The following is a 114,659-nucleotide window of genomic DNA, read 5'->3' on the forward strand; positions in this document are numbered from 1 at the left end:
CTGCGAACAGCGAGCCTGTGACGGGGCCGAGGCTAAAGCCTCCCACTTTAACGCCACCTATCAGGTATCCGATGCTGATCGCGAGAAACACGACAAGCTCGGGATACTTGACCAGGAATTGTTCGACCCAAACCATCTGCAGACCAGCTCCCGTTCCTCGATGCAGGGCCAAACGCCCCGGACCACCTCAGCCTGCGCAACAAAACCAACCCTGTGAGCCGCCACGGTAGTGTCCGTGGCAGATATTGCGGGATAGCGCGGCTATCGCTCCGCGCCGGTTGATCACCGCTTTGCCTTTGCCGCGACCGCGTCGGGTTTGACCAGCTTGAGCCCCCTGGCTTTCTCGTAGCCATGGATTTCTTTCACATCGAGTTTGCGCATGAAGTCGATGGTCTCCTGCGTCAGGACCTGCCCCGGCACCATGATGGGAAAGCCCGGTGGATAGGGGATGACGAAGTTGGCAGAGACCATTTCCGGCCCCTCCCGCAGCCGCCTGTCGCACTCGGCACCGATCAGCGGCACATATTCGCAAACGGACGCATCATAGGCGTTGAAGAATGCAGTGCGCATGTCGCCCTCGGGCGTCAGCTGTCCGGCATCGCCGCGGTAGACCTCGTGGAAATGGCTGAAATTGGGAAGATCAGGGACATCGGTCATCAGTGATTTTACCCGCGCTGCGAAGCTGGCACGCTCGCCTTCGCCGCCATCGGCCAGCCGCTTTTCGATGCCATGGCAAATCTCGACGAGAACGCGGATGAGGTGAGCGACGTCACTTCGCGTGTTGTTGATATTCGACTGCAGCAGCACGCTGTTGCGCGATGTCTTGTTCAGCTGGATACCATACTCGTTTGCGAGCAGACCTTTGAATTGCGTCCCGTCGAAACCGGCTGTTCCGCAGACCAGCGTCATGCGCGTCGGGTCGAGGTAGAACTCGTCTTCCTGCATCGCCTTGACCGCCGTCGCCCAAGTCGAGCCGGGCGCGAGATAGTCCTTGAAGCCCGACTGGCGATACTCCTTGGGGATCATATCGTCTGCGCCGAGAACGCGGAAATATTTCGCGATCAGCGGGTGCTCGTTTACGGCCCGCCGGATCTTCAGCGATATCTCGATGGCGTTCATCACCAGGCCGTAACCTTCGAGCTCCATCTGCCGGCGGGCGACGTCGAGGCTGGCAATCAGTTGCTGGTTGGGGCTGGTCGAGGCATGCGTGAACACCGCTTCGTGGAACTGCGCCTCGACCGTATGGAAGTCGACATCCCTGACCAGCAACATCGACCCTTGGCGAATGGCCGACATCGACTTGTGGGTGGAGTTGGTCTGATAGACGCGCAGACGCACCAGACGCGGGTCGGGGATCAGGCGAGCGGCCAGCAGCACGTCATCCGACGGGTTTTCTCCGAGCTCCGCCTTCTGCTTTTCGTATGCCTTCACGGACGCGGGATCGCGTAGCCAGTCCTCGATATCCGCTGCCGCACCCATGGCGGTGCGCGGACGCAGGAACGGCGAGAACCGGGCGAATCCCGACCACGCCTCATCCCAGAGGAAGATGAGATCAGGCTTGATCGCGAGGCATTCCTCCATCACGCGCCTGACATTGTACATGTGTCCGTCGAAGGTGCAGTTGGTCAGGTCAAGCAGTTTCAGCCGATCGAGACGACCCTCGGCTCTGAGCGACAGCAGCGCGCGCTTGATGGTCGCAAGCGGCACCGCCCCGTACATCGAGTAAGCCGTCATCGGAAAGGCCTCGACGTAGTAGGGCTGGGCGCCGGTGAGGACCATGCCGTAGTGGTGAGACTTGTGGCAGTTTCGATCGACCACCGCGATATCGCCGGGTGCCAGCAGCGCCTGCACCGCCATCTTGTTGGACGTCGATGTGCCGTTTGTCACGAAGAAGACGTGGTCGGCGCCAAAGGCGCGCGCGGCCATGTCCTGCGAGCGCTTGATGTTGCCGGTGGGCTCCAGAAGGCTGTCGAGGCCGCCGGTCGTCGCGCTGCTTTCGGCCAGGAAGAGATTGAGGCCGTAGAACTCGCCCATATCGCGAATCCAGTCGGACTTGAACACCGACTTGCCACGCGCGATCGGCAGCGCATGAAACGTGCCGATCGGCCGCCGCGCATATTTCTTGAGATTGTCGAAGAACGGCGTCTCGTAGCGCGCCTGCACGCCTTCCAGTATGGCAAGATGCATTTCCAGCGGTTCCTCCACCGCGTAGAAAATCCGCCTGATGGCATCAGCTGTCGGATCGCCGGCAATTTTCTCCACCTGACGGTCGGAGAGCAGATAGATGTCGAGTTCCGGGCGAACCCGTCGCAAGGTGCGCGCCAGCCGCAACGCCGACATGTCAACGCTCTCCGTCTCACCAAGCGGATCAAGCACCGAGCGCAACACCGGCGCATCGTGGCGGGAGCGGTAGGGGAAACCTTCGGCGAGGACGACCGAGATGATATCGGGGTTGAGGAGAACCGCGCAGACCGCGTCCTCGAACGATCCGACGATGATAGGCTCGTAGATGAAAGTATCCTCGGGGCGTCGCAGTCTGCGGATCTCCCGGGCGTATGCGGGCCATCGCGCCGCTGGCTGGCTGTTGACGAACAAAGCTTCGAAATATGGGCGCCGACCGCCCATTTCGCCTGTTGCTGGCGGCATGACATCGACCACCTCCGTCGGCGACATTTCATCATGGACGTCCCATTCGGCTTGACGGCCACGATAGGCGTGGGTCAGCAACCCGTTCGAGATGCGGCGTGCCAGTTTTGCCGCTCCACCCGCATCATTCGTGGCAATCAGTTCCCGCAGCGCAGCCAGCAGCTGCGCCCCCGGATAGGCATGATATTCCTCGACCGCCTCCAGCGCGGAGACCGCCGCGTCCAACGCTCCCCTGTCCCCGTGTCCGGTCGCACAAGCGTCTGCCAATGTCGTGAGTTCGCGCCAGTTGTCGGCCCGTGCGGAATGGATGAGCAGGAACTGATCGATCTGTGCGGTCTTGCTTGACATTTCGCGCTCCAACGTCGGTCACGGTTGATTGTCCAGCCATAGCCAGCAAGCGTTCATCACGCTGACTTCGGCCACGGCTATGCTTCTGTTGCAGAGACTCTCGGAAAGAGGGCGTCGTCCAGCGTGGCCGCACACCGCCCGTTTCTCCAGCATGGTCAGGCCAGCAACAGCACCAGGACCATGCCCCAGATGGTCAGCAGCGTGTTGCCGACCGCGTAGGTGACTGTGTAGCCGAGGCCGGGAATCTGGCTTTTGGCCCGGTCGTTGATCATCCCGAGGGATGCCGTCGTCGTGCGGGCGCCAGAGCAGCACCCGAGCAGAATGGCGGGGTGAAACCGAAAGACATATTTCCCCACGTACATGGCAAGGATCAGCGGTACCGTCGTCACGATGATGCCCCACAGGAACAGGCTGAAGCCGAGCTGCTGGAGACCGGCGACGAAACCCGGTCCCGACGATATCCCGACGACGGCAATGAACACGTTGAGGCCGACGGAGTTCATGAACCAGACGGTCGGCGATGGGATGCGCCCGAATGTCGGCCGCACCGAGCGAAGCCAGCCGAAGAAGAGACCTGAGATCAACGCGCCACCGGACGTCGATAGCGTGAGCGGAACGCTGCCAATCTTGAAGGTCAGTGCACCAACCAAGGCACCGATCGCAATTGCAGCACCGATGAATGCCACGTCTGCGACGTCGGTCTGCGCATCCGGACGTCCCAGATCCTTCGTGGCGGCGGCCGTATCCTGCGTCCGCCCGACGATGGTCAGGATATCCCCGCGGTGCACCTTCGTATTCGGCAGGATCGGGATTTCGGTCGCCGTCGCCCCACGAACGATCTTGCGCAGAAACACCCCGCGGGCGGTTGGCCTGATCGCAAGCTCAGCCAGCGTCTCGCCATCGACATCCTTGTTGGTGACGAAAACATCGACCCCGTCGGCAGGAACGGCAAGCAGTTCCCGATCATCCACCTCGTCTGCGACGCTGCCGATCAGGTCCACGAGAACTTCTCGACGCCCCGCGACCGCGACCACGTCGCCCACCATGATCATTGTGTCCACGGTAGCATCCTGCACTTTGCCTGCGCGCCGAATGCGCTCGATGAAGACGCGCTCGGACGGCAGCAGGCCTTCAGCCTCGAGCGCTGTCATGCCCACTATCCTGGCGCCGTCTTTCACCCGGTAGGCACGAAGTTCGTAATTGTGCCAAGCCGTTCCGGCGCCACCGAGGACCTTTTTCCCACCCTGCTCCTCCTCGTATCTCTTGCATTCGGCTTCAAGATCGATGTTCATCAGGGCTGGGCCGATGAGAGCGAGTACGATCGCGGAGCCGACGGTGCCGAAAATATACGTCACGGCGTATGCGACCGGCATCGCATCCAGCATCGCCTTGCTCTGCTCCGGCGGCAGCCCCAGGCGACCAATGGCGTCAGTCGCAAGGCCCATTGACGCAGAAATCGTCTGCGAACCGGCATAGAGCCCAACCGCGGAGCCGATGTCGTAGCCGGCGAACAGCGCGCCAAAATAGGCTGCGCCCAGGCAAAAGAAGCAGACCACAACAGCGAAAAGCGCTTGCGGAATTCCGTCCTTCGCTATCCCCCGTACAAACTGCGGACCGACGCCGTAGCCGATTGCGAAGAGGAACAGGAGAAAGAATGTCGATTTCAGCGGCGGCGAAATGGTTATGCCCAACTGGCCGATCAATACGGCGGCAATGAGCGTGGCAGTCACCGCGCCAAGCCCCAACCCTTTGAAGGTGAACGACCCGAAATAGTAGCCGAGCCCCAGTGATAGAAAGATCGCAATTTCCGGGTAGGTACGAAGCGTACTGACAAACCACTCTATCATCGGGTGCCTCACTTGTTTGATAGCAGGATGCGTTACAAGGCGACGTCGTTCCGCTCACTTGTTTTACGTGCAGCTATGATCAAGAAGTCTCGGCTAACCTACTCAGCAACGACCATTTTCAAAGTAAGATACCGTATATTACAGCCGATGATCTGCGTTCCGCGGCCCTCGCAAAGCATCGACCGATCCCCCGGATGTTGCCTGCGGGTCATGTTCCGGGTAGGCAGCCGCCGCGCTGGGTTGGCGCGCGTAGCCGAACCGCGGAGACGCCGTGCCCTCTGCCGCAGCGCCTCGACGATGCGGCGTGGCTAAGGTTGTGCTATTTCGCCTTTGGCCGCGCGGTAGGCCTGCAGATAGCCGCGTGCGACAGCTCGGATGGCTCGGCCGATAGAGGTGTAAGCCTCATCGGGCAGATTGGCGAAGGACACACGCACCGACCAGTTCGGTGCCTCGAAGCCTGATCCGTTCAGAACCACGATGCCGTGGTCTTCGGCGAGCTTGAAGGCGATGTCGAGCGGGTGAATATTCTGCTTCACCCAATCGGTGACGTCATCGCCAACGTATTTGCGCGCCCAGAACTCGTAGTCGATAATGCCGTAGTAGCGATCGAAGTAGGGGCGCGCCTGAAACTCGATGCCCATTCCGTCCATGAGTTTGTGGAAGCGTTTTTCGCAGATCGCCATGCAGGCTTTCTGATAGACCTTGTTGTCATCCAGCATCTCGACGAGACCGAACAACGACATCATCACCTGTTGCGGCAAGGAGAGGCCGGCGGTGTGGTTGAGCGCCACGTCACGGCTGTCGGCCACGATACGGTCGATGAACTTGATGTCGCGCGGCTTGAGCGTCAGGGCCTTGTATCGCTCGTCAAGGAGCTTTTTGGTTGGCTCCGGCAATGCCTGGATCATCTTGTCGAAGATGTTGTCCTGAGCGACCGCTACCACGCCGAGCCGCCAGCCGGTGCAACCGAAATACTTGGAATAGGAATAGACGCCGATCGTATTGTGCGGCAGGTGCCCCATCACCGATTCAAAGTTCGGCACGAAGGTACCGTAGACATCGTCGGTCAGGATCATCAGATCCGGCCGCTTGTTGTTCACGAACTTGACCAGCCGATCCATCGATTCCGGGTCGAGCGCGACCGCCGACGGGTTTCCGGGGTTGACAATGAACAGCGCCTTGACCGTTTTGTCTTCCAGGGGACGCAGGTCTTCGTCGGTGAGTTGGAAGCGATCCTCGGCCTCAGCCGAAATGTGGATCTGCTTGAGCGCGTAGTCTTCCAGATGCGGCATTTCCAGATATGGCGTGAAAATCGGCGTCACCAGCGCGATGGTGTCGCCGGCATTCAGGAGCCGTGCATTCTTAAGTGCCTTGAAAATGTAGCACATCGCCGCGGTGCCACCTTCGACCGGATAAAGGTCGAACTTCGCGCTCGGTCTATGACCTGCGCACATCGCCCACATCAGGTACTCGTGGGTAATCGCTTCGTTATGAACGAGAGAGCGATCGGGCACAGGATAGTGATCGCCGATGATGGAGTCGGTCAACTCGTTGACGAAAGTGTCGGGATCGAAAGCGAACTTCTTGATGGCGAAATCGACCACATCGCCAAGCGTCTCGGCGCCCGGCGTGTCCACATCGCCCTTGCGCCTTTCGGCAAACGCCTTGAGCCTCTTGTAGCACCCTTCGAGGGGAGGCATTCCGGCGAGCCCGGCCTCCTCGTCGAAAGACATTCTTTTGGATTCGGTGAGTGCAAACTGCCCGAGCAGGAAGAAAGCCTCGCGGGCACGCGTAGCAATCCAGTTCGGATTGCCCCGACCGGCGTTCAGATAGGTGCGGTTGGATTTGTCCGCCTGCGCCAGCCTGATGAGTTCGTCCTTGATTTCGAACGGGCTAAGGTCTTCGAACTTGGCGTAAACACCAGCGTCGGCCATCACAGTCTCCTCGAACAATGAATGATGGGCGAATGGTGGCTTGGGCTGGTGTCACAGGGAAGTATGTTACAGGGCTGGTTGGCGCAACATACGGTATGCTACGGGAGCAGGTCCGACTGTTGATCGGCATCAGGATGCCAGCCTCTCGGGGAAACCCGGGTGACGGTGCTGTCGGAGACAGCGATCATGGCGCACGAAACTCGGTCATGCATTACACTGGACAATATGAGCATTTCGGCCTTGAAGCTCCAGTCGCTTCAAAGCGCGATGCGGTGACCACCGCAACAAAAGGGCGTTTCGCCACGCGACGGCATCAGCGATCACCATCGCCGGAGCGAAAGTAAAGCCGCTGTATGACAGCCATCATCAGTGCGGTCGCCCATCCGAAGATGATCCAGCCGTTGACGGCCTCGAACACGGCGACCTGCCGCCATTCCTTGCCGAGGACAATATCACCATAGCCGACAGTGGTGAACGTGACAGTCGAAAAGTAGGCGGCATCTTCAAAGGAGGGGAGGACCCCGAATATCGTGAAGAACAACGCCCACAGGATGACGTCAAGCATGACCGGAACCAGGAGATAGATAATCCAGACGACGGTCACGAGGGTCGCGTTCCGCCTGAGATAGTCGGGATGCCTCGCCTCCATGCGACGGAAGATGCTAAGCCCCGCAGACATGAATATGGCCTGTATTGCAACGGTCGCGGCAATGAGTGCCGCCGCAATGAAGAGTCTTACGAGCACGGGGCCTCCCGATCGCATTCTTCTGGAGTGGTCACTACTGGGATGAAGTCCATGTCGGTTCAATCCATTGACCAAAAACCCCATAAAAAGCAGAGCATTAGCGACAGGTAAGCGCGCAGGGTTTCGTCAACTTAGGCTCGTTGCACTTTTGGCAGGGAGGGCGACACGCGTAACATACCGTATCTTACCCCAGCCGCCGCGTATCATACTGCCTTCAGCCTCCTAAGCGCCCTATCATCGGGATCGATTATCAGATGAACTTGGAGGACGTTGAAATGACATCAACAGAGACATCTGCACCCCAGTCGATGGCCACTGCCGAAAATCTACGCAAGCGAGCCCTTGAGCTGCAAATTGCCGAAATGGAGCGCGACGAGAAGATCAAGGCGCGGGAAGCGACGAAGCATTCCGAGTTCGTCGAGGATTTCTTTCGCAAGCACATTGGGGACAAGGAGCGCGCCATTATCAAGCGCCTGGTCATGAAGGCCGCGGCGGACGGCAAATACGAAGCGATGATCTACAGTTTTCCGTCCACCTTCTGCGACGACGGAGGGCGCGCCATCAACAACAGTCTCCCGGGATGGCAAAAGACGCTGCAGGGAAAGGCGAAGGAAATCCTCGATTTGTTCGAGCAGATGGCCAAGCCGCAAGGGTACGGACTGAAAGCCATGATCATCAACTTTCCCGGGGGCATGCCGGGCGACGTTGGTCTTTTCCTGACATGGGAGCCGCCCATTGAATGACCTCCCAGCGGGCTGACTGGAGGAAATGCCCAGTTGAAGCGATCGGGACCGCACTAAAGTTCTCGTCGGAGACGATGGCTGGCGCATGGACGCCGGCCACTCGAAGTGGACCACGGAAATGACCACCCTAGCTCGCCCTCTGACTTGGCCATGAAGTCCCGGGCGAAAGGCGATATTCCCAGCCCTGTGACAACGGTCGCGTGCGCAGCTGCCACCCGCGACCGTCTCGACCTATTCATGAACGACGGTCCAGTTGCTGCGGTCCGGGTTGAACTCCTTGATCGCGGCAGCTTTCTCTTCTGTCTGTGGTCCGAGATCGCGTTGATAGATCAGGCTCATGCCATTGGCGATAAACGTCTGCACCCCGGTCACACGGTATTTGACCGGCCAGGCGATCACCGCAAAGCCTGCCGTCATATGGCCGTTGACGATGTAGCTCTGCTTGCCGCCCAGCACATTTGCGCCCTGCCCGGTGAGGATGCGATAGCGATATCCGAAATAGCCCTCGCCTCGCTTGGCCTTGCCGAAGGCGGCCGTCTCGATCAATGCGCCTGCGGGACTGTCTTCTTCGTAAATGCCCGGCTCCCAGTAAAGACCGTCACGCTGACCAGGGCTGCTGATCAGTTTCTGGGCATACTCGTAAATACCGTCGCTGTTGCGATCCTCGGACGCATATTCGTGCTGGGCCAGAACAAAGTCCCGTATGGTCTGTATGGTGGCCAACTCGTTCTCGCCAATGCGGCGGTTGACAATCTCCTCCAGCCCGGTTCGGGTGTCGAACGACCATTTTGCGCCCGTACCCTGAGACCCCGCGCCCTGAGACAACGGGAACGGCAAAGGCCAGAGCCTGTCGCCGATGGCAACGACCTTTCGCCCTCCAAGGTCCTCAAGAATGATCTGCCGCGCAGCACCCTCACGGAACAATCCGTAGGTGACCATCGCCTCGTTGCTGGCACGCAGCTTGTCGGCCTTGAGGCCAAGCAGGTTTGCCAGCCCATCGACATCGTTCGAAGCCAGCACGGCCTTCAACCGCTCGAGCGCCAGCTCTGGCGTATCGAACGACGGCATCGGACCGGTTGCTGCGAATTCCGCGAGGCTCGTCTGCGCCATCGACGAACTCGCGAACGTTAAGGGCAGGACAACGCCAACCAGCAAATGTATCAGCTTCAGTCGCAGTCTCATGGTTGCCTCCATTGTCTCGGGAAACCGATCAGATCTTATCTTCGTCCACCGCCACGCCCGCCACCGCCACGCCCGCCGCCGCCACCTTGGTGTCTCGGTGGTGGACGGGTATGGGCCCGTGGCGCGCCGCGTTGCCCGCCGCCCATGCTTTGCCCGCCGCGCTGGGAGGCAACCGCCTCGCGACGGCCGGACTGCACATTGCCAAGAGCACTGGACTGCCTTGGGCGATTGTCAGGCCGCGCCGCCATCTTTGGTGCGCTGGAATTGCGTTTTGCGCTTGCAGCCGGCTTCGACGAACGGTTGGCCGCGTTGGCCGGACGGGTGTCAGGGCGGGCAGCGTTCGGCCGGTTCGCCGTTGGTTTGTTGACCTTCGACTTGGCGTTACCCTTCAGCCCATCGACTGTGCCCTTGCGAATATCGTCGGCACGCGCCGCGGTATTCCTGGCTCCCGGCCCAAGGTTGCCTTTGCGGTCGCTCACCTTGTTTTTCAGCTGGTTGCGATTGTCCGACTGGAGGCTGGACTTGATTGACGACCGATCGAGATCCCCGAGCTGCGCCCTGTCGATGCTCAGCTTGCTGCGATCGACCTTCGTCCAATCGACATCGTTCCAATTCACCTTGCCGCTGAAGTTTCTATCGTTGAAGCAATTCTTGCAGTCGATATCGACATCGCCGCGCCAGTTGCCGCCCCAGACACCCCAATCGTCCCAGTTGACGATGGCAGCCCATGCGACGCCCGTAACCGCGCCGGCGAAAAAGGCCGCACCTGGGTAATAGTAGCTGTCATAGGAGTCGGGATAATAGGAGATCGGTTCAACCGCATAGCCGGGCTGATACAGCATCTCCGGCGCATATTGCGGTATGTAGATCTTCTCCGGGTTGGTTGGCCGAATGATGACATTGTCGTTCTCGGTGACGACAGTCACCTTGTCGTCGGTCTTGATAATGTTCTTCGCAATCGCTTCGTCACGCAGCTGCTGGATGGCGATCAACACGTCCTTTTGCTGATTGGTGAGCGCATCGCCAAGCGACTGCGTCCAATCGAGATCGTCGCTCATCATCTTGACGATATCAGGATAATTGAGCAGCGAGATGACGCTGCCGTCCCAGTCGTCTTTCGGCTTCAGCGCAGAACTCTTCTTCTTTGCCTCAAGGAAGCGTTGCGCCTCGACGATCTGCAACGGGAACAGTGACGCTGCCGAAATCGCCGCAACCAATTCATCCGGGTAGAGCGCGATGCGCGCCACCAGGATCGCCAGCTCGTCGTCAGAGAGCAGATCGGTCTCGACGGCCTCTGCCGCCGCGGGCTTGGGCGCTGGTGTTGGCGTCTGTGAATAAGCGAAGGGACCGGGCAGCATCGAGATGATGGCTAGCGCCGCGAACCCGGTGGTCAATCTGAACGATCTTGCTGTCATGACGCATCGACCTTCCTGTTCAAAATGGCAATAAACACTCCAGCTCAACGCGATCGAGGTTTGGCCTCTTCGGGTCGTCTGAGAACCACGACATTTGATTGGGCCAGCGCCTCGCCGATTTCGTTGACCAGCGCGTCCGCCAAACCTTCGTACTCCTGCCGGCGCACCGTTCTCTCGTTGTGAGGAAGATCGTCGATGCGTGCGAGTGTCTCTACGACCGCCGCAAGATCTTCACACATGCTGCGGAACGCCTCACTCACGCGAAACAGATGCTGGACCTTGCTGGCTTGATCAGGAAAATTCGCCTCCGCCACGGCGAGAGCAGACATTCGCGGCGAATAGCTTTTTCCCCAGGTCATCACAGCCCCCCGCTGTCAGGTTCACGCCGTGCAGGCAGGAACATTGTATTGCGGTTGCTCGGATTGCAGACGTAACATACGCGAACCTACGCACCAGGGCATTCGCCATGCCGCTTTCGCCGACAAACCGGCCCCACTCTATCGATGTCCATGACGCGCCCGCCCACGGCAGGATAAAAAGCTGGAGCCTTCCGTTCGAGCGACGTGACGACCACTCGGGCCCAACCAATCCGATAGATGTTACGTGATGCTACGGGCTTCCGGGTTCCCGCGGGTCTAGTGTTTTTCCGTACTCGTTGCGGTCAGTGAGTTCGGGCATTCGCCGCCGAAAAGGAGGAGCCGTGTTTCTCGACTATTTTGCGCTGGGCGTGCTGGTTTTCGTCGTGATCACGTTGTTCTACGCAGTGATTGCAATCCACGACATTCCGCATCTGATAGCAAAGGCACGAAACCACCCGCATCAGGACGCGATCCATGTCGCCGGATGGGTCAGCCTCTTCACGCTTCATGCCATCTGGCCGTTCCTGTTCATCTGGGCAACGATTTACCGCGAGGATCGTGGCTGGGGCATCGGTACCGATGGAAAGCTGTCGCCGGAGGCGGAGGCAAACGCTGAAATTGCCCGCCTGCATGGACGGATCGCAGAACTCGAAGCGCAAGCGCCGGAGAAGGAGAACGCCTGATGGACCTGCTCCTCATCCTCACATATGCAGCAATCTGCTATGCGGTCTTCAAGATATTCCGAATTCCGGTAAACCAGTGGACGCTTGCCACTGCCGTCCTCGGCGGAATTTTTCTGATCGCCAGCTTGCTGCTCCTGATGAGCTATAACCACCCTTACACGAGCGACGCGCGCATCTACTTTACCTCGGCTCCCGTTATTCCCGTGGTGGGTGGCCAGGTTGTGGATGTGCCGGTGACACCGAACTCACCGCTGAAGAAGGGCGACGTTCTTTTCCGTATCGACCCCCGCCCCTACCAGTTCACGGTGGATCAGAAGAAGGCCGCGCTGGCTGAAGCCAAGCAGACGGTGCTGCAGCTGAAGGCAGCATTTGACGGCGCCAACGCAGCCGTGGCCGGCGCCGAAGCCTCGAGAGACAGATCGTTGCAGGCATTCCAGAAATTCCAGCAATCGAACGAGAACTCGAAATCGAGCGGCAAAGGCGCCGTTTATTCCGAACTCGAAGTCGAGAACAGGCGAGGCATCTACCTGACGTCGGAAGCGGCCGTCGATACCGCGCGCGCCCAGGCCGCGCAGGCAAGGCTTGCCTACGAATCCGAAATAAACGGCACGAACCCCACGGTCGCGCGGCTACAGGCCGAACTCGGCAATGCCGAGTACGATCTCGAACAGACCACGGTCCGCGCACCGAGCGCCGGCTACGTGACGCAGGTCTTTCTCCGTCCGGGAATGATGGCAAACCCGCTGCCGTTTCGGCCGGTGATGGTGTTCATCAACAGCGAGGACCAGATGCTGGCTGCGGCCTTCATCCAGAACTCGCTCCAGCGTGTGCAGGCCGGCGATGAGGCAGAGGTGGCATTCACGGCGGTCCCCGGCAAGATCTTCAAAGCGCGGGTGCAGGGGATCATCGATGTGATGTCCCAGGGCCAGTTACAGCCGACCGGCGCACTGATCGACCCGCAATCGCCCGAACGCGTATCGCCCGGGCAAACGCTCGCCCGCATTGAGCTGCTGGAGAGCACCGAGGACTATCAGCTGCCCGGCGGTGTGGTCGCCGAAGTGGCTGTCTACACACATCACTGGCACCACGTTGCCATCCTCCGAAAGGTACTTCTGCGGATGAGCAGCTGGATGAATTACGTGTTCCTCGAGCACTGACGCGGCTTCCACTGAGGAGTCTTATGGAGGGAAAGTCATGGACGAGATGCATGATCTGAAAAACCCGGAGACCGAGGCAAATCCCGACGGCAAGAACAAGCGAAAGCAGAAGTCATGGGACTATGAAAAGGAGATGGGCCGCCTGCAGGTCGAACTGGCCCATTTGCAGGCATGGGTGAAGAAATCCGGCGCAAGAATTGTCATCGTCTTCGAAGGCCGCGATGCCGCCGGCAAGGGCGGAATGATCAAGCGCATCACCGAAAAAGTCAGTCCGCGCGTCTTTCGCGTCATCGCCCTTCCTGCCCCAACTGATCGCGAGAAATCACAGATCTACATGCAGCGCTACATCGCCCATATGCCGGCAGCCGGCGAGATCGTCATCTTCGATCGCAGCTGGTACAACCGCGCGGGCGTCGATCGCGTCATGGGCTTCTGCAGCGAAAAGAAGGTGCAGCGCTTTCTCGAACTGGCGCCGCGCTTCGAGGCGGCCATCGTCGAGAGCGGCGTCACGCTGCTGAAATACTTCCTGACGGTCAGCGAAGACGAACAGGAGCGCCGCTTCAAGCGAAGGATCGACGATCCGGTCCGGCAGTGGAAACTCAGCCCGATGGATGTCGAATCCTACCAGAAGTGGTGGGACTATACGCGCGCTTACGACGAGATGCTGCGAATGACCGACAGCAACCACGCACCATGGTGGACCGTCCCCTCCGATGACAAGAAGCGTGCGCGGATCAACTGCATTTCCCACATCCTGCAATCCATCCCTTATGAACGCGTGAAGTTCGACGCCCCCGATCTCGGCAAGCGTCAAAAGCGGCCGTCGAGCTTCGTGGAGGATCACAGTGTCCGTCGCGTCGTACCAGAAACCACGTCGTGAAACCGACGTCAGAGCTGAATGCGGGGGCGGGATGCGACGATGGAGCAAACAGGCGACACGACGGCGCAAGCCAAAGATGGCGGCCAGATATCCATCGAGGCCAGAGTAAGCGATCTCGTCAGATTGGGTATCATCGGGCTTTTCGCCTATTGGACGCTGCTCCTGATTGCACCTTTTGCGCTCATCGTGGTCTGGTCGGCCATTCTTGCCGTGGCGCTTTTCCCGATGTTCGACGCGCTCTCGCGTTTCATCGGAAACCGGCCGCTGATTGCCGCGACGGCGATCGTCGTCGCCTGCCTTGTCCTCATCATCGCGCCACTGGCACTGGTTGCGGTCAATTTTGCCGATGCGGTCGAGATACTCGTCGCAAAGCTGAAAGCCGAGAACTTCACGCTGCCGGTAGCACCGCCCGCCGTTCGCGAATGGCCGGTCGTCGGCGAGCGCATCTATGCTGCGTGGAACCAGATCGCGGGCGACCTGGCGGCGAGCATCATCAAATTTCAAGACCCGATTCTGCACGCCATGGGCTTGGTCATCGTAAAGCTTGCCTCGATCAGCGGCGGCGTGCTGAGCTTCGTCGCCTCTGTCATTCTTTCCGGCTTCCTCCTCACCATGTCGACGCGACTTGCCGAGACAATACAGGTGCTGGCAAGCCGGATCGCCGGCGACAAGGGCGTAGGCTTTGCACGACTGGCCGGAACGACCGTGCGCAATGTCTCGCGGGGCGTGATCGGCGTCGCTTTCCTTCAGACGATACTGTGCGCATTATGCTTCGCATTCTTCGGGATACCGGCGCGCGGGGCACTGACCTTTCTGGTCTTTGTTCTCTGCCTGATGCAACTCGGCCCCGCGATCGTTCTCGTCCCAGCAGTCATCTGGGGATGGTTCGTTTGGCCGACATCGATCGCATTTGCCTTCACCGTCGTGGCCGTGCCGATCATGATCGTCGATAATGTCCTGAAGCCGATCCTGATGGCCAGAGGCCTATCGACGCCTATGCTGGTGATCCTTGTCGGCGTGATTGGCGGGACGCTGTCTTACGGCTTGCTTGGTCTGTTTCTTGGGCCGATCGTCCTCAGTGTATTCTATGAGCTTCTTCGGGCGTGGGCCTGGCCGCCAAAGGGCCCGAGCGAGCCCGACAACCACGCGGGCGCTTCGAGCTGACAAGCTATCGGGAGGCGGAAATCCAGATCGGCTCATGTCCAAACATCACCGGCCGGCGCAATAGCTCACGACCTCCTGTTCGATCTCCCTGCACAGTTCAGAATATTCTGCGATCAGGTTTTCCTGTCTCGGCGTTTCCTTGTGAAAGCGATCCAGAGCATCGGCCGCGAGAGCGTAGGACTCAAACATCTCGCCAAGCGTCTCCGTCGGCTGCTCCGACAAGCGCTCACGGATATCCGGAAGTCTCAACATCAATCGCCTCCGTCCGCGCTCTCGGATCATCGGTTATCTCCGCATGCATAGTGTCTGTCATACGAATTGCCTGGCGTATCGGATTGCTCCTACCCACGCAGACACGCATTTAGATCGCCTTCCGAAGAGAGCTTTGACCAATGCCATAGCTGACCAAAGAGGGAGCAGAAGCCCTTGAAAGGGCCAGGACCCTGTATCGCCTGCCAAGCTGTTCTCGGCGGTTTTATTGCTGGCGCCGCCCACCATAGATGTTACGCGATGCTACACCGATGCTGCGCACAGCCGTGGTAGCGTCGCGACGTGAAAAATCAGTCGGTCAAGGCCGGTTTCAGACAACGAGACATGCTTTGGTGTTCTTGTTGTCCTTGTGGGAGGGCTTGCTGGATGGTGAACGACCTGACCGTGCACCTTGTCGATGACCAGGAAATGCCGAGACGATCCCTGACATTCCTGCTCGTCTCTTCGGGATTTGCCGTCCGCGCATATGACAGCGTTTCGGCGTTTCTGGACCAGTTGCCAATATCCGGGAGGGCGTGCCTCATCAAAGTCATGCGAATGTCTCATCTCGATGGGCTTCAGTTGCTTGAACGGCTGAGCCTGCTCAATGCCGACATTCCGACGATCTTCGTCACCGGCGACGGTGACGTTGCCACGGCCGTCCAGGCCATGAAGGCCGGAGCGGCCGATTTTATCAAGAAGCCATTCGAGGACGAGGTCCTGATCGCCGCCATCAATCGGGTCGCGCGCCCCAAGGCCACCTCCCCATCGTCCGCAGCGGACAGCGAAAAGGTGGCCTGTCGGCTTCGGCAATTGACCGACCGGGAACATCAGGTTCTGGCGGCGGTGCTCGATGGCCTGCAGAACAAGATGATCGCCTTCAATCTTGGTATCAGCTCACGGACCGTCGAGGTTCATCGTGCCAACGTCATGGCCAAGATGGAAGCCCGCAATCTGGCAGAATTGATGCGGATGGTCCTCACCTCCAGCGAGATCGTGCCCCCTGTGCTGAACAAAACGGTCTCGCCTGCGATGCCATAACAACTACTTTAGGCTGCACTCAACAAAGCCATTGAAACCATTCATTTATGGGCTATTGTCTATTAGGGCATACTAAGACGCCAGTTGCGTGATCGTGTCGGAGGGGCATCATGAGCATCGCAAAAGCCGATCCGTCGAGCGAACAAGGACCCAAACCCGAGGACATTCTCCAGCAAATGGAGCGCGTTCTGGCAAGTGGCGAGTTTCATTCGCCCGAGCGCGGTCGAAAGTTCTTTCGGTTCGTCGTGACCGAGACCTTGGAAGGGCGATCCCAGTTCCTGAAGGCTTTCACAATCGCTAACGAGATATTCGGGAGGCAGAGTTCATTCGACGCACAGAACGATCCCGTCGTCAGGATAGAGGCTGGCCGAATTCGCAGGGGCCTGGAACGCTACTACCTCGTCGCCGGCCAGTCGGACGAGATCGTGATCACCATACCGAAGGGCGGATACGTTCCGCACTTCGAGTACGCGGCGGGATACCGAGCAGCAGACCAATCGGAGCATGGTCCCGAACGGATAGACTTGCTCCCATCGGGCGACGGGCGACTTGGCCGCAAGCTGTCGAGGACCACCCTAACAATCGGTGCGACGATCCTGATCGCGGTTGCAGGTCTCTATTTCACGGTTGCGCCAAATGGTTTCACCCTGCACGACAATCAAGCGAACCTGCCCGCTAGCGATTCATCGCGGCCGATCGTCATTGTCGATATGTTTCAGTCCGGCGATCCTGGAGGCAGTGCATCGGACATCGCTCAGGGACTGCGAGACGAAGTCATCGGTCAGCTTGCAGCCTTCGGCGATATCGTGGTTGTCGCCGACCCCTCCAAAGCCAACGACGGCAGCGCGAAGGCCTACAGTCTGCAAGGCGGTGTCCAGCGTGATGGCGACAGGCTGCGCTCGATCTTGCGCCTGGTTCGCCGTTCCGACGCAGCCGTGGTCTGGGCGAATAACTACGATGCCGACCTTCGCATCAGGAGCATTGTGCAAATCCAGGCGGACGTCGGCCAGGAGATCGCAATCGCCGTCGCACGGCCGTATGGCGCCCTCTTCTTGTCGGACACAGACAAGACAGCCCGGTCGGCAGCGACAAAGGAGGCAGGCGCGGATGATTGCACGTCGGCATATTACAGCTATCGCAGAGCAATGGATCTGCGAAGTCACACCGCAGCCCGCGATTGCCTGCAACGCGCGACGCAGCGTTCCCCCGCAAACGCCACGTCATGGGCGCTTCTTTCCCTGATCTATCTCGACGAGATGAGGTTTCGCTACAAGCTTGGTACAGCCCCGACGGCCCGGGCCACGGAACTCGCCGCTTTTGCTGCGGAGCGTGCGACCTCGATTGCACCCAATAATACCCGGGCGCTCCAGGCTTCCATGCTGGTCAGCTTTTTCAAGAACGACATAGACAAGGCATTGAAGACAGGTGCTGCTGCCTATGCGCAGAACTCCAACGATACCGAGGTCGCGGGGGAGTATGGTCTGCGATTGGCGATGTCCGGCAAATGGCAATCGGGGTGTGAGCTTATTTCAAGGGCTTTAAACAACGGCGCCGGCCCCAAGGGCTACTACGAGGTTGGAATGGCATTGTGCGCCTATATGAGGGGCGACTTGCAGGCCGCCGAGCTTTGGTCACGCATGTGCGACCTGGAATACAACCCGATGCACCGTCTGGTGCTCCTGTCGATCCTCGGTGCAGAGGGAAAGACCGCGGAAGCCGCACAGCAGAAGGATTGGCTGGGCATCAACGCGGCGGATATGATGAAAAATATTCGCCGGGAAGTCTCCCTTCGCCTCCACCGCGTGGAGGATCAGGAGCGTTTTCTCGGCGGACTTCAAGCCATGGGCATCGCCATCGAGCCTGCGGGCCGAGACACGATAAGCTCCAACTAAACCGGCTGGTTGGCCTGCACCGGCAAGCTGGCTATCGCTTCGCGGAGCCGCTTTTGATTTCGTCAATTGTCGAAATGTCCCGCACGATTTGCGCGCCGATCTCGTCTTCAAGATCGAGAACATTGCGGCCCTCCGGCTGATGATCGAACCGCTTGGCCCAGACTACGCTCCCGTCAACGCTCCTGATCAATCGAACCTGTACGCGAAGGCTGTTTTTCTCAAACGCGATGTTTCCCTGTAGATTCCATGTCGAACCGGCTGGCGGGCTGCTGGCCGCCAGAACAGGCGCAAGCACGATGATACCGTCTAGCTTCGTCAGCCGCGATATCAACTGATCACCCAGGCCACGCGCGATGTCTGCTGTGCCAGGATTGCCGCCGAGCACGACGAGCGGTTCAACAGCAATCTTCGTATGCGGCTTGACCTCGCTTGCCAGCGGGGGCACTGGCGCAGGCTTCAAATAGTGCTCCAGCGGGCGGATCATGGCGAGCATGGCAATCGCCGCGAAAACAGCAGGAACGCCGACCGGCACCAGCAGGTCCCGGTACGTCAGCTTGCGCTCGTCCTGGCGACCGGATTGCCCCATTTTCTTCGACTGACTGGCAGACGAAGAAGCGTCGGCGCCATCTCCACACTGTTCGAAGCTGGGAATATAATGCCCCTTCGGAATCGTTATTCTCACAGGATCGTCTCTGCCGCATACCAGATAGTACCGCTCCAGCGCACGCCGTATCCGGCCGGCCTCGATGCGCACGACCGGATCGCTCTGCGCGTCAAATCCTGCACCGCGACCGAAAACGACCTCTGCGATGGTGTGGGCATTGAGCTGTTCGCTTCGTCCCTCCAGCGCTTCTTCGACCACATATTTCAGGAAACGGCGCCCACGATCTGGCGCCTGGAATTCCGGGCTGTTCAGGATGCGGTCGAGTTGGTCACGGATCTCCCCACGGTCCTGTGCGGCGCCACGGTTTTCGCCGTCATTGGATGCCATCGATCCCTCCTACAGCACGACCGCTCGTCCTCAGGGCTCGGGCGTTATACACCGATCGCAGCGCCGCAGCGTCCGTAGCAATACGTAAGGGGCCATTGCAGTGTGTTCGGTTGGCGGGGTTTCCGGTGGTATGGAGCAGCGAGTACGAACGGCGATGGCCATCTAGGTATTAATCCTTAGTGGTCTCCCCTAGCTTGCAAGGTCGGCACTTTGCTTTGAAATGGTGCCGGCACGGCACATGCGGGCCGGCACGCAAGGACAACGTCCGCAGCGGCAATTGTGGTTCGGCGGTCTGCCGCCCGATATCTGAAGATGGCAAATAGGGGTTTGATTGATGGCTCACATAGCGCGCCAGCGTCTAACGAAATGCCTTGGAACATGTGCTGCGATTGCAGTCGTCGCTACTGCCGCTTTCCACACCATCGGCACCGGCGTCGTTCACGCGGACGATGATCCGTTCGAGAAATTTCCGATAGTCATCCAGTGCAAGCACAAGGACACGGTCCACGCCTTTTACCTTTCCAGGGTCGCGGCGAACGGCCTGGCGACCTATGTGGCCTCCGAGAGAATTGCCGGGACAATTTCACTGGACGGTCACGCAAAGGCGGTCGGCGGAGCGGGCGGCGGCAGTTGCGTCGGCAAAACCCTCGAAGAACTGCGGGCGTCCGGTCAGGCACATGACCTGGGCTCGCACTAGAGTCCAGGCACGCCCTCAATCACCGCAACACGCCACATGACAAGCATTGGAAATCCGCCCGCGGAGGAGACCTCGCATTGCGGCCTCCAGGCAGTCAAACTCGGACGCGGCCGTCACCCGAACCGGCTACCGCGATCCAAAGTATCCCGAGGGTCCGGAACCGTGCCGTACCCTCGCGCTTGATGGCATCTATTGAACTAGAATGCGCGCTGCAGACGGAAGAAGCCGCTGGTTACATCTTGGCCGTCATCCGGATCGAGATAGTTGACGGTTCCCTTTGCATAGAGGTTGTCGGCGATCCGGTAGTCGATGGTAACGCCAACCTTCCAGGCATCGCCCAGACCATCGAAGGAGGCCGGAATAGCGCCATTGTCGGTATCGGTGGCATAGTTGCCGAAGTACTGGCCCATCGGCGTCACCGACCATTTGTCGGTCAGCTTGATGGCGTACTCGGCAGCAACGGTCCATTCAGACTGGGCGTAATATGAGTTGGGGCCGGATGCCCACACGCCCGCCAAACCGAGAGTGCCGGGGCCGAGGTCCGCGAAGATCATGCCGCGGATGGCGCCTTCTTCGTTGTCGGTGTCGTATCCGCCGGTGACCTGATAGCTGAAGCCGCCGACCTTATCGCCAATCCCGAACGCTATACCGACGTTGTTTGATTGCTCACCAAGCTTGTAATAACCGTCTTCCAACTCGTCGGCACTAATACCGGCGTAGAAATCGCCCGTTTCATATTGGTAACGAACGGAGTTGTGCAGCGTCTCGAAGCTGGAAAGAACGTCAGGTTCGCCGCTCAGGTCGTCATCCCACCAGCTGTAGAACAGACCAGCGCGAATTCCGGCAATGTCTATGTAAGCCGAATCCAGCGTGCCGCTCGTCGATGCGTTGTCGCCGTTGTTGCGCAGAACGATAACGCCGGTGAGCGGACCATATTCCGTGTCGCTCTTGGAGGTAAACTGGACCTGCGCACGGGTACGCGCGTTCCAGTCCGATGTGCCTTTTTCATCCGGCCCGCCGTAAACTTCAAATCGCAGGTAACCGCCGATCTTGAGGCAGGTTTCGGTTCCGGGGATATAGAAGTAGCCGGTGCCATAGGCATCGCAGACGCGAACATACTCGACCGGTTCCGGCTCGGCGGCCACGATTGCGTCAGCAGCAAAGCTCGGCGTACCCACGAGTACAGCAGCGGATCCAAGCAGCATCATACGTATGGTCATGTCTCGGTCTTTCGATAGGAATGGCGTTGGCATCGCAAAATCTGTTTGGGTCGGTTCAGCCTCATGTTGCCGACCAGCCTTCATGAATCATCAAGGCTATTAATCTATTTATTTTTACTAAATTTGCCGACTCGAAGCAAAGAAGACCGCGGCAGCACGCGAAGGAAGCCAGGCAGTGTGGCGCGTGCGCAACAGATACGTGAACGCTTGAATGCACAAACGGCCGAGCACAATCATGCAGACGGCAGGCCTCCCGAGCGGGATTGACAGGCCGACTGCTTTGATCCCCGGACCGGGTTAAACAAGGGAGCGTTCCGAACCATCTACCGCCGCCCGTCGAGGCTGCGACCATTTCCGCCGTATCGCTGACGGTGAAAGACGACATGTACTCGGTCATCGATTGCCCGTCCTCCGAACGCGACATGGCGCTCCATAGATACACCCTGTTCCCTTCGCTGACCGTGGTTGAAAACATCATGTTCGGACCAAGCTTGAAGAACTGCCGAAGGCTGAATGCGCGGCGGTCGCCGACGGGGTGATTGAGGCGGTCCAGCCGAAAGGTTCAGCCCGTCCCTACCCGACCGAACTATCGGGCGGCATGCGCCAGCGCGCGGCGCTGAACGGCCACTTTAGGTAGATCTTACAGCAAGCAAAGCAACCTTTCCGTACCCGTCTGCGGAGTGCCCGCATGGCGTTTGTTTGGCTGCAGCAGCTCACGCGCGGCCTTGGACCACACCTGGATAGTGAAAAATCCGTCAATTGCACCGGGCGATCACGGGCTATTTCGCTTGCCGGCGACGCGGCCCTGGCTATGATTTATGCATATAAATCAATTGCCAAAATATCAGGCACGCCCACCAGCCGTTGGAATGGCAAAGAAATCTATCTGACATCAAAATATTTTCGATTGGACAGCGGGCTGCAACGACGCTGGACTGTCCCCCAACGGACCCAAGCCGCATTTCCCCTCCAACAAATTTGAGGCATCTGTGACATCTTCCGCTTCCCGAGACTACAACGCCACAAGACGCAGAGTATTGATCAGCCTGGGCGCCGGCGCTGTCGCACTCGCATTGCCGAATGGCACCCGCGCCCAGACAGCCGGCGCCGTGCTGAAATTCGGCCTCTCGACGTTCCCACCGACGATCAAGCCTTTCGACAATACAGGGGGCGCTGCCAATACGGTCAAGCTGATGCTGTACCGCGGACTGATGGGCTATGACGCGGCCGGCAAGCTGGTCTCGGAACTCGCCGAAAACGTGACCTGGAGCAATCCGACCACTGCCGTATTCAAACTTCGCCCGAACGCCGTGTTCCATGACGGCAGCCCGGTCACGGCTACCGACGTGGTCTACTCGCTGAACGAAATCACCAAAGAAGGCTCGACTGCCTATCTGAAAAGCGACCTGAAGATCATCACCGCAGTCGAGGCGGTGGACGACAAGACCGTGAAAATTTCGCTGAAAGCACCAAGTGCCGTCTTTCTTGACCTGATGGCCAGCTATTGCTGCCCGGTGATTTCAAAGAAAAGCACCGATGGCGCCGCGATCGGTGCCGGGCCGTTCACGATGAAGGGCAGCGAGAAAGGCGTCTATATCGAGGTGGCGCGTTTCAAGGACTACTACCTGTCGGATCAGCCCAATGTCGATGGCATCCGCTTTATCGCCTATGCCGACGAAAATCTTCGCTATGCAGCGCTGGAGGCGGGCGACGTCGATCTGATCGAGTACCTGCCCTGGACCCAGTTCGATGCGGTCGAGGCTTCGAAAACCCTGAAGATGAAGACCACGCTCGGGCCGTTCATGTTCCTGCTGTTCAACGTCACCGAAGGCCCATTCGCCAATGCCAAGGTCCGCCAGGCGGTAGGATATGCCATCGAGCGGCAGGATGTAGTCGATGCCGCCTTTGCTGGACGCGGAGTGCCACTTTACGGCCTGCCGAACCCGCAGGGCTCTCCATTCGATCTGGCCGATCCGGCGCATGAATGGAAGTATGACGTCGATAAGGCCAAGGCGTTGCTGGCAGAGGCCGGCTATCCGAACGGGTTCGAGTGCCGCCTGCTGGCAACAGCCACCTACGGCATGCACCAGGACACGGCATCCGTGGTTCAGGCGTATCTCGCAGCGATCGGCATCAATGCCACGCTTGATCTGCCCGATTGGGGTACACGCGTCAATGCTGGCAAGGAAGGCAAATACAACATCGCCGTTCACGGCACGTCGGGCAACTACAACGATCCCGATGCGCTCTGGTCGTTGCTGTATTCCGGCAACCCCTCCTACCTGCAATCATTTGGTTTCAAGAGTGCCCGCATCGATGGGCTCCTGGAACAGGGTCGCAACGAAGTCGATCCCGCCAAGCGCAAGACGATCTATCAGCAGCTGGTCGTCGCCTATTACGAAGAAGTGCCGCAGGTTCCGTTGAACTGGCGGATACAGGCCTATGCGATGAAACAATCGGTGGAAGGCTTCGAACAGCTTCCCGGATTCCTCAGCGGTTCATCAGGCTACGCGCTCGACGAGACCAAACTCGCATAGGAGCACTGCATGCTGGCCTTCATCTCTCGTCGCATGGCGGCTGCCGCTGCCATGCTGCTGGTTATCGGCACAATCATCTTCTCGCTCCTGATTATCGTGCCGGGCGACCCGGCCGAACTGTTGTTATCGACCGGCGGCGGTTCGGCGACCCCGGAGGCCATTGCCAATCTCCGGGCGAATATGGGCCTGGATCAGCCCATCATGGTCCAGTACGCGACCTTTATCTTCAATACCGCGCGGCTGGATTTCGGTACATCGATCGTCGATAACGGCTCGATTTCGTCCGCCATTGCGCTACGCCTGCCGCGCACGCTGGAGATCATCGTGGTCGGGGCGATCCTCGCGCTGCTACTGGCGATTCCGGCGGGCACGGCGGCAGGTTTGCGGGCCGGCGGCAAGTTCGACATCGCGGCATCGGCGGTGAATGCGCTCCTGACCTCCGTGCCGGGCTTCGTCGTCGGCACGCTGTTCATCTATTTCTTTGCGCAGTTGCTGGGCTGGCTGCCGGCCGGTGGCTATGTCGCGCTTGCGGCCAATCCTGTGGAACACCTGCAGATGCTGATCCTGCCGTCGCTGACCGTCGGCCTGCATCTCGCCACGATCGTCTTTCGCATGACCCGCGCCAGCGTGCTGGAGATGCGCGGTCATGACTGGGTGCGCACGGCTGTCGCCAAGGGCCTGCGCCGCAAGCAGGTGGTGCGTCGCCACATTCTGTACAATGCGCTGGGACCGATCATTACCGTGGTCGGCCTGCAGCTTGGCATTCTTCTCGGATCGACCGTCCTCGTCGAATTCGTCTACAACTGGCCTGGGCTGAGCGGGCTCCTGGTTTCGGCCGTCGAGCAGCGGGATTACCCCACCGTCCGTGCCGTTATCCTCACCGTCGCCGCCATCTTCATCGGCATCAATATGGTGATCGATATCCTGTCCTCGCTGCTTGATCCGAGGATCCGTCTGCAATGATTTCATTTCCCCGCATTCCCAAGCGCATGATCCTGCCAAGCCTGCTGCTCGCCGCATTGATCATCATTCCCTTCGCCGCTCCGCTGATCACCGCGGAAGATCCCATCAAGATCGGCGTGCGCTACCGGCTGGCCACTCCGGATCTGGCGCATTGGCTCGGGCGTGACGAGTTCGGTCGCGATCGGCTGGCCCGGGTGCTGTATGGCGGCCAGGTGTCATTGATGGTTGCTTTCGTCGCGACCACCATCGCCTGCATCGTCGGCACGCTTTTCGGCCTGGTCGGCGCCTATTTTCGCGGTCCGTCGGAGTTTGTCACAACCCGACTATCCGATATTGTGCTCTGCTTTCCGCCGATCCTGCTGGCATTGCTGGTCGTTACCCTGTTCGGGCCTGGGGCGGGCACGCTGGTGGCGGTGCTATCCGTGCTTTATTTCCCGACATTTGCCCGCATTGCCTTCTCTGAAGCGCTGCGCGTTACCTCGCTCGATTTCGTGGAGGCCTCCCGCGCACTTGGCACGCCATCGCGCCGCATCGTGCTCGGCACGATCCTGCCGAACATCGCCGGGCCACTATCAGTGCAGTATTCATTGACGGCAGCCGCGGCGATCACCATCGAAAGCGGCCTGTCGTTTCTCGGCCTCGGCGTGGTGCCGCCTGCACCGTCCTGGGGCCAGATGATCCGCGGCGCACGCCAGTTCATGAACCAGGACCCGCTCGGCATCATGATCCCCTGCGCGGCACTGGTGCTGACGATCTATGCGATCAACTTCTTCTGCGACCGCCTGCGCGACACACTGGACCCCAAGGGAGCCACCGGCAGCGGCATGGATGAAGTTTCGTTGCCGCTCGCTCTGGCAGACTCCCCGACGATCCGAGATCCCGAGGTGGTCGCCGCAATCAGCAATCTCAGGCTTGAGACGGCGCGGTTCGGAGCGCCAGTAGCGGTGATCGAGGACGTCTCGCTGACGCTGCGCGCCAATCAATGCACAGCCCTTGTCGGCGAAAGCGGCTCGGGCAAATCGCTCTCCTCGCTGGCGCTGATGGGCCTTCTGCCCGGCGCCATCCGGCAGGCGTCCGGGACGCTGCAGCTGCGGCGCAAAACCGGTGATGTTGTCGATCTGGGTTACCTCGATGCCCGTACGCTCGAAGAAATCCGCGGCAACGACATTGCCATGATCTTTCAGGAGCCGATGACCTCGCTCAATCCGATCCACAAGATCAGCGACCAGATGATCGAGGCCATTCTCGCGCATCGCCCGATGTCGAAGGCCGACGCCCGCAAACATGCAGTCGCGTTGCTGCAGCGTGTGGGCATGAACGACGCCGAACGGCGGATCGACAGCTACCCGGATCAGATGTCGGGCGGGATGCGCCAGCGCGTCATGATCGGCATGGCATTGGCCTGCGAACCGCGCCTGCTGATTGCCGACGAGCCAACGACCGCGCTCGACGTGACGATCCAGGCCGAGATCATCGAACTGCTGCACAGCCTGCGGCAGGATCAGGCAAACGGGCTTAGCCTGCTGTTCATCAGTCACAATCTCGGGATCGTCGCCGATATCGCCGACCGCGTGGCAGTGATGTATTCCGGCCAGATCGTCGAGGAAGGCCCAGCCGAGCAGATCCTGCGTGATCCGCATCATCCCTATACGCGCGCGCTCATAGACAGCATGCCCTCCTCGCATGAAGAACTGCATTCCACCGGAGGCGACCGGCTGCCGGCGATATCGGGCACGCCACCACTTCCCTCCGCCCGCCCCTCGGGCTGTGCCTTCCGCGACCGCTGTCCGATCGCAATGTCGGACTGTGCAGAAATCCGGCCGGCGCTCTATCCCAGCCCCGATGGTGAGCGCGCCGTGCGCTGTCTGCGCGCACCGGAGGCGCCGGGCGGCCTCATGAACACACAGACGGAGGCCGCATGAACCCCGCTCCACTTCTGGAAGTCCAGAACCTCAAGAAGAGCTACTCACTCGGACGAAGCGGCCTTTTCTCCCGGAAGACGCTGAAAGTTCTGCATGATGTAAGCTTCAGCGTCGCGTCAGGAGAAGTGCTGGGCCTCGTCGGCGAAAGCGGCTCCGGAAAGAGCACGATCGGCCGGGCCATCCTGCGTCTGATCGAATCCAAGAGCGACGTTATGCGCTTCGACGGACAGGATCTGAACACCATCTCGCCCGCCCGGTTGCGCGATCTGCGCAAGGAGATGCAGATCATCTTCCAGGACCCCTATGCCAGCCTCGATCCGCGCAAGACGATCCGCGCGGTCCTGTCGGAAGCGCTCGATGCGCACGGACTGCACAAAGGCCCTGCCCGCGGGCCGCGCCTGATCGAACTCGTCAATCTGGTCGGACTCGATCCAAGCTTCCTCGACCGGCGGCCGCACGAATTTTCCGGCGGACAGCGTCAGCGCATCGGCATTGCCCGCGCGCTGGCAGTCGAGCCGAGCTTCATCGTCTGCGATGAAGCAGTGTCGGCGCTCGATGTCTCCATTCAGGCGCAGGTGCTGAACCTGCTGGCCGATCTGCGCGCCAAGACAGGGGTTTCGCTGCTGTTCATCAGCCATGACCTCTCGGTCGTGCGCTACATCTCGGACCGGGTGATGGTGCTCTATCTCGGCCGGGTGATGGAAGTTGGTCCCGCCGACAAAGTGCATTTCACTCCAAAGCATCCCTACACCGCGGCGCTGGTTTCGGCTGAGCCCAGCCTGCACCGCGAAAACCGCCGCATCCGCCTGACCGGCGAGATCCCCTCGCCGCTCGCCCTTCCCTCCGGCTGTATTTTTCGCAGCCGTTGTCCCTATGCCCAGCCCGCCTGTGCTGAAACCGTCCCGCCGTTGCAAACGGTCGGCGATCAGCACCAGTCGGCCTGTCTTCGACATGACATTCTGTAAGGATCCAAACATGCTGACCGACAAGATCAAGATCGCCGAACTGACCAGCGAAGAAGCGCGCCAGTTCCTGAACGATGACGCCGTCATCCTACTGCCCATGGGTTCCCTCGAGGATCAGGGCACCCACGCGCCGATGGGCGATTATCTGGCTGCTGAAGCCGTGGCGCTCGACATTGCCCGCGCCGCACGCGCCGAAGGCATCCCAACCTTCATCGCCCCGGTCATCCCGTTTGGCGGCGCCGACTATTTCGCCTCGTCGCATGGTGGCATATCCCTCAGCCAGTCGACCCTCGTTGCCCTGCTCGACGACATGTTCGCCTGCCTCGCCCGCCACGGACTGACCAAGGTGATGGTGATCAACGGTCATGGCGGCAATGTCGGCGCAATCAACGATGTCTCGCTGAAATGGCGCCAGACCAACGGCATGTTCGTGGCTTCGATGTACCTATGGCAGATCAGCTATGAACTGCTGAAGGAGATCCTCGGCCCTGAAGCCGCAGCCAAATCCTCCGGTCATGGCGGCGATCCGCTAACGTCGGTCGGCCTGCACTACTACCCCGAAATCCTGCGCATGGATCTGGCGAAAGCACCGCCGAAGGGGCAGAAGGCGATGGGCGTCGATGTGGCAGGTTTTGCAGCGCTGAAATATGCCGGCGCCCGCCTGCAGGCGCCGATCGAGGCGATGGAAACGGCGCCGCATGGCGTGTGGGGCGGCGACCCTGTCTACTGCTCGGCTGAAACCGGGGCAGCGCTCACCGATCGCCTGGTCAAGATCGGTGCCGGCTTCATCCGCGATCATGTTTCCAAGCGCTTCGCCGCCTGAGTTCTGCAACCAAGGTGCGGCACCTGCTGGTGCCGCACTCCCGGAATAAATTCAGGTCGCCCGAAAGCTGACATAACGCGGATGAGCCGCGGCCCATTCTTCGGCTGCCTGCCGGGCGAGCTGGAATATCTGTTCGGTCTGCGCCTTGCGCGCCCGGTTTTGATGCACGCAACGAATGTCCAGTGGTGCAAGCTGGACCGTGGTGGGGATTTCGACCAGCATGCCGGTGGAGATCTCAGGCTCAAGCGACACCAGAGGCATCGCCGAAGCACCGTAGCCCGCTTTGACCATCTCGCAGATTGTCGCCAGCGAGTTGCCGGTATGCCGGGAATTCGGTCGACGCTTGGTTTCTTCGATCAGATCGGCCACAGGCCCGAACAGCGGGGACGTGTGGGGGTAGAGCACCAGCGGCAGTTCGCGCAGTTCATCGGGCGTCAATGGCCGGGTGATCTCACCGACGACATCCGGGCGGGCGACCCAGCCGACATGGTACAGAACAGAGAAACTATCCAAGATTTGCGGCAGGCCCGCTTCGCCCGTTACGAACGCCATGTCCAGGGCACCGGATTTGACCATCGGCCTGAGTTCGAGATTGGAGCCGGAATAAAAATCGACCAGCGGCGGGTCGGGCAGGTTGGCGATCTTGTGGCGCAGCGTGATCGCCCAGGTCTGGGTGACCATAGAAACGACGCCAATCGTATAACGTCTCTTTTGTTTCGCTTTCAGACGGCTGGTCAGCGTCTCACTGAGATTGAGAAAAGTCTCCGCATATTCGGCAACCTCATAGCCCTGTTCCGTCAGGGTGAAATCGGCCTGCGCGCGATCGATCAGGGGAATGCCGAAGCTCTCCTCCAATCCTGATATCCGTGCCGAAACAGCCGGTTGTGTCAGACCAATATGATCGGCGACGCGCTGATAGCTCTTGAGACGAGTGAGCCAGTAGAAGGCTTCCAACTGCTTGAAATTCATAAGGGGAGCCTAGAGCAACGCTGCGAAAAATCTACATAAAAATTTTCTATGAGAGACACAGGAATTTTTACTTTGACCATCACGCCTATCCTGCTGTGAATGGGACCTACATTAGGATGCATGAGCCAATTGAGGAAGCTCCATGAACATTGCCGTTTCCCTGCCCGCCGAAGACAAGACCGAATGGTGGTGCCAGATGCTGCGTGATTTGATGCCGGATTGGAACATCTATCCGATCAACAAGGTGCCGGATCCGGATGCGATCACCTATTCCGTGCTGTGGCGCCCCGCCACCGGCGCGATGAAGCCTTTCAAGAATCTGAAGGCGATCGTGTCGCTCGGAGCCGGCATCGACCATGTGCTGGCAGACGAGGAACTGCCATTGCACGTCCCGATCATCCGCACCGTCGGGACCGACCTGACGCAACGGATGAAAGAGTATGTGGCTTTGCATGTTCTGCGCCATCACCGCGAGTTGCCGGCCATCCAGGCCAATCAGATGCGCCAGATCTGGGAGCAGATCGTCGTGCCTCCCGCTACCCAGCGACGGGTCGGCGTGATGGGGCTTGGAAATCTGGGCGCTGTCGCCGCCGATCTGCTATCGCAGATCGGCTTTCAGGTCAGCGGCTGGTCGCGGTCCCCGAAGGATCTGCCTGGCATAAAATGCTACTCCGGTGCAGAGGGCTTCGGAGCCTTTCTGGAAGGCACGGAAATCCTTGTCTGCCTGCTGCCGCTGACCGAAAGCACCCGGGGCATTCTCAATGCCGATACCTTCAACCGCCTCAAACGCGGCGCCAGCGTCATAAACGCCGCTCGTGGTCCGCATCTGGTCGACAGCGATCTTGTCGAGGCCCTGAATTCCGGGCAGATCAGCGGGGCCACGCTCGATGTATTCCATGCCGAGCCGCTGCCGACGTCACATCCGTTCTGGACCAACCCGAAGATCACCATCACCCCGCATGTCGCCTCGCTGATCGACGCGCCGACGGGCAGCAAGATCGTCGCCAAGAACATTCGAACCTTCCACGAAACCGGCACAGTCGCCGATCTCGCGGACGCCAAGCGCGGCTACTAGCCCGATAAATTTTACTTTACTAATCCCTCCAGATCCTCCGGGCGTTTGCATGTCCGGAGGATTTTCGTTTTCTTAAATGCTTAAATTTCAGCTCATTAGCGAAATTTTCGGCTGAAATTTAGCCAAACTTTGTTCAAAATTTTTCTGATGTAACACTTAAGAAAATTCGATTGGACTTTGATGGCACGAGATCGTTGCATCGGGTGGCAATGGATATTTGAAACGCGTCCATTCTGTCGCCCCGGCCATTCGGACGCTGAAGGACCTGCCAGATCCACGCCTTACCGTGCCGCCTGCCATCCTGGCAGCCACCTCGACAATCGGGCCATTTCACCCGTCAGGAGAACATGTTGATGATTACACGTCTTCTTCCCGCCGTCATCTTCGCAGCGCTGCTCTCGACCACCGCGCAGGCGCAATCCTCCGATGTCTCGGGCGAGATCACCCTCGCTGCCTATTCAGGGGTCTTTCAGGACAAATATGAAGAGGCGGTGATCAAGCCCTTCATCGCGAAATACCCCAACGTGAAGGTGAACTATTTCGCCTCCAACGCTTCTTCGACGATGCTGGGTAACCTGCGCTCGCAGGCTGGTGACCCGCAGACCGACGTGGTGATCTTCGACGTCTCCACCTCGTTGATCGGCGACAAGGAAGAGTTGCTGGCGCCGCTGAGCACGGCAGACGTGCCGAACCTTGCCGATCTGGTGCCACAGGCAACGGTCAAGGAAGGGTATGGCCCGGCCGTGACCTTCGACAACCTTGTTGTCGTCTACAACACGCAAGCTTTCCCGACGGCCCCCACGTCCCTCGAGGTGCTCTGGGACAAGGCCTATGCAGGCAAGATGGCTGTGACATCGATGCCCTCCATTCTCGGCTCCGGCCTGATGGTGATGACCTCGGCCATGCTGAAGGAAGACTACACCAAGTCGGTCAAGCAGTCGGCCGCCAAGCTGGCCGAGATGGCACCGGGTGTACAGACCTTCGACCCCAAGCCCGATGTCTACACCCTCGTTATCAACGGCACCGATGTGCTCGGTACCGGCTGGAACGCGCGCAGCCAGTATTATGCCGATCAATCCGGCAACAAGATCGGCGTGATGCTGCCAAAGGAAGGCACCATCCTGCAGATCAATACCATCAATCTGGTCAAGGGCTCCAAGAACCCTGCTGCCGCAAAGGCCTTCATCAACTACGCGCTGTCGCCAGAGGCGCAGGCCGCATTCACGGAGGCGATGTTCTACGCGCCGGTCAATGCCAAGGCCAAGGTAAGCCCGGAGGCCACCGCCCGCACCGTGGCCGGCCAGTTGGACAAGACGCTGCCACTCGATTGGGCTTGGGCAGCAACAAAGTCCGACGAGTGGAACCAGATCTGGAAGCGACAGATCATCTCGGCCGGCAAGTGAACTGGCAGGACGGACCCATGAACCTCTCGTCACCGACAGCCCATATCCGGATCGACCAGCTTACCTTCGACTATGGCGGTGAACGCCCGGCTGTGGACTCCTTGTCTTTCGACATCGCAAAGGGCGAGTTCATAGGGCTTCTGGGTCCGTCCGGCTGCGGCAAATCCACCACGCTTCGAATGTTCGCAGGGCTTCTCGCCCCGACATCAGGGCAGATCATCATCGGCGGACAGGACATCGTGTCGCGTCCGCCGTGGGAACGCAATCTCGGCCTGGTGTTCCAATCCTACGCCCTGTTTCCCCACATGACGGTGGCGCAGAACGTTGCGTTCGGGTTGCGCCTGCGCAAAACCGGCAAGGATGAAACTGCCTCCCGTGTCGCCGACGCCTTGCGGGCAGTGCGGCTTGAGGGGTTCGGCAACCGTCGTCCCGCCGAGCTATCCGGCGGCCAGCAACAGCGTGTCGCCATTGCCCGCGCCATCGTCATCGAGCCGGAAATTCTGCTGCTCGACGAGCCACTGTCGAACCTCGATGCCCGGCTGCGCGACGAGATGCGCTTTGAGATTCGCGATATTCAGACCCGCACGGGCATCACGACATTGTTCGTCACCCATGACCAGCAGGAAGCACTGACCATGTGCGACCGGATCGCGGTGATGAATGGCGGCAAGCTCGAACAGATCGGAACACCCGTCGAAGTCTACGATCAGGCAGCGACACCTTTCGTGGCGAATTTCATCGGGCGTGCCAACAGCGTCCCGGCCACCCTCACTCACGTCGCAGGTACGCCGCAACTTAGCCATCACGGTCGGCCCCTCCCCGCACCACGCGCAGAAGATCTGCCCCATGGTTCTCTTGACGGTGCCAGGCTTTCCGCGTTGATCCGCCCCCATGCCATCCGGCTCTCGAAACCGGATGGCGGGCTGACGGCGCGCGTGGTCCGCAACGTTTTCGTCGGCAGCCTCATCGAAGTGGAGTTGCAACTCGGCGACAACCAAACCCTGGTCGCAGAACTTCGCCCCGGCAGCGACGAGGCACAGCTTGCCCAACCGGGCGCCGAAGTCGCGCTCAGCTGGCGGCCGACCGATATGCGGATCTTCGCCGCATGAACCGCTTTACCGTTCCCGGCACCAGCACACGATTGACCCCATGGCTGCTTCTCAGCCCGGTTCTGATCGTGCTGGCCATCTCCTTCGTTGCCCCGATCCTGTGGCTGTTCCGCATGTCGCTGAACATCTCGGATTTTGGCGCAATTACCAAGGCCATCAGCCTGCAGACCTATATCGGCATCCTGCAGGACAACTATTATCTCGAGCTTCTGGGCCGGACCCTGCGTGTGTCAGCCACCTGTTCTGTGGTGGCTCTTCTGCTCGCCTATCCGATGGCGCTGACGCTTTCGCGGATGACGTCGCGCTGGCGCACCCCGCTGACGGTGCTTGCCGCATCGCCGCTGCTGATCTCCGCGGTGGTTCGATCCTTCGGCTGGCTGGTGACGCTTGGAGATGCCGGTCCGGTCAACCATCTGTTGCGGATCTTGGGGTTGACGTCCGAACCGCTGCATATGGTCAACAACTATTCGGGCGTCATCATCGGCCTGTCCGAGAGCATTATGCCTTATATGTTCCTCACCATCGCTGCCGGGCTTGGCAAGCTGGACAGGCGACTGGACGACGCGGCGATGTCGCTCGGCGCACCGCCACAGAAGGTATTCTGGCATGTCACCCTGCCGCTCAGCCTGCCGGCAATCCTGGCCGGATTGACGATCGGCTTCGTGCTTTGCGTTTCCTCGTTCATCACTCCGTCCCTGCTTGGCGGCGGCCGGGTGTTCCTGCTGGCGACCGAGGTCTACGACCTTGCCCTGGTCACGCTCGACTGGCCGACAGCAGCCGCACTTTCCTTTCTCATGCTGGCGTTTTTTGTCATTGCGATGGGGCTGGCAGGCCTCGTTCTTCGATTGCTGACGCGGAGGAATTGAGACATGACGAGGTTCCTCTCCGGGCTCTCCCGCACCTATGTCACCCTGGTCTTCTGCATCGTCTTCATGCCGATGGCGATGATCCTGGTCATTTCGTTCAGCGCCGACAGCTATCTGTCGTTCCCGCCCTCGGGATGGAGCCTCAAATGGTATGGAGCCGTGCTTGGCAACACCAGCTTCATGCAGGGGTTCCGCAACAGCGCGTTGATTGCGGTGATCGTCGCCTTCCTCAGCCTCGCCCTTGGCCTGCCGGCTGCCTATGCGCTGGTGCGTCTCGATTTTCCGGGCCGCAACCTGATCCGAAGCCTTGTGATCGCACCGCTGATCCTGCCCGCGATGATGCTAGGCCTGGGTATCCTCATGGTCTTCACCCCGGCGGGCCTCGTTGCCACCTATCCCGGGCTGGTACTGGCCCATCTGGTCATGACGCTTCCCTTCAGCATCCGCATCCTGCAGACGACACTGAGCAATCTCGGCACGGATGTCGATGAGGCAGCGATGACGCTGGGCGCACGTCCGTTGCAGGTCTTCATGCAAATCACCCTGCCAAGGCTGACACCCGGTGTGATCGCCTCAAGCGCCATCGCGCTCATCCTGTCCTTCGACGAGATCGTGCTGTCGCTCTTCATCGTCGGGCCACGGCTGCAGACTTTGCCGGTTGCCCTCTACCGCTATGTCGATGAACGGACCGATCCGATGGTCGCCGTCCTGGCGGTGCTGATGATCACCCTCTCGCTTGCCATCGTGCTCGTTGTCGAACGTAGCATCGGCTTTGCCAAGGCCTTTGGCCGCTAACTCTTCACTTCACAGATTGGAGCCGAAAATGAGCTATAAAATCAATCCGATGCCCGCACAGATCGCCAAGGAAGACCTGGACCTCCTGGCACAGGTCGAAACCGCGACGCTCGGCCACTGGCGGCATTTCGGCTTTCTCCACCGGCAGATCCAGCCGCTGATCCCGGGTCGCCGGGTCGTCGGCACCGCCGTCACCATCGCCATCCCCGGCCCTGATTCCACCCTGCTGCACCATCTGCTGAGCCTGATCCGCCCAGGCGACTTCGTCATCGTCGATCGACTGCACGACGACCGCTATGCCTGCTGGGGTGGTGGCGTGACCGTCGGCGCGAAAGCGGCAGGTGCGGTGGGCGCCGTGGTTGACGGCCCCTGCACCGATCTTGAAGAAATCGTCCAGTCCGATTTCCCGATGTGGTGCCGCGGCATCTCGCCGATCACCACCCGGATCTATGATCTCGGCGGTGCCATCAACGTGCCGGTCTCGGTCGGCAATACAGTGGTCATGCCGGGCGACGCGGTTCTGGCAGATGAAAGCGGCGTGATCGTTCTGTCACCCGACGAAGTGGCAGCGGAGGCACAGAAAGCCATCGACACGCAGATCCGCGGCAAGGCGCGCGAAGCGAGCGTTCGCGAAACCGGGGTTAAACTCGGTGATCTCTCGGGCGCCACCGCTAAAGTTCTGGCAAAGCTCCTCTGATCCATGCTCTCTATGGCCGGGGCACAGTGCCCCGGTTAACCTGCCTCCACTGCCGTGCATCCTAAATTGAGATCCGACATGACCCCTGCTGCGCTTCCCTTCACCTGCGAGAAATCCCCGGCCAGCGGCGCGGGTGGCATGGTGGTCACCAACCATCCCCTGGGCTCGGCAGCCGGGTTCGAAATCCTGTCGGCGGGCGGCAACGCGGTCGATGCCGCCGTCGCCTCTCTCTTGGCATTGACCGTGGTCGAGCCGATGATGGTCGGCATCGCCGGCGGCGGTCTTTCGCACATACGGCTGGCCGATGGGCGGCATGTGGTGATCGACGCGCTATCGGCGGCGGCAGCAACAATGCATCCCGAGATCTATGAACCGGTTTCGGATGAACCGGCGCGTTATATGGACGCCAAGGGCCGGCGCAACATTATCGGCGCATCCTCCGTGGCCGTGCCCGGCAATCTGGCGGGCTGGTGCGACATGCAGGCGCGGTACGGCAAGCTGCCATTTGCCGATGTCGTCGAACCGGCGATCCGGCTGGCGGCACGCGGCTTTGCAGTGACCCATTACCTCTCGGGTGCCATTGGCGAGGCCGCAGGCGAGCTGTCGCAGGACGCCGAAATCGCCGGCATTCTGATGCCCGGCGGCGCGGCACCTGCACCGGGAGATCGCCTGGTGATGGGCGATTACGCCGAGAGCCTGCGATTGATCCAGCGCGAGGGAGCGGCAGCGCTTCACGGCGGCGCACTGGGTGCTGCTCTGGCGGCACGCATGCAGACCGGCGGCGACGATGCCGGCTGGGTCACGCAGGACGACCTGCGCGCCTACCGCCCGATCGAGCGCAAGCCGATTATCGGCAGCTATCGCGGTTTCGAGATTGCAGGGCCACCCCCGCCAGCCTCTTCCGGTGTGCATGTCACGCAAATGCTGAACATGCTGGAAGCCTATGACATCGCCGGCATGGGCTTTGGCACCCCCGCATCGCTGCATCTTCTGGCCGAAGTCATCCGCATCGCCTTTGCCGACCGGCGTGCCCATTCAGGCGACCCGGCCTTTGTCGATGTGCCGGTCGAACGGCTGACCTCAAAGGCCTATGCCGCCGAATGCCGAGCGCAGATCCGCCAGGTTGCGAGCCTGCCGGCACCCTATGCGCCGGGCTATGAAAGTCACGACACCACCCATATCACCATCGCTGATAGGGACGGCAACATCGTCAGCGCTACCCACACGATCAACGGGCTTTTCGGCGCCCGCTTGGCTGTGCCGGGCACCGGCATCATCCCCAACAACTACATGAGCAACTTCGACCCGCATCCTGGCCACGCGCTATCGGTCGTCCCCGGAAAGCGGGTGCCGACATCGATGGCCCCGATGATCCTGATGAAGGATGGTGCGCCGGTGTATGCGCTCGGCCTGCCGGGCGGCCTGCGGATCTTTCCGTCGACCATGCAGGCGATCGTCAACCTCGTCGATCACAAGATGAGCCTGCAACAGGCTGTGGAAGCGCCTCGCATCTGGACGCAGGGCCAGGAGGTCGAAATCGAGCAGGCTTACGCACCACAGCAGGCAGCACTCGAAGAACTGGGCCACGATGTCCGGGTGATGCCGCATATCGGCGGCGGAATGAATGCGATTGCCTTCGGCGAGACGATGACGGGTGCCGCCTGCTGGCGCGCCGACGGCACCGTCGCCGCGCTCGGTGGCGGATTGGCCCGTCCGGGCGTACGGTTCTGGCCGGACAAGGCGCTGGCAAAGCCTGCGCAAAGCTGATGGAACGCAATCACACACGCAAGAAAATCTGGCCCGGCAGCGTCAAACGCCGACACCTTTATCGACTGGTAGCGAGCGAAACGTCGTTCAGACATTTGATACTTCAGGCATCCGAAAGAGGCCGCCGATGACACAACACTATATGCTACTGACAGGGGCCAGCCGCGGAATAGGACATGCCACGGTAAAGCTGTTCCTCGAGAAAGGCTGGCGCGTTCTGACGGTGTCCCGGCAGCCATTCTCCGAGGAGTGCCGCTGGCCGTCAGCCCGGGAAAGCCATATCCAGGCTGATCTGGCCGATCTCTCGCAGATCGACAAGCTTGTCGCCGACGTCCGCGAGCGCTTGGACGGCGCGCCCTTGCATGCATTGGTGAACAATGCTGGAATTTCACCGAAAGGCCCCGACGGCGCGCGTCTGGGTGTGGTCGGTTCCGACGCGCAAACCTGGACGACGGTCCTTAATGTCAATCTGGTCTCGATTGCGTTGCTCGCGCGAGCCTTGCTGCCTGAACTTGAAGCAGCGCAGGGATCAATCGTCAACGTGACCTCTATCGCGGGCTCCCGGGTGCATCCATTTGCCGGCGTTGCCTATGCCGCCTCGAAGGCCGGCCTTGCGGCGTTGACACGAGAGATCGCCCATGAGTTCGGCTCACACGGCGTTCGTGCAAATGCCATCGCGCCCGGCGAAATCGCGACCTCGATCCTTTCTCCGGGTACCGATCTGCTGGTGGAGTCAACCGTGCCGATGAAGAGACTTGGCACCCCGCGGGAAGTTGCCGAGACGATCCACTTCCTGTGCAGCGATGCATCCGCCTACATCAACGGCGCCGAAATCCACATCAATGGCGGGCAGCATGTCTAAACCCGGCGATCCGCCCCCACGCGTCGCTCGATTGCTGCCGATCCGGACCAAATTCACGATCGCCTGAATGCCGCGTCGAGCAGGACAGCCCTGAGATCTCGCAAGGACAGACGGCATCCGGCCATACATCAGACAAAAGGACGATGAAATGACAGCTTTGCCAAATTCGATCGAGGCGCGGGATAAGGCGTTTCACCTTCACAGCTACACGAATGCCAAACGACATCTCGAAGTCGGCCCGACCGTCATCGAGCGCGGCGAAGGCATTCACGTCTTCGATAACCAGGGAAATCGCTACATCGAAGCCATGGCCGGCCTTTGGAGTGTCGGGCTCGGATTTAGCGAACAGCGTCTGGTCGATGCGGCGACCCGGCAAATGCAGAAGCTGCCTTACTATCACAACTTCACGCACAGATCCCATGGCCCTGTCATCGAGCTGGCGGACAAGCTGGTCAACATGGCACCGGTGCCGATGAGCAAGGCGTTCTTCACCAATTCGGGTTCGGAGGCGATCGACACCGCCATCAAGCTGATCTGGTATCGCGCGAACGCGCTCGGCGAACCACAACGCAAGAAGATCATCGTCCGCAACCGCGCCTACCACGGCGTGACGATTGCCTCGTCGGCATTGACCAGCCTGCCTGCGAACCATACATCCTTCGATCTCATCGTCCCCAACGTCCTGCGCCTGACATGCCCCCACTATTGGCGGGAGGGCCAGCCAGGCGAGACCGAGGAGCAATTTGCAACCCGCCTTGCCGACGAGCTCGAACAGACAATCCTGCGCGAGGGACCGGAGACGATTGCCGCATTCTTCGGTGAGCCCGTCCAGGGCGCCGGCGGCGTCGTCGTTCCGGCCCGCGGCTACTGGGAAAAAGTCCAGGCCATCCTGCGGAAATATGACATCCTGCTCGTCGCCGACGAGGTCATCTGCGGCTTCGGACGCACCGGAAACATGTTCGGAAGCCAGACCTTCGACATTCAGCCTGACATCATGACCTTGTCGAAGCAGATGTCGTCGTCCTACCTTCCGTCATCGGCCCTGCTGATCAACGACAAGGTTTTCGAACCGATCATGGCCGAAAGCGACCGCATCGGTACGCTCGGCCACGGCTATACCGGTGGCGGCCACCCGGTGGCATCGGCGGTGGCGCTGGAGACGATCCGCATCATTGAAGAGGAAAATCTTGTGGCCCACGCCGCCCATGTCGGCGAGCGTCTGCGCAACGGATTGAAGGCGCTCGAAGCACATCCGCTGGTCGGCGAAGTCCGCGGTGTCGGCCTGATCGCGGCCGTCGAGCTCGTGACTGACAAGGCGGCAAAGAAGGGGCTGGATGCGCCGGGGAAGCTCGGAGGCCTTGCCAACGCCCAGTTGCAAAGCGCTGGCGTGATCAGCCGCAACATGGGCGATGCTCTGGCCTTCTGCCCGCCGTTGATCATCACCGAGAGCGAAGTGGACGATCTTCTCGAACGCTTTGGTCGCGCACTGAACGCCACGCTTGAGGCCTTGCCGGCCGGAACCGTGAAGTGAGCTGAAAGACCAATTGCGGGAAATCGGGCCGCAAAGTCCCGGAGCTAGTCGACAGGGCCCAGGTGCCAGCCTCTGGCCCTGTCCACAGCCTGCAAAAACCGGCCAAGCCGCAATTTTCCGTCACACGGATTTGGCGAGATTGCTTCCGCGGGCTGTGGTGTTGGCGGGGTCTCGCCGAGCGCGCAGGCAGCCAGTTGCGCCGTGCCATAGGCTGTCAGTTCATCGATACTCGGGATGACCACCGTGCAGCCGGTCGTATCAGCGAGGAACTGGCATAGGTAACGCGAACGGCTGACGCCGCCATCGACCGATATCCGTGTTACGGGTGCCTCCAGGCCCATGGCCGCGACGATTTCGCTGGCGCGCAGCGCAATGCCCTCGATCAGGGCCTGTTGCATGTCCTGTCGCGTCGTCGCGACCGTCATGCCGATGAAGAGCCCTGCCGCACTGTCATCCCAATGCGGGCTACCCAGCCCCGCCAGGGCAGGCACGAAGGCGAGCCCGCGGTCGATGGCTGGCCCGGCCTCGAACGCGTTCAACTCCATAGGATCATCCAGAAGTCCGATCCGTTGAGCCCAGTCGATGGCGGCGCCGGCGGCATGCACTCCGCCATCGGTGGCATAGCTCGTTTCACCGCCGATCGACCATGCCACGGTAGGCAGCAGGCCGTTCTGGCTATCCATGCGCAAATGCGAACCGGTCAGCGACAGGGCGAATGCGCCGGTGCCAAAGGTGATCTTGGTATCGCCCGCCACCCTGCAGCCATGACCATAAAGCGCCGCCTGCTGATCGACCACCGACGCCGTCAGCGCGGTGCCGTCGATGCTGCCGAAATCACCGACTGTCGGGAGAATGGGCGGCAGGCATTCCATCGGCACGCCGAAAAGGTCACAAAGCGTGGCGTCCCATTGCCCGGTCACGATGTTCATCAGTGCTGTGCGCGAGGCGGTGGTGATGTCGGTGGCGGCGCGCCCGGTCAACCGCTGCAGGAAGAACGCATCGGTGGTGCCGAGCATCAGCCTTCCAGCCTTTCGCGCGGCCTTGACGTCATCGTTGTTCTCCAGCAGCCAGGCCAATTTGGCTGCTGAAAAATAAGGGCTGAGAGGCAGGCCGGACAGAGCCATGATCTGCACTTGCGCGTGCGAGAGTGCGGCGATCTCGGCGGTCGTTCGCCGATCCTGCCAGACAATGACCGGAGACAGTGGTCTGCCGTCGATCGCGTCCCAGGCAAGGCAGCTTTCGCCCTGGTTGGACAAGCCGATCGCAGTTACATTCCCGGCCGCTGCCAGCGCTGCACGGAGATTGGCCAGCAATTCCTCGGGGTCATGTTCCACCCGGTCCGTGCCGGAAAAATATTGTTGGTGGGCGGCTGAAAAGACGATGCTGGCCGCACCATCGCCATTCACCCGCAAAGCGCGTGTCGAGGTCGTGCCCTGATCAAGGGCCAGAAAAACGCTCATGCCTTGGGCTCCAATCTCAGCTTAAGATCGTTGCTGTCGGCGGCAAGGTCGAGTCCCGCAAGGGAAAAGCGGATCGGCTGTTGCGGCGCTGCATCGATGCGCATCTCGCGCAACGGCGTGCCACTGGCATCGGACAGGACCAATCGCCCGCGTGCAGCGCCGTCCGCCCGCAGATTGAGAGCGGGTGCAGCACCCACGCCTTTTGCCGTCAGGCGTTGCGGCACGACATATTTCAATCCCTTGCCCGCAATGACGTTACGCCCGCGTCCTTCACTGCGTTCCGCTCTTGCCGGGGCCTTGAGTTCGGCGGCAATGGCGCGGGCGACGCGGCGTCCTTCGGCCCAGCAGTGGCCGGCCGTCTCGATCGGATGAACGACGTTTCCGGCTGCGAATATATGGGGGTCGGAGCTTCGCCCATGCTGATCGATAGCAGGCCCTCCGGTTCCCCGGTCCAGCGCAAGCCCGCTCGCCTCGGCAAGCGCCGCCTCTGCCACGAAACGACCGGACAAAATCACACCGTCGCAGTCGAGCACTGTTTCCGCTCCGCCCTGCCGCCGTACATGCACGGAGGTCACCCGCGGACTGCCTTCGATGGCAAGGATTTCGGTACCGGTCATGAGGGGCACGCTTAGCAGATACGGCATTGCGAAAAAGGAACGCCGCGCCTGTGGCAGCGGTTGGCTTTCGACCATCGCGACCGGACGGATCCCGTGGCTTCGACAGGTGAGGATGGCCGACAGAGACACCAGTTCGCTGCCAACGATGATGGGGCGGCGAAACGGCACGCGGTGCTCCTGATAAATGAAAGCCTGAAGCGCAGCGGTATTCATCACGCCCGACGGGCGCAGGCCAGGCACCAGCAACTGCGCGCGGGTAGCCTCCCGCGCTCCCGTGGCGATCAGGATGATGGTGGCCTGAAGCGTCAGAATGCCATCGGGGCTGGCGACCGTCAGAATGCCACCGGGGCCAGTGCCGACAACGGTGTGTTTCGTCAGGATGGTGACGCCGGCCTCGTTCGCCGTGTTCACCAGCCGGTGGGCATAGGCCGGACCTGTCAGGATACGGGCGAATTCGCGTAGGCCGAACGGGGGATGCCCGCAATGTCGGGGAATGCCGCCGGCCTCGGCGCTTCGTTCCAGGATGACGACCCGCGCCACACCCATTCGCTTGAGTTCCGTGGCTGCAGAAAGGCCCGTCGGACCGCCGCCGACGATGGCGACATCATATGTGTTTTCGCTCATCGCGCCGCCTCCGGCACAAGCGGCACGGACAACCTGCCCTCGGACAGGCTTGCCAGACGGGCGAGGCAGTTGAAACCCTGACAACGCCCCATGGCGCAGCGCGTTCGCCGCCTGAGCCCGCCGAAATCGCCCGGCGGCAATGGACTTGCCAGCGCCGCGTCGATTTCCCGGCCCGTCACCATTTCGCAATGACAGACGATGCCGTCATGTCCGGGCATCTGCCAGTCGCGCGTGAGGTGTTCGGCCAGATTGGGCAATGGATCGATCGGCGTTTCTGCCGGACGACTGCCGCTGACAGTCTGGCTTTGGGACCAGAGCGCCTGAACGTGACGGGCAATACCCAGAGCTGCGGTCAATCCGGTGGAGCGTATGCCCCCGGCGCAGTAATAGCCCTTCTCGGGCAAACTGTGGACACGGTAATGCTTTTCTTCCGAAGCCGGCCGCAGCCCGGCATAGACCGCGGTCACCTGCGCCTCTGCCAGCGCCGGCACGAGCTCCACGGCCTTGGCGATCAGCATCTCAAGTTCCGGCCGTGTCACGTCGGGGCGTTCGCGATCCTCCTGCTCTTCTGCCGTCGGGCCGACCAGCAGATTGCCGAATATCGTCCGCGTCAACACCACACCCTTGGTGCGGGCTGTCGGTACCGGCAGGAGGATGGTGCGCAGATGCCTGGCGGCCGCCTTGTCGAAGACGACGAACTGTCCCTTGCGGGGACGAATCTCGAACTGCGCTTCGCCGAGCAGCATCTGCTCGATGCGGTCACCTTGAATGCCCGCGCAGTTGATGACGCTACGAGCGGTCATTGCGCCTGCCTGCGTGTTCAGATGCCATATCCCGCCATCGAAATCAGCCGATTGCAGTCCCGCATTGAAATGAAACCGGGCACCCAGCGCTTTTGCCTGCGTTGCATAGGCAAGCGGTGCCGACCATGGGTCGATAATCACCTCCCGCGGCACCAGCAACGCTGCACGCACATGGGCGGCCAACGCCGGCTCGCGGGAAAGCACTTCGGCACGGCTGAGCAGCCTGGCGTCCGCAACGCCGTTCAACAGTGCCTGATCCAGCAATTCGGGCAAGCGTTCCTCCTCGCTGCCGTCCCATGCCGCGACCATTGCCCCGGTTTCCAACACTGGCAGATTGAAGCCGCCGCGGATTTCCATGTACTCGTCATATCCTGCTTGCATGCATTCCAATTCGACACTGTCGGGCGGCGCGTCGAAGCCGGTATGCAGGATGGCGCTGTTGGCTTTCGATGCGCCGGACAGAATGTCCGGCGCTCGTTCCAGAACGATGACAGCAGCACCCTCAAGCGCAAGGCGGCGCGCCATTGCGCAGCCGACAACGCCGGCACCGATGATGATCGCGTCTGCAGGATCGCCGAATGCGGTCACAGGGCACTCCGTTGCTGGCAATGGCACCGTGTCCGGCGACCTATGAGGAAAACCAAGACCTCATGCTTATCGCCTCTCCAACATTTTGACGAGCCAAAATTGTACGTTCGGTCATCTTTCTGACCGAATACGTTCTTTTCATGCCCGACCTAATCATGCTAATAGGCGGCATGGCTGATGATCGTTGCGGCTGCTGCTACCGCGGGGTGTCCGTCAAAAGCAACGGACCAGAGGCGGGCGCTCAGCTCACAGCCGCCAATTTTCTGCATTGAGGTAACGGATTTGAAGTCTCCAGATCGGCTGCAGCCCGCGGACTACCGCGCATTTGTCGCTGCGTTGAAAGCAACCGGTTTTCGCGGCGAAGCGAGCGTCGCTTCTTCGGATCGGGTCGTCCTGGCGACCGACAATTCCATCTACCAGCTCCTGCCGGATGCCGTCGCCTGGCCGTTGGATGAGGACGACCTGGTGCGGATCGCCCGCCTGATTGAAGAACCACGATTTCACGACATCGTGCTACGGCCCCGCGGCGGCGGCACCGGCACCAACGGCCAGTCGCTCGGCAACGGCCTGATGGTGGACTGTTCGCGCCACATGACCGCCATCCTGGAGATCAATGCCGAGGAAGGCTGGGTGCGGGTGCAGCCGGGCGTGATCAAGGATCAGCTGAATGCGGCACTAAAACCGCTTGGCCTGTTCTTTGCCCCGGAACTCTCCACCTCCTCGCGTGCAACGCTCGGCGGCATGATCTCCACCGACGCCTGTGGACAAGGGTCCTGCGTCTACGGCAAGACATCGAACCACGTCCTGAACCTGCGCGCCGTTCTGGTTGGCGGCGAGGTCCTGGAAACCCGCCGCGCCGCCCTCGACCCGACGGTCGGCGGACGCTCCGGCGAGATCCTTGCTTGTCTCGACGATATCTCCAGCAGCCAGGCAGACCTGATTACGGCGCGCTTTCCCAAACTCAACCGATCGCTGACGGGTTATGATCTGGCCCATATTCGCGAAGGTGAAACCATCGATCCGGTCGCCGTGCTCTGCGGTTCGGAAGGGACGCTCGGGCTGATCGCGCAGGCAAGGCTTCGGGTGTTGCCGATCCCGAAGGCCGCATCGCTAATCCTGATCTTCTATTCCGATTTCCAGTCGGCGCTCCGCGATGCGCGCGAGATCGCCGTACTCGGTGCGACCTCGGTCGAAACCATCGACAGCCGCGTGCTCGGACTGGCGCGCGAGGAACCGACGTTTTCCGCGGTCGCGCATTTGTTCCCGCAAGCGATAGCGCAAGGCGTCAACATCGTTGAATTCACCGACGACGATCCAAAAGCCCTTGAGGCACGGGTTGCGACGCTGTTGGCACAGCTGGCAGCCCTGCCCGCGCGCTTGGTCATGACGGTTGCCAGGGGCCGCGAAGTGGAATTGGTCTGGGGCCTGCGCAAGACTGCCGTGGGATTGCTGGGGCGTGCCGGCGGCGAAAAACGGCCGATCCCCTTCGTCGAGGATTGCGCAGTTCCGCCCGAAAATCTCGAACCGTTCATCGCCGGCTTCCGGGCGATCCTCGATCATGAGGGACTGGATTACGGGATGTTCGGCCATGTCGATGCGGGCGTCCTGCATGTTCGGCCGGCGATCGATCTGACCGACCCTGCCCAGGAACCGCTCATCCGGCGCATTACCGAAGCAGTCGTCGCGCTGGCCGCCACGCATGGCGGCCTTCTATGGGGTGAGCACGGCAAGGGTGTTCGCTCGGAATTCGTGCCTGAAGTTTTCGGTCCGCTCTACCCATCGCTTCAGCGCATCAAGGCGGCGTTCGATCCGCGAAACCAGATGAACCCCGGCAAGATTGCCACGCCTGACAATAGCCCCTTGTGGAAAATCGACGAGGTGGCGATGCGCGGTCAGAACGACCGTACCGTTCCGGACGACCTGCGCAAGGTCTACACCTCCGCGTTCGGCTGCAACGGCAACGGTGCCTGCTTCAACCGCACACTCGATGACGTCATGTGCCCTTCCTACAAGGTGACCGGCGACCGGCGCCACTCGCCGAAAGGCCGAGCGGGACTGGTGCGCGAGTGGCTGCGGCAGGGCGGCCCCGACGGCCATGCCGATCCGCAATTCGAAATCGAGGTCAAGGAAGCGATCGAAGGCTGTCTCAGCTGCGGCGCCTGCACAAGCCAATGTCCCGTGCGCGTCGACATTCCCTCGATCCGCGCCCAGTTTCTCGATGGTTTCTATCGCCGCCATCGGCGGTCGTTGCGCGACATCGCACTTGCCCATCTGGAAGGCCTGCTGCCGCTTGCCGCAAAGTTCCGATGGGGTTTCAACATGATGACCGATGGGCCGGGAACGGCACTGATGGCGGCCATCGGCCTGACGGCGCTGCCGCGCATGCCCCGGCAGGCGCGCGGGCTGCGCTGGCTGAAACCATCGGATATCGGCAATCTCGACCCAAAGCTCGACGTGGTCCTGATACCGGATGCTTTCACCCAGTTTTTCGAGCCGCAGATCGTCGCTGATCTCGAGGCGGTGCTTGCCCGGCTACAGAAGAGACTGTGGATTGCCCCCTATCGGCCGTCTGGTAAAGCCCGCAAGGTTCTCGGGCGGCTTGCCGGATTTGCAAGGCAGGCACGGCGGCAGACAGAAAGCTTGCGCGTGATCGCGGCAACCGGCGTGCCGCTCATGGGACTGGAGCCACCGGTCACACTGTCCTATCGCCATGACTATCCCGACGACATGCCAGCAGTAGCGCTGCCACAGGACATGCTCGCGCCACTGATAGCCGCGTTGCCTGAGCAAGCATCAGACATTTCCGTGCGGCTCCTGCCCCATTGCAGCGAACGGGTACTGGGCGCTGCAGCCACGGCCGAGTGGCAGATCATTTTCGCGCGTCTCGGCATCAAGCTCGATACGCCTGCCACCGGCTGCTGCGGCATGGCAGGGATGTGGGGTCATGAGGCGGTCAACCGCGAGAAGTCGACGTCGATCTTTGCCCACAGCTGGCAGGCAGCGACAGGGCCGGGCGCCGATGTCATCCTGGCCACGGGGTTCTCCTGTCGATGCCAGACCAGGCATTTGACCGGCGCCAATCTGCAGCACCCTGTGTCGCTGCTGCGGCGGCTTCTGGACATGCCCATAGCGATTGAAGGCCTAAAAAAATGAAGCCAGCGGGGAGGCGCGACCAGATACTTCGACTTCTCGAAGAGACCGGCGAAGTCACCGTGAACGATCTGGCCGCGCGCTTTGGTGCATCGCGCGAGACCGTCAGGCGTGATCTTTCGGATCTCGACGCCGGCGGTCGCATTCGCAAGTTCCATGGTGGCGCGCGCGCCATGAACCTTAGAGACGCCTCGTTGCACGAGAGCGAATTCGATACGCGCATGAAAGAGCGAAGAACCGAGAAGAATGCGATCGCCCGCAGAGCCGCGGAGCTGTTCCCCGAAGGCTCCGTGCTGTTCATCGACACCGGATCGACCACCATCGCTTTTGCCCATGCGCTCGCCCGGCGCCGCAACATCACGGTCATCACCAACTCGCCGCAAATCGCCCGAATTTTGAGCCAGCCGGAAACGCGCCACCATGTTTATCTGGTGGGTGGCGAAGTGGCCGCGGAAGGGCGCGAAACCTTGGGGGCGATGGCCACGGCGCAGATTGCACAGTTCAAGGCGGAGCATGCCGTTTTGACTGTCGGGACGATAACGACGACGGCTATTATGGACTACGACTTGCGCGAGACAGAAATGGCCCGCGCCATGATTTCACAGGCCCAGAGCGTCACGGTTCTGGCCGACCACCACAAACTCGGTCGGCCCGCCGTTTTCCAGGTGGCGGAGCTGGCCACGATCGCACGCCTGGTCACCGATCGCCAGCCCGACCCGGATATGGCAGCAGCCCTTGCCGCCGCCGGCGTCGAGATCGTACTCGCCGATCCGGACCTTCCCTGATCGGAACGAACCGACCCGCATAGTCACCCCGGATATCGCATGTCTCCTCAACCAATTTTCGAGTGGCCAAAAGCAGTAGAAATGTTAGCGATATCATTGCGCTCTCTGCGGAAAATGATAGTTTTGGCGAATGGTGGGCGAGAGCAGTGAAGATAAACGCGCGATAAGTTCGGTAAAGTAATGGATAGCGTTGTCAGACGTGACCAGCGCCCTTCTCTATTTTTATGATAGCGATAACGATGATACACGGCGATCTCTGGCGGTGGGATCGGCCGACGAGCGGGGGAAAAATTGAAGAAAGTCGGCAACGTTAGAGGCGGGCTATCTCGCACGGCGGACATTCAGAAGCTGACGATGGCCGAAGTTGCCAAACACGTCGGCGTCTCCGCGATGACCGTCTCGCGCGCTTTCCGGCAGGACGCAAGTGTCTCGGAAGAAACACGAAGGCGCATCATGGATGCTGTCGATGCGCTGGGTTACGTGCTCGACCAGTCCGCGGGCAGCCTCTCGTCGCGCCGCACCGGCTTCATCGCCGCGCTTGTGCCCTCCATCAACAACTCCAATTTTTCCGACACCGCACGCGGCATCACCGATGCGCTCGAGAATACCGGGCTGCAACTGCTGTTGGGCTATACCGACTATGCTCCCGATAAGGAGGAGCAACTGATCGAGGCGATGCTGCGCCGCCGCCCGGAGGGAATCATCTTGACCGGCGGCCAGCACACATCCAGGGCACGTCGTATGCTTGAGAAGGCGGGAATTCCCGTCGTCGAAACATGGGAGATCCCGGAAACTCCGATCAATCACGTGGTCGGTTTTTCCAACGGAGAGGCTATGTCGCTGCTGGTGCGGGAACTCGCCGCCAAAGGCTATCGCAAGTTTGGCTACATTGGCGGGACAACGGCGCGCGACACCCGCGGCAGTCAGCGCCGGAGCGGTTTTCTGAAGACCGTCGAGGCTCTGGGGCTTGAAACCGACCGTGTGATTTCTTTCGGCGTTCCGCCGATCACCATGGAGCAAGGCGGCCAGGCAATTATCAGCATGCTGGAGCGCTGGCCGGACACCGAAGTCGTACTCTGCGTGTCGGATCTATCGGCCTTTGGCGCTTTGATGGAATGTCAGCGCAGAGGTCTGCGGGTGCCTCAGGACATCGCCATTGCCGGTTTCGGCGATTATGAGATCTCATCCATCTGTCACCCACGCATGACGACGATCAATGTGGATTGCTATGGCATCGGCAAGCAGGCAGCTGTACGCCTGCTCGATGCGCTTCAGAATGACGATGAACGTGCCGGCGACATCACCTTGACCGGCTACCGCGTGGTCTTACGCGAAAGCACATAACAAGGCTCGATTGACCGCTAGAACGACAGTTGCACCTTCATCGAGCGGCTTCGATCACCGGCCGCCTCGAAGGCAGCAATGGCATCGTCGATACCGTAGATCCCGGTGAGCAGAGGCTTCAGGTCCACCCTGCCCGCATTGATCAGATCGACGGCGAGCCCGAATTCCTCATGGAAGCGGAACGTGCCCTTCATCTCGATCTCCTTGGCCACCACCATGTTCTGCGGGATCGACACGTCGCCGCCGAGTCCGAGTTGCACCAGCACCGAACGCGGCTTCAGCACCTCCAGCCCCGATCGCACCGCCTGGCCATTGCCGGAGGCCTCGAAGTGGACGTCGAAATAGCCCTTGTTGGCGGCGTAGGCCGACAAATCCTCCGGGTTGGCCGCAACGTTGATCGTCCTGTCGGCGCCGATCTCGCGCGCCTTGTCCAGCACGGCATCCATCACGTCGGTGGCAACGATCTCGCGGGCGCCGTGAGCGCGGGCGGCGATGATCGCCAGCGCGCCGATCGGGCCGCAGCCGGTTACCAGCACGCGCTTGCCCAGAAGCGAGCCGGCACGCGACACCGCATGCAGGGTGACGGCAAACGGCTCCGCAAACGCCGCCTCGTTGATCGAGACGCCGTCCGCCACCTTGTGGCACTGCCACTGCTCGGCGACCAGGCGCTGGCGAAAGGCGCCTTGAATATGGGGCATCGGCATGGCGCTGCCGTAAAAGCGCATGTTGAGGCAGTGGTTCTGCTGACCCTTGAGGCAATAGTCGCAGGCATTGCAGGGGCGGCTCGGCGATACGGCAACGCGATCGCCGACTACGAGGTGAGAAACACCCGCACCCAGCGCCTTGACCGTGCCCGCCACCTCATGGCCGAGGATCATCGGTTCGCGCACCCGGATGGCGCCGAAGCCGCCGTGATTGTAATAGTGCAGGTCCGATCCGCAGATGCCACCGGCTTCGATGGATATTTCCACCTGGCCAACACCGACTAAGTCCGGCGTACGGTCTTCGATGCGCAGATCCTTCGCGCCGTGAATGACGATTGCTTTCATGATCTCTTTCTCACACGATAGGAGTCGGTAGTATTTGGCCGGCAAAATGCGCAGCCAGATTGTCACGGACGAGTTGGCCCATGGCCTTGCGGGTCTCGATCGTGCCGGAGCCATGGTGCGGCTGCAGGACAACATTGTCGAGGTCACGGAAACGCGGATCGATCGTCGGTTCGTTGAGGAAGACATCGAGGCCGGCCGCCTTGATGGTTCCATCCTGAAGCGCTGCGATCAACGCGTCTTCGTCAACGGTCGTGCCGCGCGAGACGTTGACCAGAATGCCGTCGGCACCGAGCGCCTTCAGCACCTGCGCGTCGATGATGTTCTTCGTGGCCTCGCCGCCCGGCACGATCACCACGAGAAACTCGCACCATTCAGCCAGTGCAACCAGATCCGGCTCGAAGCCATGGGAGACCTGCGGCTGCGGATTGCGGGAGAAGTAGCGGATGTCGCAGCCGAAGGCGGCCGCGCGCCGGGCAATCGCCTGGCCGATGCGACCCATGCCGACAAGGCCGAGCCGCTTGCCCGAGACCCGGGTGACCAGCGGCATCGATGTCTTTCCCCACTGCCCTGACCGCACGAAGGCATCAGCCTGCGGGATATGGCGGGCGGTTGCAAGAAGCAGGCCGAGCGCGATGTCGGCGACGTCTTCGGTCAGCACATCGGGGGTGTTGGTCACTCGTATGCCGCGCTCACGCGCATAGGCCAGATCGATCGCGTCCGTCCCGACGCCATAGCAGGAGACGATCTCCAGGTTGGGCAGGCTCCGCATCAATTCGGCGGATGCACCCAGTTCACCGCGCGTCGCAATGGCGCGGATCGTATTGCCGAAATCGGCCAAAAAGCGATCCTTGTCGGCGCACTCCCAGAAACGATGAACCGTGTAGGTCGCCTCAAGTTCCGTCATGTCCCACTCGGGATATGCCCCTACCAGCAAGATATCTGCGCTTGTCATCGTGTCCGCCACCCCATCACATCAGGTTTTTAGTTATGTTATCGATAACATATATTTTGGACCGAACATGTCAAGCGCGGCTCGGCATAGCGACACGAACGTACCGAGAGTAAAGACAGCCATGGTTTGATTTGACGCGCCGCCGTGCTGATCACCAGATTTAGCCAAAGGCTCGGCCATGCAATGGCGGGTCCGCGTGCATGCCGATGCAACCCTTTGTGGACCTGGCTGCGCTTAAGCTGTATGGTGGCGGCGGGAGCAAGCCGATGCCTATTTTCATGGACCGGCACGAACTCACTGGAACGTCAGCCGCCGACGTGGCAGAAGCGCACCGACGCGATCTGGAAGTTCAGGATGAGTACGGGGTCAAGTTTCTCACCTATTGGTTCGACCAAAGGCGTGGGACTGCATTTTGCCTCGTCGATGCTCCGGATGCAGAAACAGCGCAATGTGTGCACCGGGAAGCGCATGGGTTTGTTGCGGGAGAGATTGTCGAGGTCTCATTGTCCGCTGTCGAGGCTTTTCTCGGCCGCATATTTGACCCCTTGCCCGTTCAAAGTCAGACGAACTGCGACATGGACGCAGGCCACAGAACCATCCTTTTCACCGACATAGTAGGCTCGACCGACATGACGTCGCGGGTCGGGGATCGGATGGCGGCGGAGCTTGTGCGGGCCCATGACGGCATCGTGCGCAGGTCACTCGATCATTTCATTGGGCGGGAAGTAAAGCACACCGGGGACGGCATCATGGCGACGTTCGAGTCGTCCAGATCGGCAGTCGATTGTGCGGTGGCGATTCAACAGGAGTTCGCTCACTTCCGTTGCACTGCCGCCGAACCCATCCATGTCCGTGTCGGACTGGATTGCGGTGAACCGATCGAGGACAGCAACGACCTGTTCGGATCAACTGTCCAACTCGCCGCGCGGCTGTGTGCGGCGGCGGCGGCAGACCAAATTCTTGTGTCGGGCAACGTCTTTCGCGAATACGACGATCCGGATCGGTTTTCTCACGCCAAACGCCGCCGCCTCAAGGGATTTTCAAAGCCGATATTGGCGTTCAGCCTGAATGGATGACGTCGGCCAGGTGGCTTTCGTTGCCACCGGTTCACGGTGACGCATCAGCCTCCCATGGAGCCGAGCGGGTTGGCAGCGCGACGGCGCCCGCGTTCATCGTTGTCCTTTCCCTAAGCAAATCCTGGAGCCAATGATGCCCTGAATATGGCGCGGCGATTGGGGCACACGCGTCAAAATCACCGCGCCCAATTTCCGAGCTTGACAATTGTCAGCCATGCGCTGAATATTGTAAACAGCAGAGCACAAAATGGAGATTGGGCGCTGCGAAAGTCGGGACCGCACAGCTTGGGTTACCGACCAATGGGAGGAGTGCAGCGTGGAATATCTTCTCGATGTCGAGGGGCTGAAGAAGTCGTTTGGCGGCGTCTCTGCCCTGAAAGATGGGCGCTTTCAGTTGGCGGCCGGCTCAGTGCACGCGCTGTGCGGCGGCAACGGCGCCGGCAAATCCACCTTCCTCAAGATTCTCATGGGCATCCACAAGCGCGACGCCGGCTCGATCCGCCGCAATGGCAAGGACGTCGAATTCTCCGGACCCGGCGAAGCGCTGGCATCGGGCATTGCCATTATCGAGCAGGAACTCAGCCCTGTGCCACACATGACAGTGGCAGAGAACATCTATCTCGGACGGGAACCGTCAGGCCGGTTTGGCGGCATCGATTTCAAGACGATGAACCAGAATGCGCAGGTGCTGCTGGATCAGCTGGAATTCAACATCCGCGCCAACCAGTACATGATGAACCTCTCGGTGGCGCAGATGCAACTGGTCGAGATCGCCAAGGCCCTCAGCCACGACGCCGAAGTCATCTTCATGGATGAGCCGACCTCGGCGATCGGCGAGAAGGAAGCGCAGCAGCTTTTCAAGACGATCGTTCGCCTGAAGGCGGCCGGCAAGGGTGTCGTCTACGTTTCGCACCGGCTGTCGGAAATTTTTCAGATCGCCGATGCCTATACGGTGTTTCGCGATGGCTTCTATGTCGGCAGCGGCAACCTTGGCGAGATCGACCGGCCGAGCCTGATCCGCATGATCGTCGGCCGCGATCTCGGCGAGGAATATATCAAGACCAACGTGCCGACCGCTGAAATCGGCTTCGAAGTGTCCGGGCTGACAGCCTCTGGCAAGATTGAGGACATTTCCTTCTCGGCCAACAGAGGCGAAATTTTCGGCATCTATGGCCTGATGGGTTCCGGCCGCACGGAAATCTTCAATTGCCTTTTCGGCCTCGACAAGCCTGACGCGGGCACCTTGAAGCTTCACGGCCAGCCGATCACCGTTTCCAAGCCGTCGGAGGCGATGCAGCATGGCATTGCCTTCGTCACCGAAGACCGCAAGGTCACCGGCCTCAACCTCGATGATAGCGTGCGCGGCAACATCGCCATGGCAAGCCTGCCGGAGATGAGCCCGAACTACGTCATGCGCCGCCGCGAGGAGCAGGCGGCGAGCACTCGGATGATCTCGCATTTCGGCATCAAGACCGCCCGAGACACCCTGCCCGTCTCGAGCCTGTCGGGTGGCAACCAGCAGAAGGTCGTGCTCGGCAAATGGTTCTTGCGCAATCCGAAAATTCTGCTGCTCGACGAGCCGACCCGCGGCGTCGATGTCGGCGCCAAGCGCGAGATCTATCGCATCATCTGCGATTTTGCAGCCTCGGGCGGCACGGTGATCATGATTTCATCGGAGATCGACGAGGTCTTGGGCATGTCGGATCGCATACTCGTGATGCGCGACGGTCGATCAGCAGGCACCTATCCGCGCAGTGAGGCCAACGCCGAAACGCTTGTCCATCTATCGACGTAATGCGTCTCCCGAGGCTGCCCCACCAGAGGCCCGATACGTTAAGAGGTAAGAAAAGTGTCCCTCACAGATAACAAGACGACGCCCGGCTGGTTCAGCTCAGACCGCCGCAGACTGATCATTCAGGAATACGGCATCTTCCTCGCCTTCCTGCTGCTGTCATTCATTCTGTCGGTTTCGAACGAATATTTCCTGACGTCCGGAAACATATCCAACATCCTGCTGCAGACCTCGATCAACGGCGTGCTGGCGATCGGCATGACCTTTGTCATTTTGACGCGTGGCATCGACCTTTCCGTCGGCTCTGTCGTGGCCCTGGCCGGCATCGTCAGCGGCAGCCTGGCAACGACGTCGGCAACGGCAGGCGTCCTCGGCTCGCCCTATCCGCCCTATGTGGCGCTATCGGTTGGCATTCTCGTCGGCCTCGCCTGCGGCACGATTGTCGGCATCATCGTCTCTCGCTTTGCCGTCCCCGCCTTCGTCGCAACGCTCGGCATGCTGTCGGCAGCACGCGGTATGACGCTCATCTATGGCGGCGGCAAGCCGGTGCCGGGGCTGACGCCGGAGTTTCGCTGGATCGGGACCGGCAACATTATCGGCATCCCGATGCCGGTGGTCATCCTGGCTATCGTCTTCATCGTTTCATGGTGGGTTCTCAACCGCACCCGCTTCGGGCGCTATATTTACGCCGTCGGCGGCAACCCACATGCGGCGATAACGTCGGGCATCAACGTCACCCGCATCCGCTTCGTCGTCTACACCATTTCAGGCGCCCTGGCGGGCCTCGCCGGCATGATGCTGTCGGCCCGCACCGGCTCCGCCCTGCCCCAGGCCGGCGTTGCCTACGAACTCGACGCCATCGCTGCTGTCGTCATCGGCGGCACCAGCCTTTCCGGCGGCGTCGGTCGTGTCACCGGCACGCTGATCGGCGCCTTGATCATCGGCGTGATGAACAACGGCCTCGATCTGCTCGGCATCGAATCCTACTACCAGCAGGTCATCAAGGGCGCCCTGATCGTCGGCGCCGTGATGCTCGACCGCAAGCGAAATCATGGTCAGTGACCACGCAATTCGGGTGGCAGAGCGCTGCCCGCAATGAAACGGCATGCCATAATGGTGGCCGGAATTCTCTATGGAGGAGAACGAGATGAAGAGACTGCTGCTTACCCTTATCGCAAGCGTTGCCATTCTTGCAGCACCCGCAATGGCGCAGGAAAAGAAGCTGAAGATCGGCGCCACGACCTACGGGCTCAACGCCGAATTCATGCAGCTGTGGTCGGCAGCGCTGAAGCAGCACCCGGCCGTCAAGAGCGGGGAAGTCGAGCTGACCGTGTTCGACGGCCGCTACGACGCTCTTGTCCAGCAGGAGCAGTTCAACACCATGATCACGCAGAAGTTCGACGCGATCATCTTCGTGCCGATGGACGTCGAAGCCGGCGCCGCTGCCGTGCAGGCCGCCCATGATGCCGGCATCCCGGTGGTCGGCTCGAACGCCCGCGTCAACTCCGACCTGCTGACATCCTATGTCGGTTCGAACGACGTGCAGGCCGGCGAAATGGAAGCCAAGGCCGTCCTCGACAAGATGGGTTGCAAGGGCAACCTCGTGATCCTCGAAGGACCGATCGGCCAGTCCGGCCAGATCCAGCGCCTCGAAGGCAATGAGAAGGCCCTGAAGGCTTGCCCTGACGTCAAGGTCCTGGAAACCCAGACAGCCAACTGGTCGCGTGCCGAAGCTCAGACGCTGATGGAGAACTGGCTGACATCGCATCCTGGCCAGATCAACGGCGTTATCGGTCAGAACGACGAAATGGCATTGGGTGCGATCGAAGCCATCAAGGCGGCGAACCTGAATGTTGCAGACTTCGCCATTGCCGGCGTCGATGGTGTGACCGACGCGATCAACGCCGTCAAGGCCGGCCAGATGGCATCCATCCTGCAGGACGGCAGTGCTCAGGCGCAGGGCGCGATGGATATCGCCATCAAGGCAGCACGGGCGGACTACAAGCCGGAATCCGCCATCTGGACCCAGTATCCAGAGATGAAGTGGAACGATGGCGCCGACAAGTCCTACCTTGTTCCCTGGACCGTGGTCACGCCTGAGAATGCCGACAAGCTTCTGGAGTCGCGCAAGTAACGATGAGTGAAAGGGGCGGCCATGCCGCCCCGATCTCCCGAGACCGAAGAGTGGAAAACATGACCGACACAGCCCCACAGATTGACCTCAACTTCCCGCTGACCGGCAAGATCGCATTGGTGACCGGCGGTGCCTCCGGTATTGGCGCCGCAATTGCGGACGCCTTCGCCTCGAAGGGTGCGACCGTTGCCGTGCTCGATATCAATGTCGACGTCGCGAAGAATAAGGCCGACGCGCTCGGCAATGGCGCCAAGCCTTTCGTCTGCGACGTCTCCAGCGCGGACTCGGTCAACAAGGCCGTGGCTGACGTGCTGGCTGCATTCGGCGGCATCGATATCGCGGTCAACAGCGCGGGCGTGGTTTACCTGGCGCCAGCAGAGGATCTGTCACTGGATTACTGGGACCGGACGATCAACATCAACCTGAAAGGAAGCTTCCTTGTCACCCAGGCAATCGGGCGCGCGATGATCGCAGCCGGCAAGGGTGGCAAGATCGTCAACATGGCGTCACAGGCAGGCACCGTGGCGATCGAGGAACATGTCGCCTACTGCGCCTCGAAATTCGGCGTTATCGGCATGTCGAAGACCTTTGCCGCCGAATGGGGCAAGCATGGAATCTGCGTCAACACCATTTCGCCAACGGTCGTTCTCACCGAGCTCGGCAAGAAGGCCTGGGCTGGCGAAAAGGGCGAGGCTGCCAAGAAGAGAATACCCACGGGCCGGTTCGCCTATCCCGAAGAGGTCGCAGCCGCAGCCGTGTTTCTAGCGTCCGCAGGCGCGAACATGATCAACGGCGCCGATCTGCTTATTGACGGCGGCTACACCATTCTCTGAGTGACGATACCCGGAATTTTAAGGAGAGATTATGCAGCGATTTATCAATGATCCGGACCAGGTCGTCGAGGATACCGTCAAAGGCTTCGTGAAGGCGCATTCCGACATCCTCCGGCTGGGACAGAACCCGCGCGTCGTTGTCGCCAAGGGTGCTCCCGTCGCCGGCAAGGTCGGCGTGATCACCGGCGGTGGATCGGGCCACGAGCCCGGTTTCATGGGCTATACCGGACGCAACATGCTTGATGCCGTGGCCGTTGGCGAGCTGTTTTCGTCGCCGACGGCAAAGAGCTTTCACGACGCCATGCGGGAAGCCAACGGCGGCGCGGGCGTGATCTGCCTGTACGGCAATTATGCCGGCGACAACATGAACGTGAAGATGGCAATCAGGCTTGCAGCCAAGGACGGCATCGAGGTCGCAACTGTTGTCGCCAATGACGACGTATGCTCGGCACCACCGCACGAGCGCGAAAAGCGCCGTGGTGTGGCCGGCGAAATCTTCATGTGGAAAATCGGCAGCGCCAAGGCATCCGCGGGCGGGAGCCTCGAAGAGGTCCGAGCCATTGCCCAGAAGGCGATCGACAACTGCCGGTCGATCGGCGTGGGTCTCGGTCCCTGCACCTTGCCCGCAGTGGGACATCCGAACTTTCAGATCGAGCCCGGTACCATGGAAGTCGGCATCGGTCATCATGGCGAACCTGGCGTTCGTGTCGAGCCGCTGAAGACCGCTGATGCCATCGCCAGGGATATGTGCCAGATCGTTCTCGATGACCACAATCTGCCCGCAGGAACGGAAGTCGCCGTTCTGGTGTCAGGCCTCGGCGCTACGCCGCTCAACGAGCTCTATATTCTGAACGACACGATCGAGACCGAGATTACCGCCCGCGGACTGATCATCCACAGGACCTATATCGGTAACTATTTCACATCGCTGGAAATGGTTGGCGCCACGCTGACCGTCATGGCGCTCGATGCCGAGACGAAAGCGCTTCTCGACGTCGAAGCCAACTGCACCATGAAGCTTTAAGGAGCGCCGGTCATGCAAACATTCAAGAACGCCTCCGCTGCACCGATCGTCCTCTTGATCGCCGAGCGTATCGTCGAAAACCGTGCCTACCTCAGTGAAATCGACGGAAAGATCGGCGATGGGGACCATGGGGTCAACATGGCCAAGGGTTTTGGCATGGCGGCGGACCGGCTGAAGGGCGAGGACAAGACGCTGGGCGAAGCCTTCGACGTCCTCGGCTCGGTGCTCATGAACGAAATCGGCGGCTCGATGGGTCCGCTTTACGGTGTCATGTTTACAGAATTTTCTGAGAAACTCGACGGATGCGAAGACATAGACCCGCGCACGTTCAGCGCGATGCTGCACTCAGGCCTGGAAGGCATTCAATCGATCGGGTCAGCAAAGGTCGGCGACAAGACGCTGATCGATGCGCTGGTCCCGGCGATCGAGGCTTTCGATGCGGCTATCGCATCGGGGGACATGTTTGAAAGCGCACTCGACAAGCTCGTGATCGCGGCGGAGACCGGCCGGGATTCGACGCTCAATCTGGTGGCCAAGATCGGCCGCTCCAGCCGCCTCGGCGAACGCTCACTCGGCGTCCTCGACGCCGGTGCGACATCCTGCGCCATCATTCTAAAGGAGCTTTCCGTCGCCGCAAAAGGTCGCCTCCAATGATAGCGGCCCCGGCCGGATGCTGATGCAAGCCACTCCCAAGGCTGGGCGGCCGGATCGACGTCGGTCAGGCCGCCCGCCGCCTTTGGCTTGTTGAACGGCATTGCAAAGCGCTGGGATAACTTCCATCCTCGCCGCTGAGAAAAAAGGGAGACATCGCAGTTAGATGACAGCCAAACCATCGCAGCAGCGCAAGAGTGGAGCCGGCAAGGCAACCGTCTCCGAAACGTTTGACACAATGCCGCTGCGCTATGGCGACGATCCCTATGTCTGGGCATGCTGGCTCTACTATGAAGACGGCATGACGCAAGGGGACATTGCCGACGCCATGGGCATCTCCCGGGCGACGGTCAACAGCTACCTCGCCGAAGCGCGGGAAAGAGGCATTGTCAACATTTCCATAGAGCCGGCGCGCCTCGCCTCGCTGACGGTGGCGCAAGAACTGAAACGCCACTTCGGTCTCGTCGATTGCCTCGTCGTGCCGAGTGACGACAGCGCACGCCCGCTGATCGAGAGGCTCGGCGTAGCCGGAGCCCAGGCTCTTCAACGGCTTTTGAAATCCGGCGACACACTTGCCGTGTCCTGGGGCCGGACAGTGCTTGCGGTCGGCGAACGGGCATTTGCGCCGGGCCTGCAGGACGTGACCGTTGTTCAGGCAACCGGCGGAACACGGGCGAGCTTTGCCTATACGCCGGAACTCTGTGCAGCGTCGATCGCCGATGCGGTTGGCGGCAAGCTGATCAACATCTCCGCACCTGCCATCGTTTCGACCGCCGATATTCGCGACGTGCTCATGCGCGAGCCACTGATCGACGGGCAGTTCCAGACGCTGTCTCGCGCCACGAAGGCGCTCTTCGGCATCTCCTCGCTGCGCCCGAACTCGACCATCCACACCAGCGGATTTTTCGAATCCGTATCGCTTCAGGACTATCTGGCGAGGAACGCCGTCGGTGTCGTTGCCGGCCGGTTCATCGATGGGCACGGACGTCCCATCTCCGGGCCGCTCGACGACCGAACCATCGGCATTTCGCTGGAGATGCTGAAGAATATCGGCTTGCGCATCGCCATTGCAGGCGGCTTCGACAAGGTTCCGGCGATCCTCGCGGCGCTCCGTGGCAACTATGTCAACGTGCTGATTACCGACGCTGCGACAGCCCGCGGCATTCTCAAGGCAGATGGCGCTCCTGACGTCGATCAGAAGGTTTCGCATCGCACCAAGGCCGACAATAGCCTGACGCCAGTGCCGACGACCCAGCGGATCTACACCAAGAAATTCCTCAACAATCCCGACAGCGCCGTGGAGGAGATGCTCGAGGGCATCACCAAGGCCCACGCCCGCTATCTACGCCCGATCGACCGATCACGGCGCGCCCTCGTCGCCTGCGATGGGCCGAGACCGGGCAAGGTCGGCCTCGTCATCGGTGGCGGTGCCGGCCATGAACCGGGATTTTACGGCTATGTCGGCAAGGGCCTGGCAGACGCCGTTGCGATCGGCAATATTTTTTCGTCACCGCCGCCCGCCCCCATTCTTCGTTGCACGGAAGCTGCATCAGGGGGAGAAGGCGTGCTGTTTGTCTACGGCAACTATGCCGGCGACGTCATGAATTTTGAAATGGCCGCCGAGATGGCGGAGGCGAACGGAATTCCGGTGCGAACCGTACTGACGACGGATGACATCGCCTCGTCGCCGCTGGAGGACCGCGAAGGCCGGCGCGGCGTTGCCGGCAACTTCTTCATCTTCAAGATCGCCGGGGCAGCCTGCGATCGTGGTTTCCCGCTTGCGCGATGCGAGGCGATCACCCGCAAGGCAAACGATCGTACCTATACTGTCGGAGTGGCCCTCGAAGCCTGCTCTATGCCGCAGACCCGGCGGTACAACTTCGATATCGGACCTGAAGATATCGAATTCGGCATGGGCATACACGGAGAGCCCGGCGTGGCGCGAGAGAAGATGATCACCGCCGACGCCATCGTCGATAAGGTCGTCGATCGCATTTTCTCCGAGATGAAGCCGGCTGCCGGCGACCGCGTCGCCGTGCTGATCAATTCCTTCGGCGGCACGCCGCTGATGGAGCTCTACATCCTCTTCAGGCGGGTCGAACAACGGTTGTCGGCAAAGGGCGTCGCCATCGATGCAAGCTGGGTCGGACATTACTGCACGTCCCTCGACATGGTCGGCGCATCGATTTCGATCTTGCATCTGGATGATGAGCTGAGTTCGCTGCTGGCGCACCCGTGCGACAGTCCGTTGCTGAAAATTACTTGAATAGGGAGGATCGGCAGGGAAGCCTGACCGATCGACGGAGGATCGTCATGTCTGTTTGCGTCGCGCGCGTTCTTGGCCGGATGTTTGGTGATATTTCTGCTGCGATCGACGCAGAGAAAGATCGCCTCACAGCTTTGGATGGAGCAATTGGTGATGCCGATCACGGCATAACCATGTCGCTCGGCTTCAACGCCGTGACAGCGGAACTGGCCGGCATGGATCTTGATCAGGCGAAGGGTTCCGAGGTGTTCGCGAGCGCCGCAGCGGCCTTCCTCAACGCTGTCGGTGCATCCACCGGACCTCTTTATGCAAGTGCCTTTATCAAAGCCGGGCAGGCGCTCAAAAAGGATGAGACGCTTTCGATCGGCAGTCAGGTGGCGATCATCGAAGCGATGACGGCAGGCATTAAGGAACGAGGCAAAGGGCAGCGGGGCGACAAGACGATGCTCGATGCCTGGATTCCGGCAACAGAAGCAGCCGTCGAGGCCCAATCTCGCGGCGCGGAAGCAGAGGAGGTGTGGAGCCGCCTGACGGAGGCAGCCGAGGTGGGCGCCAATGCCACGCGTTCGATGGTTGCCGCCCGCGGCAGGGCATCGAGGCTCGGCGAACGATCGCTCGGGCACATAGATCCGGGCGCAGCGTCCGCCGTGATTGTTCTACGGGCGATGATGAAAAGCTTCGTGGGTCGCGTCGATGTGAGCGTTGCTGACGTTGCGCCAAAGTGAGCGGATGCCGACGCCGCCCGGACCGCAATGTCTTCACGGCGTTCGCGGCGATTGCAGCAGTCCGAAGATCGTGCCGTTGGGATATCAGGAGCCAGGCCGGCCAGCCCCGCTTCTGTCCTGACGTTAGCTGCTCGCTATAGACAGCCAATTTCGCGCTTTCATCACCAAATGCAGTTCTGCTTTCCTGGATTTGTCGGCACCCAGTTTTACGGGATATTGCCTCGAAATGCTCATGCCTGTATCTTCTTTGTCGACAAGGAGTCTTTATGGCAGATCAGGATGCAAAACTCATTATTGAGCGTCGGCGTGGCTCGGGCGTTAAATTGGTCTACGACACGCTACGAGACGAAATTCTGAATCTCGCCATTCCGCCGGGTAGCGCATTGGACGAAGTCCAACTTGCTGATCGCTTCGAAATGTCCAGGACGCCAATTCGAGAAGCGCTGGTGAAACTTGCGGGCGACGGTCTGATCGAGACTCTGCCAAACCGCTCAACCATGGTTTCGAATATCGACTTTGTGAATCTGGGCACATTTTTCGATGCCTTGGTGCTATTTTACAGAGTGACGACCCGCCTTGCTGCGGAGAACCATCGCCCTCTCGATCTGGTTTCAATACGAGGGTTCCACGAAAAATATGCAACAGCGCTTCAACTGTGTGACGCGCCTAGCATGATCGCGACCAACGCAGAATTTCACGCTGCGATCGCTGAGGCAGGTCGCAACCCATACCTTACCGCCATGTTTCGCCGCCTTCTGGACGAGGGGCGCCGGATACTGGCACTCTATTACCGGTCTTTTGAAGAGCAATTTCCGCAACGCTTTGCAGCCGAGCACGAGCAAATAATCCTTGCAATCGAAGCGCGAGATTTGGATGCAGCGGATCGGCTGGGAAAAGCTCATGGTGAACAGATTGTTTCGCAAGTTCAGAGACTGTTTACACGCAAAAATACGTTGGACATTTCGCTGTAACTGGTTGGCAGTCGCGCAATTAGACGCCGCATAGCGCCAGACCGGCGCGATCAATGAAATTGCTCCGACAGTATGGAACGCGCCTTGTCGCGGGCCGCCCTGCCGATTTGTGGCCTCGGCCCACTCAGAAGGGCACAAACAAGCCAAAAAAAAGCGATGTTTTCCACAAGGTATTGCCTTGGTGGCTAAGCATGCATAAAATATACAAAATTCGCTTTTTCCGACTGGTACAGATCGCTAAGGCCCATGATTTTTTAGTCGACTTTATGTATACATTTTGTATTTTGCGATTGATTTCCGTCATAAGAGGTGAATACTCCGCTCTGCCGGTCAAAAGCTGGCCCAACAAAAGGGGAATGTGTCATGAAGAAGTATATGCTCGCCCTGAGCGCTATTGCTGCCCTCTCGCTCACCGGTCAGGCCCAAGCAGACAAACTGGACGATATCATCTCAGCAGGTACGCTGCGTTGTGCTGTCGTTCTCGACTTCCCTCCCATGGGATCGCGCGACGCGAACAACAATCCTATCGGGTTCGACGTTGACTACTGCAACGATCTCGCCAAGGTCCTTGGTGTCACCGCAGAGATCGTCGAGACACCGTTTCCCGAGCGCATTCCTGCACTTATGTCTGGCCGCGTTGACGTCGGGGTCGCATCGACCTCGGACACGCTTGAGCGCGCCAAGACGGTAGGCATGACGATCCCCTACTTCGCATTCGAAATGGCTGTGACGGCAAATGAAAAGTCGGGCGTCACGTCCTACGAGGGCATGAAGGGTAAGACAGTCGGCGCTACCGCTGGCACCTACGAAGCGATCGCGCTTGAAAAACAGGTGAAGGAATGGGGTGCAGGTGAATTCCGGCCTTACCAGACCCAGGCTGACGTGTTTCTCGCACTGAGCCAGGGACAGATTGATGCCACTGTCTCAACGTCAACGGTCGCCCAAGCCACCATCAAGACCGGCAAGTTTCCTGGCATCGCGGTCGTGGGCAAGGCGCCATTCGATACCGACTACGTCTCCCTTTTCGCGAGCCGCGAGGAGTACGGCCTCATAAACTACCTTAACCTGTTCATCAACCAGCAGGTCCGCACTGGTCGCTACAAGGAGCTGTACGACAAGTGGGTCGGCGGTGGCGAACCTCCGGCTCTGACGGTGACTGGCGTGTATCGCTGATCCCTGGTCAAATAGGCGGCGCACTGGAACTCACGCGCCGCCACTTTCCGAAAGGCCATGAGCATGTTCGGCTACACCTTCCACTGGAACCAAGCCTTCCGAGCTTTGCCGCAAATGCTCGATGGCGCTGTCGTCACGCTCCAAATCGCGGTGCTTTCGATGGCGATCGGCATCGTGATCGCGATCACACTCACCGTTTTTCGTTTGTCCGGCGTAACCGTCCTGAAAGCGGTGACATCCACTTGGGTTGAGATTGCCCGAAATACGCCTGCGCTCTTCCAGATATACATGGCTCACTTCGGCCTCGGCGCATTCGGGATCCACTTGAGCCCTTACATAGCTCTGTTGGCTGGCATCTCGTTCAACAATGCTGGTTACTTGACAGAGAGCTTTCGTGGAGCCCTGAAGGGCATACCCGATACGCAAGCCCGTGCAGGACGGTCTCTTGGAATGACCTCACTTCAAGCATTCCGATACATCGTGATGCCCCAAATGCTGAGAATTGCGTTCCTTCCCAGCATCAACCAGATGGTCTGGGCGATCTTGATGACTTCTCTTGGCGTGACGGTGGGAATGAACTCCGACCTGACCGGCGTAACGCAGGACTTGAACGCGCGATCTTTCCGCACATTCGAATTCTTCGCGATAGCGGCTGTGATTTATTATGCGATTGCGAAAATCGTTACATTTGCGGCTCGCTTGGCGGCGGCTCGCCTGTTCCGTTACTGAGGGAGGTTGACCATGTTTGAAACTGCTCTCAGCTGGAACGACTTGCTCTTCTTGGCTAAAGGCGCCGGCATGACGCTTGCCGTTACGGCCGTTTCGGTGGCAGCTGGAACGATCTTGGGGATTTTGTTTGGCGTCATCAGATATCAGTTTAATCCCTATGTTACTGCTCCCCTGACTTTCATCTTAGATGTGTTTCGCTCTGTGCCGCTGCTCATACAGCTTGTGCTTGGCAACTCGTTGCAATCCATTTTGAAATTGGGGTGGCCGCCTTTCACCACCTCCTGTGTCGTTCTTTCCCTCTACACAGCATCCTACTGCACGGAAATCGTCCGCGGCGGGATCGGCTCAGTTCCCACTACGACCCGGCGCGCGGCGCGATCACTTGGCATGAGCTGGTTCCAGGACATGCGCTACATCGTCATGCCTTTGGCGACACGCATCTCGCTCCCCTCCTGGATTGGCTTGACGCTCGGCGTCATGAAAGACAGTGCGCTGGTATTCTGGCTTGGCCTGATCGAACTTCTCAGGGCATCGCAAATTCTCGTAACCAGGCTTCAGGAACCCATCTTCATCTTGATGCTTTGCGGCCTGATCTATTTCCTCATCAGCTTCCCGATCGCGCGTATCGGCGGTTATCTCGAAAGACGGTGGTCCCCCAATGATTGAGATTGAAAACGTCAGAAAGTCCTTCGGCCCGCTGGAGGTTCTCAAGGGCATCAACCTGACCGTAACCAAAGGCGAAGTGCTCACCGTTATCGGCGGTTCAGGCTCAGGAAAATCGACCCTACTCACCTGTATAAACGGACTCGAGCCGATAGATTCCGGAAAAATCCGACTGGACGGGACGGAGGTCCATGCAAAGTCCACCGATCTCAACAAGCTGCGCCAGAAAGTCGGCATCGTCTTCCAGCAATGGAACGCCTTTCCCCATCTGACGGTTCTTGAAAACGTTATGCTCGCACCGATGAAGGTGCGTGGCGTGTCGAAGGACCGAGCAGAGGAAATTGCCGTGAAGCAACTCACGCATGTGGGGCTGGCTGAAAAACTCTCCGTTTTTCCAAGCCGAATGTCGGGAGGCCAGCAGCAACGAATGGCAATTGCCCGGGCTCTCGCGATGTCCCCCGAGTATATGCTGTTTGACGAGGTTACCTCTGCTCTCGATCCGATGCTGGTCGGGGAAGTCCTTGACACGCTCCGAATGCTTGCGTCGGAGGGAATGACAATGATCTGCGTCACTCATGAGATGAAATTCGCACGCGAGGTCTCAGATCGCGTGGCGTTCTTCCATCAGGGAGTGATGGCGGAAATCGCTGAACCGGACAGACTCTTTACCGCTCCTCAACACCCGGAAACTGTAAAGTTCTTGGCAGCAACCCATTAGTAGGCGGACAGACGATCTCATCAGCCGACAACCGCGAGCCGTTGGCGATAAATGTCGGTGCACTCCAGTTCAGTTTGCACATTCGAAAAGTGCGGCATCAAGATCGACGCGCAGGCAGCAGCGGACACCATGAAGGGATCTCAACGGTGAGCACCTCTTTATGCGCTTTCGGGATCTTCCATCGGTTTCCAACGCTCTTCCAACCCGCGAACGATCAGATACAGCGCAGGCACGACGAAAATCGAAAGAATCGTAGAAACCAACATGCCGCTGACCACGGAAATACCGATCGACTTGCTGGCATTGGCGCCGGCGCCGGTGGCAAGCACCAGGGGGAACATGCCGAGGATGAACGCGATTGATGTCATCAAGATGGGCCGAAATCGAACCTTGCCCGCATTGACTGCCGAATCAATCAGCGATTGCCGTTCCTTGATCCTGAGTTCTCGTGCGAATTCAACGATCAGGATCGCGTTCTTGGCCGCCAGTGCGACGAGCAATACCAAGCCGATTTGCGTATAGATGGTATTCTGAAGGCCGAGTGCGAGCAGCACCCCAACCGGACCTGCAAGTGCCAAAGGTACCGAGAAGATCACGGGCAGTGGCCCAAGCCAGCTGCCATATTGACCAGCAAGCAGAAAGTAGACGAGAACCAGGGCAAGTCCAAAGGCGACGTAGATTTGGTTGCCCGCCAGTTTCTCCTGGTAGGAGATTGCGGTCCAGTCGGTGGAGGCGCCGGAAGGAAGCACTTCCGTGGCTGCCTTTTCCATAAGGCCCATGGCTTCCCCTGAGCTGACGCCCGGCTGGAGGCGGCCGTTGATCGATGTTGCCGGCTGCAGGTTGTAGAGCGTGATCAACGAAGGGCCTGATTTCTCTTCAACCGTGACCATGCTGCTGACTGGCACCAGTGCACCGGATGAATTCGGTACTTTCAGGCGCTCCATGCCGTCCGCGACGGTGCGGTAGGAGCCTTCTGCCTGGACATAGACCTGGAATGTGTGGCCGAACCGCGTGAACTGGTTGACATAAGATGATCCCATGTACCCCGAGAGGGCATTGAACAGGTCGCCGATCGCAACGCCAAACGTCGCAGCCTTGGTCCGGTCGATGCTGACGGTTAATTGCGGCGCGTTGAAATTCGCATTCGCCCGCACGCCGCCTTGAAGGCGTGGGTCTTGAGCAGCTTTTTCAACAATACTGTTAGCGACACTTGCGAGCCGATTGAAGTCATTTGACCCATCGGTCAGTGCGACCATCATGGTGAACCCGCCCGTATTGCCGATGCCCTGGATCGATGGCGGCGGCACGACGACGGCAAGGCCATCTTTGAGATTTCCGAGCCTTTTGGAGATCGACTGATAGATCGGCAAGAGGCTTTGCGCCTTGCCGCGTTCGCCCCAAGGTTTCAGGACGATATAAGCCAGGCCGGCGCTGGGCATCGATGCGTTGCCGTCCAGCAACGACACGCCCGCCACTGTGATGACGTTGTCGACGCCTGGCTGCTCCCGTAGCCGCTTCTCCACATCCTTCAGCGCGTTGTCGGTGCGCTCCAGCGACGCTCCTGGCGGCAATTGCACCGCCGCCACCAGATAGCCCTGATCCTCGATTGGAAGAAAACCGGTCGGCGTGCGCAACAGACCGACGAAGGCCAGCACGACGATGACGGCACCGCCAACCGCGACGACGTAGCGAAAACGCATTAGTCTTGCGAGAAGGCTGGCATAGCCGTTCTCCAGCCGATTGAATCCCCGGTCGAACCATCGGAAGATGAGGTTGCGTTCTGCAACCGGCTTGATTTGGCGCATCCACAAAGCCGCCTGCACCGGCTTCAAGGTTACGGCGTTGATTGCACTGATGACGGCGGTACTGGCGATGACCAGAGCGAACTGCTGATAGAGCTTGCCGGTTAAACCGGGCAGGAAGGCTGCCGGCAGGAAAACAGCGACGAGAACGAGCGTGATGCCAATGATCGGCCCGAACAGCTCGCCCATCGCTTTTTCGGCTGCCTTCGGCGCAGAGAGCCCATTGGACATCTGACGTGCCGCTCCCTCGACGATGATGATAGCATCATCGACAACGATCCCGATCGCCAGCACCAGAGCAAACAGTGTCGACATGTTGATCGAAAAACCGAGCGCTGCCATGGCGGCGAAAGCACCTATGAGCGTCACCGGAACGGTGGTTGCGGGCACGAGCATGGCGCGCCAGTCCTGCAGAAAGAGCAGGATGACCATGAGAACGATGACGCACGCCTCGATCAACGTCTTATAGACCTCATCGACCGCTGCATTGACGAAGGCTGTGGTGTTGAAAGGAACCGAATAGCTTAGCCCAGCCGGAAAGTCCTTCGACAGTTCACGCATGCGCTGCTCGACCGCTTCGGCGACATCAAGTGCGTTCGCTTCCGGGAGTTGGCTGATTGCCAGCGATGCCGACGCGCGACCATTGACCCGGAAGATCTGATTGTACGACTTTGAGCCGAGTTCGACGCGTGCGATATCACGAATCCTGGTGATCGCTCCGGTTTCGGTATCGCTCTTGACGATCACGTCTTCGAACTGCTCGACCTGATCCAGTCTGCCGTTTATTTCGATCGGCGTCTGAAAACCCTGACCGCTTTCGACCGGTGGCATGCCGACCTGGCCGGCGGGGACTGTTTGGCTCTGCGACTGAATTGCACCAACGATGTCCGAAGGCTTCAATCCGCGGGCCTGCAGGCGGTCGGCGTCAAGCCATATCCGCATGGCATAGTCGCCTGCACCGTAGACTGTTACGTCCCCTACGCCAGGCACACGCGCCAAGCGGTCCTTCAGATTGATCGTCGCGTAATTTGCGAGAAATAGGCTATCGTATTTTGGATCTGATGCACTCAAGGTCACGAAGGCCAGAATGGACGTCGAACGTTTGCGAACGTTTACACCCTGCGACTGGACAGCGCTCGGAAGCTGGGCATTGGCGGCATCCACCCGGTTCTGAACGAGAATTTGTGCCTCGTCGGAATCCGTCCCGATATCGAAGGTGACCGTCAAGGAATACGAGCCATCGCTCGCGCTCGTCGATTGCATGTAGAGCATTCCAGGCACGCCGTTGACCTGTTGCTCGATCGGCAATGCCACGGTGTCCATCAGCGTCTTCGCGCTCGCACCGGGATACCGGGCAGTAACCTGAACGGTTGGCGGGACAATATTGGGATATTGCGTAATCGGCAGCGAGAAGAACGCGATGACGCCAACAAGGACTGTCAGCAACGCTATCACGTTGGCCAGAACCGGGCGCTCGATAAAGAACTTCGAAAACATGGTATCGTCCGATCAATTGGCGGATGGGGCCAAGGTACGCAACCGTGCGCTGGCTGCCCGGCCACCCGGGGACCGAGTTGGCTCTTTGCTGACCTTCTCGCCGGCCTTGATGTTGGACAGCGCGTTTTGTGCGATCCAGTCTTCTGCAGACAGAGCACCGGCAACCTGCTGAAGGTCGCCGCTTCGCTCAAGCACGGACACAGATCGCCGCTCGACGATGCCATCATTGTTGACTGCAAGCACGAAACGCCCTTGCTGATCTGTTCCGATTGCAGAGGGAGGCACGAGTAGTCCATCCTTGGCGACACCCATCGCAATGCGCAACCGCACGAACAGGTTCGGCAGAAGATCGCGATTCTTGTTGTCAAAGAGCGCGCGCACGGACAGCGTTCCAGTCGCCGCATCGGTCTGCGGTGCAACGTAGTCGAGCCTGCCTTGATACGGGAAGCTCTCATCGACACTCGTCGCGGCTTCAACGGACACGTTCTGGAGATCCTTCTCTGTCAGCCCGCGCTCCCGCATCTGTTTGCGGATCTGCAGCATGTCCGTGTCCGAGATTGAAAAAGAGACATGGATCGGATCAAGCTTGACGATCGTCGCCAACGTGGTCGGACTGCCACTGCCGACAAGCGCTCCAACATCGGCCTTATGCTCGGTGACGAAGCCATCGAATGGCGCGGTGATATTGGTATAGCCGAGGTTGATTTGCGCCTCCTGGAGAGACGCCTCGGCAGAATCGAGCTGCGCTCTTGATGTGTCGCGGGTGGCACGAGCATTATCGACATTGGCCTGGGTCGTCGTCGATGAGTGGGCGAGTTCCTCCTGCCGATTGAGTTGCACCTGAGCGTTGTCGAGACTGGCTTTTGCCTGCTCTGCCGCCGCCTGTGCTTGCCGCACCTGCGCCTCATACTGTTCGGGATCAATCAGGAACAGGCGCTGTCCTGCCTTGACCTCCGCCCCATCGCGATAGTCGATGGATTTCAAGTATCCCGTGACACGCGCAGTCAGATCAACGCTGTTGAGTGCCTTGGTTGTGCCGGTCTGATAGAGATATCGGGTAATTGCTGCGGTCTGGGGTTGAGTGACATTGACCGATTTAGGAACGCCCGCAGACGTCTCCTGACTTTCTCCACTGCATGCAGAAAGCAAAAGCGCGGCTGATAGGAGAAGACCTAGCTTTTGCCGTCGTGACTGGAGGAACGCGCGGCTGACTATTTTGGCTGTATCGTGTCGCATTTGGCGCACCTGTCCTTACCGGCGTGATCAACAGAGGTTCGCTTTCATGGAGTCGAGCTCAGTCGCAAGAAGCGAAGACGACCGCCGCCGCGCTGGCGTCGAAAGCCTTGGCCGGAGGTGTAGAGCGTGCCCGTTGCATCAAGTTTGCAATATTATTACGGATTGTTTCCGGGCGACTGTCGTCCGCGATGAGGAGCGCAGATTTGCTGCCGAAGATGGCAATCAATCGTTGAGCGGACTTCCGCGAAAATTGTGGAGCGCTGCCTCCTGCGCCCCATCCGTCAGGTTGCAACGCTTCAACAGGCACCGAGCCTATGCCTTGCAACAAACTGAAATAGGTTTGAAATCAATGGCCAACCAAGGAATGCGAAAGCTTGGCCAGCGGGCCGTCGTAAACATCGGCTCAGTCCGCAGCCCCTGACTAGGCTCCAGCCAATCGCGCCTCATGTCACGTGTAGCCAAGTGCTCGTGTCCGGCGAGACGCATTCAAAGGAATATCAAATGATCAAGTATATCTCCGTGCTCTTCCTGGCGACCGCCAGCATAGCGTCGGCGCAACAGCTGTCCATGTCGGACAAGATGGCGCTGCGCGACAACTGCAAGCAAGATATCCAGAAGCTGTGCCCAGACGTGAAGCCAGGCAACGGCGGTCTCATGGCGTGTGTGAAAGAAAACAAAGAAAAGCTGTCCGCCCAGTGCTCGGCAACGATCGATGCCTTGGCTGCGAAGCAGTGACGTCTGCGTGATTTGTCTGCGACCCGCCTGGATCACATCCGTGAAGCCGGGTGGGTTGCAAGCCCACACATAGAGCCCCTCTTCACAGGAGAAGGAACGACCAATGAAGCTTCTGAAAACTGCATTAATCGGCGCCATGGTGCTTGCAGCACCTATCGCAAATGCCGGCGGTCCGAGCAATGTTGACCGAGGACCACTTATCCGTACTTCTGAGACGAACCTCGAATGCAATGCCGAAGCTGCCGCATTTTCCGAGGTCGCCGATCTTGCCTATTCTTTTCGCGATAGAGGAGATGTATTCGCTGATGCGCTCTTCGAACTGCGCGAACAATTACGGGACTGCCTCGCTGCCACAAGCGATGACGGCTATGAAAGCTCGCCCCCTTGGCTCGGAGAACAAGGGCGGCTTCGCGGGGTCCGTGAAGCGCTGAAAGAATGTTTGCCTTCGAGAATTATGGTAAACCAGCCATTCCATTAACTCCTCGATGAAAGAAGTCCAGCAATACAGGCCGTCCTTTGCGCCAGTTACTCACGTGTGTTTCAATGTATGACGCCGTTCTTTTGCCTTTTCGATATCTTCATTGAAGGCGGCCTGCGAGTGGAAGGCAGACCGTTGCCCGAAGCCCCTGCCCTCTGGCACGATTGGACAGGATGATCGTTCCCCCGTGCGCATCCAGAATCTGCCGGACGATCGACAGGCCAAGCCCGGTTCCGCCGTGGGCACGATTTCGCGACGGCTCGCCGCGGAAAAACGGTTCGAACACCGAGGCGATATCGTCCTCAGCTATGCCTGGGCCATCGTCCTCTATGACAAGGCAAGCCATTCCCTGCCTCTGTTCTGTCCTCACATCCGCCCGCTTGCCGTAGCGCACTGCGTTGGACACCAGATTGTCGATAACCCGACACAATGCTCGTTCCGGTATGCGGACGTTGAGTGCAGCCCCCGCCGAGTGGTAGGCGATTTGGGTTGGCGGCAAATTGGCCTCGATCGCACAGCGCTCTGCTACTTGGCCCAGGTCGACGGTTTCCACCTCGGAATTGAGGGACGCGTCTCCGGCGAAGAGCAACACGTCGTTGAGAAGTTGCTCCATCGCCTCCACGTCCACAACGGCACGATCCCTGTGAGAGCCAGGAGGCATCATTTCCAAACGAAGGCGGAACCGCGTAAGGTAGGTCTTCAAGTCGTGGGAGATCGCACCGAGAAATAGGGTTCGGTTGCCAACGAGCCGCAATATTCGTTCCTGCATGTTGTTGATCGCTCGGATCAAGGTTCGCAGCTCGCGTGCCCCCTTTTCCTCGACCTCCACCGGTTCGACGCGGTTGCCGAGTTCGTCGATGCTTTCCGCCAGTCTGACCAGGGGTCTGGTCTCGCGCGCAACCGCGAGTACCGCGATCAGCGCGACAGCCACTCCGAAAAAGCCCGCGATAAAGCCGATCGGCATGTTGAACAGACGCAGGGTCGTGTCGTCCGACACCGTGAAAATCGCCGCTTCGCCCGTTTTCAAGCCGACGGCGAAATCAATTTTCAAACCGCCAGGTGCCCTGAGGGCTGGATCGAGTGTACCAGACCGGACGACCCTGTCGGAAGCGTAGGCTTTGACCATCTTCTGCGTCATCAAGCGCATGCGGGCAAAACCCAGCGAATCTTCAAATGTCGCCGGTACGGCTGGCAACACAGCAACGTGGAAGCCGTTAACACTGGCCACGTCGAGCGCCGCCTGCCGGTTTTCCGGAGCTGTTTCGTCGATCAGGCGGACGACAGCGGTTATACGATCCGCAATTGCATACGGCGGCAAGGGCGAACGTTCGCTTTGCCAAACATAAGAAATCACGATTGCCAGCTGACTTAAGAAGAGAGCGGCGGTGACGATCAAAGCTATTCTTGCGACAATACCGAACCGGTTCATACTTGCTTTCAACCATCCGTAACCGAGAGGTTGAACAAATACCCTGCATTGCGCACGGTGGTGATGACCTGGGTGTTTGGCGGCAGGCAAGCGGCAAGCTTGGTCCTGAGACGGGAGATCGCTACATCGATCGTCCGGTCGTAGGTCTCCGTCGCTGTTCCGCGGGTGAAATCAAGCAGCTGATCTCGCGACAGAACCCTCTTGGGTCGTTCCAGAAAGCAGGCGAGAAGATCAAACTCTGTTGTCGTCAGCGGCACCGATGCCCCATCCTCGGTCGTAATGGTCCTTGCTTGCGGATCGACAACGAGCCCGGCAAAGCGCTTGACGTTGCCTGTCGCCTCCAACTGAGCGACCGAACCATTTGTCCGACGGAGGACTGCTCGCACGCGCGCCAGAAGCTCGCGAGGATTAAAGGGCTTTGCGATGTAGTCGTCTGCGCCGAATTCGAGCCCGATGATCCGATCAATGTCGGTTGTCTTGGCAGTCACCATGATGATCGGCACCTGTGAACGGACGCGGATACGGCGGCAAAACGAAAGACCGTCTTCGCGAGGCATCATCAGGTCCAGAATGATCAAATCTGGCCATCTGCGCTCGACCAGAGGATCGGCCGCGGCAGCACCCTCGGCGGTGCGGATCTGATAACCCTCTCCTGTCAGAAACTCGTCGAGCAGATCGCGAATCTCAGGGTCGTCTTCGACCACCAAAATTTTTATGCGCTCGTCCATGTCATCTTGCCCTTCCTGCGTTCGGGTATCGGTAACATATTGAAATCATGGTGGCATAGTCCGAAAAAAGCCGATTGGCATGATCGAAGTTTCTTCCAACATAGAGCGATCGATGGCTTTCCCAGCACGACACGTATCAGACCTCCAGCTTGTGATGGCCATGCAGAGCCAACAGGGAGCCATTCTTGTCATGCGCGTCTGTATTGAAGGCAACCCGTTTATCCGCATCTGCACCCGTCACCCGCAGTTGGGCGCTCGAGGACAGCTCATTATATTGGGCCGGCTTGGTGTCGCAGGATATGTAGAGACCGCACGTCCCAGGAATGATCAACGCCTTTTGATCGGCGTGCAGCCTCGGCGCAAGCGCGTTCATCTCATGTCCTTGCTTCCTGCCGCGAAATCCCTCGGAGAGGCACCCAAACGAAATACAGCCTCCAAGAGCAAGCCGTCATAGGACAGCAAGCTGTTCTCCGCAGCATTTCAGAAAGATTACAGTTTGTTGCAGCCTCACAATTGGCCACTGCAATATTCCGCAGCAAATCTGAAATACCCCATCAAAGAGCCCAGCTGACTGTCTGGATGTAATGTTCAAAGGAGAACCACGGATGATCGCTGATCACAGACTTGAAACTTCCCTCACAAATCGGGAGATGCGTGGCTCACCCGGCGGCACACGGCAGCAAACACGCCTTAAGAAACGGTTGTCAGCGCTGCTTCTGGCGTTGGCGCTCATGATTTCCTCCGGCATCTTCACAACAGCCTCTGCGGCGACGGGCGGCATTGCCGTCACCTCGGTCAATTTGCGAGCCGGCCCCAGCACGCGGTATCCAGTTGTAACCACCCTGCCCAGCAGCGCGTCGCTGAAGGTCTATGGCTGCATAGCAGATCGGTCATGGTGCGATATCAGCTGGGGCAGCATGCGTGGCTGGGTTGCGGCAAGCTATATTCATGTCGTCTATCACGGGCAGACTACTGTACTGACGCCTGCGATCGTGCCTGTCGTGGGCATCGCTACGGTGGCGTTCAGCGTTACGTACTGGAATACACATTATTACGCCCAGCCTTGGCATAGTCAGTGGGATCGCTATTACGGCGGCGGATCTCGAACCGTTGCAGCGGGCTGCAACGATAATGGCTGCGGCGGAGCGGCCGTAACCCGTGGCCCGAATGGTGGTGGGCGGGCTGTTGTCGGTGGCTGCGGCCCCGAAAGATGCGCCGGCGCCTCAGTGACCCGTGGCCCACGTGGCAACACCGTCATCCGCCACGGCTCCTTTGGACGGCCGTAGCAACTCTGGATGGGAAACGGCAGCGCCGTTGGATGCAACAACGGCGCTTCATTCCACCTGAATGGCGCACTACCGATGGGCGAAACCGCATTGCACGCACGATCCGTGGCAAGGCGATCTTCGAAACTATCGCAACTGGAGGGCTGTCCGCTTTTTTCGCCTTGAATGGATATGAACTCTGAACGCTGTTGTTATAAACACGAATTTTCTCTTGATTTGGTCGCCGCCTTGCCTTGATTGACTGACCGGCTTGAGGCCAACAGTGCGAGACGGCGAGCTTCCAGTTTGAACCGACTGCTGCTTTACCAATCGAGATGGTTACCCTGGTAGTCGAGGTACAGGTTCTCGCCCGACCCCATGTGCTTCTCGACGACATCCGCCACGCCGCGGACACTGGGTTCCAGTTCGATCTCGCGCTCGACAGCGCCATCCAGCGTTCCCATTGCAGTTCGTGTCCAACCCGGATGGATGGACAGTCCTCCATCCTTGTTGTCTGAATAGATACCGCGGGGCGAGCATGTCCAGAGCCACCTTGCTTGCCCGATAAAGTTCGAGGCCGCCCTCGACATTGATGGCAATGCTGCCCCGATGCGATGACATGAATGCCAATGTGCCACCCGGCATGACCAGCCGCCCCAGCAAGTGGTGTGCAAGGCGGATGGGGCCGAACGTGTTGGTCAGCATGATCTCGGCAAACTCCTCATTCGTGCCTTCGGTCACACTCTGGTGCAGCGGACCGAATATCCCCGCATTCAGATAGATGACATCGAAGCGCCAATCTCCCAGTTGGTTCAGGAAGGGTGCGATCTGCGCGGTGTCGGTGACGTCTAGCGTCGCCGTTGCCAGCCGATCCGGATCGGTTGAGCCAACCTTCTGGAGATCATCGATGTCTGCCCCGCCCGCGCGGTCCCGACGACATTCCAGCCGCGGTCAAAAAGCTGTTGAGCAAGCCGAGCGCGAGGCCCCGTTCTGCGGCGACGATGAGAATGGATTTGGTCATGATCTGTTTCCTTTGAATTATAAAGCCGTGTAGCCGCCGACCGCCATGACCACCGCGCCAGTCATGAATGCGGATGCCGGCGAAGCGAGAAAGGCGATGACTTCGGCAATGTCGGCTGGCTGTGCGACGCGGCCGATCGGGTGAACGCCGCCATAGCTTGCCAGCGTCGTCTTGCTGTCTTCGACGATGCCTTCGAGAATGTCGGTCTCGACGACACCCGGTGCGACGGCGTTGGCCCGAATACCTCGATCGCCGTATTCGACGGCGATGACCTTGGTAAGCTGCGCAATTGCGCCTTTCGAGGCAGCATAGACCGCAGTGTCCTTCATCCCGACCGCCAAGACGATCGATGCGACATTGACGATAACGCCGCCGCCCCGACCAATCATCGTCTTCACTGCCTCTCGTGAATGCAGGAAATTGCCGCGGGCGTTGACCGCCATCATGCCGTCCCAGTCGGCGGCGCTCATGTCGATGAGCGCCTTGTTCATGGTGCGCCCGGCATTGTTGACGAGGATATCGATCGCACCGAACCATTCCATGGCAAGCGCCATCGTGCGCACTGCTGTGGTCTCGTCAGCAATATCGCCGGACAGCGTGGCGACATCCTCGCCAGCAAGGCCCTATACGGAAGGATTGAGGTCGCTGGCGACGATGCGTGCACCTCTGGCCCGGAGCAGGTTGACGGTGTCGCGACCAATGCCTCGTGCCGCACCCGTTACGACTGCGACCTTGCCGGACAGGTCACAACCCGATGGTGTCTGAATGCTCATTTCAAAGTCCTTGCCTGAAGTCCGTGCCAAGCGTGGTGGCTTCCCATGCGTCGATCTCATCGACGACCTGGTCGAGTTTGCTGCGAGCACGCTGCAACGCATCGCTTCCGAGCAGCAGATGAACCGGCGGGTTGTCAGAGCGCACCAGGCTTATAATCGCCCTGGCGGCGCGATCCGGATCACCCACCTGCCGACCTGCCGCTGCATCGAAAGCGACGGAACTCCGGCCGATTGTCTCGGCATAGGCCTCGTCCGCGGTTTCACTCTTGCGGATCGAATGAGGTGAGAGGAAGTCGGTCCGGAATGCGCCGGGCGCAACTGCCGTCACACTGATCCCGAGCGGTGCGACTTCAAGCGCCAAAGCCGCGGACAGGCCTTCGAGTGCGTATTTCGCGGCGGAATACAAGGCCGATCCGGTCTTCGGTGCGCGACCGGCGATCGAGGTTATGTTGATGATTTTCCCAGACGCCTGGCGACGCAGATGGGGCAAGGCGGCCCGAATAATGCGGAAGGGCGCAAAGACGTCGATGGCAAAGAGCCTTTCGACCTCCGCATCGGTGGCGCTTTCCAATGCGCCAAGCAGCCCATATCCGGCATTGTTGACAATGACGTCGATGTGGCCGACCCGCGCGAACGCTTCGGCGATGCTGGCCTCCGCCGCACCGTCGTCGGCAAGGTCGACGTTCAGGACATGCAGGACACCTCTCTCATGCTCGAGCGAGAATGGTCCCGTTCGAACCGTCCCCACAACCGTATCGCCCTCGGCAAGCGCTGCCATTGCCAACGCCTTGCCAAGCCCTCGCGAAATTCCCGTAATGAACCAAGTAGTCATTTCCAGCTCCTTTGAATGAACAGAGCAACAAATGACCGAAGGCACACAGGTTTAGAATACGCCAATAATTAACAGTTGTTGTTAGGCTAGCTAAATAATGATAGGTCAAGTCAATGGATTCATTGCTAGCCAGCCAGGACTATAACCAACTCCGCGCCTTCATAGCGGTCGCCGAGTGCCTGAGCTTCAGCCGCGCTGCAGAACGCCTCGGCGTCTCGCCTTCGGCGCTAAGCCAGATGGTCCGCAGTCTGGAAGAAGATGTCGGAATGCGGCTTTTTCACCGTACGACACGAAATGTGTCTCTCACGGAGGTCGGCGACAACCTGTTTCAGCGGGTCAGGCCGGCAGCACTCGAACTCGGCAATGCCATCACCCAGGTTCGCCGATCCGGCGAACGTCCGGCCGGAACAGTCAGGGTTCATGCGTTCAGATCGGCAGCACGAAAATACGTCGATCCCATTCTGGCAAGCTTCACGGAACGATACCCCGACGTCTTGCTTGATATCACGCTGGACGATGAGGTCATCGACATTGTGGCCGGCGGTTACGATGTCGCGCTGCGCATTGGCGAAGTCATCGAGCGCGATATGGTGGCTGTCCGACTTTGGCCGGAGCTTCGCCAAGTGGCGGTGGCAACGCCCGAATATCTGGCCCGGTACGGATGCCCCGAACACCCGCGGGACCTCGTCAATCATCGCTGCATAAGGTGGCGCTGGCCTGGCCGCACGACGCCCTATGCCTGGGAGTTCTTCGAGAACGACACTTGGTTCAGTGTCTCCGTCGACGGACCCGTTGTTTTTAGTGACAAGGAGACTGCGTTAATCGCGACCCTTGAGGGGATTGGGATTGGCTTCGCGATTGAAGACACCGTGTCCAAACATATTGCAGAAGGAAGGCTTATCAGCTTTCTCGAACCTTGGTCCGCCGCTTTTCCCGGATTGTTTATATGCTATCCGCAGCAGCGCCAGATGGCACCGGCTCTCCGGGTCTTTATCGATGCCGTTCGAGCAGGATCCTGAATGTCGACGGCAGCGGGATTGGACCACAAACGGTCTCCACGGTCAGTTGCTCTTGATGGGATGTGAACCGTCGACCACGCAATTTCAAAGAACCTGATGATCAGGCGCTTGAAACCGTTGACAATTTTTGAGGTTCTCTAGCCCCACTCAACCGCAATGTCCAAAATTGACATCTGTTGCCTCGCGACCACGATCAGCCGACCAGAATGGCTTCACGTCGTTCCGAATACTCCCAACATATCAAACGCTACCGGGCGACGTCGGCTAAAGATCAATGCATCTTGGATCTCAATAATATGGTCGCGCATTAGCGAGACCGCCTTCTCAACGTCACCGCAGGCGCAGTGGTGGATGAGGTCATCATGATGGTCATGCCAACCGGCCAGACCGATCTGGTTGTCAAAGAGATTGACGATGAGGCTCGTACGGGCCACCAGCAGCCTGACCTGTTCCGCGAGGATGCGATTGCCCGATAATTCCGCCATCAAAACGTGGAACCCGCCGGACAGGTGAATAGCCTCGCGTAGCAATCCCTGACTCCGTAAGATATTTTCCTGTTCTATGTTTTCCCTAAGTTTTGCGATGGCATTGGGATCGGCAGCGCGCGCTACCGCCTCCGTAGTGCCAGCTTCGATCGCTACCCGTGCGGCAAACACTTCACGCGCTTCCTCAGCATCTGGGGCAGCAACAAACGCGCCGCGTTTCGGGAAGAACACCACGAGTTTTTCCCAGGTGAGCCGCTGTAGGGCGACGCCTATCGCCCGTCGCCCTACACCGAACGCTTCAACCAGAGCCATTTCTGTAAGCTTAGTGCCAGGCATCAGGCGCTGATCGACAATCGCCGAAAAAAGGTGGTCGTACGCATCACCCGCATCTTCAATCTTCGGACGATTCCGGTCGTTCATCACACCGATAAGTTTCTTGGCTTGCTTCATTCTTATTCTCGCTGTTGAAGTTTCGTGCGCCGGATTGCGCGCAATTTATAGCGCCTCGTTGTTTTTACTCAACATCACGGATTGGCACACCCCTTGCAATGCCAACATCAGTTCACAACAAGGGGAATGACATGCATAAAATTACATCCTCAAGACGCGCTTTCCTGCAGGTGGCATTGGCGGCACCATTTGTCATGAAGGCCGGTCGCAGTCTGGCGGCGACGCCGGTAAAATTCTCATTCTCCGCACCATTCGATGGCTCGAACGCCATGTATCTGATGGCGGACCAGATGGGTTGGTACAAGGAGGCTGGCTTGGAATGCCAGTTCGATGCGGGCGGAGGATCGGGGGAAGCTGCCACCCGTACGGGTTCCGGCGTTTACGACGGCGGCACCGTCGACATTAACAACGTGGCCGAGTTCAACTCCAAAAATCCGACCGCCGAAATCCGCGCAGTCTACATGGCATACTTCAAGAGCCCGCTCTGCGTCGCCTCACTCGCGAAATCCGGCATCAACAAGCCGTCCGATTTGGCCGGCAAGACAATCGGCGCTGCGGCTCCCGACGGAGCGTATCGCCTGTTTTCGACCTATGCCAAGACCACATCGATCGATGCAGCGGCGGTAAAATGGAACATGGTCGGCCTGCAGCTACGTGAAGCAGTGCTTGCTGGCGGTAGCGCGGACGCCATTCTCGGTTTCGATTCCACCATGTATTTCGGTCTTGTGAAGGCAGGGATCGCATCGGCGGACATCAAGTTCATGTACTATGCCGATGCCGGTCTCGATCTCTATGGCAATGCTATCGTGCTGTCGAAGAAGTTCCGGACGACCAACCCAGAGGCAGCAAAGGCTTTCGTGGCGGTCAGCGCTCGGGCCTACCAAGCTTCCATGGCAGATCCCAAGGCTACGATCGCAGCACTGAAGGCTTTCCAGCCCTTGATCAACGCCGATCTGGAGGAAGAAAAGCTGCGCTGGCTGATAAAGAACCAGTTCACGACGCCTGAGACTCAAAAAAATGGCCTGGGCAGTGTCGATTCCGCACGTCTCTCGAAGTCGATGGAAGCGGTTGCCGCAGGTTTTGGACTGCCGTCCGTGCCGAAAGCCGAAGACCTGTTCGACCCATCGTTTCTGCCATCGGCCGAACTGCGGAAGCTGCCTGCATGACATTCGACCTCGTGATACGCGGTGGCACGATCGTAACCGCTTCCGACGTGACAAAAGCCGATCTCGGCATCAAGGCGGGCCGCATCGCCGCCATCGCGGATCATATTTCGAATGGAGACACCATTATCGATGCCACCGGGAGGCTGGTTCTGCCCGGCGGCATCGATGCCCATTGTCATCTCGACCAGCCGCAGGCTCCAGGCCTCGCATCCAAGGGTGCCACCATGGCGGATGGTTTTCGCTCCGGGAGCATTAGCGCCGCCTTCGGCGGGACGACGACCATTGTGCCGTTCTGCGTCCAGCATCGCGGAACATCACTGACGGCTGCCGTGGCAGATTACCATAGCCGTGCCAAGGGTCAGTCGGTGACCGACTATGCCTTCCACCTGATCGTCAGCGATCCGACACCTTCTGTCCTCGGGCAGGAACTACCGGCTCTAATCCGTCGCGGCCATACCAGCATCAAGGTCTACATGACCTACGATGCCATGGTGCTCAGCGACCGACAGATCCTCGACGTCTTCGAAACGGCACGCCGCGAGAAGGCAGTTATGCTTATTCATGCGGAAAACCACGAAATCATCGGCTGGCTGGCGGAGCGGCTTGAGCTGGAGGGGCGGACAGCGCCGATCGGCCATGCCCATTCACGACCACTTCCCATCGAGCGCGAGGCGACGCACCGCGCCCTGACGCTGGCGGAGATCGCTGGTGTGCCACTGGTCATCGTCCATGTCTCGGGCGGCGATCCTCTGGAAGAAATCCGCCGCGCTAGGGCAAGGGGATATGTGGTCATCGCCGAGACCTGCCCACAATATCTCATGCTCACCGAAGCCGACCTCGATATGCCCGACATGCTAGGCGCGAAAGCAATGTGCAGCCCGCCGCCCCGCGACAGCCTGGCGCAGGCAGCGCTCTGGCGCGGCATCGAGGATGGCACGATCGATATTTTCAATTCCGACCATGCCCCCTATCGCTTCGATGACGAGGGCAAGCTCAAGGCCGGGCCGAACCCCTCATTTCGTGCGGTCGCCAACGGAATTCCCGGTCTTGAGACCCGCCTGCCGATTCTGTTCAGCGAAGGCGTCGTCAAGGGCCGCATCGACCTGTCGCGCTTCGTCGCGCTGACCTCCACGAACAATGCGAAACTGTATGGCCTCCACCCGCGCAAGGGCACGATCGCCATCGGAGCGGATGCGGACCTTTCCATATGGGATCCTGAAAAACGCATCACCATCACCAACGGCATGCTGCATCACAATGTCGATTACACCCCCTTCGAAGGTCTTGAAGTGCAGGGCTGGCCGGAAACCGTCATCAGCCGCGGTGAGGTTATCGTCGAGAACAATCAATTGAAGGCCAAGCCGGGACGCGGCCGTTTCCTCACCCAGGCAACCTCGTCCGCCTGGAAAACACGGGAGATCAAGGCATGGATCTGAAGATTAACGGTAAACGGGCGCTGGTACTGGGCGGCAATCGTGGCATGGGACTTGCTATTTCTAAAGCACTGGCCGCCGAAGGGGCGGCGGTCATGATCGCCGCGCGCGACAGGGAAGTACTTGCGTCGGCCGCGCAGGAAATCGGAGCAGCTGGCACGTTTCCAGTCGATCTGTCGGACACCGCCTCCCTGCCCGCCTTTGCGGCAGCGGTCGGAGATATCGACATTCTGATCAACAACACCGGCGGCCCGCCCTATGGAAGCGCCATCGGGCGGGATGTGAACGACTGGGAGGAGAGTTTCCGATCCATGACCCTGTCGGTCGTCCGACTAACGGATCTCTTCCTTCCCTTCATGCGCGCCAGCGGCTGGGGCCGGGTCGTGACAGTGGTCAGTACCGGAGCCGTGCAGCCAATCCCCGTTCTTGGAATATCCAACACCTTGCGCGCCGGGTTGATAGCATGGTCGAAATCGCTGGCACCCGAAGTCGCCAAGGACGGCGTGACCGTCAACATCCTGATGCCCGGCCGCGTCGGCACGGAACGGGTGACCATGACCGACGAAGCAACTGCGGAGCGGGAAAAAATCAGCGTCGAGGCGGTTCGCCAAAGATCCTTCGCGCAGATCCCGATGGCCCGCTATGCCGAACCGCAGGAAATTGCCGCCGTGGTCGCCTTTCTCTGCAGCGGCCCCGCATCCTATGTCACGGGAAGCGTCTACCGGGTGGACGGAGGCTATGTTCGTCATGTCTGAGACGATGCCGGAGACAGCCGTGTTCTGGCTCTGCCGACTAACCGCAGCTGCCTCCTTGAAGACTGCCGATTTGCCCTTTTGTGTCAGCCATGCGCCCGGCGCCATGCTCGTTACGGATCTGAAGGAAAGCACCCTGCCATGACGATGACGCGCCCCGCTCTGAAACTCGCCCATGAGGGCGCCCTGATGGTGCTAACCGCAGCCATCGATGCAGCTGCCGCAATGGGTGTTCCGCAATGCATCGCCATCGTCGACGAAGGCTGCAATCTGCTGGCTTTCGTTCGGATGGACGGCTCACGCGTCCTGTCGATCGAAAGCGCGACGCGCAAGGCGATGACCGCAGCAACGACCGGCCAGCCAACAGGCGGCATCGCCCCTGACAAGGCGTTGCTGCTCGCGGAAGCGACATCCGGCCGGATGACCAATCTGCTGGGCGGTCTGCCGTTGATAGCCGATGGTCACATCATCGGCGGGATCGGCGTCGGCTCAGGTACCGGAGAGCAGGATCTCGAGATCGCCAAGGCCGCAGTCGCGGCTTTCGAGCGCAGCATCAATAAGGGGAAAGTCGCATGATTGCAGCAGAGGCCCCGCAGGAACAGGGCGCACGAATCGTCCAGCTCGAAAATGTCCAGGTTCGCTTCGGCAAGGGCGAGGATACATTTCTCGCCTTGGACAAAACCAATCTCGTCGTCCGCAACGGTGACTTTGTCGCGATGGTTGGCCCATCCGGCTGCGGCAAATCGACGATCCTGAAACTGGTTGCCGGCCTGGCCCGACCGACGGAGGGCGTCGTATTCGTTGCCGGTCGGGAAGTCGGCGCCGAAAAGGTTGGCATCGGAATGGCCTTCCAGAATCCCACCATGCTTCCCTGGCTGACCATACGCCAAAATATAATGCTGCCGCTGAAGATCGTCAAACCTTATGCCGACACGTTCAATCGCGACAAGCATACGGTGTTCAGAGACAAGGCTGAGGCGCTGCTCGCCAAGGTCGGCCTTACGGGCTTCGGCGATAGGCGCCCTTGGGAGCTTTCCGGCGGCATGCTGCAGCGCGCAAATCTCTGCCGCGCCCTCATCCATTCCCCGAAACTGCTGATGCTGGACGAACCCTTCGGAGCGCTCGATCAATTCACCCGCGAAGAGCTGTGGTCCGTCCTGCAGGACCTGTGGATGGAAACCAAGCCAACCGTGTTCTTCGTCACCCACGACCTGCGCGAAGCGGCCTTCTTGGCGAATCGCATTCTTGTGATGAGCGCCCGCCCCGGACGCGTAACCGATGACAGGCATGTGGATTTTGCCCGCCCCCGGACGCTCGAAACAACATTCGAGACCGGCTTCACCGACCTGACCAATGATTTGCGGCGGATGATTTTTGCGGCGCGCCAAGGCAAGGAGACGACGGTATGACGCTTTCCAGACGGGTCCAGGACAATCTGAAGGCCGGTGCGTTCATCGTGCTGATGTTCCTCTTTTGGGAGGTAGCCTGCATCGTATTCCATGTCAGCCCCATAGTATTGCCACGACCGAGCGCGATTTTCTCGACGTTGTTCATGAACCTGCCGGCACTTTGGCCGCATATCCTGCAGACGCTGGCGACGACCATGGTCGGCTTTCTGCTGGGCACGATCATCGGCCTTGCACTCGGTGTCTTCGTCGGCATTTCGCGCACGGCTTATAATATCGCCTACCCACTGCTGGTCGGGTTTTCGTCCATCCCCAAGGTCGCAGTGGTGCCGATCTTCGTTCTCTGGTTCGGGTCGGGGACTGTGCCAGCCATCCTGACCGCATTGACGACCTGCATATTCCCGATCGTCGTCAACGTGGCGACCGGATTGGCCACCACGGAGCCTGAGATGGAAGACGTGCTGAAGGCGCTGGGCGCAAGCCGCCTTCAGGTTCTCTGGAACGTTAGCCTGCCCCGGGCGATGCCCTACTTCTTCGCGTCGCTGAAGGTAGCAATCACGCTCGCGTTCGTTGGCACAGTGCTGTCAGAAACAGTCGCATCCAATCGCGGCATCGGAACTGTGATGATGATGGCGACATCGAGCTTCGACGTTCCGCTTGCCTTCGCAGGGCTGTTCGCCCTCGCTATCCTCGGCATCATGCTTTACGCAGCCTTCGCAGTGATCGAGCAAAAGGTCTGCGGATGGGCCAACCGCAAACAAGAATTAGCAATGGCTTGAACAAATCCGATAGCGGCTTGGCGCCAGCGGTAGCCAACACCATCATCTACGAATCCGCGCCTGTGTCACGAGTATACAAAAAGGGACGGATCCTCGAAGCCGAGGCTACCTGATGATGGCTCGCGGCAATTCAAATACCACGCCTCGAACAGAAATGAACCGTCGGCCCGCTGCACCACAGCGCTAGTCGGTGCGCATGCCGATGATTGGCGTCATCATTTTGACATGCGCATCGATCCGCTCAAGCACCCTTGGCGAAACGACCTCACGCTCTGGCAGTGACCACCAGGCTTGGTTCACCCGCTCCGCGGTTTCGGCTGCAGCTTGGAGAACTGCGGCCTCCGGCAAGCGCGCACGATTGGCGAATGCTTTCCATCGCTGCACATTCAGCGCTTTGAAGGAGCGCTCGCCTGCAAGCGATAACGCCATCGCGTCCGCCGGGATATAGGGGATAGTCGAGAGTACGTCATAGACCGGCGAAAGCTTGGGCTTGTCGCCCTTATCCCAATAAATCACTGACCAGTTTTTCAAGTGCATGTCACCGTTCCCGGTGATGGCAGCAAGAGCCAGCCGGCGCACGAATTCGAGCGCGGTGGCGGACGAGACGGCAACATTTAGAGCTGCCGCAATATCATGATAGGCCGCCCCTTCATATTTCCGTGACGGATAGACACCAAAGACCTGGGCGAAATCCTCGATGTGGATCCGCTTCCCGTTTGCGCCCCGATCAAAACGTTTGACGAGCAGGACTTTGCCGTCCGACAGCGTCTCGAACTCTTTTGGGATTCCCTCAAACTCCGATTGCTCGACGAGCTCGCGCTCTGGCACGTCCATGCCGATCGCTTCGGCCAATGCGAGATTGGCATATTCGTTTTCCGAAACGCCAGGAAACGAAGTCGATGGAAACTTGGCGATATAGGATCCCTGGTCGTCGCCCAGCGGCAGCGTCAGTCCGCCGCCCTTCCCGGTATTCTTGATGACGGAAAGCTTCATCTGAACGCCGGCAAGCGAAAATCTAGCCTTCGGTTTCGGAACAGGCAAATCGTCGAGGCGAGCAACCGTTCCATCACTCGGTAAGACGCGGACGGCTCCCGGTAGATCCGAGCCGAGTGCGACAAGCAGGTCGAAATCGTTTCCGGCTCGAACGCTTCCCGCATGGTGTTTTTCCATCGCCTCACGTAGCTTGTCTTCGGGGAGAAGATTGGCGAAAAACGCCGGCAAAGCTCTGGCGACAGGCTTTGGATCTTTACGCAAGCCGCCAGTGGCTGCCCGAAAAGACAGGCTCAGCACCGGAAAGCCGCCCGTGTCGCGATAGCCATCCTCGAAGCTGAAGGCGTTGAAGTCGCCGGGCGTCCGGATGATCGTACCGACCCTCACATCGTTCAGCAGCACGTCGAGCGACGAGATGGATCTCGGATCAGATGAAGCTTCAGACATTCTCATCCCCATCTGGATGCGCCATGAATGCCGGAAGATCGTCGACATCGTCATGCGGCCGCAGCAGCACACCGACGGCAGGCACCATGGCTTGCGGTATGAGCATCAATTCAAGCCCAAGAGCTCGGCCGATATTGATCAGCGTCGTCGTGCGCGCGGAACTGCTTCCTGCCTCGATCTCACGATAGCGGGGACGCGATATACCCGCCATGTCGGCAACCTGCTCCTGGGTCAATTGCCGGCCTTTGCGTGTAACCTTCAGCAACTGCCCGATTTCCAGCAAGGATTCTGACTCAGAGCGTGCCATCCCACCTACCCAACCGCTTTCCGTAGAGTTGGGCAAGCTATCTCAAACATTTCAAAATCGGTCAACGTAAAAGACCTAAATACGGGTCATTATTTTAATATTGATCTGTTTATATATCATTCACACTGTTTTGTGATGGCCACGCCACAGACGGCAAGACGTACCCTTTTTACATTCTTTGTTAATGGCACCCCCCTATTTCCGCTCGCCCTCGGCACTGGTGCCAGAGAGAAACGGAATGAGCATGCCCAAACACGATCTTTCATCACATCATTTTCAGCGGAAAATTTCGGAATTCTGCGAGGTGCGTATTGCACCGATATCTTCAAAGCCGGTGCTGGAGAATGTCCGCCCCTACCTGATTAGCCTTATCATTTACCGCAAGAAGCCGCCGATCCTAAACGGCCATCTCGACTGGATCGCGATCGGGGAGGCCTGCGGGATCGGAGACGACATGACCGCTGTACTCAGGAAGCAGTTGCGGCCGGCGCTTGATGCGATCATCCGCTGGCTGAAGGCCCCGCCCGTCGCAGAAGACGTTCCGCCGTCAAAGCAGTCTGCCCGGACACCTAAGGCGGAAGCGGTAAAGAAGACAGCGACGACTTCCTCGACCAGAAAACCGCAACGCGCTGAGGCCGACGGAGTATTCACCCAGAACGGGACTGCACAACGCGGGCCGGCGCCAAAGCCGATCAGCCCATTCCCGGATCCGTTGTTCGAGGCGACCGACGATCCTGCAGGCTTTCAAGATGCGCTCATCTATCATATGCGCCGATTTGGCGACAGCTACTGGCAGCTCTATCGTGCTGTGGTTCGCTTGACCGAAACCTTCGACAGCAAGACACTGCTGTCCTGGATCCAGGGCGAGCGTGTGCCGCGGTCCGTTGCCAGTTTCGACATCCTGCGACGCATCGAAACGCGCTACCGGCTGTCGGAAGGATACTTCAAGGCGAAGCTGCCGCATCAGGCACGCTCGCTATACGGTCATGATCTCGGTGACATCAGCCCGGCCGAGCGACGGCGGATTTCCCTTCATCTGCCAGATGATTTCAACAGCCTGCCCTTTAGCAAGCGAGAGGAGATCCTTGACTGGGTGCGTCGGGTGATCATCTCCGGCTCGACCGAGTATCGCCGGTATCAGGCAGCGGCCAGCAAGCAGCGTTATGCGGTCCGCTTTCCAGGTATCACATATGGCGGCGGTTCGCTTTCACCGCGTACGCTGGCATCTGCAGCCAATGCGAACCAGAACATGCCCGAGGAACTCGACGATCCGGATCTGCTGTCAGGTGTTGTCGATGCCCCGCCACGTCTTGCCATGGAGATGGCCGATCTGATCCGGTTTAAGACCTCGACGCTAACGGCGATCGGCCTTCAGCGCAACGGGGTCTGGGGCGAAGAGACCGCATCTCAAAAGATCGAACATCTCGGATTGATGTTTGGAGCGCTGGCCGCCGCCCCAGCCGGCATCATCAAAGGTCGGGGCGTCCCGCTCAGTCAGCTGAGTTTTGGCCTGCTGGTCTTCCCCGGTGTCTGGGATTGGTATCTGCAATGGCGCGAGCAGCGGCGTGGCTTCTACACAAAGTGGGAAGAAGATATGTTGATGGTAGCGCAGGCCCTCACCCGGGCAGAGGTGGGCTGGATCCGTCAACACCCGGAACTGCTCAAGAATGTCAGGCCGATTGAAGGTCTGATTGCTCCGGAGGAGATCGAGTTCGCCACGCGCGACTGGCATGGGGCCTGCGATGCGTTCCACCGGCATGCTGCTAACCGGTCGAAAGAAATCCAGAGGGTGATGCGTGTCCACCGTGATCCGTTCGAGCCGATCATGTGCGTTCTCGAGGCCGACAGCCCGTTGGCGGAATATCGCAAGATTACTGACGAGATCCTGAAGCGCATGCCAGATGAAGATCGCTACCCGAGACCGGCGGCGGAGGCCGTTCGATCCTTTTTGCTGCTCCGTCTCGGCCTGCATCTCGGCCTTCGCCAGAAGAACCTTCGACAGTTGCGCATCTGCCCGCGCGGGCACTTCCCGACATCAGAACGTCGCCTCGAAGATATGAAATGTGGCGAACTGCGCTGGAGTGATCGTGATGGCGGCTGGGAAGTGCTGATCCCGTCGGTCGCGTTCAAGAACGCCAGCTCATCGTTTTTTGGGCAAAAGCCTTTCCGCTTGATCCTGCCGGACCTGCTTGATCTCTACAAATACCTGGAGGGCTATATCGACAAGCATCGTGGCGTGCTGCTCGGGAGCGCAAAGGATCCCGGCACCTTCTTCGTCAAGACGGTAAAAACGACGAGCCTCGACGCGGCCTATGACTCGACGAAATTCTACGAGGCCTGGCGAACTGTGATCCAGCGATACGGCATCTACAATCCCTATACTGGTCGTGGCGCCATTAAAGGTCTGCTGCCACATGGACCACATAATCTGCGGGATATTCTCGCGACCCATATCCTGAAGCAAACAGGGTCATATGAGCAGGCGAGCTATGCCATTCAGGATACACCGGATGTCGTGCAGCAGCACTATGGTCGCTTCCTGCCACAGGATAAGGCGGCGCTGGCGGCTAAGATCCTGAACCAAGTATGGGAAGCTGCGTAGAAAGCCAACCTGCACTCCTTCCTCAGGCGCGAAGAGAGTTCCGCGCTTGAGGCGTGGGCAATCAAGCTCTTGAATGGAACCGAACCCCCGACCCTGAATTTTTAAAGCTCGTAGCGCACTGATTCACTTTTGGTTTCGACAAGCTCAATTTTGAACGGGCGCCATTGATAGGTTGGCGCCCGCATTCTCGAGCTTCTAACTGGCGGTCAGCAGCCCGCGATCACCACGGCTGACGACCATGACTTCCGAAGGACCCAAGGCCGATCATGGCAAGGACTTCATCGGCACGCCCTGATGACGATGATCGCCTACGCCTTCCTCCAGCACCAGAGATTGCAGACTGCAAAGCGGGAAAAAAGAAACCGACCTTGCCAGCCGTGCGCAGAGCCGTCATCAACGCACTTGCTTTGCAGGCAGCACAGATCCAAATGTCCGCACTGTCAACGCCACTTTCAAACCGAAAATTCTATTCTGCCAAAGTAGTGCTTCTGTAATGGGCCTTTGTTCGTCAAGTCCCTCATTACCAAAATCTCGTCACCAGGATCATGCTTCTGTCCGTGGTCAACACCAAGGCCGCCACACCATGCCATAAGATCAGAACCGGCAGGTCAATCTAGGCGGCGTGATTGCCGAGGCATCACAGCACTACTTACGACCTTGCCAGGCTCTCGTCCCGGTGACGGGACCTTGATGGAGACGAAACCTTACAATGGCTTCGTCTCGATGCCGCTATCTATGCCGCAGAGGTTTCCTTGCCCCAACGGAATTCGCTTTCGTCCATCCACATGCGATGAAGGATCGTCGCAAGCTTGCGGGCCAGCGCAACTTTTGCCCGTTTCATGCCACGCCGCTTTGCCACATCGACTGCCCACCGCTTCAGCGCCGAGAACCTGGTGGCGCGGGTCAGCATGATGTGGGCCGCCTCGTAAAGGGCCGTGCGCACCATTGTGTCACCGACCCGGCTGATGCCGCCGTCCAGATCCGTTTCGCCGGATTGATACTTCTTCGGCGTTAATCCGAAGTACGCTCCGACGGTTTGGGATTTTGCAAACCGACCAGGGTCGTCGACCGCCGAGCGATAGGTAATCGCAACGAGTGCGCCAACCCCCGGCGTGGTCATCAGTCTCTGGCAGACCCGATCCTGGCGAACGATCTTCAGCATCTCACGATGCATCTTGGTGAACTCGTTCCAAAGTGCATGACGGGCATGCAACATAGCACCGATGACGGTCTCCAACACAGGATGTCCGTCAACGAGCTCCAATATCCGTTCTTCAAATCGACCGCGGCTGACTTCGCCAACCTTCAAACCGTAGCCGCGCAAAATGCCCCGAATGCTCAACTCCACGTCACGCAATTTAGCTTGCAGTAGTTTGCGACCGGTCAGAAGCGCCCGGACATCCTGCGAGCCGGGAGACTTCGAATGCACTGAGCGATACCATCCCATCCGCAATAGCTGTGCGATGCCACGCGCATCCTTCCTGTCCGTCTTGATAATCATCGCCGACAGCGCGGCCTTCACGTGACGGGTTTCCAGCAGAACAACATCAAAACCAGCTTTCGTCAGACCTTCATACAACCATTGAGACAATGGGCCCGCTTCCAGGCCGATCCGCTTCAAAGCAAACCCCAGCGATGTTAGGTGTTCGATGAGCGCATCCGGCTCGCTCGCAACCTTCGTCTCGCGGATGATCTTGCCTGCCGAATCCACCAAACACACGCTGCTTGCTTCCAAAGAAACATCAATTCCGGCAAAATACTCCATGGCTGTTCCTCGCTTGATGTTTGGGGCCGACCCGTTCGGACCCCGTTTCAACATCGTCATTCTGAGGGACAGCCACCAATCTGGCTACAATCTCGGAAGCGCCGGCCCATTACGGCATCTAGGTTTGTGGAGCCGGCGTCGTTGCCATCTGGTCGAGATATCTGTCTACGTCGTCCCACCCCTCGGCACTTGCCGTCATCGCCACGTACCCGTCAGGACGAACGAGGCAGATACCCTTGGATGCTGGAGAAGTGCGGATGGCGCCTTCCACAAAGCCAGGGTTACGCTTGATCCTATCTCGCACATCTCCATTGTCTTTGGCGATGATCGCGAACTGAGGGCTGTCGCCCTCGCCGTAGTTATCGCTACCGCCAATACGATGCCCTGGTTCGGGGAAGCCGATCCCCTTCGCCACTGTTCCATTCAAGGGGCTTTCATCATAGCCGACGGTTAGTTCCGACAGCCGTTCCGCCGCGATATGCTTGGCGAACGAGAGGCCGAAGAGTTGATGCATCAGGAAATTTCGTACGACCTGTCCCGTCGCGTTCTGCATCGTCCCAACCCGGAGCATTCGACCGGAGTCTTTGAGAACCTGAGCGGCGTTGGCACTGCGCTCAACGCTGTAACTGTCGAGCAGAAGATCGCAACTGGCGTCGTTTTTGATCACCATAGCAAGCTTCCACGCGAGGTTGAAAGCATCCTGCATGCCTGTGTTCATACCCTGTCCGCCAGCAGGGCTATGGATATGAGCAGCGTCACCTGCGAGAAACACCCTCCCCTTGCGGAAGTCTTTCACCTTGCGTTCGTTGACGGTGAACGGCGCGATCCAGATGCAGTCACTCAGAACGACGTCACCGGGACCACGCTGGTCGACGATGTTCTGAACGTCGGCAAGCGTGGGATCAGCCGACGATCCGGCTCCGACGTCGGCGATGACACGATAGCGGTCTTTGGCGATAGGAAAGAATGCGACAATCCCGCTCCTGTGCCAGAAGATGGGGAACTCATCCTCCGGTATCTGCAGGCCAGCCACATGGACGTCTGCCAAGACGAAGTTTCCAGGAACGGTCTCTCCGTCGAACGACATGCCGAGCTGGTGCCGGATTGGCGAATGAGCACCGTCACAGCCGACAAGCCAATCTGCGTCGATCACCTCCGTCCGGCCATCCGAATGCTTCACATTGCAACTGACACCGCTTCCCACTTCGCTAAAACCTGAAAACTCGACGTTTCGCTCAACCTGAACGCCATAAGAGGCAAGCTGCTCTTCGAGCACTCGCTCCGTCTCGGATTGAGGAACCATCAAGACGAAGCGAAACGGTGAGTCCAACTCATCAAACGCCACGCGCGCAATTGTTTTCTTGCCGTCCATGATGTCGACAGCCCGCGTCTTGCGCCCCGCCGCGATCAGGGTTTGGGCGCAACCGCTTCGGTCAAGCAGCTCTAGCGTCCGGCTCCAGACGGCTAGTGCTTTCGACTTGTCGGTGCGTGCGGCGGTTTTGTCGATGATGCGGACTGGAACCTGGAAACGGGCCAGTTCAACAGCCATTGTCAGCCCTACAGGGCCAGCGCCTGCAATCAAAACGGAAGTGGGCATTTTAATGCTCCTTGTCTACGGGTTGAACGGTCGAAAGCATGCTGAAGACATTTTGGAGAGTGGCGCGGGAGCGCTCTTCGCCTCCGGGTCGGCTCGTCGCGAGATCGATCACCGACAGGCCCACGAACAAACCATGGATCAAATCGATCGACGCGTTGTCGGATGGCAATCCGAGCTTCGTCAGCAGAACGCCGAGTTGATTGATGAAGCCGTCGGTAAGTTGATTGAAGAGCAGACCAAGTGCCGGCTCGGCATCCGCTGCCTGGTTCAGCGCCACAAGCAGGCGGGTGTTCTCGTGCCGGACGGTGGCAGCCGCGATCGTATCGACAGCCTCAGCCACGCTGGAAACGGAGGTCACCATCTGCCTCGCTGTCGCAAGCTGCCGTGTGATCGCGATCTCGGCCACGCCCCCCAACAAATCCGTCCGGGTCGGAAAATAGTAGGTTAAGTTGCCCTGTCGCAGTCCGGCCTTGGCAGCGACCTTCGGCTGCGTGAAGCCAGCCAACCCCTCCTCCCGCAAGATGGCAAGTCCCGCCTCCAATATCGTCTGTCTACGATCTTCCATATCAGTCTCTTTGTGTATGTGTACTTACATATATTTAATATTAGCATTTCGTCAAGTCTTTTTGGCAATCACGCGTATCGGATACGACCACGATTCATGGAAGCAATCTGTCGCGGTTATGCACTGCCGAGGCGGGTCAACGCCCCTTGCAACGGCCTGTCGGATATTTGAATGAACCCTGCATAAGGGTTGGCCATATCCGCCACTGCGAATACCGCGCCCGCTACCGACAGCGCGCAGACGATGATGATGGTGATCACCGTCGGATTTGCGGGTGCCTGAAGGCCAAACGTTCCGAACAGCAATGCGAGCCAGTACACGAGGACGATCATGAAGCCCCATGGTAATCCTTCATCGGCGGACTCCACCTGCAGCCAGTGTCCTTCCGCGAGATTGCCGCTGACCTCCAATGCACGTGTCTGGATCAGACGATGAACCTGGTCCTGAGGATCGAGGGCGCGAAGCTTGCTTTGGACAGCTTCGATCTGCCTGTAGGCAGAAGCCCGTCCAGCATCATTGTCGTCGCTCGTCTCGATGGTCCATCCTCGATCCAGACGAATCTGGATTAAGTCGCGAAGCATCACACGCGCGTCGTTGGCCTCCGACCCATATTGAGCCATCAGACGATCAAGCAGCACGATATGGGCGGCCGTGCCATCGAGTTCGTTTTGCGCGGTGTCGTAGTCGGACTTTGCAGAAGCGATCAACAACCCGAGAGCCAGCGCTGAAAGCGTACCGACGATGGCTGTCGCAAGCCGGATCACCTCTTTTGATTCAGCGTTGAGGTGGTGGGATGGCAAGCGATCGCGCAGGACCATTCCCAGGGACGTCGAAATTCCAAGCACGACGAAGACGCCCGCGGCCAGTAACAAGGCATTCATCGTTCAATCCCCCTGCTGCGGTTGGGGCAACTGCGCACAGGTATTTGGTGCGATGGCACCCGCGAACCTGTCGCCGATCCACCGGACAGCCTCACGTGCGGTATCGCGCGCAATGAAGCCGTGGCCGACCTTTGAAACAGCGAGGAAGTCCACACTGGTGCCGTGGTTACAGAGTTGTCGCACATAGGAGATCGTCACGCTGGGTCGAACGATGCCGTCACCGAGCCCTTGAGCGATGAACACCGGGACTTCTCGTGGAAGAACGCCAGGCGAGTTCTGCTTCAGTAGATCGTTCCAAGGCTGCGCCGCGCTGATATCGGTGACAGTCAGGAAGTCCTTCGACAGTGGTCTCTCCTCGATGCGCCGCTCCAAGAAGTCGAAGATCGTTTCGATGCAGCCGCCTGCAAGTGTATCAACTGTGCTTATGGCCGCGGGATCGACGATCTTGTCCAGCTTGATGTCGAACACTCGCGACCATGACCAAAGAGTGAGCGCAGTCAGTCCTTTTCCACCGCTTGAGGCGAAATCGTCGCGCATCAGTGTGGCGAGGTCGGTGACCGGGGCCGCCGCTGCTATGCCTTCAAGGGTGAGTTCCGGGGCGTAGCTCCTCGCCAGCAGACCAGCATAGAGTGCCGCTTGACCTCCTTGGGAATGCCCCCAGACAGCAAACTGCGTGGGGGAACTCTGGGCCAGAAGTTCCCGAGCTGCCCGCACGGAATCGAGTACCGCTCGGCCCTCGCTCTCGCCGATGAGGTAAGGGTGGACGCCGGGACCACCGAGGCCGGGGTAGTCCGTCGCCACCACCGCGAATCCTTGCTGAAGCAACTGCTCGAGGCCTTGGATCTGGCGGTACACACCGCGGCTCAGCGAGGGCGCACAAGCGGTCGCGACGCCGCTGGTCGGATGAGCCCACGCGACCACCGGACGCACGGCGTCGTTTCCGGTCGAAGGCTTGATGAATACTCCGGACACCGCGATCGGTTCACCGTGAAGTCCCACGGACCTGTAGAGGATCCGGAAGGCCGATGCGTCGGGAGGCGAGAATGGCATCGGCTCGGACCGGATGATCGATCCTGGGCGACCTGCAAGATCAACGTCGCCCACTGCGAAGAATTCTTGTCCGGCTTTCGCAGAAGGCGACCGGAAAAGCGTCCAAAGCGCAAGTGCAAGGAGGCCATAGGCCATGAGCTGTCGAATTGTGTCTTTTGCTGTCGGCCGCCTTTGTTTCGGTGGCTCGATAAAGTGATGTCGTGTCATATCGGCGTTCCAGCAGGCGGCAAGCGCGCCAAGAATTTAGAGGATGGTCTGTTGCTATTGGCCTTAGGTCCGGGGCGAGAAAACCGCCCCGGAGTCGTTCTATTGCCACTGACCGTCCGGCAGGCGACCGTGATATGGCGTGTCACGGCAATGACCCCAGGGTCCCATCCAGTATCCCGGAGGGCATGGGTTGGCTGGCGGATAGTATGCGGGCTGTGGGTAATAAGGCGCGCCATAACGCGGGCCGGCGAGATCAGCTCCGATCGCAGCGCCAGAGGCCGCACCGAGCGCGTACCAGCCAGCGTTGTTCCACCCTCTCCAATGGTCGATGAAGACCGCAGCAGGTCCCGAAGCACCCGACAGGTTTCCTTCCAGCACCGTGACGTCGAAGGTGAGCGTCGTGCCGTCGAGCTTGGGCGATTTGAGCGTCACCACGGCGTCGCCCACATCGGAACCGCCGCCGAGAACGGATACGGTCGCGTTCGGCGGATCCTTCTCGAAGTTGTCGGCGCCTTCGCCCCACTGCTTGACGATCTCGTCAGTGGTAATGTGGCCAGCCGCGCGAACGGGGCGATCGGCAAAAACGATCGAGTTCGCAGAGACGCCGGTGAGGGTCAGCTTGTCGCCCTCCAGCTTGGCACCGCCCGCATTGATGACGAGCAGGGATGCAACAGGAGCCTGTTGCGCGACCTGACCCACGGTCTTTTCAAGTGGAACGTGAGGCTTCTTGGCAGCCTCCTGCGCGAGGACGGTCCCCGCCAGAAGTGTGAGATAGCCTGCAAGCAGCAGGCTAAGAGCGTTTGAGCGTTTCATTTCCATTTTCCTTTGAGATGCTTTTGATCTGGTTGCGAGCTGCTATCAGCCGCCGCCATGCTCTGCGGCGTAGGCGATCCCGGCCTGCACTTCGGCCATCGCCTGCTCGACCAGCTCGGCAGCACGCTCCTTGTGGCCGCCCTTGTTCGGAGTTGCCCGATGCAACGACTCCAGGGCGTTCTGGAGTTGGCGCAACGCCGCATCCATGTTGCCCTGATCAGCCTGCACGGGTGACGATACGAGGGCTGCGATTGAGCCGGCGGTGAGAGCGATGCCTGATACTGCGATCAAGCTACGACGTGAGAGCGTGAGTTCGGTCATGGTAATCTCCCTTTCGCGATTGAGGTTCAGTTGGCCGCCGTCAAGGTGACCTTAACAATGCCTGTAGCGATGTTGATGCCGGTCTCGCCGTCGACGGACAGCGGCTGCAGCGAAAACGACTGGTTGTTTCCGCCGACGAGCGCATTGGCGCCGACGCCAACGCCGAGTGCGGCACCCGCCCCGACGCCGACATACTTCCCGGCGAGCGCGCCCTGCGGAACACCGCGCATAGCCGAGGCGACGCCCCAGATCAGATGCCCTTGATCGACCTTGCCGAGCTCGACGCCATATTCGTCGATGCTGCCACTGTAGGTTTCCGGTTCGCCGCCATCGGGCTTGAACTGGCAGGCCAGCGTCTGCTTGCGGGAAAGGATCTCGCCGATGCCCTTCGAGACATCACACGACAGGATGCCGATCTTGGCGACATCCGCATGGCTTGATCCCGCACCTGCAAGAAGCAGCGTAATTCCCAGCAACAAGCCATTGGCATTTTTTGAAAGACGCATCGATCCATCCTCGCTCTGGTTACTTCCAATTGCCGTTCGGCAGGCGGCCGTGATACGGCGTGTTGCGGCAGTGACCCCAAGGACCCCGCCAGTAGCCGGGTGGGCACGCGTTGCTGGCAACTGGACGCTCCTGGTAGTAGCCGTTGGGCAAGCGACCGTAGAACGGCGTCGAGCGGCAACCGCCGTATGGTCCACGCCATGCATTCGGACCGCACCCGCCAGCGACCAGTGTGATTGCGGACGGGGCGTCGATTTCAGGCATGATAGGTGCGGCGCTGCTGAGAGATGGCGCTGCGAGCAGAGCTGCAAAGCCAAGCATGACTGCAAATTTCGTATTCATGTTCACTCCGAACTTGTGTTGAAAGCGTCGAGCGGGCCTCGGCACACTCGATCTGCACGTGAATGGTCTGCGCATTGAACTGGCCGTGGCCTTCCGCGAACCGCTCGCCGGCAAGGATGGTATCCTCTGTCTGCCGGGCGTATCGTCGCCTTGGAAGGCCGATCGCGAACCGGAAGCTCTTTCGGACCACGTGGCCCGTTGATGTCCGCTCCGATGGCGGGGGGAATAGCCGATACAGTTCGGCCTCCGCATCACCACTTCTGGGTATGCCCGCGATGCGCGATCAGATTATTTCGCTGACACGGGCAGAAATGCAGTTTGAAAGCCCCCATTCGCAGGACGTGCAACGAAGAGGCCTACCACATGAAGAAGATAGTCATTGCCGCAGCGATCTCGACCCTCTCTATGGGCATCTGCTCCGCTGCTGCTGAAAACGGCACGATACAGCTTCACAGCAACGGCAAGATCGAGCGCTCACAGGTGACGTATGATTGCGGCGGCCAGGGTCTGCTGGCGGCGACTTATGTAAACGCCGATCCAAACTTTCTCGCAATCCTGACGGTGCCCGGACAGCGTCAACCGACGGTCTTCGCTTCTGTGATCTCCGGCTCGGGCGCGCGCTACGCGGCAGGCAAGTACGTGTGGTGGACCAGGGGCAATACGGCCAGCCTTTACGACACGAACTTGGGCGACAATGCTTCGCCGACAGTGACCTGTATGCCGTCGAAGTGACCGCATTCCCATCCTCGAAAGAGGTTAGAAAACTCGCCCAAGCACCGCACGCACCAAGGTTGCGGCACCCAATGCCACTATGAGCACCGGGAAGATCAGTCCCGTGTTCAGCCGCAGTGACATGAGGACGCTTATAAGGACAAAGATCACTCCGGTGATCAGCCGTGAAAGCGGCCGAATGTCCCTCCAGCCAAAGTTCTTTGCAAGGCGGAAGCTATCCAGGATCATACCGACGGCCGGAATGAGCAGGATCAGAAACAGCCAGCGGTAGGGCAGAACATAGCCAAGCTGATCGAGAGCAAGGGCAGCGCCCAAGCCGATAAGACAGAGTCCGCCGAGCGCGGAGATGAGCCACCGATGATCCTGACCAGAATTATGCGCGAGCATCTATGCTTCCTCCCGCCTGGCCCAAGACATTCCGATTCCAGGCGGTCATCAGCAGAATTGCAAGGACGACGGCACGCGCGATCGTCAGCGCCAGCAGCATGCCGAAATTGTCTGCAGCATAATCGCCATGTCCGAACGCCTGGACGAAATGACCGATCGACACGCCGATGTAGAATAGAATGGCGTATGCCGCGACAGCACTCTGGAAGGACAGACTGCACCAGAAGGATATGACTGCAACGATCCCCAGAGCGATGTCGGCAACCCCAATTTCAAACTCGAACGGGCTCGGCTGCCAACCGATCTGCGCTGAAGCGATCCCCGGAAAGAACACATGGAAGACCCCGGCCCAGATGCCGTCGAATCCGACAGCCAGCAACAAGATCCAGGAGAGATACCGGTGCGACCAATGTCCGTTGCATCTCGACAAAGCAGCGAACGCAATGGCGGCGATACACAGTATGACCGGCAGGTTGGTCAGTATCATTCTTATAGCTTGGGCGATCATGGCAGTGTCCGTCGTTGGCCGCCTGCTGTGCGGCGAAAAGGCATCGCCAAGGGTGGCGAACTCGCCCACCAACTACGGTCTTCAACGACTGACCGCATCCTCAGAAGTGGTGATCAGCGGGCAAAAGCTCCGAGAAGCGCACCGATCCGCTCGAAATCCCGGAGATTCGCGGCATCGGTTTTCCGCAGCACTGTGCGGATCTGCGTGCGCACGGTATCTAGCGACACATCTCGGTCGCGGGCGACGGTCTCGGCCGTCTGCCCTCCCAGCAGCGCGGCGGCGACTGCGCCTTCTGCAGCGCTCAATCCGAACAGGTCACTGAAGATCGATGGTGCGGCCCCGCGGGGTTGAGACAGTTCGTGGATCACGACCAGGACAGGTGAGCCTTCGAGTTTAGACGTCCCGGTTCCTGGAAGAGACGATATGAACAGAGCGAGTTGTCCGACGCGGTCGGTGTCAGGTGCGGCGAATTCCAAGCGCAGTGCTGCCCCGTTTCCGCCGTGCGCGGCGTCTTGAACCATCTGCCTAAACCTTGCACCCTCGCGTCCGTTGACGCCAAGCCGCGATCTGCCTCCGGCGGCGACCATGCTGAGCGAAACTGGCGCGCCTCGGCGTGCGAGAGTTCGTGAGGCCTTGGCATTCGCAAAAAGGACATTGCAATCACGATCAACCACGACGGCATTTCCTGGGAATGCCTCGAAGGCAGCGTAGGCCAAGCGAGATTCGACCGCTGACTGGTGCACCTTCTGCCGCAACTGCAGTCCGCGTTTGACATGCGGCAGGAGGCGCGCGAATTCCGCACGCTCTTCGGCTTTGAAAGCCTTATCCCCGCGGAAGAAACTCATGATCGTGTGATCGTTATCTCCGATAAGTCCGATCATCATATGCTCGCGGCTGTTCGACCTGGCAAAGTCGCGGTAGAACTCCGAGCGTCGATAGGTGTCGCCATCGACGACGTCTTCGACCGTCATGACCGCTTCCCTTCCCAGTGTGAAAACCGGCGATTTGGACAGCGCTGCCCTGATCGGATCTATGTGAAGATAGTAGTCGGTATAAGGGTCGGAGCCAGTCTCGCAGGGTTCGAACACGTTCGAAGATCGGCCGTCGGCGCCCTGAAGGCGAAGAGTGCCAGCGTCCGCGCCAAGGTGTTCGAACAGCGTCTTGCCCAGAGATATCCAATCTTGGTCGCTGGTCGAGACATCGTATATGTCTGCTATGATTGCATTAACGTCCATAAGCACTACCCCCGCAACGCTTAGCTCCGAAAACAACTTGAGATAGAATAGCAACTTCCGAATATAAATCTAGCCATCCGAGGTTGATGCGTCAGATCTTGCATGCTTTCGAGCTAGATCGCCGAATAGTTGCTATCTCTGCCCTTGATCAATTGCCTCACCGCGGTGGACCCGTGGCAGAAGAACCCGATGCGGTCGACGATCTCAGGTATAAATGCTTTGTCGAGAGCATGTCCCATGTCAGCAACGACAAGAAGCTCCGCGCCATCAATGTGAGACTTTGCCCAGTGTGCGTGCTCGATCGGAAAGATCGGGTCGCACTCGCCGTGAATTATCAGACACGGTTTGGACAGGAGCGCCAGATCATCAGAGGTCAGAGACGGCGAAGCAGCCTGTGCTCTGCCGTGATTGCTGTGGTTCGCCATCGCCGCCCGCTGCCCAAGGCGGCGAAATGCAAACGCATCCCCGATCGCATTCCAGGATGCCTGGTCAAACGGAGACTTGGGACCCGCCGCAAGCCGGAAGTTCTCGACGAAGCGCTCCGCCACCTCGGTGTCTGTGCATGCCGGCGCGCTATTGAGTGAGATGACAGCCTGAACATAGTTGGCCGCAGGCCCGGGCAGCGCATTTGATTTTGGCGGCCTGCCAGCAAAAGCATCGTTCTTGGGTCCGAGATCAGGAGACGACATCATTGTGGTGATGCTGGCCACTCGCGATGGATGAACGAGCCCTGCCCGTAGCGCAAGATTTCCCCCTTGTGAAAGTCCGACAAGGTGCGCCTGGTGAACGCCCAATGCATCGAGCAGGCCAATAGCGTCATCCACGAGGTGGTCCAACGTGTACGAAGACCGCTCGAAATCCACATATGTCGAAAGGCCGGTGTCACGCTGGTCATATCTGACCACCCGAAAGTTCAGCGTGGCAAGCGCCTCGCAGAACTCATCGGGCCACACCAGACCCGGCGCGCTGTTGCCCATCATCAGAAGTATCGTGGGATCTCCGGGCCTTCCGAACTGGTCGAACGCCAATTCGATTCCGGACACGCTAACCTTATCGCTTGTCATGGCATCACCTAGAATTTATAAGCTATAAAGATTGTTTATCAGCGATAAACTTTATAGTCAATAAGGAGCTGCAATGAAGATTGCGAAGGTCGATATCGTACGTGCGGCATTGGATGTACTGAACGAAGTCGGGCTCGACAAACTCTCCACACGAATGGTGGCGGAGAAGCTCGGAGTGCAGCAGCCCGCAATCTATTGGCACATGACGGACAAGAGAGCGCTGATAGACGCGATGAACGCCGAAATCATGAGGTCCAGCCACCTCTATCGGGATGCGCAGGCCGATGAAGACTGGAAGTCGTACCTCATGCGCCACAGCCTGAGCTTCCGCCAGGCTCTTCTTTCATTTCGAGATGGCGCTCGCGTACATGCCGGCTCGCGCAGTGAAGCGTCGGATGCCGATACCGGTGAGCGCCAACTTCGGTTCCTGACAGAGCAAGGGTTCGAGCCAGGCTTTGCCCTGCGGATGCTCGTGACTCTGTCTCGGTTTACAGTCGGGTCGGTGTTGGAAGAACAAGCAGAAGCCGCATATCCACCATCGACCCAGTCTGGACAGGAGAAGGATCGACCGCTTCTTCAGATGGCATTTGCCGATTACACCGCCTCCTCCACGGACACTTTTTTCACGTTCGGGGTCAACGTGATCATCGATGGTTTTAGTGCAGCAAAGAAATAGTAGTGGCGGCCAGCAAAGCGCCTTCTATTGCCTATTAGAGGCATCTGACGATGAGCCGACTAAATGGTGAGAACGATAGGCTCGGGAAACTTGGTGCGAGGCTCGCCGATGATCCTGCGCTTGAAGGGATCTGAACCGTCGGCCACGACTTTGACACTGTGCGACAAAGATAAGTGGCTGCGATTGTTTGGCTTTCGCGAAGCAAGACAACTCGGGCATTTGACCTTTGATGAGTGACTAAAATGAGATTGCAGAAAACATCGAATGTGAGGACTTTACCATTAGGGTTCATCGCATTATATATTCTCCACAAGGAGAATGATTATGGTTATTGCACGCGCCTATACGCCGACGGAAGCCGCAGCTCTCAGCGAGATCGCAGTGAAGTCGGTACACAACGCTATCGACAAGCGGATCATTGCGCAGTTTGTCGGGGGCGGAGGACGTGCGCTTAATGATGACGATCTGCTTCGGTTGAAGCTCTGGTATGGGGTGGGGTCAATCCTATCTGCCGAGCGCCGCAAACAGCTGTTCGATTCCATCGAACAGAACCCCGACGCGGATACAGTCCGAGCAGACGACTATCTCATTGTGGATGTTGCGCGCGCGCGTGAACAGTTAGCGGCTCGGGCTGAAGCACTGAGGCAGGCGGAGCAGGCGATAGAGATCGTCAAAGGTGTCATGGGTGGAGAGCCTGTTTACAAAGGAACCCGCATTCCAGTGCGAATGATCGCCGCGATGAAATCTCAGGGAGCTAGCACATCGGAAATTCTTGAAGGCTATCCGTCTCTCAGCCCAGGAATGGTGGACTCTTCCGAAATCTGGGCTGCCGCTCATCCGGCAAGGGGACGGCCGCGAAAGCTGTCTGAACTCGGCTTGAAGGCGACGTCCTCAAAGCGCTTGCGTCTTGGGACCACTTCTAATTCGTCCGGCTCGGCATCGTGAAATTTCTGATAGACGAATGCCTTCACACGTCTCTTGTGGCCGTTGCCCAAGGCGCCGGCCACGACTGCTCCCATGTCAACTGGCTGGGTTTGAGCGGCGAAACGGACTGGGATCTAATGCCCCGGATCGTCGCCGAGGATTTCACGTTCGTGACCAACAACGCTCGTGACTTTCGCAAGCTTTATGCAAAAGAAGAGCTCCATGCGGGCCTGGTGATAATTGTGCCGCAAGTCCTACCGGCTTTGCAACGGGAATTGTTCGCTCTGATCCTCCAAGAATTTGTCGTGGGGCAGGACTTCGTCAACGAAGTCATCGAAATAACTATCGAGAGCGAAGACAGCGCGGTGCTCACGCGCTATTCGCTTCCGGAAGTCTGAACGCAACCTCCGCCACTTTCCGCCAATCCTGGAGGTATAGATACGCATGCCCGCCGCGCGGCAGCGGTCCTTATCATACGCCATTGTCTTTCTAATCTGGCTGCCCCACGCCTAAAAACCTTGCCGAAAAATGCGTAACGGCTATTTATGGAACTCATAATTTTCTCGCGGAAAAACCTCGGCGAAAAATCCGGGAAATGGCGGCGTCTTAGCAGCGATATGTTCCATTTTTTTATCAAACAATAGCGGTTCGAAAGTTCGAAATTATCCTGAAAAGCCACAATGTCAATCGCACCACCAGTCGTTGATGCTGAACCTCACGTAACCCGAGGCAGGAGCAATGGTGATGGAGACAATCGATGCACCGACATTTTTAGCTCTTCGGCAAGGCGTTCGCTACCGAGCCGTAAGGAGATGTCGTCGGCAACGACAGCGCTTATCGAAGACTGTCAGGTTCATGCCCGCTTAAGCGTAACTATAGCATCGCTATCATCGTAAGCGCTCATTCTTGGCAGTCTGTCCTCCCGCCCCACAAATTCTGGTTTCTATTAACGCTGTTTCAACAAACCGGCGCTAATCTCGCCGCTATTGGACTGGCCATGATGAGCCTGCGAACGAGCAAACTCTCGGCGGCCAGCACTGCGTTTTGTGTGAAAGCACTTACGCTCGCGGTTCCAGCACATTGGCTGTCGAGATGCGGATCAGCAGCTAGACGTCAGCAATCTAGGTGTGGCTACTGTGACATTTTCTATCCGCAATATTCTAGTCGGCATTTTTCTGCTTTTGAGCGGAGTGATCTGCGTACTAACCGCCTCATCTGCCATGGACGCTTACACGCAGCACCGGATTTTTAGGGACGTATCGAAACTTACCGCTCTCGATCGTGCACTGTTCCAGACCCTTGCGACCTTTCGCAACGAGCGTGGCGATGGTTCCTCGGCCGCAAAGATGGAAATCAACGCACTCGCCGGCACGCTAGCTTCGCTGACCAAGGATCGTGGTTTGGTCGATAAGGCTATGTCCGAGGCGAAGGCGATCTACGCCGGGATCGATGACAAGGCGATCAAAGCACCTATTGCAGAAGTCATGAGCACGTTCGATCAGGTGCTGGCGTTCCGCTCGACGCTTGACGGAGAGTTGACCAAAAAGCTGGCAGACCGCGATCCCGGCCTTCAGGACAACACCCTCGCTCTCGGACAGCAACTGTTGACCGCGCTGGAAAATGGTTCGACAGCAACCGAAGCCCGGATTCGCGAGAGCGATCCTTCAATGACAGCAATGATCCAGATCCGTTCGCTGGCGTGGTCAACCCGTGCATTCGCCGGGGCGTCAAACCTGCAGGTTAATATTACGCTCGGCGCGGGTGCAACGATGACGGCCGCCGAGCTGGGCAAGATCCAGCTCAATGATTACACTGTGAACTTCGCGTGGAAACAGGTCGGCATACTCGTCAACCATCCAGATACTCTTCCATTGGTGAAGGACGCATATCGAGCAGCGGACAGCGGCTACTTCGGCGGCGATTTTGCACCCCAGCGCGCAGCACTTCTCGAATCGTTCGCAGCCGGCAAGAACGCCCCAATGTCCCTCGACGTTTGGCGCCCAATGGGCAATGACGCCCTTCTTTTCATCACCAACACTGCTGCGGCAGCAGCCGATGGCATGGTTGCTGCAGCCGTTGCAAGCCAGTCGCAGGCGTTCTCCCATTTCGTCACCTACACACTCATTTTTCTAGTCGCTGCAGTCGTCAGTATTTTCGGCGTCTGCGTCATCGTCTTCCGCGTCACCAAGCCGATTGGCGTTATCACGCATTCGATGCGAGCCCTGGCCCAGGGCGATCTTAAGATTACCGTCGCTGGTGTCGATCGCCGCGATGAGATTGGAGAAATGGCCCGTTCCGTCGAAGTCTTTCAACAGGCCGCCATCCGCAATAAGACACTTGAAGAGCAAACGGCAGAGGCAAGGATTTCCTCGGAACGCGAACGCATCGAAGTGCAGCGCCGCGCAGAGGCCGACGCCGAAGAGCGCCTGATGCAGGCTACCAGCGCCCTTGCCGCCGGACTGCGGCGTCTGGCGGCAGGAGATCTTGTTTGTGAAATTGACACCGCCCTCGCACCGCAGTTCGAGGCGCTCCGGCAGGACTTCAACATATCCGTGAGCCAGCTTCGCAACGCCATGCGTGGGGTGGGCCAGGCGGCGTCGCTGGTCAACAGCGGTAGCTACGAGATCTCGCAGGCGTCCGACAATCTTTCGAAGCGTACCGAACAGCAGGCAGCTTCGCTTGAGGAAACCGCCGCGGCACTGGAGGAAGTCACCGCCAACGTACAGTCCACCTCCAAGCGCGCTGGAGATGCCCGCGATCTGGTGCGAGGCGCCCGGACTCGCGCCGAGAATTCAAGCCAGGTTGTCAACAATGCGGTCAGCGCCATGGGGAAGATCGAGCATTCGTCCAGGCAGATCAGCCAAATTATCGGCGTTATCGACGAGATCGCTTTTCAGACCAATTTGCTCGCATTGAACGCAGGCGTCGAAGCCGCCCGTGCCGGCGAAGCAGGCAAGGGGTTTGCAGTCGTAGCCCAGGAAGTGCGCGAACTTGCGCAGCGCTCGGCCAATGCCGCGAAAGAAATCAAAAGCCTGATCGGAAATTCGGAAGTCGCAGTCAGCGAAGGCGTCCGCCTTGTCAATGACACCGGAGAGGGCCTTACCGCTATTGCCGACCTTGTGCAGCAGATCAATCAGCACATGGACGCCATTGCCACGGCTGCCAAGGAACAGTCGCTGGGATTGTCGGAGATCAATAGTGCCGTCAATCACATGGACCAGGCGACCCAACAGAACGCTGCAATGGTCGAACAAATGAACGCCGCGGGCGCGGGTCTTGCACAGGAAAGCAGCCGCTTGGGCGAGCTACTTGCAATCTTTCAGACCGGCAACGGGTCGGGAAGTGTAGTCAGCAACCGCGCGCCACCTCGACCTCCGGCCTCTATGCCATATAGGGGGGCAGCGTAGGTCTCACGCACAATCCCTCCCGCACGCGGCATGCAGCGCTCAACACGCTGCGGCAGAAATGGGCGGACCCGTGATCTCAGCCGCCGAACCAGCGGAGCCAGCATTCATGGTCAAGAAATGACAACTCTCGGGAGCCGGGCTGATAGAGCTAAGTTAGCACAAAGCCGGTGGTTCGCCGCGTCAAGCATTGCTGTCAGCAATTTAACGCGGTTCCACCCGACCAGATGACCTTCATCGACTAAGATCTGGATCGCAAAACCAACGGTTTGGTGTCACCCCGAATTCAGCTTACCGCGGGGGCGTGAACGACGTCCTCGTGGCTGAGTCAAGTCGAAAGCATTCTGGTATCCGTTGGTTTTTTCTCGAAGGACGCGACGCGAACACTCATGCGCGATCCTAGGGAGCGGCAGCGGCTATCGGCAATCAAATCCTAGCGCCTCTTGAAATCGTGGATGAATGGCGGGCCGCCCCGCCGATGATGAGGAACCGGCCTGAGACATCCTGCCATGTGAGCAGCGGCGCGTTGCGCAGCCACGTATCGCTGAGCACTTGCTAGACGACGAATTCCGGAACATCGGCATCGGGCGATGGTGCCGCTATGGACGCCTGAAAGCTTGGTCGGCGCCCTCGAGCTGAGTAGGCATTCCCTCCACATCGCGTCCTAAAGCTGAGGCGCGGTTTTGAAGTCGCTCCACCGCTTCACGTAGTCATCTGCCGTTCGCCACAAACTACCGATTAGCAGGCTAGCTCTGGGGGCGATCCGCTCGTCTTCCGCTGGATAGCGAATTGGAAAATGCATCGTTTCTGCGTGCAGCGCTCCCAGATCGGTAAGATGTGTTTCGAAAAGCTCCTGCGGGTTGATGACAACTTCCACGGCGGGATAGTCACCGGCAGATATCGCATCCTGATGAGTGATAGCAGCGTTGATCCGCGCCGCCAGCCGCAACTGCTCCGCTGCAGCGAGGGGCCACATATCGTTGATCCGATGACCAAAACTAAGCAACTGAATGGTCGAATACCCGTTTTGGAGCAGGCACCCTTTGAGTAACAACTCCAGGCCGTGACCTGCGAGATGGAGTGCAGGGGTTATTAGTATCCCGCAGCTCGCCGAGTGCAATTCGACGACATAAGCGCCTTCAAGAAAGGATTTTGCCCGAGCAATGTATTTCCAAGCGTCGGTATTGAAATTCTCCGGTTCATTCATCGATTACCATCCACATCCATGCGACACCATCGACCGAGACCATCTTATCTTGAGTGAACGACCACTTCAGTCCGCCGGCCAACCAGCGATAAAGAAGTGCTTGTACTGAGGAGGCTCGCCCTGAGGTGAAGAGAAGCGAGCCCCACAAGTCTCGACGGTCCGAAACAGGCGATCGGCCACCAAGTGGGGTATCACGGTCACATGAGGAGTACATTAGCGAGTCAATTCGACTGATAGTCGCCAAAAGCCTGCTGATCATATCATTGGCGGGCTTCTGAACCCGGCCCGGCAATAGCGTCAACGTCTGGATTAACCGATCTGGCCCGACAGGTTGGTGGCGACATTGGATAGGATCTCAAAGCGGCGTTCACTACGTTCTGCGAACGATTGCTGCGCTGTACAATATTCACCCCCGGGAGGCGGCGATCACTGAGTGTGAATGCCCGCCACCGTCTATTTGCTGCATATCATTGCGCCACGGAGCATGTTAAAAGGCTGCTCCTCCAGAAAGGAGTATTCATGCCGTTGGACGTTCTTCCAAATCGTTTCAACATGATCGGCAACAATGCCATCATGGTCATGGGCGCCGGCTCCTCCAAGCAGGCCGTCGTCGTGACAAAGGCGGCAATCAAAGATGCTCAGTCCAACTCTGCAGTAGGCTTCGGACAGCAACCCGACCTCGTTACGATCGGTGCAATTGCCAGCTCCAAATTTGACAAAGGCATGATCGCCTTCGATGGCCGGATTTGGGTTACTGCAGATGATATTCGAGATTGGCGGCGCGAGATTGCATAGGATTGGCCGCGCCCGGGGCCGCTGTGATCAATAGCGCCCAAATCGCGAGAGCCCTTTTTCGGGTGTCGTGTTAGTAGCCACGCGTTCGATGAACGGTACAATCTGCGTCGTGAGACCACGGCATTGCGTGTTTATAAGGCAAATCATGTCCGCCTATCGTGCCATCGACAAACGTCCATCTTCCCGACGAGTGGAGCGAACCAGTCCTCGTTGGATACCCCCCAGCCGACGCGCTTTCTATTCGTTTGCTTTGCCGCGGTTAAAGGCGCAGGGTCTGCGCTTCAGCAAGCCATTTTCAGGGCGCTGCTGCTTGAGGGCCATCACACCCTAGCCCCGACTGAAAGGAGGACGTTATGTCTTCCAACATTTCCCTTCGGTCCCTAACGGCCGCGGATCTCAAGATTCTTCGGAAAGTGCTTGGCGATGCAGGTTATTCCAGCGATGTCCTGACAGGCGCCTCGGTGGGAACTGCTGCAAAGCTATTAATCGGCCTCTTTCAACGGGGCATGACGGATCCCGCCGAGCTCAGTGCCGAACTCGAGTATCGGTTTGGCCGCTCCGAGAAGACAATCATTCCTGCAAGCAACGCGCATCATCAGTTCGCTATCCGCGGCTTGCCCAAGCGCAATCTTCCGACCGCTCACTAAAGCCTGGTATGACAGCCCCCATAAAGAAGTGTGAATCGCGGCACGACATGCACATCTGGATGATTGCCAAGGTCGCGGATGAAGCAATCTGGATGACCTTCGCCACTCGAGTGTTCACCGCTGCAATTGCATTAAGAATTGAAACGGAATGTCGCTGTTTTCCGCAATAGAAGCCGAAGCTTCAACTGGACCGAAAACGCGGTTCGGTATCGCGGCTGTGACGGTATGTTTGAGTTCAAGTTCTTGCTGGAGGCCTCAGCTCTCTACAGCACCAACGAATCTGGCTGCCGAAATGCGCTCGACAACAGTCGCCCAATCAGAAAGCTGCGAGCAAGCTTTATGCGAGCCGAAGGGCAAGCAGCTTCACAGCCAGATCCCCAGACTTTGGCTGAAACTATCCCGGTTCTTCCCTCCCTCCCATCAGAAACAGGCCCCCATGTCCAGTCCATCAGCGCGATATTCATGGAAGAGCACCGCCGACTATCTCGGCCGGTTCCGCTACATTGAATTCCTAATCAAATCGGCACCGGTTTTCAGCCTAGCCTTTATCGCCTGCGTTGCACTGATCTACCGCCACTGACCGACACGTGACCGTCCAGACCCCCGCATGACCTGGCGGCCTGAAACCGGCGCTATCTCGACGCACATATCATCTAAACCAAGGAGTTTTCCTATGCCCTGTGATGAAGCAGCACCGATCCGCCGCACAGTTCGCATGTTTCCCACCGAGAAGACCGCCTTTACAGAGCTTGCGTTCAGAAAGATCATGACTGCGGAAAAGGAGGGCCAGGATGAGAAATCGGCGTTGCTCAAGGCCCTTCGGATCAGCCGATTACGGGTGATACACGTCAGTGAAAGCCAGTAGGCCAAGTGACCGGTGGCCGTTGCACTCGTATCTAGGCCGATGAAACTCCCCGACCAAAGCAGCAGCCTGTAGTTACTCTCAAGGAGATACCCATGATAGAATTCAAACCGTCGGACGACAATGCCGTCAGATCAGCAGAAATCGAGCTGCACCTTAAGAAACTGGAAGCCGAAATGGCGTCACCGAATATCAAGGAGACTAAGCATGCTGAACTCAATGCGCTTTACCGCCGGCTAAGCGCCGAACGAGCCTTGCTTACCTCTTCGAAGGTCTCAAAGCATTGACGATTAGACAGCTGACCTAGCTGACCGACGTCGCGTCGGCCAAATTCCATCACCGAGCCGTCAAAGTTTGGTCGATATCACCTCCGAATTCTGCGGCCAAAACACTAATAGCGCTTCACCAGCATGGCATGATCGACCTTATTGATTTTGCGCGTGAGCTGGAAACGCGATTTGGCCAGGCGCGACGCGACGCATCTTGATGCGGTGGTGAAGGACTTAGGCAAAGACCGTTGCGCCCAAAAACGGGTCACCCCGTAGTCTTCATACCGAAAACGAACAGGAGAGCGATGATGAGTTGGAAAGCCCCGAAGATCGAATATGTGAACGGCTACAAGATTGTTGAAGTCGATGGTCCGACCTTCAAGGTGTACGAAGGGGACCGTCAAATTGGAGATGATTTCCCATATTCAGGCGAGGCGGCCGCTCATGCGAATTCTCTGCCAAAAAAGCATCCTTCACGAGGCTGAGCATTGCACCGAAGCTGGGGGTGGCGCGTTTGAAACGGGCATCTATTTCCCAGTGCCGCTGTACATCAGGATTGATGCCAGTCTCTAGCGGCTTGAAGATCGACCTGCGAAGCCTTGCACTGCCACTACCGAAACACGAAATCGTTCTGGCACTCTGAACGCAAGAGTGCTAAGGTTTCAGCAGCAGGATCGGCCATTGGGTAACGGTTCTGTCGAGGAACTCCAAAATGATAGATATTAATTTCCGGCCGTTGCACGACCGTGTCGTCGTGCGCCGTATTGAGGCTGAAGCCAAGACCAAGGGTGGCATCATCATTCCTGACACCGCCAAGGAAAAGCCCCAGGAAGGCGAAATCGTCGCCGTCGGCGCTGGCGCCCGTGATGAAAGCGGCAAGATCGTTCCTCTCGACGTCAAGGCAGGTGACCGAATCCTATTCGGAAAGTGGTCCGGTACCGAGATCAAGTTCAACGGTGAAGACCTGCTGATCATGAAGGAAGCTGATGTTATGGGCGTTATCGCCTGATATTCTGCTTCATTCCTATTCATTTTATGACGACCAATGGGCGATCAGCCCGGGAGTTTTTCCATGTCTGCCAAACAAATCAAATTCGGCCGTGATGCACGCGAAAAGCTGCTGCGTGGCGTCGATGTTCTCGCCGACGCGGTAAAAGTGACGCTCGGCCCCAAGGGTCGCAACGTCGTGATCGACAAATCCTATGGTGCGCCGCGCATTACAAAGGATGGCGTCACTGTCGCCAAGGAAATCGAACTTGACGACAAATTCGAGAACATGGGCGCCCAGATGGTGCGCGAAGTTGCTTCGAAGACCAACGACGTCGCCGGCGACGGCACAACGACTGCGACCGTTCTCGCTCAGGCGATCGTTCGCGAAGGCGGCAAGGCGGTAGCTGCCGGCATGAACCCGATGGACCTGAAGCGCGGCATTGACTTGGCCGTCACAGCTGTCGTCAAGGATTTGCTGGCCAAGGCCAAGAAGATCAACACTTCGGAGGAAATCGCCCAGGTCGGCACAATCTCTGCCAATGGCGAGAAAGAAATCGGCCAGTATATTGCTGACGCAATGCAGAAGGTAGGCAACGAGGGGGTTATCACCGTCGAGGAAGCGAAGACCGCCGAGACCGAACTCGAAGTTGTCGAGGGCATGCAGTTCGACCGCGGTTACCTCAGCCCGTACTTTGTCACCAATGCTGAAAAAATGGTGGCGGAACTGGAAGACGCCTACGTGCTGCTGCACGAGAAGAAGCTCTCCAACTTACAGGCCATGCTGCCGATCCTGGAAGCTGTCGTACAGACCGGAAAGCCGCTGTTGATTATCTCCGAAGACGTCGAAGGCGAAGCCCTTGCAACGCTCGTCGTCAACAAGCTGCGCGGCGGCCTGAAGATCGCTGCTGTCAAGGCTCCTGGCTTCGGCGATCGTCGCAAGGCCATGCTGGAGGATCTTGCCATCCTGACCGGCGGCACAGTCATCTCAGAAGATCTCGGCATCAAGCTTGAGACTGTCACGCTTGAGATGCTCGGCCGCGCCAAAAAGGTCTCGATCACCAAGGAGAATACCACCGTTGTGGATGGTGCGGGCACCAAGGCCGATATCGACGGGCGTGTTGCCCAAATCAGGGCGCAGATCGAAGAGACTACGTCGGATTACGACAAGGAAAAACTCCAGGAGCGTCTTGCCAAGCTTTCCGGCGGCGTTGCCGTGATCCGCGTCGGCGGGTCGACCGAAATCGAAGTCAAGGAAAAGAAGGATCGCATCGACGACGCGCTGAACGCCACGCGTGCTGCGGTCGAGGAAGGCATCGTTCCCGGCGGTGGCACGGCCCTGCTGCGCGCCTCTATTGTCCTCGACATCAAGGGCGAGAACGACGACCAGAACGCCGGCATCAGCATCATCCGCAAGGCTCTACAGTCACTGGTTCGCCAGATCGCCGAAAATGCTGGCGATGAAGGCTCGATCGTGGTCGGCAAGATCCTCGAAAGCAACACCGACAACTTCGGTTACAATGCCCAGACTGGCCAATTTGGCGATATGATCGCCATGGGTATCGTCGATCCGGTCAAGGTGGTTCGCACCGCTCTACAAAACGCCGCTTCGGTTGCCGGTCTACTGGTCACGACCGAAGCGATGATTGCAGACCTTCCCAAAAGAGATGCCCCCGGCGGTGGCATGCCTGACATGGGCGGCATGATGTAACGGGTTTCCTGTCGGAAACTCGAACGCCCACGAACAAACAGGGCTCCGATTGAACGGAGCCCTTCGTTCCTGCGAGAACACTGCTGGTAGCTAATGCCTGGAGGTGCGCGCGCCGCCAATATTTGCAGCTATCCATTTTCCCGAACCCAAGAAGATGTCGGACGACCGGCCTTGCCGTTCGCTGCCCGGCGCGATTCTGAAAGGATCGATGCCATGATTTTCTATTCCTCTAAAAGCCAACAGCCATTCCAGAACTTGGGAGGGGGCGCGTGATCGGCTATCTAATCCTGGTTCACCGTTATCCCGATCAATTCAAACGCCTGTTCAAGGCGATTTATGACGATCAAAACCAGTATGTCGTGCATGTCGACAAAAACTCAGGGGCCGATCTGGAAGCCGAAATTCGTGAATTCCTGCTATCCTATCCAAACGCGGAAATGATCCGGAGCGAGAAAGCCATCTGGGGTGGCTACAGTCTGGTGGAAGCCGAGTTGCGCGGCATGGAGCGCCTGCTGGAAATGGGTCAATGGAGCCATTTCATCAATTTAAGTGGTCAGGACTTTCCGCTGAAGCCACAGAAGCAAATCATAGCATTTCTCAACGCCAACCTTCATCATGAATACATCAAGGTTCTTGATCAGGATCAGGTTCGCCACGATACGATGCATCGCGTGAGCGAATATGTGATCGAGTTGGAGGATAGCATCGAGCGCACAACTCGTTTGAGGCCCTTCCTGACCGGCGCCACGCCTTATATCGGCAATCAGTGGATGATCGTCACACGGGCATTCTGCGAGTTCGTCTGCCACGACCCGAGCGTGAACCGCTACAAGGCGTTTTATGAGAACACGTTGATCGCCGATGAAGGTTTCTTCCAGACGGTCATGATGAACTGTGAGATCAAGAGCGAGATCATCAGTGACGACCTGCGGATGATAGACTGGATTGCGGATGGCGACATCAAATTGCGACCCAGGACTTATCAGAATGCAGACGCTGCTGAACTGAAATCGAGCCCCAATCTCTTTGCCCGTAAATTCGACCAAACTGTCTGTGGCGATATTCTATCGGCTCTGGAGCGGCATCTCGCCATTCAATCTGTTGCGAATGTTGACCCCGCGCGCCTGATTCCGGCGAGTGCGGCTTAGCGGCTGCTTTGAAAACCACTTCGAGCGCGACGGCAAAGACGTGAAATGAAAGTCACAGCTCGGCGTCGCTCAGCGTGAAAGGCTCTTGCAAACACACACATACGCCTACGGTACGGATCTGAAAGCATGCGCCTTCTGTATTCATAGCCCGAGTAACGATCAGTGCACACTTGACAGGAGAACCAAAAATGGGTTGGAAAACGCCGAATATTGAATAGATAAACGGCTACAAAATCGTTGGTCGATGGACCTACCTTTAAGGTCTACGGCGAGAGAGAACAGCTCGGGGATGATTTCCCGTACTCTGGCGAGGCAATTGCTTACGCGAAGTCTCTGCCAAGGCGAGACCCGCCGCGGGGTGAAAACAGCGCGGGAAAAGTTGTTAACCGGGGTATGAACACCATCGCCTTGAACAGATTTGAACCGTTGACAATGCATCCGGCAGCAGGGCGATTTTTCTAGCCTATTGTCTCTGCAACGGCCCGGTGCTTACTCGTACCTTCAATTGAGCTTTCAGTTCTACAGAGATGGGAGATGTTACATCGCCGTTGATAACACTGAGTAACGATTTCGCCGCGCGCACCCCGATCTCCTGATTGTCGACTTTCATCGTTGTCAAATGTGGCATCAGCCGTGAAGATATTGTAAGGTCGTCAAAACCGGTGATGGAGAAATCCATCGGCGCGCTCAAGCCCATTTCGGCTGCTGCAGACAGGGCGCCGAGCGCAATATTGTCATTGCCGCAGACGATCGCCGTAGGACGGAGATCTGCTGCTCGGTTCATGAGAAGGCGGAAGCTCTCGGCCCCAAATTCCATGGTCG

109 protein-coding genes and 2 pseudogenes (2 of these 111 only partly in view) are annotated in these 114,659 nt (G+C 59.0%); 66 read left to right on the forward strand and 45 right to left on the reverse strand.

All coding sequences use genetic code 11. From position 1 onward, the window contains the following. The 5 genes from aspT (GVL52_RS02630) to GVL52_RS02650 form a co-directional block, all read right to left on the reverse strand. Positions 1-136, reverse strand: the start of a protein-coding gene (aspT, locus tag GVL52_RS02630) for an aspartate-alanine antiporter (RefSeq protein WP_160003784.1). The gene continues 1,556 nt to the left of window position 1, outside the view; 136 of the gene's 1,692 nt are visible here — the first part of the coding sequence; the start codon lies at positions 134-136; its stop codon lies beyond the left edge, outside the window. Between the two features lie 146 nt (positions 137-282). Beyond that, entirely contained in the window at positions 283-2,994 is a 2,712-nt protein-coding gene (locus GVL52_RS02635) for a decarboxylase (protein ID WP_160003786.1), read from the reverse strand. Between the two features lie 155 nt (positions 2,995-3,149). Continuing rightward, positions 3,150-4,841: an aspartate-alanine antiporter gene (gene aspT, locus GVL52_RS02640; protein ID WP_200847743.1), complete on the reverse strand. Its 1,692-nt coding sequence runs from the start codon at positions 4,839-4,841 to the stop codon at positions 3,150-3,152. A 308-nt stretch (positions 4,842-5,149) separates the two neighbouring features. Beyond that, on the reverse strand, positions 5,150-6,775 hold the full coding sequence (locus GVL52_RS02645) for a bifunctional aspartate transaminase/aspartate 4-decarboxylase (RefSeq protein WP_160003790.1): 1,626 nt from the start codon (positions 6,773-6,775) through the stop codon (positions 5,150-5,152). A 313-nt stretch (positions 6,776-7,088) separates the two neighbouring features. Then, positions 7,089-7,538 carry a potassium channel family protein gene (locus GVL52_RS02650; RefSeq protein WP_160003792.1) on the reverse strand — a complete coding sequence of 150 codons (450 nt, stop codon included), beginning with the start codon at positions 7,536-7,538 and terminating at the stop codon, positions 7,089-7,091. Between the two features lie 290 nt (positions 7,539-7,828). Here GVL52_RS02650 and GVL52_RS02655 point away from each other — a divergent pair, with 290 nt between their 5' ends. Beyond that, positions 7,829-8,263: a hypothetical protein gene (locus GVL52_RS02655; protein WP_160003991.1), complete on the forward strand. Its 435-nt coding sequence runs from the start codon at positions 7,829-7,831 to the stop codon at positions 8,261-8,263. Between the two features lie 231 nt (positions 8,264-8,494). Here the strand turns inward: GVL52_RS02655 and GVL52_RS02660 are convergent, their stop codons facing one another. Genes GVL52_RS02660 through GVL52_RS02670 form a run of 3 tightly spaced genes read right to left on the reverse strand, consistent with a single transcriptional unit; the run spans position 8,495 to position 11,219 of the window. Then, positions 8,495-9,445, reverse strand: coding sequence for a DUF2950 domain-containing protein (locus GVL52_RS02660; RefSeq protein WP_160003793.1), 951 nt, complete (start codon positions 9,443-9,445; stop codon positions 8,495-8,497). A 35-nt stretch (positions 9,446-9,480) separates the two neighbouring features. Next, positions 9,481-10,860 (reverse strand): DUF3300 domain-containing protein, encoded by a 1,380-nt coding sequence (locus GVL52_RS02665; RefSeq protein ID WP_160003795.1) that lies wholly within the window; start codon positions 10,858-10,860, stop codon positions 9,481-9,483. Between the two features lie 44 nt (positions 10,861-10,904). After that, on the reverse strand, positions 10,905-11,219 hold the full coding sequence (locus tag GVL52_RS02670) for a hypothetical protein (RefSeq protein ID WP_160003797.1): 315 nt from the start codon (positions 11,217-11,219) through the stop codon (positions 10,905-10,907). Between the two features lie 341 nt (positions 11,220-11,560). On the opposite strand from GVL52_RS02670, the gene GVL52_RS02675 reads away from it, so the two are divergent. From GVL52_RS02675 to GVL52_RS02690, 4 genes are read left to right on the forward strand one after another with little or no spacing between them, the layout of a single operon-like run. Continuing rightward, positions 11,561-11,902: a DUF3302 domain-containing protein gene (locus GVL52_RS02675; RefSeq protein ID WP_160003799.1), complete on the forward strand. Its 342-nt coding sequence runs from the start codon at positions 11,561-11,563 to the stop codon at positions 11,900-11,902. Continuing rightward, on the forward strand, positions 11,902-13,059 hold the full coding sequence (locus GVL52_RS02680) for an HlyD family secretion protein (RefSeq protein WP_160003801.1): 1,158 nt from the start codon (positions 11,902-11,904) through the stop codon (positions 13,057-13,059). The genes GVL52_RS02675 and GVL52_RS02680 overlap by 1 nt, the downstream gene beginning before the upstream one ends. Positions 13,060-13,096: 37 nt before the next feature. Continuing rightward, a complete protein-coding gene (ppk2, locus tag GVL52_RS02685; RefSeq protein WP_160003803.1) occupies positions 13,097-13,939 on the forward strand; it encodes a polyphosphate kinase 2 in 843 nt (280 codons plus the stop codon). A 39-nt stretch (positions 13,940-13,978) separates the two neighbouring features. Then, complete coding sequence (locus tag GVL52_RS02690; protein ID WP_160003804.1) at positions 13,979-15,103, forward strand: AI-2E family transporter; 1,125 nt, start codon at positions 13,979-13,981, stop codon at positions 15,101-15,103. A gap of 45 nt (positions 15,104-15,148) precedes the next feature. Here the strand turns inward: GVL52_RS02690 and GVL52_RS02695 are convergent, their stop codons facing one another. After that, positions 15,149-15,385 (reverse strand): hypothetical protein, encoded by a 237-nt coding sequence (locus tag GVL52_RS02695; RefSeq protein WP_160003806.1) that lies wholly within the window; start codon positions 15,383-15,385, stop codon positions 15,149-15,151. A gap of 354 nt (positions 15,386-15,739) precedes the next feature. Here GVL52_RS02695 and GVL52_RS02700 point away from each other — a divergent pair, with 354 nt between their 5' ends. Together GVL52_RS02700 and GVL52_RS02705 are read left to right on the forward strand one after the other, a co-directional pair. Further along, entirely contained in the window at positions 15,740-16,393 is a 654-nt protein-coding gene (locus tag GVL52_RS02700; protein WP_160003808.1) for a response regulator transcription factor, read from the forward strand. 110 nt (positions 16,394-16,503) lie between these two features. Further along, positions 16,504-18,285, forward strand: coding sequence for a hypothetical protein (locus GVL52_RS02705; RefSeq protein WP_160003810.1), 1,782 nt, complete (start codon positions 16,504-16,506; stop codon positions 18,283-18,285). Between the two features lie 31 nt (positions 18,286-18,316). On the opposite strand, the gene GVL52_RS02710 is transcribed toward GVL52_RS02705, so the two are convergent. Continuing rightward, positions 18,317-19,276: a hypothetical protein gene (locus tag GVL52_RS02710; RefSeq protein WP_160003812.1), complete on the reverse strand. Its 960-nt coding sequence runs from the start codon at positions 19,274-19,276 to the stop codon at positions 18,317-18,319. Positions 19,277-19,610: 334 nt separating this feature from the next. Between GVL52_RS02710 and GVL52_RS02715 the strand changes: the two genes are divergently transcribed. Next, positions 19,611-19,973 carry a hypothetical protein gene (locus tag GVL52_RS02715; protein ID WP_244619073.1) on the forward strand — a complete coding sequence of 121 codons (363 nt, stop codon included), beginning with the start codon at positions 19,611-19,613 and terminating at the stop codon, positions 19,971-19,973. Positions 19,974-20,170: 197 nt separating this feature from the next. On the opposite strand, the gene GVL52_RS02720 is transcribed toward GVL52_RS02715, so the two are convergent. Then, on the reverse strand, positions 20,171-21,193 hold the full coding sequence (locus GVL52_RS02720; RefSeq protein WP_160003814.1) for a porin: 1,023 nt from the start codon (positions 21,191-21,193) through the stop codon (positions 20,171-20,173). A gap of 688 nt (positions 21,194-21,881) precedes the next feature. Between GVL52_RS02720 and GVL52_RS02725 the strand changes: the two genes are divergently transcribed. Genes GVL52_RS02725 through GVL52_RS02750 form a run of 6 tightly spaced genes read left to right on the forward strand, consistent with a single transcriptional unit; the run spans position 21,882 to position 28,403 of the window. Further along, positions 21,882-22,175, forward strand: coding sequence for a hypothetical protein (locus GVL52_RS02725; RefSeq protein WP_160003815.1), 294 nt, complete (start codon positions 21,882-21,884; stop codon positions 22,173-22,175). Positions 22,176-22,230: 55 nt separating this feature from the next. Next, on the forward strand, positions 22,231-23,730 hold the full coding sequence (locus GVL52_RS02730) for an ABC transporter substrate-binding protein (RefSeq protein ID WP_244619074.1): 1,500 nt from the start codon (positions 22,231-22,233) through the stop codon (positions 23,728-23,730). A gap of 9 nt (positions 23,731-23,739) precedes the next feature. Next, a complete protein-coding gene (locus tag GVL52_RS02735) occupies positions 23,740-24,693 on the forward strand; it encodes an ABC transporter permease (protein ID WP_160003819.1) in 954 nt (317 codons plus the stop codon). Further along, on the forward strand, positions 24,690-26,615 hold the full coding sequence (locus GVL52_RS02740; protein WP_160003821.1) for a dipeptide/oligopeptide/nickel ABC transporter permease/ATP-binding protein: 1,926 nt from the start codon (positions 24,690-24,692) through the stop codon (positions 26,613-26,615). Before GVL52_RS02735 ends, GVL52_RS02740 begins: the two co-directional genes overlap by 4 nt. Then, entirely contained in the window at positions 26,612-27,580 is a 969-nt protein-coding gene (locus GVL52_RS02745) for an ABC transporter ATP-binding protein (RefSeq protein WP_160003823.1), read from the forward strand. Before GVL52_RS02740 ends, GVL52_RS02745 begins: the two co-directional genes overlap by 4 nt. Before the next feature lie 10 nt (positions 27,581-27,590). After that, on the forward strand, positions 27,591-28,403 hold the full coding sequence (locus GVL52_RS02750; protein WP_160003825.1) for a creatininase family protein: 813 nt from the start codon (positions 27,591-27,593) through the stop codon (positions 28,401-28,403). A 51-nt stretch (positions 28,404-28,454) separates the two neighbouring features. Here the strand turns inward: GVL52_RS02750 and GVL52_RS02755 are convergent, their stop codons facing one another. Further along, positions 28,455-29,372 (reverse strand): LysR family transcriptional regulator, encoded by a 918-nt coding sequence (locus tag GVL52_RS02755; RefSeq protein ID WP_160003827.1) that lies wholly within the window; start codon positions 29,370-29,372, stop codon positions 28,455-28,457. 142 nt (positions 29,373-29,514) lie between these two features. Here GVL52_RS02755 and GVL52_RS02760 point away from each other — a divergent pair, with 142 nt between their 5' ends. The 9 genes from GVL52_RS02760 to GVL52_RS02800 all read left to right on the forward strand — a co-directional run bounded on the left by GVL52_RS02760 (position 29,515) and on the right by GVL52_RS02800 (position 39,477). Continuing rightward, positions 29,515-30,447, forward strand: a complete 933-nt coding sequence (locus GVL52_RS02760) for a glyoxylate/hydroxypyruvate reductase A (RefSeq protein WP_160003828.1) — start codon at positions 29,515-29,517, stop codon at positions 30,445-30,447. 353 nt (positions 30,448-30,800) lie between these two features. Then, positions 30,801-31,850, forward strand: coding sequence for an ABC transporter substrate-binding protein (locus GVL52_RS02765; protein ID WP_160003830.1), 1,050 nt, complete (start codon positions 30,801-30,803; stop codon positions 31,848-31,850). Positions 31,851-31,867: 17 nt separating this feature from the next. Then, positions 31,868-32,959 carry an ABC transporter ATP-binding protein gene (locus GVL52_RS02770; RefSeq protein ID WP_160003993.1) on the forward strand — a complete coding sequence of 364 codons (1,092 nt, stop codon included), beginning with the start codon at positions 31,868-31,870 and terminating at the stop codon, positions 32,957-32,959. Beyond that, complete coding sequence (locus tag GVL52_RS02775) at positions 32,956-33,825, forward strand: ABC transporter permease (RefSeq protein ID WP_160003832.1); 870 nt, start codon at positions 32,956-32,958, stop codon at positions 33,823-33,825. Before GVL52_RS02770 ends, GVL52_RS02775 begins: the two co-directional genes overlap by 4 nt. A 3-nt stretch (positions 33,826-33,828) precedes the next feature. After that, positions 33,829-34,620, forward strand: a complete 792-nt coding sequence (locus tag GVL52_RS02780; RefSeq protein ID WP_160003834.1) for an ABC transporter permease — start codon at positions 33,829-33,831, stop codon at positions 34,618-34,620. A 28-nt stretch (positions 34,621-34,648) separates the two neighbouring features. Then, positions 34,649-35,317 carry an RraA family protein gene (locus GVL52_RS02785; protein ID WP_160003836.1) on the forward strand — a complete coding sequence of 223 codons (669 nt, stop codon included), beginning with the start codon at positions 34,649-34,651 and terminating at the stop codon, positions 35,315-35,317. Between the two features lie 78 nt (positions 35,318-35,395). Then, positions 35,396-37,084, forward strand: coding sequence for a gamma-glutamyltransferase (ggt, locus tag GVL52_RS02790; protein WP_160003837.1), 1,689 nt, complete (start codon positions 35,396-35,398; stop codon positions 37,082-37,084). Between the two features lie 127 nt (positions 37,085-37,211). Then, positions 37,212-37,946 (forward strand): SDR family NAD(P)-dependent oxidoreductase, encoded by a 735-nt coding sequence (locus tag GVL52_RS02795; protein WP_160003838.1) that lies wholly within the window; start codon positions 37,212-37,214, stop codon positions 37,944-37,946. Between the two features lie 148 nt (positions 37,947-38,094). After that, a complete protein-coding gene (locus GVL52_RS02800; protein ID WP_160003839.1) occupies positions 38,095-39,477 on the forward strand; it encodes an aspartate aminotransferase family protein in 1,383 nt (460 codons plus the stop codon). 44 nt (positions 39,478-39,521) lie between these two features. On the opposite strand, the gene GVL52_RS02805 is transcribed toward GVL52_RS02800, so the two are convergent. Genes GVL52_RS02805 through GVL52_RS02815 form a run of 3 tightly spaced genes read right to left on the reverse strand, consistent with a single transcriptional unit; the run spans position 39,522 to position 43,569 of the window. Continuing rightward, positions 39,522-40,937, reverse strand: coding sequence for an FGGY family carbohydrate kinase (locus tag GVL52_RS02805; protein WP_160003840.1), 1,416 nt, complete (start codon positions 40,935-40,937; stop codon positions 39,522-39,524). After that, positions 40,934-42,178, reverse strand: coding sequence for an NAD(P)/FAD-dependent oxidoreductase (locus tag GVL52_RS02810; protein ID WP_160003841.1), 1,245 nt, complete (start codon positions 42,176-42,178; stop codon positions 40,934-40,936). The genes GVL52_RS02805 and GVL52_RS02810 overlap by 4 nt, the downstream gene beginning before the upstream one ends. Next, complete coding sequence (locus tag GVL52_RS02815; RefSeq protein ID WP_280179087.1) at positions 42,175-43,569, reverse strand: NAD(P)/FAD-dependent oxidoreductase; 1,395 nt, start codon at positions 43,567-43,569, stop codon at positions 42,175-42,177. Before GVL52_RS02815 ends, GVL52_RS02810 begins: the two co-directional genes overlap by 4 nt. A gap of 282 nt (positions 43,570-43,851) precedes the next feature. Here GVL52_RS02815 and GVL52_RS02820 point away from each other — a divergent pair, with 282 nt between their 5' ends. The 3 genes from GVL52_RS02820 to GVL52_RS02830 all read left to right on the forward strand — a co-directional run bounded on the left by GVL52_RS02820 (position 43,852) and on the right by GVL52_RS02830 (position 48,848). Continuing rightward, positions 43,852-46,722 (forward strand): FAD-binding and (Fe-S)-binding domain-containing protein, encoded by a 2,871-nt coding sequence (locus GVL52_RS02820; protein ID WP_244619075.1) that lies wholly within the window; start codon positions 43,852-43,854, stop codon positions 46,720-46,722. Next, on the forward strand, positions 46,719-47,504 hold the full coding sequence (locus tag GVL52_RS02825; protein WP_160003843.1) for a DeoR/GlpR family DNA-binding transcription regulator: 786 nt from the start codon (positions 46,719-46,721) through the stop codon (positions 47,502-47,504). Before GVL52_RS02820 ends, GVL52_RS02825 begins: the two co-directional genes overlap by 4 nt. 354 nt (positions 47,505-47,858) lie before the next feature. Continuing rightward, a complete protein-coding gene (locus GVL52_RS02830) occupies positions 47,859-48,848 on the forward strand; it encodes a LacI family DNA-binding transcriptional regulator (RefSeq protein ID WP_160003995.1) in 990 nt (329 codons plus the stop codon). Between the two features lie 17 nt (positions 48,849-48,865). Here GVL52_RS02830 and GVL52_RS02835 read toward each other — a convergent pair whose 3' ends face one another. Together GVL52_RS02835 and GVL52_RS02840 are read right to left on the reverse strand one after the other, a co-directional pair. Next, the gene (locus GVL52_RS02835) at positions 48,866-49,897 is read right to left on the reverse strand and encodes an L-idonate 5-dehydrogenase (RefSeq protein ID WP_160003844.1); all 1,032 of its coding nucleotides are present in this window, start codon (positions 49,895-49,897) and stop codon (positions 48,866-48,868) included. Positions 49,898-49,907: 10 nt separating this feature from the next. Continuing rightward, positions 49,908-50,849, reverse strand: a complete 942-nt coding sequence (locus GVL52_RS02840) for a 2-hydroxyacid dehydrogenase (RefSeq protein ID WP_160003845.1) — start codon at positions 50,847-50,849, stop codon at positions 49,908-49,910. A gap of 266 nt (positions 50,850-51,115) precedes the next feature. Between GVL52_RS02840 and GVL52_RS02845 the strand changes: the two genes are divergently transcribed. The 14 genes from GVL52_RS02845 (at position 51,116) to GVL52_RS02910 (ending at position 65,604) form a co-directional block, all read left to right on the forward strand. Then, positions 51,116-51,925, forward strand: a complete 810-nt coding sequence (locus GVL52_RS02845) for a nickel-binding protein (protein ID WP_160003996.1) — start codon at positions 51,116-51,118, stop codon at positions 51,923-51,925. Between the two features lie 316 nt (positions 51,926-52,241). Beyond that, entirely contained in the window at positions 52,242-53,720 is a 1,479-nt protein-coding gene (locus tag GVL52_RS02850; RefSeq protein WP_160003846.1) for a sugar ABC transporter ATP-binding protein, read from the forward strand. 54 nt (positions 53,721-53,774) lie between these two features. Further along, positions 53,775-54,779, forward strand: coding sequence for an ABC transporter permease (locus GVL52_RS02855; protein WP_160003847.1), 1,005 nt, complete (start codon positions 53,775-53,777; stop codon positions 54,777-54,779). 85 nt (positions 54,780-54,864) lie between these two features. Then, entirely contained in the window at positions 54,865-55,851 is a 987-nt protein-coding gene (locus GVL52_RS02860; RefSeq protein ID WP_160003848.1) for a substrate-binding domain-containing protein, read from the forward strand. Positions 55,852-55,910: 59 nt separating this feature from the next. Continuing rightward, positions 55,911-56,684, forward strand: a complete 774-nt coding sequence (locus GVL52_RS02865) for an SDR family oxidoreductase (RefSeq protein WP_160003849.1) — start codon at positions 55,911-55,913, stop codon at positions 56,682-56,684. A gap of 31 nt (positions 56,685-56,715) precedes the next feature. Then, positions 56,716-57,708 (forward strand): dihydroxyacetone kinase subunit DhaK, encoded by a 993-nt coding sequence (locus tag GVL52_RS02870; RefSeq protein WP_160003850.1) that lies wholly within the window; start codon positions 56,716-56,718, stop codon positions 57,706-57,708. 12 nt (positions 57,709-57,720) lie between these two features. After that, positions 57,721-58,362, forward strand: coding sequence for a dihydroxyacetone kinase subunit DhaL (dhaL, locus tag GVL52_RS02875; RefSeq protein WP_160003851.1), 642 nt, complete (start codon positions 57,721-57,723; stop codon positions 58,360-58,362). Positions 58,363-58,525: 163 nt separating this feature from the next. Further along, a complete protein-coding gene (locus GVL52_RS02880) occupies positions 58,526-60,625 on the forward strand; it encodes a bifunctional sugar-binding transcriptional regulator/dihydroxyacetone kinase subunit DhaK (RefSeq protein ID WP_160003852.1) in 2,100 nt (699 codons plus the stop codon). A 47-nt stretch (positions 60,626-60,672) separates the two neighbouring features. After that, on the forward strand, positions 60,673-61,350 hold the full coding sequence (gene dhaL / locus GVL52_RS02885; protein ID WP_160003997.1) for a dihydroxyacetone kinase subunit DhaL: 678 nt from the start codon (positions 60,673-60,675) through the stop codon (positions 61,348-61,350). 266 nt (positions 61,351-61,616) lie between these two features. After that, positions 61,617-62,321: a GntR family transcriptional regulator gene (locus GVL52_RS02890; RefSeq protein WP_160003853.1), complete on the forward strand. Its 705-nt coding sequence runs from the start codon at positions 61,617-61,619 to the stop codon at positions 62,319-62,321. 363 nt (positions 62,322-62,684) lie between these two features. Next, a complete protein-coding gene (locus GVL52_RS02895) occupies positions 62,685-63,494 on the forward strand; it encodes a transporter substrate-binding domain-containing protein (protein ID WP_160003854.1) in 810 nt (269 codons plus the stop codon). A 63-nt stretch (positions 63,495-63,557) separates the two neighbouring features. Beyond that, a complete protein-coding gene (locus GVL52_RS02900) occupies positions 63,558-64,223 on the forward strand; it encodes an amino acid ABC transporter permease (protein ID WP_160003855.1) in 666 nt (221 codons plus the stop codon). Positions 64,224-64,235: 12 nt separating this feature from the next. Continuing rightward, positions 64,236-64,889, forward strand: coding sequence for an amino acid ABC transporter permease (locus tag GVL52_RS02905; protein ID WP_160003856.1), 654 nt, complete (start codon positions 64,236-64,238; stop codon positions 64,887-64,889). Further along, complete coding sequence (locus tag GVL52_RS02910) at positions 64,882-65,604, forward strand: amino acid ABC transporter ATP-binding protein (protein ID WP_160003857.1); 723 nt, start codon at positions 64,882-64,884, stop codon at positions 65,602-65,604. Before GVL52_RS02905 ends, GVL52_RS02910 begins: the two co-directional genes overlap by 8 nt. A 158-nt stretch (positions 65,605-65,762) precedes the next feature. Here GVL52_RS02910 and GVL52_RS02915 read toward each other — a convergent pair whose 3' ends face one another. Continuing rightward, positions 65,763-68,903 (reverse strand): efflux RND transporter permease subunit, encoded by a 3,141-nt coding sequence (locus GVL52_RS02915; protein WP_160003858.1) that lies wholly within the window; start codon positions 68,901-68,903, stop codon positions 65,763-65,765. Positions 68,904-68,915: 12 nt separating this feature from the next. Then, complete coding sequence (locus tag GVL52_RS02920) at positions 68,916-70,139, reverse strand: efflux RND transporter periplasmic adaptor subunit (protein ID WP_160003859.1); 1,224 nt, start codon at positions 70,137-70,139, stop codon at positions 68,916-68,918. 501 nt (positions 70,140-70,640) lie between these two features. On the opposite strand from GVL52_RS02920, the gene GVL52_RS02925 reads away from it, so the two are divergent. Together GVL52_RS02925 and GVL52_RS02930 are read left to right on the forward strand one after the other, a co-directional pair. Further along, positions 70,641-70,874 (forward strand): cysteine rich repeat-containing protein, encoded by a 234-nt coding sequence (locus GVL52_RS02925; protein ID WP_160003860.1) that lies wholly within the window; start codon positions 70,641-70,643, stop codon positions 70,872-70,874. A gap of 103 nt (positions 70,875-70,977) precedes the next feature. Then, positions 70,978-71,352 carry a hypothetical protein gene (locus GVL52_RS02930; RefSeq protein ID WP_160003861.1) on the forward strand — a complete coding sequence of 125 codons (375 nt, stop codon included), beginning with the start codon at positions 70,978-70,980 and terminating at the stop codon, positions 71,350-71,352. Between the two features lie 100 nt (positions 71,353-71,452). Here the strand turns inward: GVL52_RS02930 and GVL52_RS02935 are convergent, their stop codons facing one another. From GVL52_RS02935 to GVL52_RS02945, 3 genes are all read right to left on the reverse strand, one after another. Beyond that, positions 71,453-72,781, reverse strand: coding sequence for an ATP-binding protein (locus GVL52_RS02935; RefSeq protein WP_160003862.1), 1,329 nt, complete (start codon positions 72,779-72,781; stop codon positions 71,453-71,455). Positions 72,782-72,789: 8 nt separating this feature from the next. Beyond that, the gene (locus GVL52_RS02940) at positions 72,790-73,509 is read right to left on the reverse strand and encodes a response regulator (RefSeq protein ID WP_160003863.1); all 720 of its coding nucleotides are present in this window, start codon (positions 73,507-73,509) and stop codon (positions 72,790-72,792) included. Positions 73,510-73,645: 136 nt separating this feature from the next. Beyond that, a complete protein-coding gene (locus GVL52_RS02945; RefSeq protein ID WP_160003864.1) occupies positions 73,646-73,882 on the reverse strand; it encodes a hypothetical protein in 237 nt (78 codons plus the stop codon). A 358-nt stretch (positions 73,883-74,240) separates the two neighbouring features. Between GVL52_RS02945 and GVL52_RS02950 the strand changes: the two genes are divergently transcribed. Then, complete coding sequence (locus tag GVL52_RS02950; RefSeq protein WP_160003865.1) at positions 74,241-74,795, forward strand: SH3 domain-containing protein; 555 nt, start codon at positions 74,241-74,243, stop codon at positions 74,793-74,795. A gap of 302 nt (positions 74,796-75,097) precedes the next feature. Here the strand turns inward: GVL52_RS02950 and GVL52_RS30760 are convergent, their stop codons facing one another. The 5 genes and pseudogenes from GVL52_RS30760 to GVL52_RS02965 form a co-directional block, all read right to left on the reverse strand. Continuing rightward, positions 75,098-75,238, reverse strand: coding sequence for a hypothetical protein (locus GVL52_RS30760; RefSeq protein WP_244619076.1), 141 nt, complete (start codon positions 75,236-75,238; stop codon positions 75,098-75,100). A gap of 79 nt (positions 75,239-75,317) precedes the next feature. Beyond that, positions 75,318-75,719 (reverse strand): annotated as a pseudogene (locus GVL52_RS31295) (SDR family oxidoreductase); the annotation flags it as partial. Between the two features lie 93 nt (positions 75,720-75,812). After that, the gene (locus tag GVL52_RS31300) at positions 75,813-75,995 is read right to left on the reverse strand and encodes an SDR family oxidoreductase (protein ID WP_368735325.1); all 183 of its coding nucleotides are present in this window, start codon (positions 75,993-75,995) and stop codon (positions 75,813-75,815) included. Further along, a pseudogene (locus GVL52_RS02960) lies at positions 75,984-76,670 on the reverse strand (SDR family NAD(P)-dependent oxidoreductase); the annotation flags it as partial. The gene GVL52_RS31300 and the pseudogene GVL52_RS02960, both read right to left, overlap by 12 nt. Further along, on the reverse strand, positions 76,570-77,400 hold the full coding sequence (locus GVL52_RS02965) for an SDR family NAD(P)-dependent oxidoreductase (protein ID WP_160003866.1): 831 nt from the start codon (positions 77,398-77,400) through the stop codon (positions 76,570-76,572). The gene GVL52_RS02965 and the pseudogene GVL52_RS02960, both read right to left, overlap by 101 nt. Positions 77,401-77,513: 113 nt before the next feature. Between GVL52_RS02965 and GVL52_RS02970 the strand changes: the two genes are divergently transcribed. Continuing rightward, on the forward strand, positions 77,514-78,419 hold the full coding sequence (locus GVL52_RS02970; RefSeq protein ID WP_160003867.1) for a LysR family transcriptional regulator: 906 nt from the start codon (positions 77,514-77,516) through the stop codon (positions 78,417-78,419). Between the two features lie 212 nt (positions 78,420-78,631). On the opposite strand, the gene GVL52_RS02975 is transcribed toward GVL52_RS02970, so the two are convergent. After that, positions 78,632-79,354 carry a GntR family transcriptional regulator gene (locus GVL52_RS02975; RefSeq protein WP_160003868.1) on the reverse strand — a complete coding sequence of 241 codons (723 nt, stop codon included), beginning with the start codon at positions 79,352-79,354 and terminating at the stop codon, positions 78,632-78,634. Positions 79,355-79,368: 14 nt separating this feature from the next. On the opposite strand from GVL52_RS02975, the gene GVL52_RS02980 reads away from it, so the two are divergent. The 7 genes from GVL52_RS02980 to GVL52_RS03010 are packed head-to-tail and all read left to right on the forward strand — an operon-like array spanning position 79,369 to position 84,890. Further along, a complete protein-coding gene (locus GVL52_RS02980) occupies positions 79,369-80,520 on the forward strand; it encodes an ABC transporter substrate-binding protein (RefSeq protein ID WP_160003869.1) in 1,152 nt (383 codons plus the stop codon). Then, positions 80,517-81,956 carry a dihydropyrimidinase gene (hydA, locus tag GVL52_RS02985; protein WP_160003870.1) on the forward strand — a complete coding sequence of 480 codons (1,440 nt, stop codon included), beginning with the start codon at positions 80,517-80,519 and terminating at the stop codon, positions 81,954-81,956. The genes GVL52_RS02980 and hydA overlap by 4 nt, the downstream gene beginning before the upstream one ends. Further along, a complete protein-coding gene (locus GVL52_RS02990; RefSeq protein ID WP_160003871.1) occupies positions 81,947-82,708 on the forward strand; it encodes an SDR family oxidoreductase in 762 nt (253 codons plus the stop codon). The genes hydA and GVL52_RS02990 overlap by 10 nt, the downstream gene beginning before the upstream one ends. Before the next feature lie 4 nt (positions 82,709-82,712). Beyond that, positions 82,713-82,850, forward strand: a complete 138-nt coding sequence (locus tag GVL52_RS31305; RefSeq protein WP_368735326.1) for a DUF1445 domain-containing protein — start codon at positions 82,713-82,715, stop codon at positions 82,848-82,850. Further along, a complete protein-coding gene (locus GVL52_RS03000) occupies positions 82,847-83,281 on the forward strand; it encodes a heme-binding protein (protein WP_160003873.1) in 435 nt (144 codons plus the stop codon). Before GVL52_RS31305 ends, GVL52_RS03000 begins: the two co-directional genes overlap by 4 nt. Then, the gene (locus GVL52_RS03005) at positions 83,278-84,114 is read left to right on the forward strand and encodes an ABC transporter ATP-binding protein (RefSeq protein ID WP_160003874.1); all 837 of its coding nucleotides are present in this window, start codon (positions 83,278-83,280) and stop codon (positions 84,112-84,114) included. The genes GVL52_RS03000 and GVL52_RS03005 overlap by 4 nt, the downstream gene beginning before the upstream one ends. Beyond that, positions 84,111-84,890 (forward strand): ABC transporter permease, encoded by a 780-nt coding sequence (locus GVL52_RS03010; protein WP_160003875.1) that lies wholly within the window; start codon positions 84,111-84,113, stop codon positions 84,888-84,890. The genes GVL52_RS03005 and GVL52_RS03010 overlap by 4 nt, the downstream gene beginning before the upstream one ends. A gap of 183 nt (positions 84,891-85,073) precedes the next feature. Here GVL52_RS03010 and GVL52_RS03015 read toward each other — a convergent pair whose 3' ends face one another. Together GVL52_RS03015 and GVL52_RS03020 are read right to left on the reverse strand one after the other, a co-directional pair. Further along, positions 85,074-86,327 (reverse strand): type II toxin-antitoxin system HipA family toxin, encoded by a 1,254-nt coding sequence (locus tag GVL52_RS03015; RefSeq protein ID WP_160003876.1) that lies wholly within the window; start codon positions 86,325-86,327, stop codon positions 85,074-85,076. Continuing rightward, positions 86,320-86,634, reverse strand: a complete 315-nt coding sequence (locus GVL52_RS03020; RefSeq protein WP_160003877.1) for a helix-turn-helix domain-containing protein — start codon at positions 86,632-86,634, stop codon at positions 86,320-86,322. Before GVL52_RS03020 ends, GVL52_RS03015 begins: the two co-directional genes overlap by 8 nt. Positions 86,635-86,878: 244 nt before the next feature. On the opposite strand from GVL52_RS03020, the gene GVL52_RS03025 reads away from it, so the two are divergent. Continuing rightward, a complete protein-coding gene (locus GVL52_RS03025) occupies positions 86,879-89,236 on the forward strand; it encodes a hypothetical protein (RefSeq protein WP_200847760.1) in 2,358 nt (785 codons plus the stop codon). Between the two features lie 733 nt (positions 89,237-89,969). Here the strand turns inward: GVL52_RS03025 and GVL52_RS03030 are convergent. The 9 genes from GVL52_RS03030 to GVL52_RS03070 form a co-directional block, all read right to left on the reverse strand. Continuing rightward, positions 89,970-91,001, reverse strand: coding sequence for an IS110 family transposase (locus GVL52_RS03030; RefSeq protein ID WP_160003879.1), 1,032 nt, complete (start codon positions 90,999-91,001; stop codon positions 89,970-89,972). 118 nt (positions 91,002-91,119) lie between these two features. Then, complete coding sequence (locus GVL52_RS03035; RefSeq protein WP_160003880.1) at positions 91,120-92,598, reverse strand: FAD-dependent monooxygenase; 1,479 nt, start codon at positions 92,596-92,598, stop codon at positions 91,120-91,122. A gap of 1 nt (position 92,599) precedes the next feature. Next, positions 92,600-93,139: a TetR/AcrR family transcriptional regulator gene (locus GVL52_RS03040; RefSeq protein ID WP_210254105.1), complete on the reverse strand. Its 540-nt coding sequence runs from the start codon at positions 93,137-93,139 to the stop codon at positions 92,600-92,602. A 140-nt stretch (positions 93,140-93,279) separates the two neighbouring features. Next, complete coding sequence (locus tag GVL52_RS03045) at positions 93,280-94,044, reverse strand: DUF4239 domain-containing protein (protein WP_160003882.1); 765 nt, start codon at positions 94,042-94,044, stop codon at positions 93,280-93,282. A gap of 3 nt (positions 94,045-94,047) precedes the next feature. Further along, the gene (locus GVL52_RS03050) at positions 94,048-95,301 is read right to left on the reverse strand and encodes an alpha/beta fold hydrolase (protein ID WP_160003883.1); all 1,254 of its coding nucleotides are present in this window, start codon (positions 95,299-95,301) and stop codon (positions 94,048-94,050) included. 99 nt (positions 95,302-95,400) lie between these two features. Continuing rightward, positions 95,401-96,114 carry a hypothetical protein gene (locus tag GVL52_RS03055; protein ID WP_244619077.1) on the reverse strand — a complete coding sequence of 238 codons (714 nt, stop codon included), beginning with the start codon at positions 96,112-96,114 and terminating at the stop codon, positions 95,401-95,403. A gap of 45 nt (positions 96,115-96,159) precedes the next feature. Further along, positions 96,160-96,435 (reverse strand): hypothetical protein, encoded by a 276-nt coding sequence (locus tag GVL52_RS03060; protein WP_160003884.1) that lies wholly within the window; start codon positions 96,433-96,435, stop codon positions 96,160-96,162. A 26-nt stretch (positions 96,436-96,461) separates the two neighbouring features. Next, positions 96,462-96,941 (reverse strand): DUF992 domain-containing protein, encoded by a 480-nt coding sequence (locus GVL52_RS03065; protein WP_160003885.1) that lies wholly within the window; start codon positions 96,939-96,941, stop codon positions 96,462-96,464. A 19-nt stretch (positions 96,942-96,960) separates the two neighbouring features. Continuing rightward, positions 96,961-97,281, reverse strand: coding sequence for a hypothetical protein (locus tag GVL52_RS03070; RefSeq protein ID WP_200847745.1), 321 nt, complete (start codon positions 97,279-97,281; stop codon positions 96,961-96,963). A gap of 58 nt (positions 97,282-97,339) precedes the next feature. Between GVL52_RS03070 and GVL52_RS03075 the strand changes: the two genes are divergently transcribed. After that, on the forward strand, positions 97,340-97,483 hold the full coding sequence (locus GVL52_RS03075; protein WP_160003886.1) for a hypothetical protein: 144 nt from the start codon (positions 97,340-97,342) through the stop codon (positions 97,481-97,483). A 161-nt stretch (positions 97,484-97,644) separates the two neighbouring features. After that, positions 97,645-98,013, forward strand: coding sequence for an MliC family protein (locus GVL52_RS03080; protein WP_160003887.1), 369 nt, complete (start codon positions 97,645-97,647; stop codon positions 98,011-98,013). 24 nt (positions 98,014-98,037) lie between these two features. On the opposite strand, the gene GVL52_RS03085 is transcribed toward GVL52_RS03080, so the two are convergent. The 4 genes from GVL52_RS03085 to GVL52_RS03100 form a co-directional block, all read right to left on the reverse strand. Further along, positions 98,038-98,400 (reverse strand): hypothetical protein, encoded by a 363-nt coding sequence (locus GVL52_RS03085; RefSeq protein ID WP_160003888.1) that lies wholly within the window; start codon positions 98,398-98,400, stop codon positions 98,038-98,040. Beyond that, positions 98,387-98,908: a DUF6790 family protein gene (locus GVL52_RS03090; protein ID WP_160003889.1), complete on the reverse strand. Its 522-nt coding sequence runs from the start codon at positions 98,906-98,908 to the stop codon at positions 98,387-98,389. Before GVL52_RS03090 ends, GVL52_RS03085 begins: the two co-directional genes overlap by 14 nt. 113 nt (positions 98,909-99,021) lie before the next feature. Then, positions 99,022-99,879, reverse strand: coding sequence for a hypothetical protein (locus tag GVL52_RS03095; RefSeq protein ID WP_160003890.1), 858 nt, complete (start codon positions 99,877-99,879; stop codon positions 99,022-99,024). A 377-nt stretch (positions 99,880-100,256) separates the two neighbouring features. Next, positions 100,257-101,207 carry an alpha/beta fold hydrolase gene (locus tag GVL52_RS03100; RefSeq protein WP_160003891.1) on the reverse strand — a complete coding sequence of 317 codons (951 nt, stop codon included), beginning with the start codon at positions 101,205-101,207 and terminating at the stop codon, positions 100,257-100,259. 73 nt (positions 101,208-101,280) lie between these two features. Between GVL52_RS03100 and GVL52_RS03105 the strand changes: the two genes are divergently transcribed. From GVL52_RS03105 to GVL52_RS03120, 4 genes are all read left to right on the forward strand, one after another. Continuing rightward, on the forward strand, positions 101,281-101,883 hold the full coding sequence (locus GVL52_RS03105; protein WP_160003892.1) for a TetR/AcrR family transcriptional regulator C-terminal domain-containing protein: 603 nt from the start codon (positions 101,281-101,283) through the stop codon (positions 101,881-101,883). A gap of 321 nt (positions 101,884-102,204) precedes the next feature. Next, a complete protein-coding gene (locus GVL52_RS03110; RefSeq protein ID WP_244619087.1) occupies positions 102,205-102,828 on the forward strand; it encodes a DUF433 domain-containing protein in 624 nt (207 codons plus the stop codon). After that, on the forward strand, positions 102,825-103,205 hold the full coding sequence (locus tag GVL52_RS03115) for a DUF5615 family PIN-like protein (RefSeq protein WP_160003894.1): 381 nt from the start codon (positions 102,825-102,827) through the stop codon (positions 103,203-103,205). Before GVL52_RS03110 ends, GVL52_RS03115 begins: the two co-directional genes overlap by 4 nt. A gap of 738 nt (positions 103,206-103,943) precedes the next feature. Next, the gene (locus GVL52_RS03120) at positions 103,944-106,214 is read left to right on the forward strand and encodes a methyl-accepting chemotaxis protein (protein WP_244619078.1); all 2,271 of its coding nucleotides are present in this window, start codon (positions 103,944-103,946) and stop codon (positions 106,212-106,214) included. Positions 106,215-106,875: 661 nt separating this feature from the next. Here the strand turns inward: GVL52_RS03120 and GVL52_RS03125 are convergent. Then, a complete protein-coding gene (locus tag GVL52_RS03125) occupies positions 106,876-107,418 on the reverse strand; it encodes a hypothetical protein (protein ID WP_160003895.1) in 543 nt (180 codons plus the stop codon). A gap of 519 nt (positions 107,419-107,937) precedes the next feature. Between GVL52_RS03125 and GVL52_RS03130 the strand changes: the two genes are divergently transcribed. The 8 genes from GVL52_RS03130 (at position 107,938) to GVL52_RS03160 (ending at position 113,837) form a co-directional block, all read left to right on the forward strand. Further along, on the forward strand, positions 107,938-108,213 hold the full coding sequence (locus GVL52_RS03130; protein ID WP_160003896.1) for a hypothetical protein: 276 nt from the start codon (positions 107,938-107,940) through the stop codon (positions 108,211-108,213). Positions 108,214-108,566: 353 nt separating this feature from the next. Next, the gene (locus GVL52_RS03135) at positions 108,567-108,860 is read left to right on the forward strand and encodes a hypothetical protein (protein WP_160003897.1); all 294 of its coding nucleotides are present in this window, start codon (positions 108,567-108,569) and stop codon (positions 108,858-108,860) included. 673 nt (positions 108,861-109,533) lie between these two features. Next, the gene (locus GVL52_RS03140; protein WP_160003898.1) at positions 109,534-109,725 is read left to right on the forward strand and encodes a hypothetical protein; all 192 of its coding nucleotides are present in this window, start codon (positions 109,534-109,536) and stop codon (positions 109,723-109,725) included. Between the two features lie 92 nt (positions 109,726-109,817). Then, positions 109,818-110,009 carry a hypothetical protein gene (locus GVL52_RS03145; protein ID WP_160003899.1) on the forward strand — a complete coding sequence of 64 codons (192 nt, stop codon included), beginning with the start codon at positions 109,818-109,820 and terminating at the stop codon, positions 110,007-110,009. Positions 110,010-110,299: 290 nt separating this feature from the next. Further along, on the forward strand, positions 110,300-110,476 hold the full coding sequence (locus tag GVL52_RS30305) for a hypothetical protein (RefSeq protein ID WP_200847746.1): 177 nt from the start codon (positions 110,300-110,302) through the stop codon (positions 110,474-110,476). Between the two features lie 227 nt (positions 110,477-110,703). Continuing rightward, complete coding sequence (gene groES, locus GVL52_RS03150) at positions 110,704-111,000, forward strand: co-chaperone GroES (protein ID WP_160003900.1); 297 nt, start codon at positions 110,704-110,706, stop codon at positions 110,998-111,000. 63 nt (positions 111,001-111,063) lie between these two features. Next, positions 111,064-112,689, forward strand: coding sequence for a chaperonin GroEL (gene groL, locus GVL52_RS03155; RefSeq protein WP_160003901.1), 1,626 nt, complete (start codon positions 111,064-111,066; stop codon positions 112,687-112,689). Positions 112,690-112,958: 269 nt separating this feature from the next. Continuing rightward, positions 112,959-113,837, forward strand: a complete 879-nt coding sequence (locus GVL52_RS03160) for a beta-1,6-N-acetylglucosaminyltransferase (RefSeq protein ID WP_160003902.1) — start codon at positions 112,959-112,961, stop codon at positions 113,835-113,837. A gap of 463 nt (positions 113,838-114,300) precedes the next feature. Here the strand turns inward: GVL52_RS03160 and GVL52_RS03165 are convergent, their stop codons facing one another. Beyond that, on the reverse strand, positions 114,301-114,659 hold the 3' end of the coding sequence (locus tag GVL52_RS03165; protein ID WP_160003903.1) for a LacI family DNA-binding transcriptional regulator. 724 nt of this gene lie beyond the right edge of the window; 359 of the gene's 1,083 nt are visible here — the last part of the coding sequence; the start codon falls outside the window, past its right edge; it ends in the stop codon at positions 114,301-114,303.

Origin of the sequence: Rhizobium sp. 18055 (genome assembly GCF_902706285.1) — a bacterium.
In the GTDB taxonomy this organism is placed as follows: Bacteria; Pseudomonadota; Alphaproteobacteria; order Rhizobiales; family Rhizobiaceae; genus Rhizobium.

Bases quoted from the DNA above. Each gene is read 5' to 3' on its own strand.
- GVL52_RS02970 (WP_160003867.1), top strand. From the start codon at position 77,514: ATGGATTCATTGCTAGCCAGCCAGGACTATAACCAACTCCGCGCCTTC.
- GVL52_RS02900 (WP_160003855.1), top strand. From the start codon at position 63,558: ATGTTCGGCTACACCTTCCACTGGAACCAAGCCTTCCGAGCTTTGCCG.
- GVL52_RS02830 (WP_160003995.1), top strand. From the start codon at position 47,859: ATGGCCGAAGTTGCCAAACACGTCGGCGTCTCCGCGATGACCGTCTCG.
- GVL52_RS02665 (WP_160003795.1), bottom strand. From the start codon at position 10,860: ATGACAGCAAGATCGTTCAGATTGACCACCGGGTTCGCGGCGCTAGCC.
- GVL52_RS03070 (WP_200847745.1), bottom strand. From the start codon at position 97,281: ATGAATACGAAATTTGCAGTCATGCTTGGCTTTGCAGCTCTGCTCGCA.
- GVL52_RS03055 (WP_244619077.1), bottom strand. From the start codon at position 96,114: ATGAAACGCTCAAACGCTCTTAGCCTGCTGCTTGCAGGCTATCTCACA.
- GVL52_RS03090 (WP_160003889.1), bottom strand. From the start codon at position 98,908: ATGATCGCCCAAGCTATAAGAATGATACTGACCAACCTGCCGGTCATA.
- GVL52_RS02760 (WP_160003828.1), top strand. From the start codon at position 29,515: ATGAACATTGCCGTTTCCCTGCCCGCCGAAGACAAGACCGAATGGTGG.
- GVL52_RS03060 (WP_160003884.1), bottom strand. From the start codon at position 96,435: ATGACCGAACTCACGCTCTCACGTCGTAGCTTGATCGCAGTATCAGGC.
- dhaL (WP_160003997.1), top strand. From the start codon at position 60,673: ATGTCTGTTTGCGTCGCGCGCGTTCTTGGCCGGATGTTTGGTGATATT.
- aspT (WP_200847743.1), bottom strand. From the start codon at position 4,841: ATGATAGAGTGGTTTGTCAGTACGCTTCGTACCTACCCGGAAATTGCG.
- GVL52_RS02705 (WP_160003810.1), top strand. From the start codon at position 16,504: ATGAGCATCGCAAAAGCCGATCCGTCGAGCGAACAAGGACCCAAACCC.
- GVL52_RS02755 (WP_160003827.1), bottom strand. From the start codon at position 29,372: ATGAATTTCAAGCAGTTGGAAGCCTTCTACTGGCTCACTCGTCTCAAG.
- GVL52_RS02865 (WP_160003849.1), top strand. From the start codon at position 55,911: ATGACCGACACAGCCCCACAGATTGACCTCAACTTCCCGCTGACCGGC.
- GVL52_RS03100 (WP_160003891.1), bottom strand. From the start codon at position 101,207: ATGACAAGCGATAAGGTTAGCGTGTCCGGAATCGAATTGGCGTTCGAC.
- dhaL (WP_160003851.1), top strand. From the start codon at position 57,721: ATGCAAACATTCAAGAACGCCTCCGCTGCACCGATCGTCCTCTTGATC.
- GVL52_RS03065 (WP_160003885.1), bottom strand. From the start codon at position 96,941: ATGCGTCTTTCAAAAAATGCCAATGGCTTGTTGCTGGGAATTACGCTG.
- GVL52_RS02655 (WP_160003991.1), top strand. From the start codon at position 7,829: ATGGCCACTGCCGAAAATCTACGCAAGCGAGCCCTTGAGCTGCAAATT.
- GVL52_RS31305 (WP_368735326.1), top strand. From the start codon at position 82,713: ATGCCGGAGACAGCCGTGTTCTGGCTCTGCCGACTAACCGCAGCTGCC.
- GVL52_RS03005 (WP_160003874.1), top strand. From the start codon at position 83,278: ATGATTGCAGCAGAGGCCCCGCAGGAACAGGGCGCACGAATCGTCCAG.
- GVL52_RS02935 (WP_160003862.1), bottom strand. From the start codon at position 72,781: ATGAACCGGTTCGGTATTGTCGCAAGAATAGCTTTGATCGTCACCGCC.
- GVL52_RS02825 (WP_160003843.1), top strand. From the start codon at position 46,719: ATGAAGCCAGCGGGGAGGCGCGACCAGATACTTCGACTTCTCGAAGAG.
- GVL52_RS02670 (WP_160003797.1), bottom strand. From the start codon at position 11,219: ATGACCTGGGGAAAAAGCTATTCGCCGCGAATGTCTGCTCTCGCCGTG.
- GVL52_RS03105 (WP_160003892.1), top strand. From the start codon at position 101,281: ATGAAGATTGCGAAGGTCGATATCGTACGTGCGGCATTGGATGTACTG.
- GVL52_RS02965 (WP_160003866.1), bottom strand. From the start codon at position 77,400: ATGACTACTTGGTTCATTACGGGAATTTCGCGAGGGCTTGGCAAGGCG.
- GVL52_RS02835 (WP_160003844.1), bottom strand. From the start codon at position 49,897: ATGAAAGCAATCGTCATTCACGGCGCGAAGGATCTGCGCATCGAAGAC.
- GVL52_RS03145 (WP_160003899.1), top strand. From the start codon at position 109,818: ATGATAGAATTCAAACCGTCGGACGACAATGCCGTCAGATCAGCAGAA.
- GVL52_RS02990 (WP_160003871.1), top strand. From the start codon at position 81,947: ATGGATCTGAAGATTAACGGTAAACGGGCGCTGGTACTGGGCGGCAAT.
- GVL52_RS03010 (WP_160003875.1), top strand. From the start codon at position 84,111: ATGACGCTTTCCAGACGGGTCCAGGACAATCTGAAGGCCGGTGCGTTC.
- GVL52_RS02725 (WP_160003815.1), top strand. From the start codon at position 21,882: ATGGCGTTTGTTTGGCTGCAGCAGCTCACGCGCGGCCTTGGACCACAC.
- GVL52_RS02680 (WP_160003801.1), top strand. From the start codon at position 11,902: ATGGACCTGCTCCTCATCCTCACATATGCAGCAATCTGCTATGCGGTC.
- GVL52_RS03035 (WP_160003880.1), bottom strand. From the start codon at position 92,598: ATGCCCACTTCCGTTTTGATTGCAGGCGCTGGCCCTGTAGGGCTGACA.
- hydA (WP_160003870.1), top strand. From the start codon at position 80,517: ATGACATTCGACCTCGTGATACGCGGTGGCACGATCGTAACCGCTTCC.
- GVL52_RS02925 (WP_160003860.1), top strand. From the start codon at position 70,641: ATGATCAAGTATATCTCCGTGCTCTTCCTGGCGACCGCCAGCATAGCG.
- GVL52_RS02880 (WP_160003852.1), top strand. From the start codon at position 58,526: ATGACAGCCAAACCATCGCAGCAGCGCAAGAGTGGAGCCGGCAAGGCA.
- GVL52_RS02780 (WP_160003834.1), top strand. From the start codon at position 33,829: ATGACGAGGTTCCTCTCCGGGCTCTCCCGCACCTATGTCACCCTGGTC.
- GVL52_RS02775 (WP_160003832.1), top strand. From the start codon at position 32,956: ATGAACCGCTTTACCGTTCCCGGCACCAGCACACGATTGACCCCATGG.
- GVL52_RS02795 (WP_160003838.1), top strand. From the start codon at position 37,212: ATGACACAACACTATATGCTACTGACAGGGGCCAGCCGCGGAATAGGA.
- GVL52_RS02765 (WP_160003830.1), top strand. From the start codon at position 30,801: ATGATTACACGTCTTCTTCCCGCCGTCATCTTCGCAGCGCTGCTCTCG.
- GVL52_RS03135 (WP_160003897.1), top strand. From the start codon at position 108,567: ATGTCTTCCAACATTTCCCTTCGGTCCCTAACGGCCGCGGATCTCAAG.
- GVL52_RS02740 (WP_160003821.1), top strand. From the start codon at position 24,690: ATGATTTCATTTCCCCGCATTCCCAAGCGCATGATCCTGCCAAGCCTG.
- GVL52_RS02810 (WP_160003841.1), bottom strand. From the start codon at position 42,178: ATGAGCGAAAACACATATGATGTCGCCATCGTCGGCGGCGGTCCGACG.
- GVL52_RS03095 (WP_160003890.1), bottom strand. From the start codon at position 99,879: ATGACGGTCGAAGACGTCGTCGATGGCGACACCTATCGACGCTCGGAG.
- GVL52_RS02800 (WP_160003839.1), top strand. From the start codon at position 38,095: ATGACAGCTTTGCCAAATTCGATCGAGGCGCGGGATAAGGCGTTTCAC.
- groES (WP_160003900.1), top strand. From the start codon at position 110,704: ATGATAGATATTAATTTCCGGCCGTTGCACGACCGTGTCGTCGTGCGC.
- GVL52_RS02690 (WP_160003804.1), top strand. From the start codon at position 13,979: ATGGAGCAAACAGGCGACACGACGGCGCAAGCCAAAGATGGCGGCCAG.
- GVL52_RS02890 (WP_160003853.1), top strand. From the start codon at position 61,617: ATGGCAGATCAGGATGCAAAACTCATTATTGAGCGTCGGCGTGGCTCG.
- GVL52_RS03045 (WP_160003882.1), bottom strand. From the start codon at position 94,044: ATGAATGCCTTGTTACTGGCCGCGGGCGTCTTCGTCGTGCTTGGAATT.
- GVL52_RS30760 (WP_244619076.1), bottom strand. From the start codon at position 75,238: ATGGGAACGCTGGATGGCGCTGTCGAGCGCGAGATCGAACTGGAACCC.
- GVL52_RS02805 (WP_160003840.1), bottom strand. From the start codon at position 40,937: ATGAGCGTTTTTCTGGCCCTTGATCAGGGCACGACCTCGACACGCGCT.
- GVL52_RS02770 (WP_160003993.1), top strand. From the start codon at position 31,868: ATGAACCTCTCGTCACCGACAGCCCATATCCGGATCGACCAGCTTACC.
- GVL52_RS02840 (WP_160003845.1), bottom strand. From the start codon at position 50,849: ATGACAAGCGCAGATATCTTGCTGGTAGGGGCATATCCCGAGTGGGAC.
- GVL52_RS30305 (WP_200847746.1), top strand. From the start codon at position 110,300: ATGAGTTGGAAAGCCCCGAAGATCGAATATGTGAACGGCTACAAGATT.
- GVL52_RS03085 (WP_160003888.1), bottom strand. From the start codon at position 98,400: ATGCTCGCGCATAATTCTGGTCAGGATCATCGGTGGCTCATCTCCGCG.
- GVL52_RS03050 (WP_160003883.1), bottom strand. From the start codon at position 95,301: ATGACACGACATCACTTTATCGAGCCACCGAAACAAAGGCGGCCGACA.
- GVL52_RS02715 (WP_244619073.1), top strand. From the start codon at position 19,611: ATGGCTCACATAGCGCGCCAGCGTCTAACGAAATGCCTTGGAACATGT.
- GVL52_RS02915 (WP_160003858.1), bottom strand. From the start codon at position 68,903: ATGTTTTCGAAGTTCTTTATCGAGCGCCCGGTTCTGGCCAACGTGATA.
- GVL52_RS03030 (WP_160003879.1), bottom strand. From the start codon at position 91,001: ATGGAGTATTTTGCCGGAATTGATGTTTCTTTGGAAGCAAGCAGCGTG.
- ggt (WP_160003837.1), top strand. From the start codon at position 35,396: ATGACCCCTGCTGCGCTTCCCTTCACCTGCGAGAAATCCCCGGCCAGC.
- GVL52_RS02895 (WP_160003854.1), top strand. From the start codon at position 62,685: ATGAAGAAGTATATGCTCGCCCTGAGCGCTATTGCTGCCCTCTCGCTC.
- GVL52_RS03015 (WP_160003876.1), bottom strand. From the start codon at position 86,327: ATGTCTGAAGCTTCATCTGATCCGAGATCCATCTCGTCGCTCGACGTG.
- GVL52_RS02945 (WP_160003864.1), bottom strand. From the start codon at position 73,882: ATGAACGCGCTTGCGCCGAGGCTGCACGCCGATCAAAAGGCGTTGATC.
- GVL52_RS02695 (WP_160003806.1), bottom strand. From the start codon at position 15,385: ATGATCCGAGAGCGCGGACGGAGGCGATTGATGTTGAGACTTCCGGAT.
- GVL52_RS02940 (WP_160003863.1), bottom strand. From the start codon at position 73,509: ATGGACGAGCGCATAAAAATTTTGGTGGTCGAAGACGACCCTGAGATT.
- GVL52_RS02750 (WP_160003825.1), top strand. From the start codon at position 27,591: ATGCTGACCGACAAGATCAAGATCGCCGAACTGACCAGCGAAGAAGCG.
- GVL52_RS02785 (WP_160003836.1), top strand. From the start codon at position 34,649: ATGAGCTATAAAATCAATCCGATGCCCGCACAGATCGCCAAGGAAGAC.
- GVL52_RS03000 (WP_160003873.1), top strand. From the start codon at position 82,847: ATGACGATGACGCGCCCCGCTCTGAAACTCGCCCATGAGGGCGCCCTG.
- GVL52_RS02700 (WP_160003808.1), top strand. From the start codon at position 15,740: ATGGTGAACGACCTGACCGTGCACCTTGTCGATGACCAGGAAATGCCG.
- GVL52_RS02660 (WP_160003793.1), bottom strand. From the start codon at position 9,445: ATGAGACTGCGACTGAAGCTGATACATTTGCTGGTTGGCGTTGTCCTG.
- GVL52_RS02720 (WP_160003814.1), bottom strand. From the start codon at position 21,193: ATGACCATACGTATGATGCTGCTTGGATCCGCTGCTGTACTCGTGGGT.
- GVL52_RS02645 (WP_160003790.1), bottom strand. From the start codon at position 6,775: ATGGCCGACGCTGGTGTTTACGCCAAGTTCGAAGACCTTAGCCCGTTC.
- GVL52_RS02920 (WP_160003859.1), bottom strand. From the start codon at position 70,139: ATGCGACACGATACAGCCAAAATAGTCAGCCGCGCGTTCCTCCAGTCA.
- GVL52_RS03140 (WP_160003898.1), top strand. From the start codon at position 109,534: ATGCCCTGTGATGAAGCAGCACCGATCCGCCGCACAGTTCGCATGTTT.
- GVL52_RS03080 (WP_160003887.1), top strand. From the start codon at position 97,645: ATGAAGAAGATAGTCATTGCCGCAGCGATCTCGACCCTCTCTATGGGC.
- GVL52_RS02635 (WP_160003786.1), bottom strand. From the start codon at position 2,994: ATGTCAAGCAAGACCGCACAGATCGATCAGTTCCTGCTCATCCATTCC.
- GVL52_RS03020 (WP_160003877.1), bottom strand. From the start codon at position 86,634: ATGGCACGCTCTGAGTCAGAATCCTTGCTGGAAATCGGGCAGTTGCTG.
- GVL52_RS02950 (WP_160003865.1), top strand. From the start codon at position 74,241: ATGATTTCCTCCGGCATCTTCACAACAGCCTCTGCGGCGACGGGCGGC.
- GVL52_RS02870 (WP_160003850.1), top strand. From the start codon at position 56,716: ATGCAGCGATTTATCAATGATCCGGACCAGGTCGTCGAGGATACCGTC.
- GVL52_RS02735 (WP_160003819.1), top strand. From the start codon at position 23,740: ATGCTGGCCTTCATCTCTCGTCGCATGGCGGCTGCCGCTGCCATGCTG.
- GVL52_RS02845 (WP_160003996.1), top strand. From the start codon at position 51,116: ATGCCTATTTTCATGGACCGGCACGAACTCACTGGAACGTCAGCCGCC.
- GVL52_RS03125 (WP_160003895.1), bottom strand. From the start codon at position 107,418: ATGAATGAACCGGAGAATTTCAATACCGACGCTTGGAAATACATTGCT.
- GVL52_RS02975 (WP_160003868.1), bottom strand. From the start codon at position 79,354: ATGAAGCAAGCCAAGAAACTTATCGGTGTGATGAACGACCGGAATCGT.
- GVL52_RS02910 (WP_160003857.1), top strand. From the start codon at position 64,882: ATGATTGAGATTGAAAACGTCAGAAAGTCCTTCGGCCCGCTGGAGGTT.
- groL (WP_160003901.1), top strand. From the start codon at position 111,064: ATGTCTGCCAAACAAATCAAATTCGGCCGTGATGCACGCGAAAAGCTG.
- GVL52_RS02745 (WP_160003823.1), top strand. From the start codon at position 26,612: ATGAACCCCGCTCCACTTCTGGAAGTCCAGAACCTCAAGAAGAGCTAC.
- GVL52_RS02710 (WP_160003812.1), bottom strand. From the start codon at position 19,276: ATGGCATCCAATGACGGCGAAAACCGTGGCGCCGCACAGGACCGTGGG.
- GVL52_RS02860 (WP_160003848.1), top strand. From the start codon at position 54,865: ATGAAGAGACTGCTGCTTACCCTTATCGCAAGCGTTGCCATTCTTGCA.
- GVL52_RS03025 (WP_200847760.1), top strand. From the start codon at position 86,879: ATGCCCAAACACGATCTTTCATCACATCATTTTCAGCGGAAAATTTCG.
- GVL52_RS02650 (WP_160003792.1), bottom strand. From the start codon at position 7,538: ATGCGATCGGGAGGCCCCGTGCTCGTAAGACTCTTCATTGCGGCGGCA.
- GVL52_RS03130 (WP_160003896.1), top strand. From the start codon at position 107,938: ATGCCGTTGGACGTTCTTCCAAATCGTTTCAACATGATCGGCAACAAT.
- GVL52_RS02905 (WP_160003856.1), top strand. From the start codon at position 64,236: ATGTTTGAAACTGCTCTCAGCTGGAACGACTTGCTCTTCTTGGCTAAA.
- GVL52_RS02930 (WP_160003861.1), top strand. From the start codon at position 70,978: ATGAAGCTTCTGAAAACTGCATTAATCGGCGCCATGGTGCTTGCAGCA.
- ppk2 (WP_160003803.1), top strand. From the start codon at position 13,097: ATGGACGAGATGCATGATCTGAAAAACCCGGAGACCGAGGCAAATCCC.